A 114535-nucleotide genomic window follows, 5' to 3' on the forward strand; every position below is an offset into this window, starting at 1 on the left:
AACGTGAGTTGCTGTTCGCCCGGTGCGCGGGTGGCGCCACTCAAGCCATCGACCGGCATTTGCAAATCGCGACCGCTTTTACGCCACCATTGGCGCATGTCCTTGAGCCACTTGGTGCCTTCGTTATTCTTCATCTTCAAGTCGTACCAGACCGCCAGATTGCGTACGAAAGTTTGGTCCGCACCTTCAATCCAGAACGCGACGTAAGGCTTATGATATTCGGCCACGGTCAAGCGCGGGATCTCGACTTTGACATTCATGTCAGCAGCGAAGGCTGGCGTTGTGAGCGCAGCGCCCAACATAAAGGAATAAGAAATTCGCATAGAACCTCGTAGTAATCGATGAATAGAAATTAATGAATAAACAAAATAGCCAGCAAGAACGGAATCAACACGCCCAAGCCGACGATAGGCCAGGTACTGGGACGATTGGTCGCGTGCATCTTTAAGATGAACAAACCAGTGATGGAAAAAATCAAACACGCCGCGGCAAAAATATCGATGAACCAGCTCCACGCCGTGCCTGTGTTGCGACCTTTGTGCAAATCGTTCAAGTAAGAAATCCAGCCGCGATTGGTCGATTCAAATTCCACCGCACCGCTGGCGCGATCGATGCGCACCCAGGCGTCGCCACCCGGACGCGGCAAGGCGATATAGATTTCTTCCGGTGACCATTCCGCTTCACGCTCGCTGACATCCACCGACAAGGTGTCCTTCATCCAGCGTTGTAACTCAACAGGCAAGGCAGCGTTTTCCTTGCCGGAGTTGCTGCTGGATTCGGTGGAGTTCAACTTTGCCAGCTGGGTTTGCAGTGCGGCGGGCAGCTGCACTTCTTGCGTGGAAACTTGCGGTTTTGCTTCGATTTGCGACGAGTGATTAAGCGTAATGCCGGTCACGCTGAACAGCAGCATGCCCAGCAGGCATAACGCCGAGCTGATCCAATGCCATTGATGCAGGGTTTTTAACCAGTAAGCACGTTGAGGGTTATTCGCGCGTGCTTCCATTAGGTAATCGTTTTCATATCATTTCGGTGATGCTACTGCATGTAAATAGCAATTATTCTCATTTGGATTCTCGTCGATACGATACTTAATTGCAAGATTTTTTGTGTAAAGAAGTTTGAAGCAGCGTGGAAGGGCGGCTGATGGAGCGCGTCAGATGCAGAAACGCAAAAATAAATAGAAAAAAGTGCTCTGCATAAGGGCGAAGAGGCGATTTTTCAAGATCTTGAAAGTTGTTTGCGCGTGCTTATATCCGTCTCAGCGGATGCTCAATGGAGGTCCGCGAACCTTATCGCTTAACTTTAAAAGGATATAACCATGCGCACTTATGACTTTTCCCCACTGTATCGTTCCGCCATTGGCTTTGATCGTCTGGCACAACTATTCGATGACGCACAGCGCAGCGAATCGCAACCTAGTTATCCGCCATACAACATCGAGCTGGTAGGCGAAAACAAATACCGCATCACGATGGCCGTTGCAGGATTCGACCGTTCGGAAATTGAAATTGAAACCGAACGCGATACGCTCAAGATCACCGGCCGCAAGGCAGGCGAAGAAGGCACGCGCAACTTCCTGCACCGCGGCATCGCTTCACGCAATTTTGAACACAGCTTCCAGTTGGCCAATCACGTACACGTCGTTGGTGCCAAACTCGATAACGGTCTGCTGAATATCGAACTGGCGCGTGAAATTCCGGAAGCATTGAAGCCACGCAAGATAGTGATTGATGCGGTGGCAGATAATGTGCAGAGCTTGAAAGCTGCTTAATTAGTTAGTTTTCATCAAGCAAATAACGCGGGCAGAATTTCTGTCCGCGTTTTGTTTTTGTATATAGCTAGATGCGTAAAGGTCTGCGTCGAATAAGGCTGTGCGTTAAACGTGCAGCTAGTTCAAGCCGTTTGCGTTTCACTCATCATCTTGATGAAGGCTTTCAGCAAGACCGGATCGTAACGCGCTTGATCGCGTTGCAATATCGCTAAGGCATCATCCTTGGATTGCCCTTTGTGATAAGGCCGATTCATCGTGATCGCATCGTAGGAATCCCATATTCTCACTATACGTGCAAACAATGGAATGGCTTCGCCCTTCAAGCCGTGCGGATAGCCGCTGCCATCGTAATTCTCGTGGTGATAAAGCACGCAGTCAGTAATGCGCGCATCCAGCTCCAGCGGTGCCAGTAATTGATGGCCAGCTGCAGGATGTTGTTGGATGAGGAAAAATTCTGTCGCAGTCAGGCGGGTAGGCTTGTTCAGAATCTGCTCGTTGATACACAGCTTGCCGATGTCATGTATGCCTGCGCCTATCGCAAGCATTTGCGCATCTTCTTCGGAAAAGCCAAGATAGCGGCCAAATAAACCGGCCTTGGTATGCAAGCGCTGCAGATGATCCGCCAAATCCGGATCGCGCCCCCGCATGATTCCTCCTATGAACTTTGAAATCTTCTCTAACTGCAGTTCAGGGGAAGTAGTGCTCATGGTTGTTTCTCTTTGTGACGGTATTGATGAGACACACGCATGCCTTTTTTGCATGGTGTACGAACAGCGCGATCATCTTGTGGAAAATCGGCAGATCGGGATTTTAACTTCCTCAACAGCAACGTGTCCAAACTGGGACAATATGTCCAAGCTTGCAGAGAGTCGGTAGAACTCACAAAAATTGTTATCAATGTTGCAGAAGAATTAAGCAGGGCGTAGCAATTCTTGTGAACTATTGCGGTTCCAAGTCGCGTAGCCAGAGATGCAATGCTCTGCCGGCGTCGCTGCTTTTTGCGAAGTGCAATCCCAGCTTGGACCTGCGCCACAAAATGTCTTCGTTGCAGCTAGCCCATTCATATTTCGTCAGATATTCAACTTCTGCCGCAAACAATCCCGGCGCAACTTCCTCACCCATATCCGCAATGCTAGTTCGATCTGCCAGCAATAACTTGATGCGCGTTCCATACGCACGCGCATAGCGTTCTATCAGGGCAGGCGCTAGCCAGACATATTCTTGCTGCAATTCGCGCACGTAATCATCGAACTCCATCACTGCGCGGTTATTCGGCTTGCTGCCGTAGATATCGCCACCTGGTAAGCAGGCATCGGCGGTCCATGCGCCATGCTGATTACTCAAGGTGGGTGCGATCAGATCGACGGCTTCTTCGGCCAGTTTGCGGAAGGTAGTGATCTTGCCGCCGAAGATGGTGAGTAGCGGTGCGGCGTCGGTATCGAAGGCGAGTTTGTAATCGCGAGTGACGGCGGAGGCTCTTTCATTGTCGTCGTCTTTTTCATCTTCGACCAGTGGGCGTACGCCGGAGTAGGACCACACTACATCGGCAGGAGTAATTAGTTGGGCGAAGTAGCGGTTTGTCAGCTCACACAAGTAGTCGATTTCTTCCGCATCGATGACAACCTTGTCAGCATCGCCGTGATAGTCGATATCGGTGGTGCCTATCAACGTAAAGTCTTGTTCGTACGGGATCGCGAAGACGATGCGGCCATCGGGATGCTGGAAGATGTAGGCGTAGGGATGATCGAATAATTTTTTGACGACGATGTGGCTGCCTTTGATCAGGCGCAACTTTTTGCCAGCGCGACCATGCACGGTGTCATGCAAAAAGTTGGCAGCCCAAGGGCCGGCGGCGTTGATTAGCAATTTGGCTTGTACTTGTATCTCTCCATCCTTGGCACTGTGCAGTGTGGCGCTCCAGTCTGTCGCGTTGCGCTTTACCGCTACGCATTCAGTGCGCGTGAGTATGGTTGCGCCGTTTTCCGCAGCGGCGATAGCGTTCAGTACAACCAGACGTGCATCGTTGACCCAGCCGTCGGAATAAACAAAGCCTTTGCTGAACGACTCTTTTAATGGGACACCTGCTGAGTGTTGCCGCAGATCGATGCCGTGTGAGCCGGGCAGCAGTTCGCGTTTGGCGAGATGGTCGTAGAGGAACAAGCCGGCGCGTATCATCCACGCTGGACGCTGGCCTTGGTCGTGCGGCATGACAAAGCGCAGCGGGTGAATGATGTGCGGAGCGGAGCGCATCAGGATTTCGCGTTCTATCAGCGCTTTGCGCACCAGACTGAATTCGTAATATTCCAGATAGCGCAGGCCACCGTGTATCAGTTTGGTGGAGGCTGATGAGGTGTGCGAGGCGAGGTCGTCTTTTTCGCACAGCACGACAGAGAGGCCGCGGCCTGCGGCGTCACGCGCAATGCCGGCACCGTTGATGCCGCCGCCTACGATGAGGATGTCGCAATGAAGTTGCTGTTGCATCGATGCTCCGCCTGATGTGCAGTGCAACTATTGTAAGCGCGGAATTTGCATGTGGCACATGTTTGTCTGAGCGACGGATATTTACCCTGTGCACGCGGTACACTGAATCGTCTTCATCCTTACTGCGCAATCATGAGCTTTCTTCTCGATCCCGGATTCTGGGAAATGGCCAGCTTCATCGTGACGACGCTGGCACTACCGTTTGCGATTTTTCTTTTTCTGTACGAGCAACGCAAGGAGCGCGATGCGGAGGATGAAGAGGCATACCAATTATTGCAAAACGCTTATAACGATTTCCTCAAAATCGTGCTGGATAATCCTGACTTGCAACTACGCAGCACCAAGGCGCGTAACGATCTAAGCGATGAACAGCGTGAGCGCGCCTTGATCATTTTTGAAATGCTGATCGCCTTGTTCGAGCGAGCTTACATCGTGTCCTATGAGTCGGATATGCGTGGCGTAGCCTTGCGGCGCTGGCATTCCTGGGATGATTACATGCGCGAATGGTGCCGCCGCGAAGACTTCTATTATCTGTTGCCGCAATTGCTGCGCGGCGAAGATGAAGACTTCGCCAACTACATCCGCGTCATCGCCGAGGAAGAGCGCTCGGACAAATTATTCAACATCGGGCATCGCGAATAATCGTCATATCGCTCCGCGATTTAATGACAGAGTGGCATCGACGGTCCGATTGCGTCCTCTTTAGGGGATAATAGCGGCTCATTTAATGCAGTGAATTCAATCGAGATACTCCGTCTGATGCCTACACAATTTGCCCCGCTCCAGAACGACACCTTTCTCCGCGCATTGCTGCGCCAGCCAGTTGAATACACGCCGCTGTGGCTGATGCGCCAGGCCGGCCGTTATCTGCCTGAATATCGCGCCACCCGCGCGCGCGCCGGTTCCTTCCTGGGTTTGGCGAAGAATCCTGATTACGCGACAGAAGTGACGTTGCAACCGCTGGATCGCTACGATCTGGATGCGGCGATTCTGTTCTCCGACATCCTGACGGTGCCGGATGCTATGGGTTTGGGTTTGTACTTCATCGAAGGCGAAGGGCCAAAGTTCGAACGTCCGCTGCGTGATGAAAAAGCTGTGCAAGCCTTGAAAGTGCCAGAGCTGGGCTCGCTGCAATACGTATTTGATGCCGTTACGCAAATCCGCACCGAACTCAAAGGACGCGTACCGCTGATCGGCTTTACCGGCAGCCCGTGGACGCTGGCTTGCTATATGGTCGAAGGCGGCGGCTCGGATGATTTTCGCACGGTCAAGGCGATGCTCTACAACCGCCCGGATCTGATGCACCACATTCTGCAAACCAATGCGATCACCGTCGCGGCTTATCTGAACGCGCAAATCGATGCTGGCGCCCAAGCTGTCATGATGTTCGATACCTGGGGCGGCGCGCTGGCCGATGGCGCTTACCAACAGTTCTCCTTGCATTACATGCGTGAAGTCATGAAGCATGTGAAGACGGAAAAAGACGGCGTGCGTATTCCTAGCATCGTCTTTACCAAAGGCGGCGGCTTGTGGCTGAAGGAAATCGCTGGCGTCGGTGCCGATGCCGTCGGCCTCGACTGGACCGTGAATCTGGGCGCCGCGCGCGCCAAGGTTGGTGACCGCGTCGCCTTGCAAGGCAATCTGGACCCAACCATCCTGTTCGCGCAGCCGGATCAAATCCGTGCCGAAGTTGCCAAAGTGCTGGAATCCTTTGGCAAACACAGCGCCGGCTCCGGTCACGTTTTCAATCTGGGTCACGGCATCTCGCAGTTCACGCCGCCGGAATCAGTTTCAGTGCTGGTCGATGCGGTGCATGAATTCAGCCGCCCGCTGCACGCACAAGGCTAAAACCGCTTGTGCGTGTGGCTTGCGCACAAAATGAAGCGTACGGAGCTTAATTCCGCGTTAAAAATGCTCAGTTTTGGCGCGTACCGATTTATCTTATGCACAGAATGTGCAGTTGATAGCCAAGTTGTCGGTTTCCGCCATGGTTCACAATTCTTTACAAAACGTGATTTATAAGTCTTTGATTTTATTGGTTAAATAATTTGCTTCTTGTTTTGGCATTTTATTGAAACCCGCATGGGACATGGCATTTCCCGCCATCTATGGGGTTTATCCACAAAGTTATCCACAGGTTTTGTGGATAGCTTAAAAAGAGCTTAAGAAACGTGGAGTTAGCGCACTTGTTGATATTTCACATGAGGTTTGAAGCGCGGTGTTGATGCAAACGGTTTACTTGTTGACAAGAAATTCTTGCATTGAAGAAGTGCAAAATCAGCATCAGAATCTGCTTCACAATTTCTTTGCAGCATAAAATTTCCAAGCTTATTCACAAAATGGTGCGTGAGAGTAAGGAGAATGCTTGTTGTTTAAGATTTGGCGGTGTGAGGCAAGCTGCTTTTATCTTATTGATTTTAAACAGTTTATTTTCAGCTGTTATGGCCGACAAAATGATGCTTCAGGCAGCTTGTCCAGATGGATGGGAAAAGACGGGTAATTGTCCACAAAGTTATCCACAGGCTTGTGGATACTTTTAAAAAGCGTTTAGGAAACCGCAAGTTAGCGAATTTCCTTATGCTCCACCTGAAGTCTTTGTGCAGATGCAACAAAATCTGGCATTTGAAATGCCTCTTTTTGCGATGTTGATTAGCCAATTGAATGTGTGCGGTGCATCGATAAAAATATGGAATAAAAAGCATGTTTGCGATAGTCAGAGCAAACTTATGCACAAAAATAAGCTTGTGCGCAGCAACATCATTTATTTAATATTTTTATTAATAATAAAAATCATCTATTTATAAGTGATTGATTTAAAACAGATTAATTTCTGCATTGGTTTTAGGCAATCTATTGGAAGCCGCATCAATACTGGCCTCTCCGGCTGTCAAGAGGCTCTTATCCACAAAGTTATCCACAGAGGCTGTGGATAGATAAAAAAGCGCTTATGAAACGGGTAGTTACGTCATTTCCTCAGGTCTTACATTAACTCTGTGGAACCTTGCATCCTCAAAGTCGCCCTCGACACGCCGCTCGATTTCTGCTTCGACTATATTTGGGTCGCCGCAGATGCGGATAGTGCGCGTCCGCTAGCCGGTCAACTGGCGCTGGTGCCTTTCGGCCGGCGCGAAGTGGTGGGCTTGATCATCTCCGTGCATGAGAGCACCGACGTCCCGCTCGACAAGCTCAAGCAGGCGATCGCCGTGCGCACGCAATTGCCGCCGCTGTCGGCTGAGTGGATCGCGCTGTGCGCCTTTGCCGCCGATTATTACCAACGTCCTTTGGGCGAAGTGGCAATTCCGGGTTTGCCCAAGAATCTGCGTGCGCTGAAAACCACTTCGCTGGATAAAGCGATCAAGAAGCTGGGCAAGGCCGATGCCGTGCATGACGCCACGCCGATAGCCATGCCGCAATTGAATCCGGCGCAGCAAGAGGCCGCCGATGCGATTGCCGGCGCAACTGGTTTTGCACCGACCTTGTTATATGGCGTGACCGGTAGCGGCAAGACGGAAGTCTATTTGCAAGCGGCCGCGCAAATCCTCGCGCACAGCATAGATGAGCACAATCCAGCGCAAATCCTGATCCTGGTGCCGGAGATTAATCTGACGCCGCAACTGGAAGCGAACGTGCGCGCACGTTTCCCCGGCGTAGCGATTGCGACGCTGCATAGCGGTTTGGCCGAAGGCGAGCGCGTCATGCATTGGATGGCAGCACATCTGGGTCATGCGCGCATAGTGCTGGGTACGCGCCTCGCGATACTGTCTTCGTTGCCGCATCTGAAATTGATCATCGTCGATGAAGAACACGATCCTTCATACAAGCAGCAAGAGGGTTTGCGTTATTCGGCGCGCGATCTGGCGGTGTGGCGTGCGCATCAATTAAGTATTCCTATCGTGCTCGGTTCCGCCACGCCTTCGCTGGAAACCTGGCACCACGCGCAATCCGGTCGTTATCGCAAACTCGAATTGCGTGAGCGCGCCGTCAAGGATGCGGTCTTGCCCAAGGTCGGCCTGATCGATCTGGAGCGCAAGGCACCGCGTGAAAAAATGACGGAAGGTATCAGCGAGACGCTGATCACGGCCTTGAAGTTGCGTATGGAGCGTGGCGAACAATCGCTGCTTTTCCTGAATCGTCGCGGTTATGCGCCAGTGATTGCTTGTGATTCCTGCGGCTGGATCAGCAACTGCACGCGTTGCAGTGCCTTCCTCGTGTTGCACAAACTCGATAAGCGTTTGCGTTGTCATCATTGCGGCTACGAGCAACGCATACCGCGCTCCTGTCCGGACTGCGGCAACGTCGATATTCAACCGCTGGGTCGCGGCACGCAACGCGTGGAAGAAAGTCTGCAACTGATTTTTCCCGAAGCGCGCATCATGCGCATCGATGCCGATTCGACGCGGCGCAAGGGGAGTGCGCAAGAAGCTTTCGATACCGTACATCGCGGCGAGGTCGATATCCTGATCGGCACGCAAATGGTGGCGAAAGGGCATGACTTCCAGAATCTGACTTTGGTTGGTGTGCTGAATCCTGACACTGCCTTGTTCTCGCATGATTACCGCGCCAGCGAAAGACTGTTCGCGCAATTGATGCAAGTCGCCGGTCGCGCTGGTCGCGTCGCGCAGAAGGAGGGCGGCAGCGCGAGTGAAGTGTTGATACAAACGCGTTATCCGCAGCATCCTTTATTTGCCGCAGTACGTACCCACGATTACGACACCTTCGCCAGCGAGTTGCTGGAAGAGCGGCAGCAGGCGAGTTTTCCGCCTTTCATTTATCAGGCGCTGTTGCGCGCGGAAGCGAAGGAAATCAAGATCGCGCTGGACTTCCTGCGTGCGGCAATTGCCTGCGTCGATTATCCCGGCATCACGATGAATGATCCTATCCCGATGACGATGACGCGCGTCGCCAATGTCGACAGGGCACAATTGCTGGTGGAATGTACGTCGCGTCCGGCGCTGCAAGCTTTCCTGAAAGTCTGGATTGCCGCTATACGCGAGATGAAGACGCGTGTGCGTTGGTCGCTGGAAGTCGATCCGGTCGATATCTAAATTAATTAATCAGTCCATCATCATGACCATCAAACTTAATCCAGAAACCGAAGAACGCCTGATCGGTTCCATCCAGCGTTACTTCAGTACCAATATGGATGAAGACATAGGTGACCTCAAAGCCAAGTTGCTGCTCGATTTTTGCGTGCGGGAGTTGGGGCCCAGCATTTACAATCAGGCGATTGCCGATGCACAGTCCGCGATGCAGGATAAAGTCGCCGAGCTGGACGTCACTTGTTACGAAGCTGAATTCAGTTACTGGAACAAAAAATGAAAAGCGCCCATATTCTCGCGAGTGTTTTGTTAGTAGTCAGCGCAGCAGCCATCGCGCAAGACCCAACGGTCATGCAAGAAGCGCTGAAAGATTGCGACAAGAACCAACTCACGATGAATATGTGTGCCAGCCATCGTTACGGCATCGCCGATCAAGCGCTCAATCAGCAATACAAACTCACCATGCAGGCGCAGCAAGATGCCGCCGCCAAGCAGCGCTTGCGCGATGCGCAACGTGCGTGGATCACTTTCCGCGACAAGGATTGCCTCGCAAATACCGGCCCGCGTGAAGCAGGCGGTTCTATCTGGCCGCTGCTGCATTACTCCTGTCTGGAACGTCACACGCAACATCGCACCGAAGATTTGAAATTGCAGGCCTGCGGCATGCAAGGTTGCGACAAATAATGCGCAAGACAACGACACCCACTATCCGCTGGCAATGGGCCACTTTCGATGAACTGAACGGCACAGCCTTGTACGCCGCATTGCGCGCGCGGCAAGATGTCTTCGTGCTGGAACAGCAATGTCTGTACGCCGATATCGACGGCGACGATCAGCGCGCATTTCATTTGCTGGGCTGGAACGCGGCAGACGATACGCAGCTATTTGCCTATCTGCGTTGCTTCGCACCCGGCGACAAATATCCTGAAGCGGCGCTTGGTCGCGTGCTGACTACGCAACCTGCACGCGGCTTTGGTTTGGGCAAACAATTGCTGACCGAAGGCATGCGTCGCGTCGAGCAGCACTTCCCCGGCAGTGCTATCCGCATCTCGGCGCAAGAGCATTTGCAACGCTTCTATGCCGGCTTCGGCTTCCAGGCAGTATCAGAGATGTATATGGAAGACGGCATCCCGCACATAGAGATGCTGCGCTGAAATATTGATACCTGTAAACATGGTTCGTATACGAATGATTTGACATCAATCGATCTGACGGGTAAGATGGCCGCTTGTTAATCAAGCAACCGGGATATCAAAAACAGGAAAATGTGACGTTATCGTGATGCGGCGCGACAGAATGAAAAAGTGTCGCTAAACTCGCGGTCATGAATGACATCGACAAACTTGTTACCGTAAATGATTCGATCCGTATTTTGCAAAGCGTACGTCGTATTGCACAGTGCGTGGAGCACCATTCGAAGCGCTTGGCAGTCACTCATAACATCACATCGCCACAACTTGTGGCACTTCTTGCAATTGCAGAACTAGGGCCGAGTACGCTCAGATCCATCGGGCGTGCCATACAACTCAGTCCCAGTACCGTGGTTGGCATCGTTGATCGGCTGGAAGAAAAAGGATTGGTACAACGAGAGCGCGATACGCGTGATCGTCGTAATGTATTTGTCGCAGTGACGGAGGCGGGCCAAGCGGTTCTTGCCAATGCACCATCGGCATTACCGAATGGTTTCGACAGCCTGTTAGGTGCGCTGCCAGAAACCGACCGTCAAGCCTTGATCGTCACGTTGGAACAATTTGCCTCATTGCTGGAAGCCAAAATACCTGCCGAACCTGTGTAGCAGGACGCTTGCGATAAGTAGTAGCAAGCTCCGCGCGCAAACCTGATTTCCCTTTAACTGACGAGTGTAACTGTGGTCTTTAATGACTGCGGGGATCGCTTTTCTCGAAAAAGGAGAAAGCATGAACACACGAGTAATAGGTGCAGTCATCGATCACATCGTGCTGCGTCCACCCAAGCGTCGCGACGGTGCTGATCTGCATGATTTGATCGCACGTTGTCCGCCGCTGGATCTCAACTCTCGCTACGCTTATTTGCTGCTGTGCGAGCATCACGGTGCTACCTGCATCGTGGCAGAAGCAGGCGGCGAACTGGTCGGTGCGGTTACCGCCTATATACGACCGGCGATAGAGCCAGAGGAAGTAAGCACGCTCTTCATCTGGCAAGTTGCCGTTGCACCCCATGCACAAGGCCAGCGCCTCGCTTCACGCATGCTGGATCAATTGACTGCACGCTGTGCCGTCACCCATCGGTTTCACAAGATAGAAACCACCATCAGTCCGAGCAACATCGGCTCGCAAAAATTATTCGACAGCTATGCCAAGCGTTTCAACATCGGCATTACGGCACAACCGTATTTCGCCGCCAGCGATTTTGGCGACGGCAAGCACGAAGAAGAATGGCTCTACCAACTTGGCTAGTGATAGTGCGCAGCGTGATTGCGTTGCACTCGGCCATTTCATTCACTCACCATCAGGAGAATCATGATGCGTATATTCAATCGACTTGAATCAGAAGTTCGCGGCTACATCCGCTCATTCCCAACCATATTTGCCACTGCGCAGAACGCCAAGCTGACCGATGAAGGTGGCAACACCTACATCGATTTTCTGGCTGGCGCCGGTACGCTCAACTACGGTCACAACAATCCGCTGATGAAGCAGGCTGTTATCGACTACCTGTCGGAAGACGGCATCGTGCATGGCCTAGATATGGCCACCAGTGCGAAAAAAACGTTTCTGCAAACCTTCGAGAGCCACGTCCTCAAGCCGCGCAAGATGCAATACAAGATGCAGTTCACCGGCCCGACCGGCACCAATGCGGTGGAAGCGGCGGTCAAGCTCGCACGTAATGTAACGGGTCGTCAGATGGTGATTTCATTCACCAATGGTTTTCATGGCGTCTCGCTCGGTTCGCTGGCGCTGACTGGTAATCGCAAGTTCCGCGATGCTGCCGGTGTGTCGCTGAACGATGTGCATCGTGCGCCTTACTCCGGTTACTTCGGCATGAACATCGACACCATTGCGATGCTGGATAAATTGATTACCGATCCTAGCAGCGGCGTTGATCTTCCAGCCGCCATCATTGCCGAGTGCGTGCAGGGTGAGGGCGGTTTGAATGTCGCTGGCTTGAACTGGTTGAAGAAGCTGGAGCAGCTATGCCAGCGTCACAAGATCCTGCTGATCGTCGATGACATACAAGCTGGTTGCGGTCGTACCGGTACCTTTTTCAGTTTCGAACCGGCAGGTATCAAGCCCGACATCATTACGTTGTCCAAGTCGCTGTCCGGTTTTGGTTTGCCTATGGCCTTGCTGTTGATGAAGCCCGAGTTCGATGTGTGGAAGCCGGGTCAGCATAACGGTACTTTCCGCGGCAACAATCTCGCCTTTGTGACGGCGACAGCCGCGTTGCAGCATTACTGGAGCGATAACAAATTCCAGACCGAGATCCAAAAAAAATCGCAAGCGATAGAAGCCTTCCTCAACAAGCTGGTCGTCAGTTATCCAGAGGCAGAGTTGACGCGTCGCGGTCGCGGCATGATGCAAGGCATTGCTTGCGCCGATCCTGCGGTGGCTGATCGCATTACAGCGATCGCTTTCCAAAACGGTTTGATTATCGAAACATCAGGCGGTGAGGATGAAGTCGTCAAGCTGTTGATGCCACTGACGATAGAACAGGAAACCATGCTCGCCGGCCTCGATATTTTGGAGCACGCCGTGGCTGAAGCCGTCAGTGAAAAAATCAAGGACCAGGTTGAATCAGATAAAGAGGTGACAGCATGATCGTACGCAGACTGAAGGACATACTCGATACCAGCCGCGATGTGAAGGCAGAAACCTGGGCCAGCCGACGCTTGCTGTTGCGTGAAGACGGTATGGGATTTTCCATGCATCACACGGTGATCTACGCCGGTACGCAGACGCACATCTGGTATCAGAATCATCTGGAAGGTGTGTACTGCGTTGAGGGTACCGGTTCGGTCGAACTGATTCCTTCCGGCGAAACCTTCCGTATAGAACCCGGCACCTTGTATGCGTTGAACAAACACGATGAACACTGGTTGCGTGCAGAAACCGATTTGCATCTGGTCTGTACCTTCAATCCACCGCTGGCAGGCAACGAGATGCACGATGAAAACGGCGTCTATCAATTGGTACCAGAAACTGCCACCACTATTGCCAAGGTCGAGGTCGAAAAGGCCACGGCAGAAAGTTGAGGAGAAGATGATCATGCTTTCGCAAGACGCCTACCCAACACGTACGCAAAATAATGCCGGCATCCTGGCGCGCCAGGACCCGGTCGTGTATGAACACGACAGCACGCACAAGCCGCAACTGGATGAAGCGCAACGCGCGTCGTATCAGGAAAACGGCTTTCTGCTGATGCCGGAATTATTCAACGCAGAAGAAGTCGCTTATCTGTTCGATGCGATGCAAGCCATGCGCGAAGATTTCACCAACACCGGTCGCAAGGAAGTGATTGCAGAACTTGGTAACGGCGCTGGCAGTGGTGAAGTGCGCTCAATTTTCAATGTGCATCGCTTGAATGAAATCTTCGCCAATCTCGTACGCGATCCGCGTGTGCTGAATGTCGCGCGCGAGATACTCGGCAGCGAAGTGTATATCCATCAATCGCGCATCAATTACAAACCCGGCTTTACCGGCAAAGAGTTTTACTGGCATTCTGATTTCGAGACCTGGCATAGCGAAGACGGCATGCCGACGATGCGTGCATTGAGCTGTTCGATACTGTTGACCGATAACAGTGAATCGAACGGTCCGCTGATGCTGATTCCCGGTTCGCATCATCACTACGTCTCCTGCATGGGCGAGACGCCGGATGAGAACTACAAGAAGTCATTGAAGAAGCAGGAAGTCGGTGTGCCCGATCAAATCCTGTTGCGCTATCTGGCCGACATGGGCGGCATCAAGTCATGCGCAGGCAAGGCTGGTTCCGTCGTTTTCTTCGATTGCAATACGATGCACGGCTCCAACGGCAACATCACGCCTTACCCGCGCAGCAATGTGTTCTTCGTCTATAACAGCATCGCCAATCAACTGGATGCGCCCAAAGGCGGATTGGAACCACGGCCGGAGTTTGTCGCTGCGCGTGAAGGTATCGCCGAGCTGACGCCGCAAGCGCTTGCTATTGACTGAACTGCTGTCGTTGACGGCGACGCGCTAAAGGAATAAATGGAAACTTACCTGCGTTCTTTCGCGCTCTTCTTCGCCTTGTTCAATCCCTTTCTGATGAGCATTTATCTGCTCGATCTGATACGGGGATTGCCGACGCCCACCTTTGCGCGCGTGCTGATACGCGGCAGCTTGATCAGTGCCTGCGTTTTCGTGTTGTTCGCATGGGGTGGCGAGGCATTTTTTCGCGATTATCTGCAAGTGCGCTTTGCATCCTTCCAGATATTCGGCGGCATTATTTTTTTGATGATCGGTCTGCGCTATGTGTTCTCCGGCGCGCATGCGATCGAGAGTCTGCGCGATAACCCGACCGCGATGGCAGGCAGTATCGCCATGCCTATCATGATCGGTCCCGGCACAGTCAGCGCTGCGGTCGTGATCGGCACGCGCATGTCGCTGCCGGCTGCTGCAGTTGTCATCGTCGGGACGCTGGCGTTGACGGTGACGCTGCTGGTTGTGATGAAGATTGCGCACGACAGATTGAAGGAGCGACATGCCGCCATCACCGATCGCTACATCGATCTGGTCGGTCGTATGTCGGCGCTGTTGATAGGCACGATAGCCGTGGACATGATCGTGACGGGTTTGCAGAGCTCGGGTTTGATCGATTGATGATGGGCTTTGGCGGTGCCATATCAGATCGAATTCACCTTTCTGCATAGTCGCAACGTGATCTTTACAAGTCTGGGAGGTGTTGTTGCCGGCAAGCGACATAAAGCCTTGCCGGAAGCTGTCCAAGATCAATTCCGCTCAAAAAAAATCCAGAACGCCGCCCCTTTTTCGCAAGGGCTGTGCCTATACTAATTTCCGGAAGCAGCTTTAGCTTTCCAACATATAGTCGCACTAAAAAAACTGGTAAAAACCAATATAAATGGAGGAGACATTATGAAAAACATTCAACGCGCTTTGGTTTTGGCAGCCCTTTCTGCCGCTTTGGTTGGCTGTGCATCTACCGATACACAAACCGCAGCACCAGCAGCAGCGCCGGCTCCAGCGCCAGCAGCAGTTGCTGCACCGGCGGCGGCAGCTAGCCCGGCACTGCAAAAAGCGGTAGAAGCATCGTTGGCCAAGGAAGCTGAACTGAAAGGCACCAAGATTGCAGTTGCTGCGACCACGGACGGTGCAGTTGCCTTGTCCGGCACGGTCAAGAACGAATGGCAGCAATATCTTGCCGGCGAAACAGCGAAAAAAACCACTGGCGTGAAATCCGTCAAAAACGGAATCAAAGTACCTGATTGATTCTCACGCATGAAAATGAAAACGCCGGGCATGCCCGGCGTTTTTTATTGTGGCGTGCCTTGAGGTACAAGGCCTACATAGACAATCAGAGCGGCAATCCCAAACGTCCTTCTTCCGCCAATTGGCGAATGATGCGTATCGTGTCGATATCGGCTTCCTGATAGGCAGAACGGCGGAATTCATTGTAGAAGGCATCCATATCGTCATCGGTAGTACCGGTGTCGTATGAAAAGCGGACGAATAAGGCACCGGGACTAGGCTCTTCTATCGTGATGAGCAGGCTGGATGCGGGAATATCTGTTTGTGCCGGCACGTCGTAATGCACGGTCTGCTGCGGCGTCAAATTGACGCGATCATGTACCAGCAACTCGCCATAGCGCAGTGTGCGCGCAATGACGTCTTCGTTGCGCGACAGCAATTTGCATTCATCCAGCCATGGGATGAACAGTTTCGGTGATTCTGCACGCAGAACCAGACCGCGCCACAATTGATCGCGCGTGAGCGTATCGATCAAGGGATTGAGCGGGTCGTTGATTTCGATCAGATGCTGAAATTGCATGGCGACGTATTTGAATGAAGGAGTGGATATCACAATGATGCGCGCTGCACTTCATTGACTCTGTGGGTATTGTACTGTGCTGCGCGCTGGAGCCAAACCTTGATGTGGTGCGGATGTGCATGCGATAAGGATATTTGTAGAGTTTACAGTGCGCCCGGCGGCTTTTACTTATGTTCTAATGCCCATTATCTTCTCGCTGAGCTTCCACCATGAAACGTACATTTACTGTTATCGGATTAGGGGCGTTCGGCTCCACCGTCGCTCGCGAACTGGCTCGCTTGGGCAATGATGTACTGGGCATCGATCTCGATCCGGAACATGTGAACGCGATTGCCGACGATATCACGCAGGCAGTGGTGGCCGATGCGCGCAATGAAGATACGCTGCGAGATCTGGGTGTGCACGACAGCGATGCAGTGGTGGTCGCCATCGGCGAAGATCTGGAAGCGAACATCCTGGTGACGCTCACCGTCAAGAATATGCCTAAACCGGTCGTCTGGGCCAAGGCACTTAACCATAATCACCATCGCATCCTGCACAAACTGGGTGCCGATCACATTGTGCATCCTGAGCATGAAATGGGTTTGCGCCTGGCGCACTCCATGATGTATCCGGAAGTGCTGGATTACATCAGTCTGGGTCACGATTTGTTTACGGTGGAAGTGCGTGCTTCCGACAAGCTGGCCGATAAAACCGTGGCTACACTGACTTTGGGCCAGCGCGGTGTGCAATTGCTGCTGGTCAAGCATCAGCGTGAAGTGCTGGCGCCGGTTGCGGCTGACTACGTTTTCCGTCTGGGTGACCAACTGGTGATGGTTGGTACGCTGGATAACTTGCGCAATATTTCCCCTTATCTATGAGACGCGGCTTCCGCCCGCCGTTTTTCTATCGGCAGGTCAAAAGAAAATTTCTCCACCTGACGCCGCCTCAGGCTTTGATCCTGTCCTTCATCGGCTTGTCGCTGGTGGGTGCGATTTTGTTGAAATTGCCGATGGCGAGCAATGCGCCGACTTCGTGGATGCAGGCTTTGTTCACGGCGGTGTCAGCCTCGACGATTACCGGTTTGTCGGTGGTCGATGTCGGTAGTCACTTCACGCAGTTCGGTTTATGGGTCTTGCTCGGCTTGATACAACTGGGTGGGATAGGCTTGCTGACGTTTGGCGTGCTGATCATCCATTTGACCAGCGGTCGTTTGACCTTGCGTGATCGCGCCGCCTTGCAGGATTCATTCAATCAAAGCGGCCGCATCGATATGCAGGGTTTGTTGCGCGTGTTGTTCGGCTTTATCGTGGTGATGGAATTGCTCGGTACGCTCTTGCTGGCGATACAGTGGGTGCCGCAGATGGGTTGGTCGCAGGGTTTGTTCTACAGCTTCTTCCATTCGGTATCGGCTTTCAATAATGCCGGCTTCGGGCTGGATCAACATAGTCTCGCGGCTTATGTTGGCAATCCGCTGATCAATATAGTTATCTCTTTCCTGTTTATTTCCGGCGGTATCGGCTTTGCCGTGATTGCGGATTTGCGTGCCAAACGGCGCTTCCGCGAATTTGCCTTGCATACCAAGTTGATGTTGATTGGTACGGTGACGATCAATTTGCTGGCGATGCTGGTGCTGTTTGCGCTGGAGTACGGCAATCCGGATACCTTGGGTGGTTTGCACGGCATAGGGACGAAGTTGTGGGCGAGCTGGTTTCAGGCGGTAGCGCCGCGCTCGTCGGGTTTCACCACGATGGATACGTCGATGCTGACGCCAGCGACCGCTTTCTTCGTCATGACCTTGATGTTCATCGGTGCGGGCAGTGGTTCTACCGGCGGCGGTATCAAACTGACCACATTCATTATTCTGCTGGTGGCGACGCGCGCATTTTTGCGCCAGCAACACAATCCGGTTCTGTTCGGGCGCAGTATAGACGCGAGCATGACCCTGCGTGCATTGGCGATTACCATCATTGCCTTGTTCTTTGTGATGACGGGAACCTTCCTGCTGATGTTGACGGAGCATGGCAGTTTTCTCGATCTTGCCTTTGAGGTGGTTTCTGCGGCATCGACTACCGGTTTGTCGCGTGGCATCACGCCGACTTTATCCGTGGGCGGGCAATGGATAGTGATGGTGTTGATGTTGATAGGCCGCGTTGGGCCGCTAACTCTGGCATTCACGCTGGCTAACCCGCGTGGTGCGGATGTGGCATATCCGTCCGGGCGCGTGAATATCGGTTAAGTTGTTGATATTGCACGCTTGCTGCAATAGAGGCTGAGGCCGGTCGCACGCTGATACAATGGCTGGCTTTCTTTTCCGGTTTTCTGATGTCCTCTTCCCCGAATTCTTCCACGCACGGTTTGAACGCGCCTCAGCGCGAAGCTATCCATTACATGGACGGTCCATGTCTGGTGCTGGCCGGTGCCGGTTCGGGCAAGACGCGCGTGATCACGACCAAGATCGCGAGCCTGATCGAGGAACACGGTTACGAAGCCAAGAATATTGCCGCGCTGACTTTTACCAATAAAGCCGCGCTGGAGATGCAGGAACGTATCGCCAAATTGCTGAAAGAGCCGAAGAAGGCCAAGCAGTTGACCGTCAGTACTTTCCATTCGCTGGGCGTCAAGATACTGCGGCAGGAAGCGAAAGAACTCGGTCTGAAAGATCGCTTCTCCATCATGGACAGCGACGATTGCTTTTCACTGGTGCAGGATCTGGCGGTCACCACCGACAAGCAGTTGATACGCCGCATACAGACCGCGATGTCACTGTGGAAAAACGGCCTGATTGATCCCGACACCGCCTTGAATCAAGCGAAAGATGAAGACGAGGCACAAGCCGCGCGCATCTATCGCAGTTACGTCGCGACTTTGTCCGCGTATCAGGCAGTCGACTTCGACGATCTGATCCGCTTGCCGGTCGAACTGTTCCGCACCAATGAAGCGGTGCGCGACAAATGGCAGCGACGTTTGCGTTATCTGCTGGTCGATGAGTATCAGGATACGAATACCTGCCAGTACGAACTGGTCAAAATGCTGGTCACCGGCGTCGGCAAGAAGCCTATGTTCACCGCAGTGGGCGACGATGATCAGGCGATCTACGCATGGCGTGGCGCAACAATTGAAAATCTGAAGCAGCTGGAAGTCGATTTCCCCGATCTGCGGGTCATCAAACTCGAACAGAATTACCGCTCCAGCACACGCATACTGCAAGCCGCCAACTCGGTCATCGCCAACAATCCCAAGCTGTTTGAAAAAACTTTGTGGTCCGATCACGGTCTGGGTGACCCGATCAAAGTCATGGGCATGCAGGATGACGACCAGGAAGCGGAACAGATCGCGATCATGCTGTCGGCGCATCGCTTCGAACGTCGCGCCAAGTTTTCCGATTACGCGATTTTGTATCGCGGTAATCATCAATCGCGCGTGATTGAGCAAGCACTGCGCAAGGAACGCATTCCGTACACGATTTCTGGTGGTCAGAGTTTCTTCGACCGTGCCGAGATCAAGGACATCATCAGCTACTTGCGATTAATTGCCAATGAAGACGACGATCCTGCCTTCATCCGCGCAGTCACGACGCCCAAGCGCGGTGTTGGTCAATCGACGTTGGAAACGCTGGGCGCATTCGCCGGTCAATGGCAATGTTCGCTATTCGAAGCGGTGTTCAAAGGCGGGCTGGAATCGAAGCTGGCCGATAGACAACTGACGCCTTTGCGTGAGTTCTGCACCTTCATCAACAATCTTGAACGGCATGCGCATCGCGAGACTGAAGCCAGCACGCTGCTCGACGACATGATGAAAGAGATCAATTACGAAGGCTATCTGTACGATAACTTCGACGACAGACAAGCGCAGTCAAAGTGGCAGAACGTCATCGACTTCACAACCTGGCTGAAAGAAAAAGGCAGCGGCGGCAAGGACGGCAACGATCCTGAAAGAAGTTTGCTCGATCTGACGCAAATGGTAGCGCTGATGTCCATGCTCGAAGGCAAGGATGAAGAACCGGATGCAGTGCGGATGTCTACTCTGCACGCATCCAAAGGTTTGGAGTTCCCGCATGTATTTTTGGTCGGTGTGGAAGAGGGCATCTTGCCGCATAAGGGCGATCCTGATGCGCCTATCGAAACGCTGGGTGCGCGTATAGAAGAAGAGCGTCGTCTGATGTACGTCGGCATTACGCGTGCGCAGCGCTCATTGCACGTGAGCTGGTGCAAGAAGCGCAAACGTGCGCGTGAACATGTGCATTGCGATATCTCGCGCTTCATCAAGGAAATGAAACTGGATGAAGGCGACGCCGTACCGACTGAAGATGAAGTCATTACACCGCAAAGTCGCTTGGCCAATCTGAAGGCCTTGCTACAGAAACCAAAAGTGGCATAAGTGATGTCGCTGCTGACGAACAATGGTCTGCAGCGGCACACAGTATTCGATGGCATGGATCATGCACAGCCGCAGACTTCTTGATTGTTGCGCGTCGGGTCTTCATCATGCATGCAATACCCGACATCGTTTTTTCTACAGAGCCTTTCATTTTCCCAAGTGAGTTGAGCCATGTCTAATCCTTCCACATTCCAAACCATGAAAAGACATGCGCGTCATACGATGCGCGTATCGCGCTATTCGTTTCGCATCGCGGTTTTTCTTGGTGGTGCGGCTTGCGTCGCGGTTTGCTCCCTGGCGTTTGCCTGGCTGGCAGAAGAAATGCTCAGCTTGAATCGTCAGATCACACATGCTTATTGGTGGAGCGCGCTGTTGATGCTGCCGCTGGGATTTGCCGGCATACGCTGGATGACGATACGCCTTGCACCGCAGGCGCGCGGTAGCGGTATTCCGCAAGTGATTGCCGCGATGTCGATACCGGCCGGGCCGGCGCAAAACACCTTGGTATCGCTGCCGCAATCGATGTGGAAAGTGGTACTGACTGCCGCTGGTTTGCTGGTCGGTGCATCGATAGGACGTGAAGGGCCATCAGTACAAGTCGGCGCAGCCGTGATGTTGGCGTGGGGACGTTGGTGGCAAAAGCGCCCGCGCTTTGCGGTCGGCTTTCGGCCGGAAGCCTTGATTGCTGCGGGTGCAGCCGGTGGTTTGGCTGCGGCATTCAATACACCTTTGGCCGGCGTGGTGTTCGCAATTGAAGAGCTGGGTCGCGGCAGCACAGTGCGCTGGGATCGCTTGGTGATGTCGGCGGTGTTGTGCGCGGGTTTTATTGCTTTATCAGTCTTCGGCAATAACTCGTACTTTCAGATTCATGAATCGATACTGGCGCTGAATGCCTCGTGGATCATCGTGGTGGTGTGTGCTTTGGTCAACGGCGTATTGGGCGGCTTGTTCGGCAAAATGTTGCTGGCCGGACCGGCAGCGTGGTTGCCTGCCCATCGACGTAGCTGGACCGAGCGTTATCCGATTTTGTTGGCGGGCGTATGCGGTTTGCTGGTGGCCTTGCTGGGTTTGCTGGCGCATGGCTCGACGTATGGCACGGGCTACGAGCAGACGGCGGCTTTGCTCAATGGCCATCCGGTCGATAGCATGGTGTTTGGCTTGGCGAAATTTGGCGCGACGATACTTTCTTACTTCGCCGGCATTCCTGGCGGAATCTTTACGCCATCGCTGGCGATTGGTGCCGGTATCGGTGACAATATCGCCCAGGTACTGCCGGGTGTCATCGATGGGCGTTTGGTTGCCTTATTGTCTATGGCAGCTTTCTTGGCGGCGGCAACGCAAGCGCCGATTACGGCCAGTGTGATCGTGATGGAAATGACCCGCAGCCAGGACGTTACTTTATTGTTGCTGGCAACTACTTTGGCAGCATCATTCGTCTCGCGGCAATTTTGCCCGCGACCTTTTTATCATGCAGCATCGCGGAATTTTCGTCGCGAAGCCATACACAAACACAAGATGTCAGCGTAATGCTGATACGTAATGTGTTGCAGTTCACTATTGGGAAACTCACATCATGGACGAAGATCGCATCGTCAATATTGAAATCAAGATCGCACGCCAGGAAGATCTGGTCGATGCGCTGAATCATATGGTGTATCAGCAGCAAAAGAAAATCGATGAGCTGGAAGCCTTGTGCCTTGCCTTGGCGCGTCGTTTGAAGGATGTGGTCAGCGGCGGCAATGAACAAAATGCGGCGAACGAGAGACCGCCGCATTATTGATGCGCGCATGCGTGGATTATTTTATTAGAACTTTATACAGATAGAAGCTATGAGTGGATTGAGCGAAGAGCAGCAACTTTTGCATGCCAAATTGAATATGGAAACCTCGCAAATTGCGTGGGAGGAATTACTGCGTTATTTCGCCGGTGGTTTGGTGATCGTTGTCGCCGATGAGCTGGATTTGGTTGAAGTCGCAGCGCGTTTTACGATAGATGACAAGGCTGCGGTTGAACAATGGTTGCATGCGGGTCAGATCGCCAAGGTGAGCGATGCCCAAGCCAGTATCTGGCTGGAAGCAGATGCCTTGTTATGGACAGTGGTTGCGCGGCCGTGGGTCTTGGTACAAGAAAAGAAACTGGTTTGAGCGATCAAGCTGAAAGAACACGATGAGCGAGCAGCAAAAGAATGATCCATTGCATGGCCAGAGCCTGGAGAAAATCCTGCTGGCGCTAGTTGCGCATTACGGTTGGGAAGAGCTGGGTCGTCGCATAGATATCAAATGCTTCAATATCGATCCGAGCATCAAATCGAGTCTGACGTTTTTGCGTAAAACGCCGTGGGCGCGTGCGAAGGTGGAAGAACTGTTTGTGACTATGTCCGACGATTAAATAAATAGATAAGCGTCGGACATATTATTTGATGAGGCTGTGATTACAGCTTCGATTGATGGTGGATCGCGACGAACAGTGTAGCCAGCGTTGACAGCACAGCTTCAAAGTGCGCCTTCGGTTCGGTATTGTCCCAAATGTAATGCGCCATCACTGCTTCAAATTCCTTGCTGCGTTTTTTCGCAGTAACGGAATGTGCGCGGGTGATGGCTTTCAGAAATTGACGGCGCATATTCGGCAACACTGGAATGTGTTCGCTGTCATCCAGGAATTCAAAACCGCCCGGCAAAGGGCTACCCTTCATCTGGAATTCCAAACGTTCGAATACGGCTGGCGGTAAATCCTTCACCAGTTCGCATGCGCTTTCATTCAATCGCAACACCATGCTGAAGCCAGCTGGGTAGATTACATCCGAGTCATCTCTTTCCGACAGAAAAACTGCCAGGCGCAACGAGTATTCCGCTTGATACGCATCGTCGTAAGCGCTGTTCAGACTGGTGCGTGTAGTCGGCCAGAAGATCAATGTGCCAGGTGTGCTTTCATCATCCGGGTCAGGGAAAAATTCCAGCGAGATGTCGTCAGCGGAATCGCCCGCAACGGACAACATCTTCAATACAGGTGCAGCAAGGTCGCCCAGAATCGATGCGGCAATCGCGCCGGTGGCTGCGATGTCGGCGTTGGTCAGGTCTTCTACGATGTAGCCATTCAATGGCTTGAGTAATGCGTTTGGGTCGAGCATGTGCGGTGTGGTCATTTTTAAAATTGATGTTGTTTGTCTGCGCTTATCAGGCGAAGACAAGGGTCGTTGCAATATAACTTAAAACCTGATGGTGATGAAATGGAAATGCGCCGTCATTTGTGATGCGCAAGCGAATCTGTTTAAATGGTCTGCAATCAGCTGCCGTTTGTGCGGTGCTACATCACTCTCAATCAAGCGAGGAATCACTTATGTATACATGGCTACTGCCCGCGGTAAAAGCGATCTTGCCGCATGTGGGCACGATCATCTCCGCGACCTTGCCGGTTTTCCAAAGCCGCAAGGTTGATGCGAATGCTGCAACGGAAGAAGCATTGTTGCAGCAACAAATTACGGAGCTGCAAGAAGTTGCCTCGCATAATGCGGTGCACATCAAGGAGCTGGCCGAGCAATTGCAGCAAATGGTGATCACGCTGGAGCAGGGTGTGATTGCCAATGAGCAGCGTTACAGGCGTTTGTCGCTATTGTCCGGTATTGCGTCTGTGTTGTCGATTGCGGCGATAGGTTTATGGTGGTTTGGTGCGCGTTGATAAAGTCAAAGTCGCGTCAGTTCTTACGTAGCAAGAATTGCCGTGCGGCATTGCTCGCATATAAAAGATGAACTTCCAACAATAATGGCAGTCAGTAAGAAGACGTGCATCGCCGATTGATGTAATCGGTCAGGCACTTCTTGGGCGTATGCAATGTTCGCCTCCTTATTATTCAGTAAAGGACTTGCCATGATAAAACTACGTACAATTCTCGCTGGCACGGCAGTGGCCATGTTTTCGCAATTTGCAGCGGCCCAGCAGGCCCAGATATGTCCAGGCGCTATCCTCGTGCCTGCTTCGGAGGCTCCATCTAATCCTAACGACCCACGATATACCGATCAATCGCGCTTGAATTACACCGCTGATCCTTTGGTTAAACGACGTATAGAAGCAAGTGGTGGAACACCCTGCCTTACCCCAGCACCGACCAGATAATTTTCGGATTTGACTGATACTTACAAGGCGAGAGCGCGCAAGTGCTCTCGCCTTGTTTTATTTGCGGCGCATATTTCGATGTTTGTGTGATGTTCCAGGCATGTACTTCGCGGTCCTCACCTCTGCAGTTCTTTGAGTAAAAATCCCTAGTAATTTACTGTGTATTTGTACAGTAAATGATATGCTGCTCAGCATCTTGTTTCGTCCATCAAATGTTCATGAGTAGTCAGCAAAGCCATATCGCTCATCTTGATATGGATGCCTTTTACGCTTCCGTTGAGTTACTGCGTTATCCCGAATTGCGTGGTCAGGCTGTCGTGATCGGTGCGGGTTCTGCACATCAACCGGTATTGCAGGCTGATGGCACACGCAAGTATTCGCGCTTGCGCGACTACGCTGGGCGCGGTGTGGTGACGACCTCGACGTATGAAGCGCGTGCGCTGGGTGTGTTTTCTGGCATGGGTTTGATGAAGGTCGCGAAGTTGGCGCCGGATGCGATCCTGTTGCCGACAGACTTTACGGCGTATCGCCATTATTCAAAATTGTTCAAGACAGCAGTCAGCGCGATTGCGCCGAAGATGGAAGATCGCGGCATCGATGAAATCTATCTTGATCTCAACGACCAGACTGAGGATATCGCCATCGTCGCGCAGCGCATCAAGGATGCAGTTGTTGCGGCGACAGGTTTGTCCTGTTCGATAGGCATTGCACCCAACAAGCTGTTGGCGAAAATCTGCTCCGATCTTGAGAAGCCGAACGGTTTGACCATCTTGACGCAAGCTGATATCGCGACGCGCATCTGGCCTTTGCCGGCGCGCAAGATCAATGGCGTCGGTCCACGTGCGGCAGAAAAGCTGACGGCGCTGGGCTTGAACACGATAGAAGAATTGGCGCATGCAGATCCGGCCGTGCTGCATGCACATTTCGGCCGCTCGTATGCGGATTGGTTGGGCCGGGTATCGCACGGTATCGACGATCGTCCTATCGTCACGTATTCCGAGCCGAAATCGATCAGCCGAGAAACCACGTTTGAGCATGATCTACACGCCAAGCGCGATCGTGAAGCGCTCGGCCTTATCTTTACCCAGTTGTGTGTACGCGTGGCTGGCGATCTGGAGCGCAAGGGTTATGTTGGTCGCACGGTGGGCATCAAGCTGCGCTTTGCCGATTTTAAAAGTGTCACCCGCGATTTGACGCTACCCACTTATACCGATGATGCAAGCGCGATCCGGCAGGCCGCCGGCGAATGCCTGAAGCGCATTCCGCTGAGTCAGGCGTTCCGTTTGCTGGGTGTGCGCGTCGGCACCTTGGCGAAAAAGGGCACGTTGCCGCCGGAAGATACTGTTACTCAGGGTGAGTTATTTCGGGAAAACTAGCCTTTCTGACAATGCTTTGTCTTTGCTGCGTGATCAGTTTGTGGAAAAAATGCTGCATTTTGGTGCATTTTTGAAACAATCCTAAAGATTTATTCCCTTTTGCTTTCTAGCAATTCTCCATCTAGATGTGTGCGCATACTCCGGTCTAGGGCCACACATTTAACCTTTCGTTAAAAATCTATTCTGGTTTTTCTGTTGCCTCAGCCTTATTTGGCGCTGCTTGGTCGCGTGTGCGTGTGAGGATTCGTCAGTTTTTTTCTTATTTCACGGTGGTAATATTTTTGTCATAAAAGGTTTGCAGTCTGTTTCTTGTGTCATGAAATAAGTCCGGAAAGCGTTTGTTATCCACCTTGTTTATGAGAGAGATGAAAATGAAAAACCTAAAAATTGGGCAGCGTTTACTTTTGAGTTTCGGCAGCATAGTCATTTTGCTGGTACTCCTCGCGACCCTTGCATTCACCCGTATCGGTGGTTTGAACGATGCCATTGCAGAGGTAGACGGCGATCGGTATCCCAAAACAGTCCTCGCCAATACGATGAAGGACGATCTCAACCAAATCGCGCGCAATATGCGCAACGCATTGCTGATGACGGATCCATCCCACATCAAGGCCGAATTGGATGGAATCGGTAAAGCTTCAGATTCCATTAACAACGCACTAGCTCAGTTAGAGAAAAGCATACGCTCCGAACGTGGTCGACAGACGATTGCAGAACTGCAGGCCGATCGTAATAAATTTAGTCCTTTGAAAGATGATTTCGTTAAATTGGCAGCGGCAGGCGTGAAGGAAGAAGCGCTCACGCTGCTTTTTGCTGCAGTACGCCCGGCGCAACTGCAGTACCTTACTTCCATCGACAAGCTGATCGATTATCAAAATGAATTGATGAAAAAATCTGGTGCAGAGGCCAATGCCAAAGCCAGCCAGACACAATTGCTGATCGGGATTTTTTCTGCCATTGCAGTGTTGATCGCGGGCCTCTTTGCCTTCCTGGCAACGCGCAGCATTACGCGTCCTTTGAGCCGTGCTGTGTTGCTCGCACGCAAGGTGGCTGATGGTGATCTGACCGGCGAGATCGTCGTGCACTCCAAGGATGAAACAGGACAATTACTGCAAGCGCTGAAAGACATGAACGGCGGCTTGCTGAAGATCGTCACGCAAGTGCGATTAGGGACGGATGCGATTGCCTCAGCATCGCATCAGATCGCCACCGGCAATCTGGATTTGTCATCGCGTACAGAACAGCAAGCCAGCTCTTTGGAAGAAACCGCATCGTCCATGGAAGAGCTGACCAGCACGGTCAAGCAGAATGCCGACAATGCGCGTCAATCGAATCAATTGGCGCTCTCCGCATCTGAAGTGGCAGTGCGCGGCGGCGAGGTCGTCGCGCAAGTGGTTGATACCATGGGCGCAATCAATGATTCAGCGAAGAAAATTGTCGACATTATCGGCGTGATTGACGGCATCGCATTTCAGACCAACATCCTGGCATTAAATGCCGCAGTCGAAGCAGCGCGCGCCGGCGAGCAGGGCCGTGGTTTTGCCGTGGTCGCTTCCGAAGTCCGCACGCTGGCGCAACGTTCTGCCAGCGCGGCGAAAGAGATCAAGGAATTGATCGGCGACTCAGTCGACAAGGTCAGTATCGGTTCTCGTCTGGTCGATGATGCAGGTGCAACGATGCGGGAAGTCGTTGAGAGCGTGAAGCGCGTTACCGACATCATGAGTGAGATCACCGCCGCGAGCCAAGAACAAACCGACGGCATAGAGCAAATCAATCAGGCGGTGATGCAGATGGATCAGGTCACGCAGCAAAACGCAGCCCTGGTGGAAGAAGCTGCCGCTGCTGCGGAAGCACTGCAAGATCAGGCGCAAAATTTATCGCAAGTCGTCAGCGTGTTCAAACTGGATAGCAATTCACTGGCGCTAACGCAGGCGGCACCTCAATATGCTGCGGAAGCACCACCCAAGGTAAAAGGAAAGCCAGCATTACAAAGAGTAAAGACGACGCAGCAAAAGATAGACGATAAGGAGTTTGCGCGGGTGCCGCGTGCGGTGAAGCCAGTACCGGCTGGTGCAGAGTGGGAAGAATTCTAACGATGTAGTTGTTAAGCGCATGACGGTGCTTTGAAACGAAGGCCGGAGAAAAATAAAAAAGCCAACCGCAAGGGTTGGCTTTTTCTATTGTGGATCTTGTACCTGTCTTGCGAGCAGGAACGCCATCTGACGTAGCAGCATGGTTTATTTGTTTGCGTCGTCTTCCGTCGCCAGAGTTTCTGCAGCTTTGCCGTAGAACTGCACGCCCATCGCAATGCGTTCACGACCACTTTCACGGCGGTGTTTGTTCGTATCGCGCAGTGAATAAACGCAGCCGCAATATTCCTGTTGATAGAAATTCTCGCGCTTGGAGATTTCGATCATGCGGGCGGAACCGCCTTTTTTGCGCCAGTTGTATTCCCAGTACAGCATGTCTGGATACTTGGCTGCTGCGCGTACGCCGCAATCGTTGATTTGATTCATGTCCTTCCAGCGCGAGATACCGAGCGAACTGGAAATGACAGGGAAGCCGTGTTCATGTGCGTACAGCGCAGTACGTTCGAAACGCATGTCGAAGCACATCGTGCAGCGCACGCCACGTTCCGGCTCATTTTCCATCCCTTTGGCGCGCTCGAACCAGTTGTCGGTGTCGTAATCGGCATCGATGAAAGGCACATTGTGCTTTTCTGCAAAGCGGATGTTCTCTTCCTTGCGCAGCAGATATTCTTTTTCCGGATGGATGTTCGGGTTGTAAAAGAAGATCGTGTATTCGATACCGCTCGCCAGCATGGCTTCCATCACTTCGCCTGAGCAGGGCGCACAGCAAGAGTGCAGCAAGACCTTGCCGGGTTTGCTGGGGAGGGGAATGGGTTCGCGTTTGAAGTCTGTCATCGTGCTTTCTCGTTGCGGTGGGCGCATGGGTAAAGGATATGCGGGGCAACGAGCCTTTGTGTACCGGGTTCGTATGTTACCAGAAGTGGAAAGTCTGAGAGGCATGCTGTGCGTGCCTTGTTGCTGTAATGGAAAGGGATCTGAGCATCTGCCATGTTAGTGCGCACGAAGTTTGCTTAGCTAAAGCGGGCAGTCTATCGAGTGTCACATTGCAGCTATCTCAATCCAAGGAGTGAAGTATGAATCGTCTGGACGTTACTGAAAAAATCATCACCGGCAAAGTCGCCAAAGGTTTGAAATGGTCTGACGTCGCGGCCAAGGTTGGCTTGAGTAAAGAATGGGTCACGGCGGCTTGCCTCGGCCAAATGACGCTGGATGCCAAACAGGCTGATGTCCTGGCTGGCATTTTTGATCTGACCGATGAAGAGAAAAAGTGGTTGATGGTTGTACCGTACAAAGGTTCGTTACCGACAGCAGTGCCGACTGATCCACTGATTTATCGCTTCTATGAACTGGTGAGCGTTTATGGCACCACGTTTAAGGAGTTGATCCATGAAGAATTCGGCGACGGCATCATGAGCGCGATTGACTTCAAGATGGATATGGATAGAGAGAAAGATCCGAATGGCGATCGCGTACGTATCGTCATGAGCGGAAAGTATCTTGCTTACAAGACGTATTGATTTGTAGAACGGTTCTTGAGGTGGCGCTGGGATTCGCCTATGTTCCGCAGGCCGCTCACTCCACTTCGCAGAGTGTCGGCTGCGCCGAATTTACGAGTTGAAAACAAAAATGCCCGCTTGCGCGGGCATTTTCTTATTTTGGCGGAGCGGACGGGACTCGAACCCGCGACCCCCGGCGTGACAGGCCGGTATTCTAACCAACTGAACTACCACTCCAACTACTAGACTGTTTCAACTTGCTGTTTGACTGATTGGTGGGTGCTGACGGGGTCGAACCGCCGACCTACGCCTTGTAAGGGCGCCGCTCTACCAACTGAGCTAAGCACCCGCAACATTCGCTTACTCAGTCAAACGTGTTGGCGTCTACCAACAGCTGAAGGGTGCGAAGTATAGAGCATAATTTTTTTTTTGTCACCCATGTTTGCAGAAACTTTTGCAGGATTGTTTTTTTATTAGCGAAAAATCAAAGAATGGAATCGGGGCACCGCAAGCGGGTTTGCACCTGCACGCCTATAATGGCGGTCTTCATTCGTTATTTTCGAGTATTTGTTATCAATACATTATTTCGCCGCATAGTACACGCCCTCCTGTTTGAATTTTTTGCATTGATCATCCTGGTTCCACTGATGTCGTATGGTTTCGGCATGGATATGCTGCACTTCGGTGCGTTGGCCTTGATGTTGGCTGTCAGTGCGATGGCGTGCAATATGATCTACAACCATATCTACGAAGTGTTCGAGAAACGCTATGGATGGCGGCGCACTGTCAAAATGCGGGTCGGTCATACGCTGGGTTTTGAAGTCTTCTTTATGTCGGTTGCCTTGCCGTTGACGGCATGGTGGCTGGATATTTCGCTGATCGAGGCGATTACGCTGGATTTGGTGTTCTCGGTTTTCTTCATGCTGTACGCGTTTTGCTTCAACTGGGTGTACGACATCGTGCGTCACCGTCTCGGCAAGGCGCGTGCCATTGCCAAATGATGTGTATGCCGACGTGCAATACGCCGGCATACAGTTCTCAAGAAAAAGCGTTGCTTGATTTGTAGGTGATATTTGCAGGATGTTGTTCTGATGGCACTCCCGATGCAACATGCAAGGTCGTCGTCGGATGAGCGAATACGATGCCGCGTTCTGCACACGCTTTCATCAGTTCCAGATTGATGTGTTGTTGCACATCCATGTAGACGTTGTACTCCCTGCTTAACAAGTAATACACCACTTCAAATTCCAGACTGCTGGGGCCGACGCGTACAAAGTGTGCGCGATCAAAGCGCGTCGGTGTCGCATCGTCGATGATCCGGCGTATGGCTTCGGTCAATTCCGGAATCTGCTCAACCGGAGTTTGATGTGTGATGCCGAAATTGAACAGCACGCGTCGTTCCGACATGCGTTTGTAATTGCGGATGGCCGATTTAAGCAATTCGGTATTCGAACGTATCAATTGTTCACCGCTCAAACTGCGCAGTCGCGTGGTCTTGATGCCTATGTGCTCCACGGTACCCAACATATCGTCAACGACGATGAAGTCGCCGACCTCGAAAGGTTTATCCAGACCAATAGAGAGTGAGGCGAACAGATCGCTCAATACAGTTTGCAAGGCCAATGCGATGGCAATGCCGCCGATACCGAGGCTGGCAACAAAGGCCGTGATGTTCACACCCAGATTGGCAAGTACCGTGAGCAACACAGTCAGCATCGCTGCGATTCTGAGCAGAAATACCATCGTGGTGGTGGTCGCACGATTGCGCAGATCAGGATCGACTTCAGGGTCGATTAGTTTCTCCATCCACATATTGATGCCGCGATTGAGCCAGATAGCAACCTGAATACCGATGATGACGATACCTGCTTGCGACAGGCGCAGTTCTATAGCGTCGGGCAAAGTGAGAGTGTTGAGGCCGATCAGGAGTGCTAACAGGAAGAGTAGATAACGTTTGGTGCCGACCAGTGTGCCGACGATGACTTCATCGATACGTCGCTTGGTCAACCTGTTGAGTACGGACATGCGACGTTTTACCAAACGAATCACGAAGCGCGTGCCCAGATCCATGAGCAGGTAACTCAGTAATGCTGCAATCAGTGCGTGCAACCAGTTATCCAGTGAAATGCCCAACATAAACCAGTCTTGCAATAACTTCATTACTTCACCTCCTGTACAAATGCATTTTGCATGCTGATATGCATGCGATTTTCTGTGCTGCTTCTAATAGGAGGTTGCATGGCGGGAATAGTTCGCAATTCATTTCAATTCGGACTAGTACGAGTGATGTCCGTTACACATTGAAGAGAGATCATTGGTTACAATCGGAGCATCCCTTTTCGAGGTAGTCATGGACGCTTCTACATCCACATCACCTTTGTTTCCACCGCTGGAGCCACATCGCAGCGGTATGTTGCCGGTTGATGATCTGCACACCTTGTATTGGGAGGAGTGCGGTAATCCTGCTGGTGTGCCTGTGCTGTTTCTACACGGCGGTCCTGGTGGTGGTATTTCTCCCAAGCACAGACAATTCTTCGATCCCGGGTATTACCGCATCATCTTGTTCGATCAGCGTGGTGCCGGAAAATCAACACCACTAGGTGAGTATCGCAACAACACGACGCAATTATTGATCGCTGATATTGAAGTCTTGCGCCGTATGCTGGGCGTTGAGCAATGGTTGATATTCGGCGGCTCATGGGGTGCAACACTGGCGCTGGCCTATGGTCAGGCGCATCCGCAATCTTGTCTTGGCTTTATCTTGCGCGGTATTTTTCTTTGTACGCGGGCTGAGATCGATTGGTTTCTGTACGGCATGCGTTGGTATTTTCCGGAAGCACATGAAGAATTTGTGGCCGCGATTCCGATCGATGAGCGACAGGATTTATTACGTGCGTATGAGAAGAGATTGTTCAGCGACGATCAGCTCGTCTCTATGCAGGCAGCGCGCGATTGGAGTCGTTATGAAGGGCGTTGTTTATTCCTGAAACCGCAGGCTGAAACGATAGAAGCGTTCAGTGACGATGTCGTTGCCTTGGGTGTAGGCAGGCTGGAGGCGCATTACATGTTGCACGGCGGTTTTCTTGAGGAAGATCAGTTGATACACGATCTGGATCGCATACGGCATTTGCCGGCGGTGATCGTGCAAGGCCGTTACGACGTGGTGTGTCCGCCTTTGTCCGCGTATCGCCTGCATCAGGCGTGGCCCGAGGCGAAATTGCACATCATCGCCGATGCCGGACATGCCGCATTGGAGCCGGGTACGACCGCAGCGCTGGTAGCGGCGACAGAGCATTTCAGATTGCAGCAAAGTTTTAATTAAGCACGTGAATAAATTTTGCGCGTATGCGGATAGTTATCGGCATGCCTATTTAATCAAATTCATTGAGGTGACCGAATGATGATCAAAAATCGCATCGCGATAGGCATGGCGGCATTGATCCTGGCAGGTTGCGGCGGCCGCACTCTGCTCGACAAGCCGGCAGAAACAACGCAAGACGGTACTTCCATGGCCGATACCGTTGGTGCTTACCGCGAAGCCTTGGCTAATCGCATTGTTCAGGTTAACTCCACCAAAGTGTATGTCGGTCGGCCGCAAGCATTGCTGCGGTCAGTTGTTGTTGTGAAATATGTGGTCGATGCCAATGGCGGTCTGGTGCGCAGTGAAATTTTGCGTTCCAATCGCGATCGCGCTACCGAGACAACGGCATTGGCAAGCTTGCGCAGTACCGCACCGTTCCCCAAGCCGGCACCAGCCTTGTTGCGAAAAGGGCAGTTGGAGTTGATGGAAACTTGGCTCTTCAATAACGATGGCCGTTTTCAGTTGCGCACAATTGCCGAAGCGCAGATGGATGAATAATTTGCGTACTTTGCAATTGGAGGTACGCGCATTTTGAGCACAGCCTGGCTTGTTAATGTAACGCTGGGCGCTTTGTTGCTGCCGCCCTTGAGTCTGATTTTGCTATGCGCATTGGGTTTGTATATGCGCCGACGCTGGCCGCGCCTTGGTTTGGTTTTATCGATAACGGCTTTGTTTGTATTGGTTATATTCAGTACGCGTTTCGGCGCATCCTTGTTCGTGGCTCCGCTGGAAAAATTGAATCCGCCTTTGCAGTCGTTGAATGCGACCGGCGCACAAGCGATAGTGGTGCTGGGCGGCGGACGTATCAGCAATGCGCCGGAATACGACGGGCAGGATATTCCAAGTTCACCGACCTTGCAGCGCCTGCGTTATGCGGCCAAGCTGCAGCGTGCAACGCATTTGCCGATGTTAGTGACTGGTGGTCGGCCGGATGGTGCTGAAGTATCGGAAGCCGCCATCATGGCGCGCGTATTGAAGGAAGAGTTTTCGGTGCCAGTGCAATGGCTGGAAGAGGAGTCGAATAACACGGCAGAGAATGCGCAATTGTCTGTGCGCATACTGCGCGAGGCTGGCGTACATAAAATTTTATTGGTAACCGATGCCATGCACATGGAGCGCGCAAAACGCAGCTTCACGCAAGTCGGCCTGGAAGTAGTACCGGCACCAACCATTTTCCGCACTACGTCGCGTGTCACGCCAGTCGATTTCTTGCCGAGTAGTCAGTGGTTGCAACAAACTTCTTATGCCATGCATGAGTGGCTGGGTATGGCGTGGTATAGCTTGCGTCATCGCGATTGAGTCTGTGATGCAAGGTTTAATTTTCCGAATGCCGGTATAGTTTTACTGCTCGTCGACTAATCTGCTTAAAATGGCAAGAACCGATGACTACATTCGGTTGTATGACCATCATCATTATTTTTTCAGGACCGCAGCATGACTTTGATTGATAGTAAGCGTCCTTCCAAACTCTATTATTTTTCTGAACGAAACGGATTAGAGCGTTCTTTGTCACTGGGCGAATTTCGTTTAAGCCCGCCAGCGCCTGATCAGGCTTTGCAGGCAGCCGGCAGTTATTTGGTATTGAGTCTGACGCAAACTTGGGACGGTACGCTGTTCGATGACTTGCCGCATGTGGATTCGTATCTGGTGGTGCACAACGCGGAAGAATTTGGCGAGCGCGTGCATCGTGCGGTGCAGAGAGCCTTGCCGAATTGGGCCGGTATTGATGCAGCAATTTCGTATGGCGCACCTAGTCCGCTCGGCAAGATTTTTTCCAAAGCGAAAAATCAGGCTGCCGAAAATGAATGGCGCTTTGCCTGGCGACCTATGCAGGCGCGCGCATCGGCTAATCCGGTTGTGATTCAAATCGGTAATATCGAAGATATCGCCGAATTGCATAGCCGCCACGACTGAGACTGCGATTTTTCGTCTCGCTGACTGTACTTTCAAGAACGGGGCATCATGAAAACGCTGAAATTCGATGTGGCAGTAATCGGTGCCGGCAGTGCCGGTATGTCTGCATATCGCGCCGCCAAGGCGCATGGCAAGAGCGTGGTGCTGATTGAAGGTGGCCCGTACGGCACGACATGCGCGCGCGTTGGTTGCATGCCGAGCAAATTATTGATTGCGGCGGCGGAAGCAGCGCATGCGATATCTGCCGCACCGGGTTTTGGCGTGCACGCCGGTGCTGTGCGTATAGACGGCAAGGCTGTGATGCAGCGCGTTAAAAGCGAGCGTGATCGTTTCGTCGGTTTTGTCGTACAAGGCGTCGAGTCTATCGATACCGCCGAGCGCTTGCGTAGTTATGCGCGTTTCACTTCTGCACAGTCTTTGCAAGTGGGCGATGACACGCAAGTGCATGCCGAGCGCATCGTGATTGCCACTGGTTCCACTCCACAGACTCCGGAGGAATTGCGCGGACTCGGTAAACGTCTGATTACGAGCGACGATGTATTTGCGTGGGATGATCTGCCTGTATCGGTTGCGGTGATCGGCGCTGGTGTAATCGGACTGGAACTGGGATTGGCTTTGCAACGTCTGGGCGTACGCGTGGCCTTGTTTGCGCGTAGCGGTCGGCTGGCGCAATTGCACGACGATGACGTCAATCAAACGGCGATAGACTGCATAGGTTCAGAGCTGGATCTGCGCTTGCATACGAGCATCGTCGCGGCCAAACAAGTTGGTGAGCAAGTCGAATGCGTATCGCGTCATGCCGATGGCAGCGAGCGCACTGAGCATTATCAATATGTATTGGCAGCAACCGGACGGTCGCCGAATGTGGCGAATATCGGATTGGAAACCACCGGCTTGAAGTTGGACGCACGCGGTATTCCCTTGTTCGATCCCTTGACGATGCAGTGTGGTGATAGTGCGATTTTTATCGCGGGTGATGTCGATAACGATAGACCCTTGCTGCACGAAGCAGCGGATGAAGGGCGTATTGCCGGTGACAATGCCGGACACTTTCCGAATGTGGTTGCAGGCTTGCGCCGCGCCGCCTTGATGGTTGCTTTTACCGATCCGCAAATCGCGATAGTCGGGCAAACCAGCCGTACGCTCAAAACCAAGCAATTCGAATGCGGGCAGGTGTCATTTGCCGATCAAGGGCGTAGTCGCGTGATGCTGCAGAATCGCGGTTTGCTGAAGGTTTATGGTGAGCGCGGTACGCACCGTTTCCTCGGTGCAGAAATGATAGGTCCGCGTGCCGAGCATCTGGCGCATTTGCTGGCATGGGCTTGCCAGAGCGAGATGACAGTAGAGCAGATGCTCTCTATGCCTTTCTACCATCCAGTGATTGAAGAAGGTTTGCGCACGGCCTTGCGCGAGCTGAAAGAAAATCTGCTGAAAAATAGGGATGCAATCGAACATTGCACCGACTGCACGCCGGGAACCTGAGAATAAATCAGGCGGCGCTGCATTTATTTGCGTGGAATGTGCGGTAACGCCTATTCGCAGCCAGCGGAAATATGATAAAACTGAACACTTCCGTTGCAACTTAACAATAAAGCGAGTGTCACAACACCAATCGCAGATAGCTATTTCCGGCAAACACGGAATAACAATAGCGATATGATGGACAGTCGCAAGAGCAGTCTTTCAACCCGCAGGTCCGTTCAAGCTATGACGGCACACTGCTTTTGTTCAGATATAGAAGGGGCCTTAATATGAAAACATCTACCTTGAAAACCACACGGAGCGATATGAAAACCTTAGTCAAAGACGCCCAGGAATTATTTCGTGAAGCAACCAGTGCAACTGGCGACAGAGCAGATGAATTGCGTAATCGCGGTTTGCAACTGTTAGACAACGCTTTGGTAAAAGCGCAGGAAGTACAAACTGCCGCGCTTGAAACCGGTAAGGAACTGGCAGAAAAAACCGACGACTACGTACATGAAAATCCATGGCGTGCAGTGGCGATCTCGGCAGGTGTGGGCGTGTTACTGGGACTTTTGATCTCGCGTAAATAATTGCGACGGTATCCGATATGGAACAGCAAACCTCGCGTCCAGACATCCGCCCCGGCTTGATCGGTGGCGCTGTCAGCCTCGCCAAAAACATGTTCGGCTTGTTGATGAGCCGCATCGAACTTGCCGCGCTGGAGTTGGCCGAGGTGCGTGCCAATGCCTTGAAGCTGGCGGCCTTGTTCGCCTTGGGCGTCATCGTCACGTGGTTTGCCATCGCTTACTGGAGCGCTTTGATTATTTATCTTAGCTGGCCGGTATTTGGCTGGAAGATACTATTGATCCTCGCGCTGGTGTGTACTGTGGCCGCGGTTGGTATCGTGTTCTATATCCAGTCGTTGCTGCGGGAAGGCAAATTGTCTATGCCGGCCACGATGGCTGAGCTGCGCAACGATCATGATGCGCTGTTGTAATTCAAGAGGGTTTGCATGACAACACATCATCAAGAGCCGGAACACGAGTCGTCGGCACAGCGTAAGGAAAGACTGCTGCAGCAATGCAAAGCCTATCGTGTTGCGATCGGACAGGCCAGAACTGTAGTGCGTGACAATCTGGGCGCAGATGGCATCGCGAAAACAGCGATTGGTCTGGTGAGCGCGCGTGCACAATCGGCTTTTTCCAATTTTTCCGACTTGTTTGATGTGAACAGCATATCCGGCGACAAGCTGCGACGTTTGTTGCCGCTGGTCGTCAGCGGCGTTTCCTTGTTGACCCGACGTTCGGTGTTGCGTCCGATTTTGCGTGGTGCCTTGCTGGTCGGTAGTGCGGGTACAGCGCTGTATTTTTTCTCAAAGAAAAAGAAGACGGATACGCAGCAGCATGAGCATGTCGCGTTACGTGAGCATTTATAGTTCGCCTACTTAATGCGTGAGCAATAAAAAAGCCGACTTCAAGTCGGCTTTTTTGTCAGTGCGTGTTACTTATTTTGCTGGAGCTGCTTCAGCCGCTGGGGCTGCGGGAGCAGCAGGTGCTGGAACCACTGGATCGCTGAACTTGGCGCCTGCGCTATTGGCCATCAAGACCACAACGCGTTCGACTTCGATATCGTCCAGATCTGGATTGCCACCTTTAGGCGGCATCGCGCGGATACCTTCAATCGCGTGTTTTGCCAGTGTGCTGTAGCCTTCGGCAATACGTGCTTTCCATGCGCCGGCATCACCAAATTTAGGAGCGCCTGCTGCGCCAGTTGCGTGGCATGCAGCACAAGCCATCTTGTAAACTTCTTCCCCTGTTTTCAAGACTTTCGGTGCATTGATGTCTTTCAGTACGAAGCCTTCGTCTGCAATTGGCTTGATACGTGCGGCAACTGCTTCTGGTGATAAGCCGTCCGAGCCTGCGCCGATATGTTTTTCATTGGTGACGTAGAGCACCAGTAAAACGATACAGATGATGGGAACCAGAAAACCGGCCAAGATTGCCAGTATGAGTTGCTTTGGCGTTTTGATCGCTGATTCTTCTTCGTGATGTGCGTCGCTCATTATTCCCTCAATACAATTTTAAAATCGTTATAGATGGGCGCATGCAAAATGATGCCGCACGGCGCATGCCCCTTATCATGCTTCGCCAAACCCTTGATTATAGACACAAAGCCAAGGATGTGAAACGGTAAAACGTCGCTTTACATGGACGGAAAGTCGGAAAAACGGTATCCTGCAGGCCTCTTCAGTAGTCCCTCATGCGGCTGTAGCTCAGTGGATAGAGTATTGGCCTCCGAAGCCAAGGGTCGCTGGTTCGATTCCAGCCAGCCGCACCAAATCTAGAGTATTTCGACGAAGGTATGCGCTAACCCGATGGGAAAGTAGGCACTCTGCGTGGGCAATCCGTGGGTTTTCGGAACAGTTTTGCCCCGGGATACTTGTCAGTTTCTTACGCTTGCTGCGCCGGCATCAAGATATCTATAGCTTCTCTATCCGTTTGAAACATGTGATCGGGCCCCATCGCGGCAATCAGGCCGGCGCGTTCCAGTACATCCCACACCTGCTTTTTGACCGCTGTGAAGTACAGCTCCAGACCTTCCGCATGCAGACTTTGTTGCAGGGATTCCAGCGTTTCGATGCCGCTGGCATCGATGTCGTTGATACCGCTGGCGCATAGCAGCACGCGTCGGATGGCCTTGTCGCGGCCACGGCGTTCAGTGATGAAGCGTTCCAGCGTGGCAGCGGTCAGAAAATTCAAGGTGGAATCCATACGGACGGCCAGAACGTCTGGTGCGAGTGGAGGCAGATGGAAGCGATTGCGGTCGCGTAGTGTGCCGTCCTTGTGCACGCCAACTTCGATCACGCGTGGATGCGTATGTCGATATAAAAACGACACCATGGTGATGCCGACGCCAGCGAATACGCCGTAATGCAGGCTGGGCGTACACCATAGCGTGACGCCGAAAGTCACGATCGCCACCAAGCCATCGTCACGCGAAATACGAAACAGACGCGGGAAAGCACGGAAATCCAGCAATCTGAATACCGGCACCATAATCATGGCCGCCAATACCGAATACGGCAGATAGGCTATCGGCGTGGTGAGGAAATACAGGCTCAGCAATACGCAAGCAGCTGCAATCAGTGATGCCCAGGCGCTGGTGGCGCCGGCGTAAATGTTCAAGGCGGAACGCGAGAACGACCCACTGACCGGGAACGCACCACTGAAACCGCTGGTGATCTTGGCCAAGCCCTGACCGATCAATTCCTGATTCTCATCCCAGCGTTCATTGGTTTTGCGCGCCAGCACACGGCAGCTGGACATCGCTTCGGTAAAACTGATGATGGCCAGGATAGTTGCGGCTGGCCACAGTGCCTGGTGTGCGCCCCAACTGATGGCAGGTGGCAAGGCGAGCGGTGGCAAACCAACTGGCAAGGCGCCAACGATGGCACCGCCATGGCCGGCATAATCGATGGCCCAACTGGCGGCGATGCCCAAGACAGTCACTATCAGCATGCCGGGCACATTCGGCGCATAGCGTTTCAAAGCCAATAATAAAAACAAGGAGCCAAGTCCGAATGCGGTGGTCAACAGCATCGCCGGTGTCCCTGCCAGCAGCTTGCCGACTTCTGTCATCGCGCTACCGGCGTGCAGATCCAGTCCCAACAGGCTGGGTAGTTGCGAGAGCACAATGATGACGGCGGCGGCATTGATAAAACCGATCACCACCGGTTGCGACACCAGATAAGTGATCTTGCCCATCTTGCAAGCACCCAGCAGAAACTGGATCGCACCCGCATACAGTGACAGCCAGATTGCCAGCGCAACCCAATCGGCGCTGCCGGCCACAACCATGGGCGATAGCGAGCCAAACGTGAGGATGCTGGTGAGCGCCACCGGACCAACCGCCAGCAAGACCGACGAACCCCACAAGATGCCGATGACGCTGGGCAGCAAGGCAGCATACAAGCCGGTTTGCGGCGGCATGCCGGCGAGCGTGGCGTACGCCAGTGCTTGTGGAATCAGTACCAGGCCGACGCTGAGGCCGGCCCATGTGTCGCGTCGTAGTGAATCAGCGCTCGGGCGGGCCCAGTGCAAAAATGGAAAAAACCGTCTGAAGTCGACGCGCATGGCGACTCAGGATATCTGTTGGTAGTACAGATTTTGCGGATGATTGGCCTGTGCAAAAAAGAACCAGCGCTCCGCGATGAGTCCCGCGTATTGCACGACGAAGGCGGTGCCCAGCAAGAGCAGCGATGCATGCAGTAGTCCGTTACTTAATAGCAGCAGCGGTAATGGGAATACCAGCAGCAGGAATATCCATTTGATGGAACGGAAAAACAGCGGGCTTTTGCCGTGGAAGTAATGCCGCGTATTGAACGAACCGCCCATCGATCCCTGTGCTTTTTGCACGATATGCGGATGACGTATGCCGGTCGCGGTTTGCAATGTTGAGCGCGGCTTCAAACGAGCATTGCGGGCGAGCGATGCTAGGCGCGTCATCAAGGACGCCAACGTCAGGACGATAGCGGTGATGCCAAAAATAGTAACGAGCGCTGGTGCAGTCGGCAAGCTGAAGGCAGTCGCCAGTGTAAAGCCGGAGGCGCAGCCCAGCAGTGTGTAATTGACGATGGTCAGCGGTGTCGCCCATTCCTGCAAAAACTTGATGCAGCCGTAAATCATGCCGGTGCAGACGAACAGCGTGATGCAGAGTATCAGCGCGATGCCGCCGATAATGGTCGCCGCCGATTGCCATCCGAAGAAATGTGCCGCGCCATACGCAAACACGGCCAGCATGAAAAATGGCAAGGCGATGACTTCACGCGATAGCCACGACGTGCGCCACATCGTCGCTGCACGCCATGCACGCTCCGGATGGCCGAGGTGGAAAAATGAAGCGAATAAACCAAAGCCCAGAAACGCCAGAGACAAGGCACTACCCAGCGTATGAAACTGGTAGCTGTCGGACGGCGCGACGAGGCCGAGCAAGGCCAGCACGTGCGCGGCATACAGCGCGATGAACAAGCCTTGTCCGACGCCTATCAATGTAGTCAGAAAAATTACCGAAAAAGCGGGATTCATGGAGATCTATCCTGTCTGCCGATTGCGTTTATTACTACTGTTACCAAGAAGTGACGTCATCCAGCGACGGCTCGTGCAAGCCTGGCTTAGGCAACTTGCCATCGATGCGTAATGGGTTTTCGATACGTTCCAACTGATCCTCGTGCAATTTGATTTCGACTTTGCGGCGCGGCAGATAATGGTTGGATGGTTTGGTTCCCCATTCCGGCATGAGCTGGTAACCGCCTTGTTCGCGAATGGCGACAGAGACGATGGATTCCGGATCATGGATGTCGCCGAACAGGCGCGCACTGGTAGGGCAGGCCATCACGCAAGCTGGCTGGCGATCTTGTGGTGGCAAGGATTGGTTATCGATGCGGTCGGCGCACAGCGTGCACTTGCTCATTTCCTGCCGGTGTTCATCCAGCTCACGTGCACCATACGGACAAGCCCACGCGCAGTAATTGCAACCTATGCACTTGTCGTAATCGACCAGCACGAGGCCATCGCTTTCACGTTTATAGCTGGCGCCGGTCGGACATACCGGCACGCATGGCGGCTCTTCGCAATGCAGACACGATTTAGGAAAGTGCACCGTGTCGGTCGCCGGAAAGCGTCCTACTTCATAAGTCTGTACGCGGTTGAAAAAGGTGCCGGTCGGATCTTCGCCATACGGGCGGTCATCGGCCAGTGTGCCGGCGATGCCCGAGGTGTTCCACGATTTGCAACTTGTTACGCAAGCCTGACAGCCTACGCAAACGTTGAGATCTATCACCAGCGCCATTTGCGTCATTTGTTTTCTCCTCGACCACTGCCCGCTTTGTAGGCCATCCAGACACGCTTGATGGTGCTGGTGCCAGGTAGCGCCGGCATGGTGGCGAATTGTGGCCAGGTCTGTTTCGGCTCATCTGCACCAGCCGGATAGATGCGTACCCGTACGTCATACCAACCGGCTTGTCCGGTAACCGGATCAGAATTCGACAGGCGAGTGCCATCGGCGGCGGGTGGTAATTCTTCTGAAATAAGATGATTCAGCAGAAAGCCTTTTTGTGATTCGTTGGCGCCTTTTTCCAGATGCCAGGCGCCAGCTGCTTTGCCTATCGCATTCCAGGTCCAGACCGTGCCGGGTTCGACCGCTTCACTGTAGCGACACATGCAACGCACCTTGCCCCACATCGATTCGACCCACATCCAGCCGCCGTCAGCGATGCCGCTGGCTTGTGCCAGCAATGGATTGACGAACAAATAGTTGTGCGTATGGATTTGACGCAACCACGCATTCTGCGAATCCCACGAGTGATACATCGCCATCGGTCTTTGCGTCACGGCATTGAGCGGATATTTGGCGGTGTCTCCGCTTTGTACTTCCAGTGGCTCGTAATAAAACGGCAGCGGATCGAAATAGGTTTCTATGCGCGCGCGCAGGCGTTCCGGTGGTTGCTTGCCGGGACGCTTGCCTTGTGCGGCGAGGCGGAATTTTTGCATCACATCCGAATAGATATGAATCAGAATCGGATCGGCAAAGCGGCGCATGCGTATACGCTGTGCCCATTCCATATAGCCTTTGTTCCAGTTGCGCATATAGCTATAGGACGGCGGCATCTTGTGGTGGAACACGCAACCGTTTTTGGCGTACATCTCCCACTGCTTGGGATTGGGTTCGCCCTTCATCGATTTTTCGCCACCGAGGCCGCGCCAACCGGCGAGGAAGCCGATGCCGGAACCTGGCTCGGTTTCATAATTGACGATGAAGTCAGGGTAATCGCGGAACTTGCGGCTGCCATCCGGTTTGGTAAAGGCGGGCAGCTTGAGTCGTCCGCCTAGCTCGATCAGTACTTCCTGGAATGGTTTGCAATCGCCAGTCGGTGGCAGCACTGGTATGCGTACCGCGTCGACCGGGCCATCGAATTCCGAAATCGGTCGGTCCAACATAGACATGACGTCATGTCGCTCCAGATAAGTCGTATCCGGTAGTATCAAATCAGCGAAGGCTGTGGTCTCCGATTGGAAGGCATCGCACACGACCAAAAATGGAATCTTGTACTCACCCTTGTCGTCTTTGTCGTTCAGCATCTGACGCACTTCGCTGGTGTTCATGCTGGAATTCCACGCCATATTGGCCATGAAGATCAGCAGCGTATCGATGGGATACGGATCACCGCGCCAGGCATTGGTGATGACGTTGTGCATCAAGCCATGTACTGACAGTGGGTGTTCCCACGAGAAGCCTTTGTCTATGCGCACCGGTTCACCGGCATCATCAACGAACAAATCGTTAGGGTCACCCGGCCAGCCCAAAGGCAGGCCGCCTAATGGCGTATCTGGTTGGACTGCGGCCGGACTGTTCGGCGGTTTGGCGCTAGGTGGAATGGCGCGCGGGAAGGGCGCTTTGTGGCGAAAGCCGCCCGGTCTATCTATCGTGCCGAGCAGCGACATCAAAATCGCCAGCGCACGCGTAGTTTGAAAACCGTTGGAATGCGCCGCCAATCCACGCATCGCATGGAAGGCAACTGGATTACCGGTTACCGTTTTGTGTTCGCGGCCCCAGCTATCGGTCCACGGGATTTGCAATTCTATTTTTTGGTCGCGTGCGATCACGCCCATTTCATTGGCGAGGCGACGTATGCATGCAGCCGAGATGCCGGTTACGCCAGCAGCCCATTCTGGTGTGTAACGTTTGACGCGTTCCTTGAGTAGTTCGAATGCGGGTGCCACGGCCGTACCGTCCGGCAGCGTGAAGGTACCGAGCAGATGAGGATCGGCACCATCGGTGTGCGTAGGCACCGGCTGTTTTGTTAGACGATCCCACCACAATTTGTTTTGTGGGTACATCGGATTGACGACTTCGGTTGCCTCGTCTTCGACAAACAGGCCAAAGTCATCGCTTTGCGCATCTTGATTGATGAGCTGACCGGCATTGGTATAGCGCACCAGAAATTCGCGATCGTATAGACCGAGCGCAATGATTTCGTGGATCAGCGCCAGCAGTAATGCGCCATCGGTGCCGGGTTTGATCGGTACCCATTCATCGGCAATCGCGGAATAGCCGGTGCGGATAGGGTTGATAGAAATGAATTTTCCACCGTTGCGCTTGAACTTCGACAGCGCGATTTTCATCGGGTTGGAGTGGTGATCTTCCGCCGTGCCGAGCATGATGAAGAGCTTGGCGCGGTCGAGATCGGGCCCGCCGAACTCCCAGAACGAGCCGCCTATGGTGTAGATCATGCCGGCGGCCATGTTGACCGAACAGAAGCCGCCATGTGCTGCGTAATTAGGTGTGCCGAATTGTCGTGCAAACAGACCGGTCAAGGCCTGCATCTGATCGCGGCCGGTGAAGAGGGCAAATTTGCGCGGGTCGGTGGAACGGATTTTCCCCAATCGTTCCGTCAGTATTGTGAATGCTTCTTCCCATGAAATTTCGGTGAACTCGGAGGCGCCACGTTCCGCTCCGGGTTTGCGCAACAAGGGTTTGGTCAGGCGCGCCGGTGAATATTGTTTCATCGCGCCGGAAGCACCCTTGGCGCAGATCACGCCCTGGTTCAAAGGGTGATCCGGATTGCCGTCGATGTAGCGTACTTCGCCATCGCGCAGATGGACGCGCACGCCGCAGCGGCACGCGCACATATAACAGGTCGTACATTTGACTTCCGTCGTACCTGTCTGGTCGGCGGTGGTCATGGCAAACGGCCGGCCAGTGCGACGATCTGCGCGTGCAAGGCATCGGGTATTTCTATGCCGCGTTGCGCTGCTTTGACGGCGAGGCCGTGACGGCGCTCACCCGGCAGACGTACGCCATCATCCTGCAACATCATGCCGAGCAAGGTTTCTATGCGATTGAAGTAGACATCAGAACCGGCCAATGCACCCGGATCAATGGCCAGGAACAACTGACCCAGACGTGGTTGATTACCTTCATCGGAGAAAAACGAATCGGCTTCGAAGCCAAAGGCCGAACCTGTTAATGCAATCGCCAACAGTTCTACCGTCAGCGCAATCATCGCGCCTTTGACACCACCGGCCGGCAACATACTGCCAGCCAAAGCAGCCTTGGCATCGGTGGTTGGCTTGCCATCCTTGTCGACTGCCCAGCCGAGCGGAATTGGCTTGCCTTCTTTTGCAGCGATCATGATTTTGCCGCGTGCGGCTTCGCTTAAGGCCAGGTCGATGACCAGTGGTTCAGCATCGCGACGCGGAAAAATTGCAGCGATAGGATTGGTGCCGAATAAAGGCGTCTTGCCGCCCCACGCCGGCATCGCCGCCGGTGAATTGCTGAACGCCAGTCCAACCAGACCGGCGCGGCCCAATGGTTCCAGATGTACGGCAGCGGCACCGAAGTGATTGCTGTTGGTGATGCCGGCGCAACTGATGCCGAACTCACGTGCGCGTGCAGTCGCGGTCTGGATCGCCAGCGCGCATGCTTCGTATGCCATGCCGGATTGTGCATCGATCAGACATGCGCCGCCCCTGGAGTGCACGATCTTTGGTACCGCCGTGGTGGAGGTACGGCCATTGCGTAAAAACGTTGTGTACTGCGGCACGCGCGACACGCCATGCGAGGCCAAGCCCTGCGCATCTGCTGCTACCAGCGCGTGTGCTGCAGCTTTGGCCGCTGACAGACTGGCGCCGGCTTTCTCAAGTGCGAGCATGGTAAGGGACGTTAATTCATCTATCGTAACCAAGGCCATAAAAGTCCCTAAAACAGGTTGAGAAATAAACTCAAAACAAACTGAAAAAAGTGCGCTACGACCACAGGCCGTGGCGCCAGTCCGTCACATCATTAGTTCTGCTGCAAAAATGCCGCCACGCGTTGCGCAATCAGTGCACTGACGCGCGTATTCGATTCAGTGGTTACACCGGCGATATGTGGCGTCAGAATGAGTCGTGGCGCAGTGGCTAATGCATTCCCTGCTGGCAGCGGTTCCTGTGCGAAGACATCGATCGCTGCACCGCCCAGATGACCCGCATGCAAGGCTCTGGCTAATGCCGTCTCATCCACGATTTCGCCGCGCGAGGTATTGATCAACACTGCGTCCTGCTTCATTCTGGCCAATGCATCGGGGCCGATCAGATTGCGCGTATTGGTCGTGAGTGGAATATGCAATGACACGATGTCGGCTTGTTCCAGCACTTCATGCAGACGTTTGCAGGCGACGCCGGATTGTTGCCATATCGGTGCATCGGATGCCAGCATGGGGTCGTGTGCAATCACGTTGACGCCCAATGCCTGCGCCAAGCGTGCCGTCAACTGGCCGATGCCGCCAAAACCGATCAGCCCCAGCGTCTTGCCGGCGATTTCGCGACCATTGGACAAGGCAGTGCGCGGCCATGCGCCGGCCGCAGTTTCGGCACTGCGCGTATACGCTTCGCGCAGCAATGCCATGGCCGTGCCGATCACATACTCGGCCACTGCGCCGGCATTGGCACCGGTCGCCGGGAACACTTCTATGCCACGTGCCTTGCAGGCATCCACATCGATATTGTCCAGACCGACGCCCAAGCGCCCGACTACGCGCAGCTTAGGTGCCGCATCCAGTAATGCGATATCGACTTTGGTGCGGTTGCGTACGATCAGCGCATCTACATTGCCCAGCATTGCGAGCAGAGCGGGGCGGTCATCGACCAAGGCGGGCTTGTAAGTCGTCTCGAATGTGCTGGCCAACAATGCGACGGCGGTGTCATCCATGAACTCCGTAATGACGATGCGTGTACCTCCTGCGTGTGGTGCGTTCAATTTTGCATCCCCCACTTTTGTACTGTGCATTGTTCGATGATGCGGAAGATGAAGTTCTCTACGAACAAGCCGATCATGATCACAGTCAGCAAGCCGGCAAAGACGCTAGGAATTTCCAGCTGGTTTTTGTTCTCGTAAATGAACCAGCCCAAACCACCGCTACCGGAACTCACGCCAAACACCAGTTCAGCTGCAATCAGCGTGCGCCAGGCAAAGGCCCAGCCGATCTTGAGGCCAGTGAGGATGCTGGGGAACGCTGCAGGAATCAGAATCTGGAACACATAGCGCAAGCCGCTCAAGCCATAGTTGTGGCCGACCATGCGCAAGGTGGTGCTGACGGATTGAAAGCCGGAATGTGTATTTAATGCCACCGCCCATACAACCGAGTGGATCAGCACGAAGACCAGACTGCCGGTACCCAAACCAAACCACAACAGGGACAAAGGCAGCAGCGCAATCGCCGGCAAGGGATTGAACATTGAAGTCAGTGTTTCGAGGAAGTCGCGGCCGATGCGCGAGGTGATCGCAAAGACGGTCAGCAATGCCGCCAGCAACAGTCCGGCGCCATATCCCATCAACAAGATCTTGATTGAAAACCAGACCTTGCCGAGCAGACCGCCTGAGATGATGCCTTCGACCAGTGCTTCTATCGTCGCTGTCAGTGTTGGGAACAGCAACGCATTATTCAAGATCCGAGCGTAGACCTCCCAGATCACTGCCAGCGTTATCAGAATGCCGATTTTGCGTGCAGCGCTGTTGTTGCATAACTTTTCCCATGAGGTCAGCGGTTTTTGCACGACGCCGAACTCGGTACTCGGTGCCCGGTTTGCATAGTATTCCGGGCGTTCTACATTGAGGCGCACCACGACGCCCGGCTGCTTGGGCGGAGGTGCAGGACGATGGATGCTGGAGACTTCAGACATGATTGACCTCTTCTGCTTCGACCGGTTCGGCAAACAGCATCTTGTTGATTTTTTCAGTCAGGCAGTTGCCATCGGCATCGACGGTATCTTCGCCGGTGCTATTGAGTTCTGCGGTGACCTGGCCTGGATGTGGCGACAACAGCAGAATGCGGTTGCCGATCTTGACTGCTTCGGCGATCGAGTGCGTGACGAACAGCACGGTGAAATGGGTGTCGTCCCACAGTTGCAGCAATTCATCCTGCATCTTCTTGCGCGTGAGTGCATCGAGTGCGGCGTACGGCTCATCCATCAGCAGGATGTCCGGTTCCATCGCCATGCCGCGCGCGATGGCGACACGCTGTTTCATACCGCCGGACAGCATGTGTGGATAGTGATCAGCAAATTTCGACAGGTTGACCTTTTCGATGTAATACATCGCCTTGTCTTCCGCTTCCTTGCCTTTGAGCTTGCCACTCGCCAGCAGCGGGAACATGACGTTTTGCTTGACGGTTTTCCACGGTGGCAACTGGTCGAACTCCTGGAACACCATCATGCGGTCGTACCAGGGTTTGGTAATGACCTTGTCGTGCAGTCGCATCTCGCCTTCGGTAGGCATCATGTAGCCACCGACAGCTTTGAGGAGGGTCGATTTTCCGCAGCCTGACGGGCCGAGTAAGACAAATCGATCCGATTGATACACCTTGAAATCGACCCGATAAGTGGCCGTGACTAGATGCTCCTTGGTCTTGTATTGCAGTGTCACCCCTCTGACATCCAGCAGGGGCTGTGGCAATCCGTTCATTGTCTGTCCTCTATGTAATCGTCCCGTTCACGCCGCTCTGTGTCGACTTCACGAGTGGCCTTGCGGCCTGATTGTTATGGGCGTCTTTGCGACTGCTCCGTTGGTCTCCTTTGGAAACTACTCTCCTTTTCAGTAAAGCGAAACGACCCGCTGCATAAGCGGGTCGCTGGATGCATGGATCAGGCGCTTTCGTACAAACGCGTCAGGACGAACTCACGATGGCCCAACACTTCGGCATCGGTGAGGCGACCATTGGCGGTACTGAGCATCATCTCCAGCAATTTGTCACCGGTTTGCTCTAGGGTCAATTCGCGCTGCAGCAAGCCTGAGCAATCGAGATCGATATGCTCATTCATCAAACGCACGGTACGCGGGTTGGCGCAAATCTTGATGACAGGCAGAATCGGATTACCGATGACGTTACCCTGACCTGTCGGGAAGAAGTGCACGACAAAACCGGAAGCCGCGCACAGCGTGACCATTTCGGCCGCAGCGGATGACGAATCCATGAACCAGAGGCCGGAATGCGTAGGCATTTCCGCCTTGTCGATCACGCCATCGACGGTGCACTTCTTGCCGATCTTTTGAATATTGCCCATCGCTTTTTCTTCGATGGTGGTCAAGCCGCCGGCGATATTGCCCTTGGTAGGCTGCGAGTCAGACAGATCCGAGGTCTTGTGGCGATTGATCATGTCTTGATAGCGATCGAACATGAACATGAACTGTTTGCGTACTTCATCATTGGCGCAACGTGCGGACAGGATGCTTTCGCCGCCGGTAATTTCCGACGTTTCGCCGAATACCAGAGTTGAACCCAGCGCATGCAGTTTGTCGAAGGCTGCACCGACCGTAGGATTGGCGCCGCAACCGGAAGTGGTGTCGCTTTCTCCGCATTTGGTCGAGACCCACAATTCCTTGATGTTGCAGACTTCACGTTGTTTTTCGGAGGCCCATTGCATGAATTCGCGTGCTTTCTTCGACGCATTCATGATGGTTTCGTGATCGCCATGACCTTCGATACCGAAGCCCACTACCGGTTTGCCGGTGGCGGCGATGCCGTCGACGATTTTCTTGGTCCAGCTGTCTTCGATCCCGATCACGACGACTGCGGCGACGTTAGGGTTGGAGCCGGTACCGATCAAGGTGCGGAAATGCAAATCCAGATCGGCGCCGAATTGCAGACGACCATAAGGATGCGGGATCGCCATCGTCCCTTTGATGTTGTTGGCGACGGCTTCACATGCGGCGTTCGATAAATCGTCGAGCGGCAGGATGATGACGTGGTTGCGTACGCCGACGCGACCGTTTTCGCGGCGGTAGCCAAGGAAGGTGCTGTCTTTAGTGATCATTTGGGCCTCTGGAACTCAGTTGAGATGAATGTTTTTTTCTGATCTGGCACGACTAGCGTCATGCCGGGTTATGAAGAAATCACCGCGCGTCTGAGATGCGTCGCGCAATAGATTTCTGCAGAACCGCTACCAGCGTTTGGTTTTAATGTTGTGGACATGCGCGTGTTCACCTGCCTTCGCTGCAGCCACAACCTTGCCGATATCGACGCCGTATTTAAAGACGGTGTCGCCGACGGCCATCGGTTTCATCGCGATCTTGTGTCCCATCGGGATGTCCTGAAGTGCCTTGATGCTGACAGTGCGGTCATCGTCCATGATCCAAGCGGTCAGTTCGGTGCCGGCCTTAATGCCTTCAACGACCGCAACGGCAACGGTGTCCTTGGCGTCGTGCAAAACAACATGAATCATTTTGTCGCTCCTTTAAATTGGGTTTGCGTATTCGCAAGGCATCTGCTGGCCTGTGATCGAATGCATCGATACTATGACTACTTTTCGTGCAAGTCAACTATATGACCTATATCACTTATATTTATTTTGAAGCGAAGGTGGAAGGGCGCATGCGTAGTAGCCGTGATGTGTAATCGAAGCGTTATGGTTTATAGTTGCGGACTATGAATATCAAAGCAAACGCCTCCATTCCAGCCGTCGGAACCACGCTCTATAAAGAGGTGCAGCGACAGATGCTGCGCGCGCTGGCAGCCGGTGAATGGAAGCCGGGCGAGGCAATTCCTGCGGAAAAGAAACTGTGCGAGCTGTTTGAGGTATCGATAGGCACGTTGCGCAAGGCGATAGACGAGTTGGTGGCGGAAAACATACTGATTCGACATCAGGGACGGGGTACTTACGTTGCGCAACACAATCGTGCGCAGCAGATGTTTCGCTTTTTTAATGTGACTGATCACGCCGGCAACAAAACTTACCCGCAACTATCGCTGATCACATTTTCCAAACGGCGTGCCGATAAGGTGGCGGCGGAAAAACTGCATTTGCCGACGACGGACAAGGTAATTGCGTTTACCAATCTGTTGTATCTGCAAGAGCAGCCTGTGATTGTTGATGACATCGTCTTGTCGGAAGCAAGGTTTGCCAGCCTGACTGAAGAACAGATACGCAATCGTCCCAATACGCTCTACAACCTGTATCAGATCGATTTCGGCATCAGCATTATTCGTACGGAAGAGCGCTTGCGTGCAGGCATAGCCAATGAGAAGCACGCGACTCTGCTGGGTATCAAGGTTGGTGCACCGATACTGGAAGTACGGCGCGTGGCGCTTTCATACGACGATCAGCCTATCGAATGGCGCATCTCGTACATTAATACCGAGAAGCACGAATACGTGGCACCGACTGCGCAGTAATTGTCACAGCGCTGATCGCTTTCAGGTTCTAAGACCAAGCGATCAGCATCGCTATCAAGCGTTTTCTGTCTCGACTATCAAAGTCTCGCCCGGTTTAACCCGTACAAAATTCACTGCCTGCGTCGTTACTGTCAGCGCATCACCATCTTGCTTCACCACCGTATAAGCAGAAGTTGCCAATGCACTAGTCTGCGGTGCATCTTCGCGGAAGTGCGCACCGCGCGAATCTTCACGTGCCAGCGCCGCGGTCGCAATCACGCGACTTACGGCCAGCAAGCTACGCAGATTCATCCAGTCATGCCAGGTCATATTGAATGCAGGATCATCGTCGGCCACGCCGATAGTCAATAATTCGCGATCCAACTCCGCCAGCTTCGCTATCCCGCGCCGCAAACCTTCTGCGGTACGCAAGATGCCGACGTCTTCCCACATGCATTCGTACAGCGCTTCACGCAAGGCTTGCAGATTGCCTATCGGATTGCCGAATGGTGCGCGATGCGCCGTAATACTTTGTTCGATTGCGGCGATATCGGGTTCGCGCAATTCATTGTTGTTGAGCAGCCATGCCGCCATCGATTCGCCAGCAATGCCGCCAAACACAGTAGAGTTGGCCACACCATTGCCGCCCAGACGGTTGGCACCGTGCACGCCGCCGGTATCTTCGCCGGCGGCAAACAGGCCATGAAGTGCTGTCGTGCAATCAGGCCGGAAGATCACGCCACCCATCATGTAATGTGCGGTTGGCACCACTTCCACCAGGTCAGTTGCGAGATCAAATCCGCAATCGGCACAACGCTCGACCATGCCTTTGAATTGCACGCGTACTTTTTCTGGTCCCAAGTGCGCCATCTGGATGTACACGCCGCCATTCGGTGTAGTGCGTCCGGCGCGCATTTCAGAATAAATCGAGCGCGATACGATATCGCGCGTGGCGCGTTCCTTGCGCGGATCGTAGTTTTGCATGAAGCGCTCTTTCAAGCCATTGAGCAAATAGCCGCCGGCACCGCGTAAGCCTTCTTCCAGCACGGTGCCTGTCATGCGCGTATCTGGTCCGGCCAGCAATCCGGTTGGATGAAATTGCACCATCTCCATATCGCGCAACGGCAATCCTGCGCGCAAAGCCATGGCCAAACCGTCGCAGCTTTTTTCGCCAGACGGTGTATGGAATTTATACATGGTCGGGCCGCCGCCGGTTGCCAGCAACACGGCTTTGGCCTGCACGAAGACAAATTCGCCGCAACGCATGTCTATCATCAGCACGCCGGCCAGCGATTTGCCGTCTGCGGTCTTGATCAATTCCACGGCGCGATGTTCTTCCAGTCGGTCAATGCCGCGATGCCAGATTTGTTCAGCCAGCCGGTTCATGATTTCAATGCCGGTCAGATCGCCTTTATGTACGGTGCGGTCGAAAGTCTGACCAGCGAAGGCTTTCTGATGCACGGTGCCATCCGGATTGCGATCGAAGAAGCAGCCGAGTTCATTCTCCAGTTCATGGATGCGCTCGATTGCCTTGGTCACCAGCGTCCATGCCAGATCCTGATCGGACAGCCATTTGCCACCTTCGATGGTGTCCATGAAATGTCGCTCTATCGAATCACCTTCGGCCAAGGCGACGTTGTAGCCACCTTGCACCATGCGGGTACAGCCGGACTTGCCGAGCAAGCCTTTTACCGCCACCGTGATTGATAGTTCCGGATTGGCTTGATGCGCATGCAATGCGGCAAACAGACCGGCGCCGCCTGAGCCCAGTACCAGTATGTCAGTCACTACGCGCTTGATGCTGGTGTTGGTGCTCATGTGCTTTTCACTCCAAGGCTGGCCAGTACTTCTGCGCGGCGCGCTTGCATACCCTTGTTGATGTCGTTGTACAAACTGCCGCCATGACTATCCATCGCTACCAGCAAGGGACCGAAATTGGCGATGCGGAATTTCCATAATGATTCTGGATTCAGATCATCCAGATCGACGTCTTCGATCTGTGTGATCCAGGTGGTTTCCAAGGCTGCCGTACCGCCGACGATGGCCAGATACACGCCGCCGAGTTCACCGAACGCTGCCAGTGAATCTTCACGCATACCGCCTTTGCCGATGATGATGCGCACGCCGTTCTTGGTCATGAGAGGACGTGTGAAGCGCTCCATCCGATCCGAGGTGGTAGTGCCTATGCAGATCGGTTGATAACCAGCGGGGTAAGTGTCGCTGGGCTCGACCTTCTTCACATTCGGCGCGGTATGTATCACCGCATGACCGTTCAAGTCGAAGCGGGTAGTGCGGCCGCGATCGAACATGTGGATCTGGGTGGCGTCGCGTATGCCGAACAGCGTTTGCTGCAAGGTGACCGTATCGTTGATGCGCAATTGTCGAATCTGCGCTTCGCTCACTGGCGTGCTGAGTTCGTAATGGGCCATGATCAGAATCCGTAAGCCACGCCGTCTGGCGTGAAGGTTGCCGTCGCCCGTCGCGCGGAATGACATTGCATATTGACCGCGACCGGGTTCATCGTGATGTGCGTCGCCGCCAGTTCGATATGCACGGCAAATGCAGTGGAGTCACCGCCCAATCCTTGCGGGCCGACGCCCAGTCCATTGATGGCGGCGGACAGTTGCTGCTCCAATTCTGCGCCTGCCGGATCGGCGCAGTGCGTGCCAAGTGCACGAGTGGATGCACGCTTGGCCAGCGCCACGCACAACTCGGAAGTGCCGCCGATGCCGACACCGACGATAGTTGGCGGACAAGTTTTGCCACCCGCTGCCAGCACGCAATCGACGGTGAATTTCTTGATCGCATCTATGCCTTCTGCCGGGATTGCCATCTTCAGGAAGGAATTGTTTTCGGAGCCGCTGCCTTTCGGAATCATCAGTATCGTCATCACATTCGGCGTCGGCGAAAAATCGATGCTGATTGCAGGGATTTCTATGCCGCACGATGTATGTTCGTTTTTGCGCGTAAGTGGGTGTACGACGGAGGAGCGCAGCGGATGTTCGCGCGTGGCGCGTTCGCAACCGGTGCGTATCGCTTGTTTCAATGCGTAGCCATCGACTTCGACGCCGCTGCCAATGGTGATCTTGTAAATCGGTACGCCAGTGTCCTGGCACAGCAGATTGTCTTGTGCTTCAGCGACGTTGATATTGGTGACCATCGTCGCCAGTATGTTTTTTGCGCTGGGTGCGGTCTCATGTTTCACCAGCTCCGACAAACCACTTTTGATATCGGGTGGAAGAATTTTGAGGGCGCGGATATACAACTCCTTGGCCGTCTCTTCAACTAACTTCAGGTCGATTTTCACGGTGTCCGTTCCTGTCTGTATTAACTAATAAGGGCAAGTGCAAATGCCAATCCGGTTGCCAAGCCGACGCCGAGTGCCGCGGCTATCCAATTGTTGCGGGTCCCACTCCAGTCGCGAAACTCGATCAGCAGCAAGCGCACGCCGCCCATCATGTGCAGTGACAGCAGCACGACCAAACCCCATTCACCGAATTTGAACAAAGGTTGATCAGCAAGACGGATGAAGGCATTGAGTTCGGCTTCGCCGCGTATCGCCTGGCTCAGTGCCAAGAAGTGCAGCGGCAGGAACAAGGCCAGTATCAACCCCGATAAACGATGTACGAGAAAAGCCCAGTAAGCCGGATGCGATCTGGCGCGGTAATCGTTGCTACGTTTCATGACAGTGTTACTCCATAGACTGCACACCATCCCATCAGCAGTATCAGCAGTCCGGCCAAGAGTGACAGGACGCGCGCCGGACCTGCACCCCAGCCCAGCCATTCCTGTGCGATGTTGGCCAAGCCGACTGGTACATGCGCTGCACAAGCCAGTACAAAGACGCTGTAGAACAAGCCAAATGCCAAACTGCCGCGTGTGCGTTCCAGAATTTCGCTACCGCTCAGACCACCGCGTACCGCATACATGATGATGCCGATATGCACGATAACGCAGAGTGCCAGCACCATTGCGCTGATGCGTTGCACATACCACGCACGTGCTTGTTGCGTTGCGATGCTGCTCATAATTTGCCTCGCAGTGCCGCACGTGCCGTAAGGCGTTTCAGACCTGCAATGCCAGCCGTCGGTGCGATCTGTTTCGGACAACGTTGCGTACATGAACCTTGCGTATGACAGGCATGACAACCGGCATCACCTGCGACTGCACGCAGCCGTTCTTCCTGATTGGCATCGCGTACATCGTTGACCAAGGTCCAGGCGCGGTTCAGTGCTGCAGGGCCAAGAAAAGCCGGCCGCCACGTCACCACATCGCATGAGGCATAACAGACGCCGCAACCTATGCATTCGATCCCGGCGCTGGCCGCGACACGTGCCTTGGATGCCGGGTCGACACTGGCGAATTCCTCATGACGTGTGCGTGTGCCCTTGAACTGGCCTTTGCCGCGCGCCCATTTATCGAAGAATTCACTCATGTCGGTGGCCAGATCTTTCACCACCGGCAGGTTGGACAAGGGCGCGATTTCCAGTTCGCCATTGCTGCTCACTTTTGATACGTGCGTACGGCAGGTCCAGCGCGCGACGCCGTTGACTGTCATCGCGCATGAACCGCACATGCCAACCCTGCAGGAGAAGCGATAGCTCAATGTGCTATCGAGATGGCGCTGGATATAGGTCACTACATCCAGCACGGTCTGGCTCTCGCGCCGTGGCACTTCATAGCTGACAAAAGCACCGTCCTGCTTGCCGCGCCAGACCTTGACCTTGAGACTTGTCGTCATCTGAGTTCCGTTTGAATAGAGTGATGGATCAGCTGCCAGGCAGGTTGTACATATTCGGGAAGAACATGTCTTTCCACGATGCCGGTTTCACTTTCACCATGCCGATACGGTTCATGAAATCAGCATATTTCATGGTGTTCTTCGGTGTAGTGGTGAACTCGATATTCGGATCGTTGAGCATTTTCTCGATGGATTCCACGCTCTCTTTGGATTTGCTCACGCGAATATAAAATTCCGCAGCAGCTTTTCTATCCTTGTTGATCATGGCTATCGATGTATCGAATGCTTTCAGGAATGCGGCATAGGTTTTTGGATTCGCATCGACGAATTTTTTGCTGGCCCACACCACGTTAAATGTATGTGGCCCACCAGTGACGTCATATGAATTGACGATGGTACGGATGCCGGGCTTATCCAGTTCTATGTATTGGAATGGTGGCGAAGTGAAGTGACTATTGATTTCGCTGCTGCCGGACAACATAGCGGCCATGCCGTCAGGATGCGATTGCGTTACGGTGTATTTGTCGAGACGATTTTCCTGACCTGGACCGAATGCTTTCTCTGCAGCCATTTGCAATGTGATGGCCTGGATCGATACTTTGACGGCCGGCAATGCAATTTTGTCTTTATCGGTAAAGTCTTTCAGCGTCTTGATATCAGGATTGCGCGTATTCAAGTAGAGCGGCATGGAATTCATCGCGGCGACTGCTCTGACGCCGATGTTGTCCTTGGTCTTGGCCCACAAAGTGATGAATGGTCCCAAGCCGCCGGAAGCAAATTGCAGATCGCCTGACAGCAAAGCATCGTTCATGACGTTACCACCGGCGAACTTGGCCCAGTTCACCTTGATGTCGCCCAAGCCGGCTTCCTTTGCTTCTTTCTCCAGCAGCTTGTTCTCTTCCATGATCATGAGCGGCAGGTAGCTGATGCCGTATTGCTGCGCGATCCCGATTTTATTGACCTCGGCGGATACGTTAGCGATCGCCCCCATTAAAAAACATGAACCAATTAGCGCCCGTAGACTGAATGTGCGAAATTTCATGACATCTCCTCGTTTTTGATTTATTTGAAACAAAAACTGAATCGTTAAGTTTTTTTCTAATGGACTATCGCGTAACTACAGAACAACCTTTCATCGAGAAACTACCAAAGCCAAACCGGACAGGAAGAACAAGCCAAGCATCAATTTCCGGAATCCCTTTTCGCTGACGTGATGGAACAAGCGCAGTCCCACCCAACTACCTATCAACAAGGCCGGCACGCACAGCAAAATATTCATGCCGGTTTGCCGATTGAGTTCACCAGCGCCTCCCATCCATATCAGTGTCGTTGCATGCACGATCAAAATATAAGGTTGGAACACACCGCGTTGCTCCGACTTGGTCCAACCGCGCAAACCGCACCACAAGGTTGGAAATATGCCATTGAGGCTGGTCGCACCGCCCATGAAGCCACCCAACATGCCCACTGCGCCATCGGCAATCTTGCCGGTGAGCGATGCCAGGCGAACCACCGGCATCTTGGGCTGCAAGAACATGTAAGCGCTATACAGAATCAGCAGTACGCCCACACCTTGTCGCACCATTTTTCCATCCAGACTATGCAGCGCGGCCACACCTATCGGCACACCAACCATGGCACCTGCCAGAAATGGCCACAACAGCTCCAGCTTGATCGAGTGGCGTAGCTGCCACGCCATCACCAGATTAACCAAAAGCGAACAAGCGACCACCAAAGGGACAACTTCGCTCGGTGCCAGCACATGCATCCAGACCGCAGAAGCAATCAGCGCAAAGGCAAAACCGCTACTACCTGACACGATCGCCGCCAACATCGCGCCCAACAAAACCACGCCGAATTGAAATGTCATCTCATTAGTTTGCAGGCACCGATGTCGATCTGACAGCCGCCGGCAACAACCAGCAAGCTACGTTTACATGTTGGACACGACTGTAGGCCGCATAATCATCAATGTCAACTATATGACATGTATCACTTTCTTATTTCCGGTGCTATTATCAATTCCACACAAGACTCCTTTTTGTGCGCCGCACAGCAGATCTACTCACGCTCAACATCGACACAATCGACAAATATGCTTGAATTCGATCACTCCACTACCGTAGGAACCACCCTCTATAAAGAGGTCAAACGTCGTGTGCTGCGTGCGCTTGCGGCAGGCGAGTGGAAGCCCGGAGAGGCGATTCCGGCCGAGAAGAAATTATGCGAATTGTTCTCCGTATCGATTGGGACTCTGCGCAAGGCAATAGACGAACTGGTTGCTGAAAGCATTTTGATACGACATCAAGGTCGCGGCACTTTCGTCTCCATGCACAACCGCGAACAGCAGATGTTCCGTTTCTTCAATGTGGTGAACCATGACGGCACCAAGACCTACCCGCAGTTGGAGTTGATCGCATTCGCGAAAAAGAAAGCAGGAGCGCTGGCAGCGCAAAAGCTACGTCAGCTTGGCAACAAGGTCTATGAATTCACCAATGTCCTGAGTCTGCAAGGTGCGCCAGTGATCGTTGATGACATCACGGTGCCGGATTTATTGTTCGTTGGTCTGACGGAAGCCTTGCTGCGCAATCGCCCCAATACTTTGTACAGCTTGTATCAGGTGCGCTTCGGCATCAGCATCATTCGGATTGAAGAGCGCTTGCGCGCGGTTAGTGCCGATGCACGCTATGCTGACTTGCTACACATAGCGATAGGTGCGCCCTTGCTGGAAGTACGGCGGGTGGCTTACTCCTACGACGACCAGCCGGTCGAATGGCGGATTTCGCATATCAATACGGAACATCATGAATATATGGCGCAGGCTGCGCATTATTCTTAGCGCTTGTGCTACAAGTTCTAATTAGGTCTCTCTAATAAAAAAGCCAGCTTTGCGCTGGCTTTTTGTTTTTCAGAATTACGCTACACGTGAGGCTATATGCGCCAGCGCTTCTTCCACCTGATCAACCAGAATCAGACATAAATCACCTGCTTCCAGTTTTGCCAATGCAGTATCAATGGCAAGGAATTCACCCTGGATTTCCTGCGTGAATTTGGTACGCTTGGCCTTGGCCAAACCTTCGCGCAACAGGCCTAATACTTCGCCATCAGCGCGGCCACGTTGGCATTGGTCTTCATACAGGATGACATCGTCAAATACGTCGCCGAGAATTTGTGTTTGACGGCGCAGATCTTCATCGCGTCGGTCACCGGCACCGCTGATGACTACCATGCGGCGTTTCGATGGCATGCCTTCTACTGCGCGTGCTAATGCTTCGATGGCATCTGGATTGTGGCCGTAGTCAGCGATCACGGTTGCGCCGCGATGCGAGAAGATGTTGAAGCGACCTGGTGTGGTGCTCGCGCTATTCTGGAAAGTGCGCAGACCTTCGAGAACCACGTTCCAATCCAGCCCAAGTCCCCATGCTGCACCAACTGCCGCCATCGCGTTTTCGATTTGGAAGCCGATCGTGCCATTGTGCGTAATAGGAATGTCGGCCAATTGAATGCGGTGTTCGAACTTGCCTTCCGATGCCACGATAGTCGCACCATCTTGATAAATGACGCGATTGCCTTGCGCACGATGTGTTGCGAGGACGGCGTGATTGCTGTCTTGTGCGAAGAAAGTGACGCTGCCTGTGCAGCTGCTCGCCATGTTCGCGACCATAGGATCTGCCGCGTTCAAAACGGCGGTGCCGTTAGGCGCGACGTTTTGTACGATGACGCGTTTGACGACAGCCAGATCTTCTACGGTGGAAATGAAATTCAAGCCGAGGTGATCGCCGACGCCGATGTTGGTGACGACTGCTACGTTGCAACGATCAAAGCCGAGGCCTTCACGCAAGACGCCACCACGTGCTGTTTCAAGCACGGCAGCATCGACGTCTGGGTGCATCAAGACATTGCGTGCGCTGCGTGGACCGCTGCAATCGCCAGTGTCTATGCGCTGATTTTCGATATACACGCCATCAGTGCTGGTCATGCCGACACGATATTTATTGGCTTGCAGGATATGCGCGATCAAGCGCACGGTCGTGGTCTTGCCATTGGTGCCAGCGACTGCGACGACTGGAATGCGACCATCGTCGCCTTCGGCAAACATGGTGGAAATGATGGCTTCGCCTACCGGACGGCCTTTGCCGAACGATGGCTTGATGTGCATGCGCAAGCCTGGTGCGGCATTGACTTCAACTACGCCACCGCCTTGTTCTTCCAGCGTGTTGTGGACGTTTTCGCATACCAGATCCACGCCGCAGATATCGAGGCCTATCATTTGTGCTGCTTCAACGACACGTGCAGCCAGTTCTGGATGCACGTCGTCGGTGACGTCAGTCGCAATGCCACCGGTGCTCAGATTGGCGTTATTGCGCAACAGGACTGGTGAGCCTTTGGCTGGAATACTCGCCAAGACGTAATTTTGCTTTTCCAGTGTTGCCAGCGTGGTGTTGTCGACTTTGATTTTGGTCAGCGGAGTCGCATGACCATCACCGCGCAGCGGATCGAGATTAACCTGATCGATCAATTGCTGAATCGTTTGTACGCCATCGCCGATGACTTCCGGCGGAGTGCGGCGAGCTGCAGCGATCAGCTGTTTACCAACGACGAGGAAGCGGTAATCCTGTCCCGAGATATAGCGTTCGATCACGACGTCGTCGCAAATAATTTGTGCGGCGGCAAAGCCTGCTTCGATTTCTTCGCGGGTTTTCAGGTTGACGGAAACGCCTTTGCCCTGATTGCCGTCACGCGGCTTGATGACGACAGCGGCGCCGATTTCTGTTGCAGCATTCCATGCATCTTCTGCAGTTGTGACCGAGCGACCATCCGGGACTGGCACGCCAGCTGCATTTAATAGCAGCTTGGTCATTTCCTTGTCTTGCGCGATTGATTCTGCGATGGCGCTGGTGAATCCGGTTTCCGCAGCTTGGATGCGCAACTGTTTGCTGCCCCAGCCGAACTGCACCATGCTGCCTTCGGTCAAGCGGCGATAAGGAATACCGCGTGCTACGGCTGCATCGACGATAGAGCCGGTGCTAGGTCCGAGGCGGATGTCTTCATCGAGTTCGCGCAGACTGGCCAATGCGGTTGCCAGATTGAACAGCGTATCTTCTACGGCAGCGCGGCACAGTTCTTGTGCCAGTTCAAAGGCGAGGCGGCCGACGGCTTCTTCGGTGTATTCGACGACGACTTGATAAGTGTCTTTTTCGACGGTTTCTATCGTGCGGCTGAAGGTGACAGGGCAACCAGCTTGCGCTTGCAGACCGAGCGCTGCGAATTCGAGCACGTCGGCCATCGAGAACGCTTGTTTCGGGCGCGCGCTTTCGATGAATTTGATGCCGGGGAAGCGAGCGCGTAGGCGGTCTTCGAAACCGGGGATAGCGGCAATGTCTTTTTCCGATTCATTGCACGACACAATGGCTTCGATCGACGTGTGCCGGCTCCAGAGATTGGGGCCACGCAGGGCGCGAACGCGAGATATTTCCATGGACATCTTCCTTCTTGGCGCAGCAGTCTGCCGTGCTTTGGCGCGGCGTGGCACTTTGTTATTTGATGCAGCAGTGTAAACCGCATCGGTCTCTTTGTTCTTGTGATAAGCGAAAACAGTACTCATGGCTATCAGGCGGCGATGACCGCATCGGTTGGTTCAAACGACTCAATCCCGACACGCATCAAGTCGGGGCTGACGCCAAGTGCCCATGCAGCTGCAATGGCGGCTAATACAGTTTCGATATTCAGGGCTGATTTATCCTGCACGGCGTTGCCGATCAGGATTTCTTCTTTGTCGGATGCCAGAACAATATGACCGTCGCGCAAGAAAACAGCACGTTGACCTTGTTCCAGATGGGTGACGATCGCAGCAGTACTGGCTGATGCAGCGAAGAAAATCACGCTGCCATCGCAAAGAGGCGCCAGTTCAACCACGCGCGGATCGGCTGCATTCAATACTGCAACGCCAGTCGGCAACACAACATCGATCTGCGTACGCACGACACGGCTCATCTGATCCGCATCTTCAATATAGAACTCAGGCAGTTTGTCGGCCGGATCGATATTCGTGACGACGCCAACCTGGCACCAGTCGTAGGCCAGACCTTCGGACAGAATAGTCTTGCTGCTGTTTTCAAAGACGGCAGTTTCCACCATGCGGTTCATCAAGACCTGACGCGATGCATCCCAGTTGTCGCTGGATTTTTTCAAGACATGACGTTGACGCAGGAACAAGCCGTCCTTGCATGCCAAGCCGACATACGTGCCTTGCAAATGCAGCAACCAGGCGATCAGACGCGATACCGCAGTGGTGTCGTGCGAGCCGGTGACGCCGACGATAGGTATACGGCCGCTTTCATTTTCTGCAAACAGGTGATCGACGATCGCGCGTCCAACCGGGCGCGCCGGGCCGTCGGCTGGTTTCAGATGCATCAACAAACCTGGGCCGGCGTTGACTTCGACGATCGCGCCGCCTTGTTCTTCCAATGGGCGAGAAATGTCTTGAGCGACCAAATCGACGCCGGCAATATCCAGTCCGACGATGCGTGCGGCCAATGATGCGGCTGCAGCTACGCTAGGATGAACTTGATCGGTGACGTCGAAGGCAACGTTTCCATTGCGCTGCACAAGAATTTTTTCGCCGGCCGGCGGGATGGATTCGGTGGTGTAACCTTGGCGCGCCAGTTCCAGCAGAACTACGCGTGGATCATCGGCTTCATCGATCAGAATCAGATTAAGCGGGCAATCTTCGCTGCTGCCGCGACGTGGGTCGCTGTTGAGCTGGCTGTTGATCAATTCGGAAATATTCGAGATGCCATCGGCCACAACGGATGCTTCTTCACCGCGTGCGGCAGCGACCAGTTTGCCGCCTATGATTAGCAAGCGATGTTCGTTACCGAGGACAAAACGCTCGACGATGACGTCGCTGCTTTCTTGTTCTGCGAGCAAGAAGGCGGCTTCGATATCGGGCAGTGTGCGCAGATTGGTCGAGACACCGCGGCCATGATTGCCGTCCAGCGGTTTGATGACGACTGGCAAGCCTATGCTCTCGGCAGCATCCCAAGCGTCGGCGACGCTATTGACGATGCGGCCTTCCGGCACCGGTACGCCGCAGGATTGCAGCAGCGTTTTAGTTAATTCTTTGTCACTGGAAATGGTTTCTGCAATGGCGCTGGTCTGATCGGTTTCTGCGGTCCAGATACGGCGTTGTTTCGCGCCGTGACCAAGTTGCACCAGATTGCCATCGTTCAGGCGCATCGATGGGATGCGACGGTCGGTTGCTGCATCGACGATACAGCCGGTACTTGGTCCGAGAGCAACAGATTCCAAAATGTCGCGCAAATTGTTGACTGCGCCTTGAACATCGTAAGGACGATCTTCAATCGCGGCCATGACCAGATCGCGCGCGGCAACGAGCGCGGCGCGGCTGACTTCTTCGTGGCGTGCACGAACGACAACTTTGTAAACACCGCGTTTGGAGGTTTCCCGCGCCTTGCCGAAACCGCTTTGCATGCCGGCAAGGTTTTGCAGTTCTATCATCACGTGTTCCATGATGTGACCAGGCCAGGTGCCTTCGCGCAAGCGCATCAAAAAGCCGCCGTGTACGCCGACGCCACAGTGATGTTCGACCAAGCTAGGCAGCCAGGCGGTCAGGCGCTCATAGAAGCCGGGGATGGTGTTGGACGGCGAGTCTTCCAGATCGCCAATATCCACCCACGCCTCGATTACTGGGCGATAGGTCCAGATATTTGGTCCGCGTAGACTGAGCACATCGATAATATCGATGGTTTTGTTGTTCATTTGTAATGGGAAATCTGTATGGGAAAGCCAAAAATCGAATGGCTAAAATAGCTGTAACGCGCTGGCGGTTTTTTGGTTTACTTATTTATGGATTATATTTCGCGCGCGCTTGAATACGGCAAACAAGTCGGGTCCGTTTAGATATACTGGCCGCCAATTTGAGATAAAACCAGATATTCTGGTTGCAAGTTCAATGAACGCTCGTTCTCTACGAAACCCCTTTTTGCCTTGATGAAAACTGCCTCTTTACCTTTATTGTTATCAAGAAATACCATTCCTGCTCTCTGGCAGGATATTCACGTTCAATTGAACAAGGACGAAATCATACTCGCTCATTTGGAGCTTGATCTTGATCTAAGTCTACATTTCGTACCAGGCGTTGTAATTCTTACCAATTCGCGTCTGCTGTCGCGCTCACATAGCGAATCGACTTGGCAGGCGTGGCCGCTGCGCGCCGATCTGGCGCTGAAGCATCACGATCATGCCGGCGTTGGCACACTGGAATTGCACGATGCAACTGCGCGCTTGGTGACCTGGCGTTACACGCTTGCGCAAAATCCTGATGCACTGAATTTGATTTCGTTGTTTGATCAACAACGTCATGCCATCGCATCGGGCGTGCCGATGAAAACGCAGGAAGCGGTAGAAGAGAATGATGACGAAGCATCGGATGCTGAGGAGGAGGATGGCAATGTCGCAGAAGAGCAGCCGCCATCAACGGCTTCGCTGTTTCGCTTGTGGCGTTTTGCGAGGCCGTATCGTGGCCAGTTGCTCTTGGGCTTCTTGCTGACTTTGGCTTCGACTGCGGCGACTTTGGTGCCGCCGTATATGACGATGCCGTTGATGGATAACGTGCTGATTCCGTATCAAAACGGTGTGCCTATCGATAAAGGTCTGGTCACGCTTTACCTTGGCGGCTTGTTTGGCTCGGCTCTGTTTGCCTGGGGCTTGGGTTGGGCGCGCACTTACATCTTGGCTTTGGTCAGTGAGCGCATAGGCGCGGATTTGCGCACCACCACGTATGAACATCTGTTGCGTTTATCGCTGGAATATTTCGGTGGTAAACGTACTGGCGATTTGATGACACGTATTGGTTCGGAGACGGATCGCATTTGCGTGTTCCTGTCGCTGCATTTGCTGGATTTTTTCACCGACGTTTTGATGATCATCATGACGGCAGTGATACTGATCTCGATCAATCCATGGCTGGCTTTGGTGACCTTGCTGCCGCTGCCATTCATCGCATGGATGATCCACGTGGTGCGCGACAAACTGCGCAATGGTTTTGAAAAGGTTGATCGTATCTGGTCGCAAGTGACCAACGTGCTGGCCGATACAATTCCAGGTATCCGTGTGGTGAAAGCATTTGCGCAAGAGAAGCGCGAAGCTGCACGTTTCCGCGAAGCCAATAATCACAATCTGGTTGTTAACGATCGCGTCAATAAAGTCTGGTCGCTGTTTTCACCTACCGTTACTTTCCTGACTGAAATCGGTTTGCTGGTGGTGTGGGCGCTCGGTATCTGGCAAGTGTCGCAAGGCATGATCACGGTCGGTGTGTTGACCGCCTTCCTCGCTTACATCAGCCGCTTCTACACACGTCTGGATTCAATGAGCCGCATTGTGTCGGTTACGCAAAAAGCGGCGACTGGTGCCAAGCGTATTTTCGATATTCTGGATCACGTATCCAGCGTGCCGGAAGCGACCAATCCAGTGCATCTCGATAAAGTGCAGGGCAAGATCACGATCCAGGATATCGGCTTCCGCTACGGTAATCGTGCCGTGATACGCGGTTTGGATCTGACCATCAATCCGGGTGAAATGATCGGTCTGGTTGGTCACAGCGGTTCGGGTAAAAGTACGCTGGTCAATTTGATTTGCCGTTTTTACGATGTATCAGCCGGTGCGATTCTGGTTGATGGCGTGGATGTACGCTCGATCCCGATTCCTGAATATCGCCGCAATATCGGTTTGGTGTTGCAGGAGCCGTTCTTGTTCTTCGGCACGATTGCAGACAACATCGCTTACGGTAAACCGGATGCGAGTCGTGAAGACATCATCGCCGCCGCACGTGCAGCACATGCGCATGAGTTCATCCTGCGCTTGCCGCATGGTTACGATTCCATGGTCGGTGAACGCGGACAAACCTTGTCCGGTGGTGAGCGCCAACGTATTTCGATTGCACGTGCATTGTTGATCGATCCGCACATCCTGATACTGGATGAAGCAACTTCATCAGTGGATACAACCACAGAACGTGAGATTCAGAAAGCGCTCGACAATCTGGTACGCGGCCGTACCACGATAGCGATTGCGCATCGCTTGTCCACGCTGCGTCGCGCTGATCGTATCGTCGTGATGGATAGAGGGCAGATAGTGGAAGTCGGTTCACACGATGAATTGTTGCAGCGTGAAGGCGCGTATTACAAACTGTATCAAGCACAACAGCGTCAGGCAGAAGATATGCTGGAAGATGGAATCAAAGCCGGGGAGGGCGCATGAGCAATTTTCAATTAACGCGTAACGCCTTCGGTAAATTGATCTACACAGCAGCCGGCGATGCTGAAGTGCATGAAGGCGTCGTGCCTGTGCGTTCGTTTCCGATTGCCGCGCCGGATGTTGGCATTGCGATCGTCAGCACTGATGGACGCGAACTGGCATGGATAGAAAAGCTGAGTGACTTGCCAGAGGCAACTCGTGCCTTGCTGGAAGAAGAACTGGCCAGTCGCGAATTTTTGCCGGAGATCAAACAGATCAAGCATGTTTCTGTTTTTGCTTCGCCCAGTACATGGACGGTGGCAACCAGTCGCGGTGATGCAACGCTGGTATTGAAAGGTGAGGAAGATATACGTCGTATTGGTGAGTCGGCATTGATCATCGCCGATACGCACGGCATACAATTTCTGATTCGCGATATGAATAAACTGGACAAAACCAGCCGCAAGTTGCTCGACAGATTTTTGTAATCTCGATGTGCGTTGAGAATACGCACATCGCTGCTGAGGAGAAATGTTGATGTCGAATCGTCCGCAAGATCGTCTGCCCGCAGTACTGCAAAATCTCGTCTTGCCTGTTATCGCGGCACCCATGTTTATCGCCAGTGGTCCAGAGCTGGTGACGGCGCAATGCAAGGCCGGTATCGTCGGTGCCTTCCCTGCATTGAATGCGCGTCTGCCGGAATTGCTCGATACCTGGCTAACCGATATTCAAGCTGAATTGGCTGCGTATAAAGCCGCGCATCCAACGGCGATCATCGGTCCGATAGCGGTTAATCAAATCGTGCATCAATCGAATGACCGTCTCGCACATGACGTCGAGGTGTGCGTCAAACATCGTGTGCCCATCATCATTTCCTCATTGCGTGCACCGCCGAAAGAAATGATGGACGCGATCCACAGCTACGGTGGCATCGTGTTGCACGACGTGATTTCCATCCGTCATGCACAGAAGGCGCTGGAAGCTGGCGTCGATGGTTTGATACTGGTGGCAGCAGGTGCGGGTGGTCATGCAGGCACCTTGTCGCCATTCGTATTGGTTGGTGAAGTGCGCAAATTCTTTAAGGGACCGATTGCCTTGTCCGGTGCAATTGCGACCGGCGATGCAGTGCTGGCGGCGCAAGCGATGGGTGCTGATTTTGCGTATATCGGTTCGCGCTGGCTGGCGACTAAAGAGTCGAATGTCGACGATGCTTATCGTGAAGCGATAGTCAGCTCGGCCGCTGCCGATGTGATCTACACCAATCTGTTTACCGGTATACACGGTAACTATCTGAAAAAATCCATTATCAATGCAGGTCTGGATCCAGACAATCTGCCGCAAGCCGACAAGAGCGCGATGAATTTCGGCTCTGGCAGCGGCAGCAAGATCAAAGCGTGGCGCGACATCTGGGGTGCGGGCCAAGGCGTCGGTTTGATAGACGACGTGGTCGCAGTTGAAGAAGTCGTGCAACGCTTGATAGCCGAATACAAGGCAGCGAAAACGCGTTTGAAGATATAAAAAAAGCCCTCATCCAAGATGAGGGCTTTTAGGTTTACGCGCCGGGCTTACACACCGAAACGTGCACCTGCGCCGAACAAAGTAGCAATCCCCAACACTGCAAAAATTGCCGCCGCCACGCGATGCACGATTTTCACCGGCATACGACCTGCAAGCTTGTCACCGAAATAAACCGCAGGCGCATTTGCCAGCATCATGCCGAAGGTCGTGCCGGCCAAGACCCAGAAGAATGAATGGAATTGTGCAGCCAAGGCAACGGTTGCAATTTGTGTTTTATCGCCCATTTCTGCCAGGAAGAAGGCGATCAGCGTGGTCGTGAAGACGCCGTACTTCGCCAATTTGGCATCACCTTCGTCCAGCTTGTCAGGGATGAGTGTCCAGCCAGCCATCAGCAGGAACGATACGCCGAGTACCCAGCGCAAGACTTCAGGCCCCAGCATGGTCGTAATCCATGTGCCTATGGCGGCAGCGAATGCGTGATTGGCAATAGTCGCGACAAAGATCGCCAAGACGATAGGTAATGGTTTGCGAAATTTTGCAGCGAGGAGAAAAGCGAGTAGTTGTGTTTTGTCGCCGATTTCAGCGAGGGCAACAATGCCGGTAGAGACGAAGAATGCTTCCATGATGGGGATAAACTTTCTGGGGCCGGAATAATAACCAAAGCACAAACAGCGACCCCGGCCCATGCGGTCGTCATTTGAGCTATGGTCTCGCCAAGTCTTGCGACTATCTGCACCATGGCCTGCGGGCCAAGAGTGTTGATGCAGATTCCTTAGTTGACTAAGGCCGGCTACTCCCCAACGTTCGAAGCGAATAATAGCAGAATCGTGAAAACCTGATTTGTCTTTTTCGATTTTTATGTTTTTTGCATCAAGATGGATTGCTTATAAGAAAAGTCCTCGGCGATGCGAGGACCTTTCTTTGTGTTGGGTCGTTTCAGTCGCTGATAACGATATCGCCCGCGGTCGCCGATTTGCTACCTGTCACCGGTTGGTTGCTGTTGCCATGATAGGCAAAGGCGACTGAGGTTTTCACCGATGACGTTGTATTGACGCCGGCTGCGTGAAATAACTGGCTATGGAAAAACACCACATCGCCTTGGTGCAGATCGACCGGTTTGCCTTGCGCAAACAGCGCCTGATTCGGCGCATAGTCGGGACGTAGAAAATCCAGTTCATCCAGTTGTTCGCGCGCAATCGCCAGACGATGCGAGCCGGGAATGAATTTCAAGCCACCATTGCTGGCGATTTCATCACCGAGTGCCAGCCAAACGCAAATCAGATCGGGTTTGGTAAACGACCAATAACGAATATCGCGATGCCAGCCGGTGGCGGTGCCGAACTGCGGATGTTTGGTCATGACGGAGTTGTGATGTGCCAGCGTCAGGCAAACCGGCTCATCAAATAACTGACGCAGCTTGCCGACCACGCGAGGATCGCGCGCCCAGTCGTGAAAGCAGGCATCACGATCATAAGCGCCGCGCAGGCGTCGCACGGTTCTGCCGCCTTCTGCATCCAGTGATGCCGGTGCGCCCGGATAGCCAAGCACGGCTTCATATTCCAGTGGCTGTTGCGCTTCATGCAATTGCGTTTTTGCGACCGACAGCATGTGTTCGCATGCGGCAGGTTCCAACATCTTTCTGAAAACCAGATAACCGTCTCGCTCGAATTGTGCAATCTGTTCGCTGGAAAGTGCTGTGTCCATTGTGCTTGTTTTCACCTTGCTCACTTATTGATAATGCTGCGCTATCGTAAATATCCAGTGTAGCGCTTGTCTCCTCATTCTGCCTGCAGGCGCAGACATTTCGGCGTGGATGTACTTCGTTTACATGCCGGTGGGCTGGTAGTGATTGCCTGCAGCATTCCATTTCTCTACATGCCATTTCCAGTTGATGCGACCGATGACGTTACCGTTTTCATCCAATCCTTCCACCGGGCCGTGAAAGACGGCAAACATCACGCCGCCATTCGGGCTGACCGGTTGATGCACGGCGCCGTCGTTTTCATATAGATAGCAACCAGCATTGAAGGGACGCTCCGGCTCATCGCGATAATGGAAGCCGCCTTCCAGCATATAGCCTTCTACTGCGCCAACGTGGCGATGTATGGGCGCCGCTGCGCCCGCTTCGAACTTGATCATCAGCGTGAAGCGTCCGGTAGATGCATCTGCCTGCAAAAGTTTGAAATGTGCACCAGGCATGGCCCATGGCAACCATTCCATCTGTTGTGGGTGGCAGGTGTACAGCGTATCGCTGGGTGTAGCTGTCTGATTCGGTGTGCTGTTCATGGCCTTGCTTTACGTATAATGAAAAAATTCCAACGACTGGTATCGCCGAGGATGACATTGTATGTCACCAAGTGCTGCGCTTATTGTGCGCGCTATGCGGGTTGGGTGTCTTGAATAATGTGAAAGGTGCGTATGCGCAAAACGAAACTGCCTTCCGGCAAAAGCATTCCTGTACTTGGGCAGGGCACATGGTACATGGGCGACGAGTCACATCGCCGTGCCGATGAAATCGCCACTCTGCGTCTGGGACTGGATCTCGGTATGAGCTTGATCGATACGGCAGAAATGTACGGCGATGGCGCATCGGAAAAATTGGTGGGTGAAGCAATTGCCGGACGTCGCGATGAAGTATTTCTAGTAAGTAAAGTGCTACCTAGCAATGCCTCGCGCAGCGGCACGATTGCCGCCTGCGAACGCAGCTTGCGTCGCCTCGGTACCGATTGCATTGATTTGTATCTATTGCACTGGCGTGGCCGTACACCTTTTGCCGAAACTATCGCCGCATTCGAAGCCTTGCAGGATGCAGGGAAAATTCGTCACTGGGGCGTCAGCAATATGGATGTCGACGATATGGAAGAAATCGCACGTGCCGCTGGTGGCGATGCAATCTCGACCAATCAAGTTCTATACAACCTGATGCGTCGCGGCATTGAATATGATTTGTTGCCGCAAGCACAAGCGCGTGGCTTGCCCTTGATGGCGTATTCGCCGATAGAACAAGGCCGTTTGACCGAATATCCGGAAGTCCAGGATATCGCCGACAAACATGGCGTGACGCCGGCACAGGTCGCGCTGGCCTGGGTATTGCGAAAAGAAGGCGTGATTGCGATTCCAAAAGCATCGACGCTCAAACATGTGCGTGAAAACCGTGCAGCACTTGATCTGCAATTGACGGCGGAAGATTTGGCAGAGTTGGACGAAGTCTTCCCACCGCCGGATGGGCCGGAATCGCTGGAAATGATTTGATGTTTGATATGGAAGAACATGTGACTTTGTTGATGCGTGTTCTTCTGTAATCAACTTAATGATCCAGATTATTTGTCAGGATGATCGCTGCGATCTTCCAGCGCACCACGCAATAAATCGAATGCCGCGCGCGTAAATTCTTCAGCCTGGCTGCACTTCATCTTCAACAGCAGTGTGACGGCATCACCGTATTGCGCGTCGATCACACTCACTTCCTGTTGCTCGCAGTAGCGACGCAAGGTCGATTCATCGGCAAACTGCAGAACAAAGCGCCGCTCGCACATAGGCTCTACCGGCACCAATTCAGCAGTCTTGATCGCTTCGGAAATCGCCTGCCCGTATGCACGCGTCAGGCCGCCTGCACCCAACTTCATTCCGCCCCAGTAACGCACAACAACCGCGAGCACATTGAACACGTCTTTGTGTACCAGCACGTTATACATCGGTCGTGCCGCCGTGCCTGACGGTTCGCCATCGTCATCCAGGCCGGAGTCGCCATCACATATCAGCACCCAGCAAAAATGCACGGCATTCGGATGTTGTGCACGCAGCTCCGCCAACTTCGCACGTGCTTCAGCACGCGTAGTCAGTGGATACAGTAAACCGATGAAACGACTTTTCTTGATTTCGATTTCGGCGGTGGCGGGTGCAGCTAGTTGATACATAAGGAATAAACGGAGCGGGAAGACGCGATGATAAGCCAGTATCCAAGGAAGAGGACATTGCCCATGCAATATCCTCTTCACTTCCGTTTTTATAGACGCATTACCAACGTAGAACTTTAGGGCCGATCAATGCACCGATGCCAGTCGGAATCAAGATACCCAGCAAATACCAAAAGCCGATGAAGGACGCTTCCATCTCAGGGCAGTGCATGGAATAAATCGTTGCCGCCGCGGCACCCGCTGCAAATCCTGCTGCAGCGCCAGCCAAGCGCAGCCGGGTTGGTGCCATATTGCGCATGGCGACCAGAATCGCGGCAAAGATCGGTAGCGATAAAGTCGCAATCAAAAATGGGCAGGTGCGCCAAGTACTCCCCCAGAAAAGCTGCGCGCGATCTTCCGGTGCTGCACTCATCAGGACAAATGCAGCAGCAAGCCAGATTACTAACATGGGTGTAACGATCCATGCCGGAAGCATATTGATACGTGCGCCAGGTAAGGACAGGCGCATGCTTGCCATGCGGCCAGCCCATGCAAGTGCGGCAACAAATCCGATCTTGAGCCAGAACGAAGGCAGCATGGCAACGTCAGCCAGATCCGGACGTACGCCCAGCATGCTCATCATGAGTACGATGCTCACCAGTAACCCACATGCAATCGTCAGTACGATGCGCTGCGTAGGCAAGGTGGATGCGCGGACGTCGGGGCCGCTGGCCAGCATGTTGATCAAGTCATCTGTTTTCATGGTTCATCTCGCAGTTTTGTTGCCAGTGTTTTCAAGCCTCGATGTACGGCGACTTTGACGGACGCTTCCGATATGTTCAACGCAGTGGCGGTTTCGCGTATGGACCAGCCATCCAGCTTGGTATGCATAATGGCGGCACGTTGTTGTTCAGGCAATAAGGAGAGTAATTGACCAAGATCGCGTTTCGCCTCGTTTGCATCAGCATCGATCGTCGAAAATATTTCATTCTCATCGTTTAGCGGATCGTTCAATGCGTTATGTCTCGCATGTCGCCGCAGCCAGTCAATCAGCTTGTACCTTGCAATCGCGTATACCCACGCCGTCAGTGGCTCTGCGGGGTCGTACGTCAGGCGCTGGTTATGAATAGCCAGCAGTGATTCTTGTACCAAGTCTTCTACTTCATCCGGCCAGCTACTTAAACGGCGTCGCAAAAAGGCGCGCAAGTGTGCGGCAGTTGCTTGCAGAAAACTGCGGTATGCGACTGCATCGCCAGCCAGACCTTGCAGCAGCAATGCATGCAAGCGTAATTCGGCGGCGTGTAGCGCTTCTCCCTTTTGTATTCGTTGCATCTGTACCTTAAGTTACATGGGATGAAAAATAAATTTTTTCCAGATACATGAAATAAATTTCTTCTGCGTTGTAACCAAACTTATCTTGCCAGCGAATTACCTTGCACATCATCCACTGAATGGTAGCGCACGATGAAACAAATCGCATTGATAGCCGCAGCTTCCGTACTTTGTTCGGCATTGCCATCGTATGCCGGCAATGCTTGTGAAGTCAAAAGCGGCGCTGCCACTGCAGCACTGGTAGAGCTGTATTCCAGCGAAGGCTGTTCCAGTTGCCCGCCGGCTGATCGCCAATTAAGCCAGTTACGTCAAACACTGGATGCACAAGCATCCGTTGTGCCATTGGCCTTACATGTCAGCTATTGGGATCAGATAGGCTGGAAAGATGTGTTTGCACAAAAGATCTTTGATGCACGTCAAAGCAACTTGTTGGCCGGCCGTAAAAATCATGTGGTGTACACGCCGCAATTTTTTGTCAATGGCTCGGAGCTGCGTTCCTGGCGTGATGGTTTGCCGGATGCAATACGACAAATCAATGCAAAACCTGCGACCGTTTCCATCACTTTGAAAACCAATGCGGCTGCAAACAATACCGTGATGGTAGATGTAGACGCGAACGCACTTGATGCCAAGACGAGCGGCGTACTTTACGTCGCCATTAGCGAGAGCGCATTGGTATCCCACGTATTGCGTGGTGAAAATGGCGGTGCAACGCTCAAGCACGACGATGTTGTGCGAGTGTGGCTGGGCCCAACTGCATTAGTGCAAGGCAAGCTTCATCTAAAGCAAGAGATCAGTATTCCTGCAGCCTGGAATCGTCAGAATTTGCAAGCGGTTGCCTTCGTGCAGAATCAGGCTAATGGCAATGTATTGCAGGCCGTGAGCACTGCTCAGTGCAATGGAACGAGGGGATTGTGATGCGCACACATGACACCAGCACAATTCATCCAGTCTGGTTACGCATCACGCACTGGGTCAATGCATTGGCCGTGCTGTTACTGGTGACCAGCGGCTGGCGCATCTACAACGCTTCGCCCATTTTTGATTTTTATATTCCGTCGCAATTGACGCTGGGCGGCTGGCTGGGCGGCGCATTGCAGTGGCATTTTTTCGCGATGTGGCTGCTGCTGGTGAATGGCATTAGCTATCTGGCGATCAATATTTTTTCCGGACGTTTGAGGCATCAATTCTTTCCCTTGTCGCCACGCCAGTTCATGCGTGATTTGGCTGCTGCACTCAAAGGGAAGTTGGCACATGCCGATCCGCGCAAATACAACACGGTGCAGCGTGCAGCGTATCTATTCGTCATGCTCGACATAGTCTTGATTGTCTTGTCCGGATTGGTGCTGTGGAAGTCGGTGCAATTTCCCTTGTTGCGTGAATTACTGGGTGGTTACGAAGCGGCGCGTCGAGTTCACTTTTTCGCCATGTCTGCGCTGGTCGGTTTTGTCGTGGTGCACCTGGTGATGGTGGCCTTAGTGCCTCGTACATTGCTCGCCATGTTGCGCGGTCGCTGATCTATAAAAGAGATGAACATGATCAAGAAAAAAATCATTGTGATGCCCGGTGATGGTGATGCGATGTTGAGTGACGCCATACGTAAAGTCAGTCAGCCATCGCGCCGTGCTTTTTTGCAGCGGACATTGACCTTGGGCGGCTTGTCTTTATTGACAGGTTGTTCCATCAGCGATGAAAGCAGTATCGAAACTGCCTTGGGCAAGGTGTCGCAGTTCAATGACAAGGTGCAAGGCCTCTTGTTCAATCCCAATCGCTTGGCGCCTACTTATCCTGATTCGATGATTACACGGCCATTTCCATTCAATGCCTTCTATGGCGAAGAGGAAGTGAAGACCGTCGATGGTAATGCGTGGCGGCTTGAGTTGAGCGGCTTGATTGCGGATCGCAAGCCGTGGACGCTGGCGCAATTGCGAACCTTGCCGCAAACAGATCAGGTTACGCGCCACATCTGTGTTGAAGGATGGAGCGCTATCGGCAAATGGGGCGGTGTTCCTTTTTCACATTTCTTGCGGCGTGTTGGCGCCGATCTCAAAGCCAAGTATGTCGGCTTCAAGTGCGCGGATGATTATTTCACCAGCATCGATATGGCGACAGCCTTGCATCCGCAGACCTTGATGGCGCTGACTTATGACGGTGAGGAGCTGCCGCCGCGCTATGGCTTCCCGATGAAGCTGCGTATGCCAACCAAATTGGGCTACAAGAATCCGAAACACATACAAGCAATTTTTGTCACGAATACGTATCCCGGAGGCTATTGGGAAGATCAGGGATACAACTGGTTCGGCGGTAGCTGATCGTTTTATACGTAGCAGCTTCTCTGAAGTTTCAACAACAGCAGTTCTTTTTAATCACTCAAAGGAAATACATCATGAAAACAATCACTACTGCAGTTCTGTCCGCTTGCCTGTTGATGTCCGGTGCTGTCTTCGCTCAAGATGCAATGCAGAAAGACAGTATGGCAAAAGACAGCATGTCCAAGGATGCAATGAAGAAGGATCACATGGCGAAAGACGGCATGAAAAAAGATGCCATGAAAAAAGATCACATGGCAAAAGATGGGATGAAAAAAGACAGCATGGGCAAGGACGCTATGTCCAAAGACGAAATGAAGAAGTAATCATTAAAAAAGCCTGCATCAATCGACGATCGATGCAGGCTTTTTATTGGTTCAAACCAATGCGTGTAACGACACGGCTGATTGATCAGGTCGTTAAAGGTTTGTAACGAATCCGCTTAGGCTTGGCACCTTCTTCACCCAGACGCTTGCGTTTGTCCGCTTCATATTCCTGATAGTTACCATCGAAGAACGATACTTGCGAATTGCCTTCGAAGGCGAGGATGTGTGTCGCGATACGATCAAGGAACCAGCGATCATGCGAGATCACCAACACCGAGCCTGCGAATTCCAGCAGCGCATCTTCCAGTGCGCGCAAGGTTTCTACGTCGAGATCGTTGGATGGTTCATCGAGCAACAGAACGTTGCCGCCCTTGAGTAGTGTTTTCGCCAGATGCAGACGACCGCGTTCACCGCCGGACAGATTGCCAACGATCTTTTGCTGGTCGCCGCCCTTGAAGTTGAAGCGACCCAGATAGGCACGTGACGGCATTTCGAAGCGACCCACGCTCAGAATATCAGCGCCGCCGGAGACATCTTCGAATACGGTTTTGCTGTTGCCCAGATCGTCGCGCGACTGATCTACCAGCGAGACTTTTGCAGTTTGTCCAATGACGACTTCGCCGCTGTCTGGCTTGTCGAGGCCCGCGATCATTTTGAACAAGGTCGATTTACCGGCACCGTTGGGACCGATGATGCCGACGATCGCGCCCGGTGGCACGGTGAATGACAGATTGTCGATCAACAGGCGATCGCCGAATGCTTTCGATACATTCTTGAATTCGATGACTTCATTGCCGAGGCGCTCGGCGACGGGGATGAAGATCTCTTGCGTCTCGTTGCGTTTCTGATATTCGTGTTCAGACATTTCGTTAAAGCGTGCTAAGCGCGCTTTCGATTTGGCCTGACGCGCCTTGGGATTTTGACGTGACCATTCCAGTTCTTTCTGCAGTGCTTTTTGACGCGCAGATTCGGTCGATTCTTCCTGCTTCAGACGTGCCTGTTTTTGATCCAGCCATGACGAATAGTTGCCTTTCCACGGAATGCCGCTGCCGCGATCGAGTTCAAGTATCCATTCGGCCGCATTGTCGAGGAAGTAGCGATCATGGGTGATGCCGACCACGGTACCTGGGAAGCGCAGCAGGAACTGCTCCAGCCATTCGACCGATTCCGCATCCAGATGGTTGGTTGGTTCATCGAGCAGCAGCATGTCTGGCTTGGACAATAACAATTTGCACAACGCGACGCGGCGTTTTTCACCGCCGGATAGTACGGCGATTTTCGCATCCCAAGGTGGCAGGCGCAGTGCATCGGCAGCCATTTCCAGTTGTTGTTCAGGATTGTCACCGGCGGCAGTCGAGATGATCGCTTCCAGTCGGCCTTGTTCTGCGGCGAGCGCATCGAAGTCGGCATCTTCTTCGGCATAGGCAGCATAGACTGCTTCGAGTAGTGCTTTTGCTTCGAATACTTCGCCGAGGCCGGATTCGACTTCCTCGCGCACGGTTTTTTCCGGATCGAGCTGCGGTTCTTGCGGCAGGTAGCCGATGTTCAGGCCTGGCATAGGGCGCGCTTCGCCCTGGATGTCGGTATCGAGGCCGGCCATGATTTTCAGCAAGGTTGATTTGCCGGAGCCATTCGTACCCAGTACGCCGATTTTTGCGCCCGGGAAGAAGGACAATGAGATGTCCTTCAGGATCTGACGTTTAGGGGGAACGATTTTCCCCACGCGGTTCATGGTGTAGACGTAATTTGCCATTGTGATTTTAATAAAAGGTTGCTTGCCAAAGAGGTGGGTGCAAGGATAACCGATGGCGGGGGTGTACGGTAAGTGTGATGGCGGATATCGGGGAGAAAGGGCAATTAAATCCCGAAAATTTTCCGGTTTGTAAACTAGGACTGGGCGAGATTCAACTTTAGTGCAACACTGTTAATACACATGGTCATATTTCCTTGCATTATGGTGGCGCTTATCCTATTGTGCGACGCACCATCCCTCTAAAGAGAGCGCTCTTTGTCTTCACCAGATAAAAAAAGCAGCCTGGCTGCATTGACTCTTGCCGCAGTCGGCATCGTATACGGTGACATCGGCACCAGTCCGCTATACACGATGAAAGAAGTGTTCTCCAAAGAACACGGCTTGATCCTCACACCAGAAAATCTGCTCGGCGTCGTTTCCCTGATCGTCTGGGGCTTGATCATCATCGTCTCGCTCAAATACGTCACGCTGGTGTTGCGCGCGAACAATCGCGGCGAAGGCGGCATCATGGCCTTGATGGCGCTGGCGCTGTCTTCTGTGACGAAAAACTCACGCTGGTATTTCCCGTTGATGGTGATGGGTTTGTTCGGCGCGACTTTATTCTATGGCGATAGTGTCATTACACCGGCGATTTCGGTGCTGTCTGCGGTTGAAGGTTTAAGCATAGCGACATCGACCTTTGATCCTTATGTCGTACCGTTGACGGTCGCTGTGTTGGTCGGTTTATATTCCTTGCAGGCCAGAGGTACCGCCGGTATCGGTAAATGGTTTGGCCCGGTGATGCTGGTCTGGTTCCTTACCTTGGCAGCGATGGGCATTGTGAACATTATCGATGCGCCGCAAATTCTGCATGCCTTGAATCCATGGCATGCCTTCCTCTTTTTAAAAGGCAATGGTTACCTTGCTTTTATTGCCTTGGGTGCGGTGGTCTTGGCATTCACCGGCGCAGAAGCGCTGTATGCCGATATGGGTCATTTTGGCGCCAAGCCGATACGGATGGCGTGGTTCATGATTGCCTTCCCGGCACTAGCACTGAATTATCTGGGGCAAGGTGCTTTGCTGTTGCTGCACCCTGATGCGGTCAACAATCCTTTCTATCAACAGCTCGGTGCGTGGAGTATTTATCCATTGGTCGTGCTTTCGACGATGGCGGCCATCATCGCTTCGCAGGCGACGATCTCCGGCACTTTCTCCATGACCAAGCAAGCGATTGCGCTGGGCTTCCTGCCGCGCATGAAGATCGAATTCACGTCGGCTAGTCAGATCGGCCAGATTTACATTCCGGCAGTGAACTGGTTGCAAATGACCGTGGTCGTGATGGCGGTGATTGGTTTTGGTTCTTCTTCCGATCTGGCTGCAGCTTACGGTATTGCGGTAACAGCGACGATGTTGGTGACGACGATCCTGACCTTCTTCGTGATTCGCTATCGCTGGAAGTACAACTTGTTGCTGTGTCTTGCCGCGACGGGTTTCTTCCTGGTGATCGATGTCAGCTTGTTCTCGGCGAATATGCTGAAACTGTTCCATGGCGGTTGGTTCCCACTGTTGCTTGGTTTGGTTCTGTTCACCTTGATGCTGACGTGGAAGCGTGGTCGTGAACTAGTGTTCGAGAATCTGCAAAAGCACGCGATTCCACTGGAAGACTTTCTCTCATCATTGTTCATTTCGCCGCCAACGCGCGTGCCCGGTACCGCGATTTTCCTGCGTGGTGAATCGGATGGCGTACCGCATGCGATGTTGCACAATCTGTCACATAACAAGGTGCTGCATGAGCGCGTCGTATTCCTGACGGTACGCATGATGGAAGTGCCGTACGTGCCGGAAAGCGATCAAGTCCGCATACATTTGTTGGGCGATGATTGCTATCAGATGGATGTGACTTACGGCTTCAAGAATGTGCCGGATATTCCTGCGGCCTTGGAGTTGGCGAAAGATCAGGGACTGGAATTTGAAATGATGGAAACATCATTCTTCATCGCACGCCAAACCGTAGTCGCCAATCCGGTGCGCGGTATGGCGCTGTGGCGTGAACATATCTTTGTAGCGATGTCGCGCCATGCGCGCGGTGCGGCGGATTATTATCAAATCCCATCGAATCGCGTGATTGAGCTGGGCACCAAAGTCGAGATTTAAGCGCAGCGATGCAGATGTAAAAAAGGGACAACATGATTAGATGTTGTCCCTTTTTTATGTGCGGCTTTTAATCTGTGGTCACGGATGTTTGGCGTTTATATGTTTGCCAGACGCCATCCAATGAATACAAGCCCAGCGCAATCCAGATGGTCGCAAAGCCGATCAAACGTGCGCCACTGAACGGCTCGTGATACAGCCAAACGCCGATCAGCAATTGTATGGTGGGCGTAATGTATTGCAGCAGTCCGAGCGTGGCTAGCGGTATACGACGCGCGCCTGCAGCGAAGAGTAATAGCGGAATTGCCGTGATTGGCCCTGCCGCGACCAGCAGCCATTGCGATGCAGACGACGCGTGCACGAAGCTGCTATTGCCGCCCCATGTCATCATCGTTAGTGCGAGTGCAGCGAGCGGGAACAGCAGTAGCGTTTCCAGCGACAAGCCTTCCAATGCACCTAATGTCGCGGTCTTGCGCAACAAGCCGTAGGTGCCGAACGTGAGGCCCAATGTCAGACTGATCCACGGCAAATGCCCGTTTTCCCACGTCAACCATGCCACACCGATTGCTGCGATCGCGACAGCTGCCCATTGCAGACGACGCAAGCGTTCGCCCAACACCAGAAAACCCAGCAACACATTTACCAAAGGCGTCATGAAATAACCGAGGCTGGCATCGACGATACGATCGTGATTGACTGCCCAGATATACACAAACCAGTTAGTTGACAGCAGCAGTGCGCTAGCAGTGAAGCCAGCCAGTACTTTCGGTTGGCGAAATACACCGCTGATCCAGGCCCATTGCTTGCGCACAGCAAGCACGATCAGCAGGAATCCTAGCGCCCACACCATGCGATGCAGCAGGATTTCCAGCGGCGCAATATCGTGCAGCGATTTGAAATAAATCGGAAATAATCCCCATGCCATATAGGCAGAGAGTGCATACAACATGCCGGTATTCATGGCGAATCAATTAGTTGGGTAATGAGGCTACGTCAGACGTTTTGGACGAGCGAACAAAACGTGGAGGGAGCGATGATTATCGCAGTAATTGAATAAGGGTGCTGCACGTGCCGGAGTAAGGAGATTCTGTACGTTGAACGTCAGAAGAATGGATGTAAAAAATGCACGCCTCAACGGGTAGTCGAGGCATGCATTGCGAGGTGAGTGTGATGTAGCAGAGTTGCTGCTGCATCGCTTCTTTTATTAGAACGTGTAGTTGGCGGAGATCCACAAGCGACGTGGTTCCATGGTGCTGATGTATTGATTGGCATAGCTAGCAACAGGTCTTGTAGGATTGCTACCTGTGGTTGTAACTGGGCGATAGTCGACAAAGTTCTTGTCCAATAAATTGTTGACAGCCATGTTGATGGCGAACGCTTTGTTCACTTTGTAGGTGCCGCCAATATTCAGCAAATAGTAACTTTTGTAATCGCCCAGCAATGCTTTGGTATTGGTGAATGCACCGCTATCTTCTGAACGGTAGCGTGCGCTTTTGTATTCTGCTTGCGCCCACAGATTCAGTTGTTCTGAAGTACGCCAATCCAGTTTCATATTGGCGGCATGCTTGGGCGTGTTCTCAAGAGGTCTGCCGATATTGGCGCCGCTTTTTTGTTCACTGTCTGTGTATGTGTAATTGGCAGCGAGTCGCCATACGCGCGCGAATTCGATGCTGCTACCTAATTCAATGCCTTTGATGACAGCATTGTCGACATTGACAGGACGATTTCCTGGTGCTCCACCGCCTGGTGGAACATAGCCGTTAATGGTGCTAATGGCATTTTTGAAGTCGGTATGAAAGATGGTGGCATTCGCGCGGAAGCCATTGTTATTGTCGAAATAAGTACCCAACTCGCTGCTGGTGCTGCGCTCTGGCGAAAGAGATGGATTGCCGTACAGAGGCGTCGTACCTTGACTGCCGATGCCGGACAAGCCATCAACCAGTTGTTCCAGGCTAGGGGTGCGATAAGCCTTGCTGATGCCACCCTTGAAGGTCCATTGATCCGTGCTGTTCCAGACGAGGTAAACGCGCGGCGTTGTTGATCCGCCGAATGTACTGTGATGGTCATGGCGCACACCAACCGTCAAGGCGAGATCTTTACGGATACGCCATTCATCTTCGGCAAAAACACCTATTTGTTTTTGATCGAAACCACGTGGCGCAATCGCGTCTACCATTTTTGCTTCCCACCATTGCGCGCCTACGCTGAGCATATGGGTGTCTAAAGAGGTCACCAGTTTGGTATCAAAGATGGTGCTTTCCGATTCCAGAGTGCGCGGCGAACCTGCAACTTTGCCTCCAGGTGCTGCGTTTGGAATGGTGCGGCCTATCGTTTCCGTCTTGGTATGACTGATACTGGATTCCAGTACGCTGTTGGCCATGCGTAAAGTGTGTGCCAGCGTAATTTGATCGCGGTTGAATTTTTGTTCTGGTCCATAACCACGAAATGCACCGGGTCTGTCCAAGGTGCCAAGTTGGCCGCGACTGTTATCGTACTTTTGGCGCGTGCTGTCGATATCGAGAGAGATATCGTTGTCTTTGTTCGGTGTGAACGATAATTTTGCACCTACGTTTTCGACATCCGATTTAACGGGGTCATTGCCTAGCGTCAGGCTGCCTGGTGTTTTGCCTGGCCATTGGATATTGGAATCGTCGCGGTGATATTTGCGTGCACGTACTTGCAGGCCGAGCAGGTTTTCAACGAGTGGCCCACTAAGGTAAACACTACCGGCTTGTGAGTCACCGAACTCTGATTTGCCTTGCAGGGTTGTTTCTGCAGTAACAGTGCCACTCCAAACCTTGCCAACTTTGCGTGTGATGATGTTGATCACACCGCCCATCGCATCCGAGCCGTACAGAGTAGACATTGGGCCGCGTATGACTTCGATGCGTTCGATTGCTGCTGGCGGCGGCAGGAATGAAGTTGAGGTTTCACCGAAACCGTTCGGCGTTACGGTCCCAGCGGTATTTTGGCGACGGCCATCGATCAGAATCAATGTGTAGCGGCTATTCATGCCGCGCATGCTGATGTTGAGGCCGCCGGTTTTGCCCGGTGCATCGCCAACGTCGACACCTTCGACACCGCGCAGAGCTTCAGCGATGCTGTTGACGCGATTGGTTTCAAGTTGTTCACGCGTGATCACGGTGATGCTGGCTGGTGCATCCTTGATTGCTTGTTCGAAACCGGATGCGCTGACCACGACTTCCTGCAAATGTTGATCCGCTGTTGCCTGTTGCGCAGAAGCGGTAGCCGAGGCGACCAGCAGTGCAGCGGCGATGGGCCAGACACGACGAGCATGGCGTTCAAGTCCGCTTTCGATGCGGGACGAAGTTACTGCAAAAGGACGTGCAAAGTCCTGGGGATGCTGTACAGCCATGCTTAATGCTCCAGAAAAGGGATGCCCAGAAGAAGGGGAGGGTCTGTGGCTGGCTAGTACACGAATGGAAATGAGGCGGGGACGTCCGACACTTCAGTGATTGGCTGGCTGGAATTTAACGAAATCTTAATAAATTTAACGAAATCTTAACGTAACTGAGAATGATTTGCAATATCAATTCCAGACAGGAAATGTTGCGGCCATTTATGTTGAATAAGAGGATGACAATGCACGTTGAGATGGTGCGCTGACGCAAGCTGCCGTTACGGAAGATCGTATTGATTGAAGATGATGGGGGAATGCGTCGCTCTGATGAGAGCGATAAGGCGAGGACTAAAGCTTAGCCTGCTGTTGGTTCGTCAAAGAAGAACTCAACAGATTCTGTCTTTTTGCCGACATGGAGCAAACCTAGCGCGAGCAACTCATCGTAGTAGCAGACTTGATTGCGACCGTGGTCCTTGGCGTAATACAGCGCCTGGTCGGCATGACCAAGTATGACGACCGGTGTTTCTTGCGAGATGCTAGCGAAGCCGATGCTGACGGTAATCTGCCCGACTTGCGGAAATGGATTTTGCTCAATGTTGGAGCGAAAGCGTTCAAACACCATTTGTGCATCAGCCAGCGTCGCTGAGCGCAGTAATACAACGAATTCCTCACCGCCAAAACGAAAGACACGGTCTTGTGCACGAAACGAGGTACGCAGTATGTTGGCGACCAGAATCAATACCTCATCGCCATAGAGATGGCCGAAGGTATCGTTTACGCGTTTGAAATGGTCGATATCGATGACGGCCAGCCATTGCGATTTGACGTCCGCATGATGACGGCGGTCTTCTACATCGTGTGAAGCTGGCTCCGCTTGCTTGCTGTTGAGCATGCGCGCAAATTTTTCATCGAAGGTTTTGCGGTTGAGCAAGCCGGTCAATGAATCGCGTTCGCTGTAATCCAGCAGGCTTTGATAATTGCGATACACACTCAAGATGCCTTCCATCACTTGCAACATCTGTGCAGTGAATGGCTGTGTGTGTGCAATTTCGAGGCAGGTCGATACCTTGTCGTTTTGCCAGATCGGAATCCACAAGATGTGACGGCCATCTTCCCTGGCTTCTTCCAGACGATTTTTACGTTGCGCAATGCAAGTTACCAGCGCAGGGAAGGAGACTATCGGTTCGCCTGCATGGTCGGAGGATGATTCTTCATCGACGGTTTGTACTTTGCCGCCTGAGATCCAAACACGTGGGCGAACGAAGAGTTCGCCACGCGACTGAAATAATTCCATGACGCGCGCTTCTGTGACGCCGACCATATTCAGCAGTGCTGTCATCACCGAGATGTCCAGCAAGTCGTGGTCGCGATGGCCGGTAATCTCTACCAAGTGTTCCAGTAGAGATCCCATCATCAGTGGTTCAGAAGTGCTCACAGGGCATCCATGCAAAGACATCGACCAAAATATTTGTTTGAATCTGTTTAAGCATGGAGCGTGACTTCAAGAAAAATTTTCTATTAAGAGAAGCTAATTTCAAGAGCGCGATAAAAGCTAATTGAGAGGATTTATATAGTTTTTATTGTCTAATTAGTTAGAAGTATTCTATCTGAATAGATTGCCGCAAGCCTATTAGTTGGTCCATGGAAACTATATTTTACGTTTGCTTTTTTTCCTTGCTATGACATGGCGTGCACACGTGCTTGCACGCCATTTCTGAAATGTAACAAAATAGTTTCTGTAGAGTAATTTTATGTCGAATATAACTGAGCATATTTTGTGCCTGCTGTATTTCTATGTGTTTCGACAGGTAGATGAAGGCGCTTAGTCGATCAGGATATTAGCGATAGGAGCGACAAGTTTTGGACGAAAAGTCATATGTCCGTCATAAGTAAAATAGATCAGCAAAAAGACGCTTGACCTTCCTACCGTGGGAAGCCATATAGTGAGTTCAGTCATTCACCACAAGGAGTTACGTTATGTATGAGTTGGAAGTCGAAAAGATGAGTTGCGGTCATTGCATCAATGCAGTGACAAAGTCGGTGCAGGCTGTGGATGCAGACGCCAAAGTGGAAATCAATCTTGCGCAACGCAAGGTGCGTGTGCAGACCGATGCGGAACTGGCAGAAATTTCTGCAGCGATTGTGAATGCTGGTTATCCGGTAGTGAGTAGCGCTGCTGTTTAATAAAAGCGGTATGTAAAAGGGCGTATGGTTGATAACCATAGGCCCTTTTTTATTGCCTGCTGTGATGTTAATTCCAGACCTCGTTTAATCCGATCTAATGATGCGGAGCGCAGCAATCGTGTTCGGCATCGCCGTCCTGCTGCGCCAAGCCCTGCAAAATTGGACAATCTGCGCGCGCATCGCCATTGCATGATTGCGCCAGGTGCTGCAAGGTATCGCGCATCTCGCTCAGCTCGGCCACGCGCTTGTTCAAGTCAGCAACATGCGCGAGTGCAATCGCCTTCACATCAGCACTGGCGCGGTGCGAGTCGTTCCATAGCGATAGTAAATCCCTGATCTGATCCAGAGAGAATCCCAGTTTGCGTCCGCGCTTGATGAAGCGCAGCGTATGCAGATCGTTGTCGTCATAGGTGCGGTAACCGGCATCGGTACGCGTACTGGGCCGGATTAGTTGAATACTTTCGTAGTGTCGGATCATTTTGGCCGAGATGCCGGATGCGTTTGCTGCTTCTCCGATATTCATGTTTACTCCTTCCGATTCAAAAGCTATATGAGCACTTATTTGGCGTCGTGATGTTCCAGCGCCGAAGGGCGCCAGCGGCGCAACAGCAGCGCATTACTGATCACGCTGACCGAACTGAACGCCATTGCAGCACCGGCAAACATCGGATTCAGCAAGCCGAAAGCAGCCAGAGGAATGCCGATCAAGTTGTAGATAAAGGCCCAGAACAAGTTCTGTCGTATCTTGTTATAAGTGCGGCGCGAGATATCGATCGCATCGGCGACCAGAGCAGGATCACCGCGCATCAGCGTGATGCCGGCTGCGTGCATCGCGACGTCGGTACCGGTTGCCATTGCAATACCGACATTGGCCGCGGCCAGTGCTGGTGCATCGTTAATGCCGTCGCCTACCATCGCGACCACGTGATCATCTTTTTGCAAGGAGGCGATTTTTGCGGTCTTGTCAGCTGGCAGTACTTGCGCGATGACATGCTTGATGCCGAGTGCGCTACCGACTGCATTAGCGCTGCCGTAGTTATCGCCACTCAGCAAAACGGTTTCTATACCGAGTGCATGCAGACTGGAGATAGCGCGCGGTGCGCTTTCCTTGATCTGGTCGGCGAAGGCAATCAATCCCAGTAATTGCTTGGGCGCGTCTACTGATACCAGCCATGAAATCGTATGGCCGGTGTTTTCCAGTTCTTTGGCGCGTGTTGCCAGCGCACCGAAGTCCAGACCCAATTCCTCTATCAGGCGTGAGCTGCCTAACTGCAAATGACGACCATCGACCGTCGCCGCGACGCCGCGTCCCGGCAAGGCTTGCACTTCGGTGGCTGGCAGCGTGGCGACATTCTGCTCGCGTGCGCGTTCGACCACGGCGTGTGCCAGCGGATGTTCGCTACCGCTTTGTATTGATGCAGCCAGTTGCAGCAAGGTGTCGGCTGAGATGTCGATGGCTTGCATTGCGGCTACATGTGGTTTGCCTTGTGTCAGCGTGCCGGTTTTATCGAATACGACGGTGGTCACGTGATGCACGATTTCCAGCGCTTCGGCATCCTTGATCAAAATGCCAGACTTCGCTGCGACGCCGGTGCCGGCCATGATGGCAGTCGGTGTTGCCAGACCCAGCGCACAAGGACAGGCAATGACCAACACGCTGACAGCGTTGATGATGGCGACTTCTACGCCAGCGCCAGCCAGCCACCAGCCGATGAAGGTTGCGAGGCCGATCAGCAAGACGATAGGCACGAAGATCGCGCTGACTTTATCGACCAGACGCTGGATAGGCGCTTTCGCTGATTGCGCGTTTTCCACCATGCGGATGATGCGCGACAAGGTGGTTTCCGCACCGACTGCATCGGTACGTACCAACAGCAAGCCGTCGGCATTGATGGATGCGCCAGTGACTTTGTCGCCGACTTGTTTAACTACCGGCAGACTTTCACCGGTGATCAATGATTCATCGACTTGGCTATTGCCTTCGACGACCGTGCCATCAACCGCGATGCGTTCGCCGGGACGTACGACAACGATGTCGCCGACGCGTACAGAATCTATGGCGACATCGGTATCCACGCCATCGCGTCGCACACGTGCCGATTCCGGACGCAGCTTTTGCAAGGCGCGTATGGCAGATGCGGTTTGTTTCTTGGCGCGTGCTTCTAGCCATTTGCCCAACAGGATCAGGGTAATGACGACAACCGAAGCTTCAAAGTACAAGTGTGGCATGTGGCCAGGCATGGCTGTCAGCAATAAATAAATACTGAGGCCGTAAGCAGCGCTGGTGCCGAGCGCGACCAACAAATCCATATTGCCGGTACCGGCTTTGACCGCATGCCAGCCTGCTTTATAAAAGCGCGCACCCAGCCAGAATTGCACCGGCGTTGCCAAAACCCATTGCACCCAGCCCGGCAGCATCCATTCGATGCCGAAAGGTTGCAGGAACATCGGCAATACCAGCGGGATGGATAGCAAGGCTGCATACATTACCGGCAGCCAGTCTTTGGCCGGTTTTTGTTCTGCCGCTTGTTGTGCAGATTGCTGCAGCGGCAGCGATGCGCCGTAGCCGGCATCTTGCACTGCGGCTATCAGGGCCGAACTGTTGGTGCCGCTGTTGACGCGGACTTGCGCGCGGTCAGTCGCCAGATTAATGCTGGCATCAATCACGCCATCGACTTTGAGCAATGCTTTTTCCACGCGGCTGGAACAGGATGCGCACGTCATGCCGGTGATATCGAGTGTGATTTCCTCTTGCGGTACGCCGTAGCCGGCTTGTTCAATTGCGTGCCGAATCATCTCGGCATTGATTTCCGGCGGGACTTCAACCGCGACAGTATCTGTCGCCAGATTCACGCTGGTTTGCTTTACGCCGGGGATCGCGTTGATGGCTTTTTCTACACGCGATGCGCAAGATGCGCAGGTCATGCCTGTTACATCAAGCGTGATGCGGCGGGTATCGGCAGACTCAATTTGTGACTGTACGGTCGTCATGATGTGACTCGCGGAAGGTGGAAGATGCATGCAGTATTGACCTTACCATGATGGGAAGGTCAAGCGGATTTTTCAAGTGTGTGGGTTGCCTATTGCTAGGTCTATGTTTGCTTGAGTAATCCCATTTTTTGCTTATGTAAGCGTGTACTTACTTTCTTGTTTAACTAGCTATACTTGCATAATCGTCACTGTGTCGCGTTTGCAACTCCCGCAAAAAATAAGTGCCTCCAGCCGCATGTCTCGCGTTCGCAAGACCTGATGCCCCACTAGAATAGTTCTGTACGGCAACTATGGTGCTAAGCAATATCAGCATCATCACCCGTGCATTTGCAGGTTTGGTACGGACCACGGTCTGTAGTCGCGTAACACATTCAAAGATTTCCCATGAAGATCTCAACGACGCTGGTGAAGCGTGTATCTGTTTTAGCGTCTGTTGTATTCGTCACCATCCTGACCGGATGTGCGGGCCCCAAATTCACCGTCGATGACGGTAGCGAAGTGGATGAGAAATTGCTCTCGTCCATCCGTCTATACGGCAAAGCACATCAAGCCGTGCGTCCCGCCATTATCAAAACCGCAGAGTTGAAGGACAAAGACTGCGACAAGCAATGGGAGCTGCCCTTTGCCGTTGCCGACTCATACGATTTGCCGAAGATGGACAGAATCGCCTGGGTGCGCGGCGTGGGCGTGGATGAACGCTTGACGGTCATTTCTGTGGCGGGCAATAGCGTTGGTCTGGAGGTTGGCGACAAGCTGGATAAGGTCGATGGCTATCACCGCGACAATACGGAAAAAATGCGCGAGCGCTTGATAGAAGCGCGCGATGACGGTGATCCGTTTGATGTCATTACTTCCGGCGGCAAGAAGATCAGGATCACGCCGGTCAAGGTTTGTCGCGGCCATTTCGAAATTGCCGACCCCTACAAGCCCGAGGTGCAGGAATATCACTGGCGGCAAGCCAAGCATCCACTGTCTGTTTTCAATCAGGAACTGACGCCGGACGAAGCGTTGTGGATGGTCTTGTGGACGCAGGGCATGTCGGAAGAAGTCGGCGCCAGAATGAAAACCTATCATTACGGTATGCGCTTCGTAAAAACCGCGCTGACAGTTGCCAGCATCGTCAGCGGTGTAGGTGCGGTTGCCAATGCAGCGCAAGCGGCAGCGGCCAATGCGGCCGCGATTGAAGCCGGCAAGCAGGCAGCGCAAGCCGCCGGCGAGGCGGTTGCCAGATACGCAGCCGAGCAAGCGATGGAGAGTGTGCGCAATCGCGCGATAGCAGTGGCGCAGGAAGCATTGAAAGCGCAGGCACAGGATGTGGCGCTGGATACGATGAAAACTTCCGTCCTGTTCCGCAGCTCCTTATCCGGCATTTCCTGGGTGGCGGGTACGGGTTTCTATATGGCGGATAAATGGGCATACGATCGCATGGCGAAGCTGGGTGCAGATCCGCTGGCCGGATTCAGCATGCACTTCAAGCTCGCTTCGCATGCGCTGGCGGCGAATGCCTTCGTGTTTGATGAAGAACGCGCGGCCGCAATGATGAAATTTGCCGAGGAAAACGGATTGGGCGAGATGGCGAAGCAGGCGATGAATGGCAGGGCAGAGGATACAAATGCTGCGCTGATCGCGACGCAAGCTATTGAAGTGCGCCAGCTCGATGTGATCCCGGAAAAGATCGCCGCCATCGCTGTTGAATTGCCTGTTACTACGCTTCTTCCCGCTGCGTCGCATGATGCGCAGATTCCGATAAGTGCTAACGCATTGATGGCGACGCATTAAGGCGATGCCTTCTTTGCGATTACACCAAGTTCTTACAAGATAGCCACATAGATCCGCACTATTTATACCGTTCGGATCTGTGCGAGTTCATATCAGTATTCCCAGTTCAGACCACGGTACGCCTTCATTCATACTTCTTGAAGTATGTAATGATAATGATTCGCATTATAATTGCGAGATGAAATTGCCCTAGCCTCGCTTGAACAATTTTTCAATCAAGGGCTAGAGCGTCAATCAACCTGTGTCGCGACAGTTAGTTATCGCTGGTAATGCGGCATTCTTTAAAGAAGAGTATTGATCATTATGTTGCGCGGATCTTTTGTTTTATTGCATCGCTGGTGCGGCTTGACCATCGCGCTGTTTCTATTGATATCCGGTTTGACCGGTGCCGTGATCTCGTGGGACCACGAACTGGATGAATGGTTGAATGCGCGTTTGTTCGAGGTCGATAGTCGCGGCCCGTACAAATCGTCAATAGAACTGGCGGCAGCCATCGAACAAGCTGATCCGCGCGTACAGATATCGTTTATGCCTCTGCAATTTGAGGAAGGGCATGCGGCGCTGTTCGGTGTCGATGCACGTGTTAATCCAGCGACGGGGCGTTTATTTGATCTCGGTTACAACCAGGTCTTCGTCAATCCGGTTACTGCGGAGATTATCGGCAAACGTGAATGGGGCGCCGTCTCGCTCGCTCGCGAGAATCTGATGCCTTTCCTCTACAAGCTGCATTACAGCCTGCATATTCCTGAAATGTGGGGCATAGATCGTTGGGGTGTCTGGTTCATGGGCATCATTGCAGTCGTGTGGGTCATCGATTGCTTCTTCGGTTTCTATTTGACTTTGCCGGCGCGCAGGGAAAAGAAATTGTCTGCAACTGCGCAAGGTGGCAAGGCCAAGACACGGCAAGCAAATGAAAAAAGCTGGTGGCAACGCTGGCAGCCATCGTGGCGCGTGCGTTGGAGTGGTGGTTCGTACAAACTCAATTTCGATTTGCATCGCGCTTTCAGTCTATGGACCTGGGGGCTGTTGTTCATTCTGGCGTTCACTGCGTTTTCGCTGAATCTGTATCGCGAAGTGTTTTATCCAGCGATGTCGCTGGTGTCCAAGGTAACGCCGGGACCGTTTGATACGCGTACGCCGGTCGATCCGCAGCATCCGATACTGGCGACTATCTCTTTCCCTGAAGTGATACAAAAAGCCAAGGATGAAGCGGCACGACGCGGTTGGGAAGAACCGGCAGGCAGCGTGTTTTATTCCAATTCATTCGGGATTTACGGCGCCAGTTTTTTCCATCCTGGTGATGATCACGGCGGCGGTGGCGTCGGGCCGGCAGCTTTGTATTTTGATGGCAAGGATGGCAGCTATCTGGGCAATCGTCTGCCGTGGAAGGGTACAGCTGCCGATATTTTCTTGCAGATGCAATTCCCGCTGCACTCGGGTCGCATACTCGGCATACCGGGTCGCATCCTGATTTCCATCATGGGTTTGTTGGTGTCGATGTTGAGCGTTACCGGCGTGGTGATTTGGTGGAAGAAGCGCAAGGGACGTGCGCGTTCTGCACTTCAATTACAGCGACTCATCAGTTCTGCGGAACAAAATACGTCGCGGCCATCGGTGACGGCTTAGTCGCGTCCTATAAATCTAGGATCTGGCGAAACATAGGCCACGATGCGTCGTTGCAGCAAGCCGGGAGGCGCGACCAGTTGCAGATCGAAGGATGTCACGGTAAATCCGACGTAGAAACACCACGCGAAGGATTTATCGCCAACGATGAAGTTGATGGTTTCGCCGCCTTCTACATTGACCCATTTGGTGTCAGGTGTGATGACGATAGTGCGTATAGCGGCATCTGCTGTTGCCGGATAACCGAGCAAATCCAGACGAGTTGTTTCGGAGAACGCCGGTGCACTCAGCATCAGGCATGCTGTAAAGGCGAGGGTGAGCAATCTGTTCAGCATGGCAATCTCCGTATCGATGCGGCAATAGTGGTAATGCTTTAGAGCGCCGAAGCATCATACAGGTTCCGCTATTTCTCCATGTGAGGATGGTGTTACGGCTGCACAGCATATTGCTTGCGCCACCTCAACAATTGCCTTCCAGTCTTACTCTCAATATATCTTTTTGATATATCCAAAGCCCAAATGGATTATTTACATTCGCCGCCGACGTGACTAACATCGCCCTGTAGCGTTGGTCGCGCATCCTTGCGTGAGACATCGATTCACTCGCGGCTACCTAAGGGGAAAATATGCTCGGCTTCAAACGAAAAAATCTATCTGCACTAGCCTTGGTTGGCGCGCTCGCGTTCTCGACGAATTTGATCACGCATGCTGCACTGGCTGCTGATTTGAAAATCGGCTTGGCGGCAGACGTTTCTTCGCTGGATCCGCATTATCTGAATATCGCACCCAACGTCGCATTCTCTTCGCAGATATTCGATGCGCTGGTCAATGTGGATGCGAACGGTAAATTGGTGCCGGGTTTGGCAACGTCATGGCGCGCAGTGGATGCGACGACCTGGGAATTCAAGTTACGACATGGTGTGAAGTTTCACGACGGTTCTGATTTCACCGCTGAAGATGTGGTGTTTTCGCTGGATAGACCTGCAAAATTGGTCAACAGCCCTGGTCCTTTCACCGCGTACACAAAACAAATCGTTGGAAAGAAAATTGTCGATCCGTACACAGTACGTCTGACGACTGCCGCACCGTATGGCCCATTGGCCTTGGACGTGAGCACAATTTTTATCGTATCGAAGAAGGCCGCAGAAAAAGCCAGCACCGACGATTTCAATAGCGGCAAAGCCTTGATCGGTACCGGTCCTTATAAATTCCTCAGTTTCAAACGTGGTGATCGCATCGAAGTCACGCGTAATGCCAATTATTGGGGCGGTAAATCGGATTGGGACAAAGTCACCTTCCGTATCATCACCAACTCGGCGCCGCGTATGGCGGCATTATTGTCAGGTGACGTTGATGCCATCGAAAGCGTACCGACCGCCGATCTAGCCAAGCTCAAAGCCAATCCAAAATTCCGACTTGAACAGCGCGTGTCATGGCGCACGATATTCTGGGAAATTGATCAATCCGAAAAAGGCACACGCTACGTAACGGACAAAGCCGGCAAACCATTGCCTAGCAATCCACTGCGTGATGTACGTGTGCGTCAGGCGATTTCAAAAGCGATCAATCGCCAGGCCTTGGCTGATCGCACGATGGAAGGTTTGGCGGTGCCAGCATCGAACATCGTCTCGCCGGGCATCTTTGGTTACAACGCCGGCTTGAAGGTCGAGGCCTACGATCCTGAAGGTGCGAAGAAATTGCTGGCGGAAGCCGGTTATCCAAATGGTTTTGCGCTGACCTTGCATGGTCCGAATGATAGATACATCAATGATGCGCAAGTGGTGCAGACGGTAGCGCAATTCTTGAATCGCATAGGCATACAAACCAAAGTAGAAACCTTGCCGCTGTCGGTTTACTTCAGCAAGGCGCGCACTGGTGAGTTCAGCGTCGCGTTGCTTGGTTGGGGCACCTTGGCTGGCGACTTTGGTTTGCGCACCTTGGTCGGCACACCCAATCCTGACACGGGTTGGGGCAGCTGGAACTGGGGAAAATATAGTAATCCGGCATTGGATAAATTAATTGCATCGTCGCTGGGTTCAGTTGATCAAGCCAAGCGTGAAGGTTTTGCGAAAGATGCAGCGGCAGTTGCGTTGAAGGATTACGCAGTCGTGCCTTTGCATCATCAATATGCGACCTGGGCAATGCGCAAAGGCTTGAAGTACACTGCGCGTATCGATGAATTCACCTTCGCACATCAGTTTCACCCAGAATAAATCCCGCGTGCAATGGCATAAGCTGGCAGCCTGCGCTCGCCAATTGGTGAGCGGAGTGCATCATGTTTGACTTCATTCTGCGTCGTCTCGGACAAAGCATCATCGTGCTGGGCGTGATGTCTTTATTGGTATTTGTCGGCGTCTATGCCATCGGTAATCCTATCGATATTTTGCTCAGTCCCGACGCCGATCAGTTTGAACGCGCGCGTACCATCGCTGCGTTCGGACTCGACAAGCCCTTGTGGCAACAATATTTCATCTTCATTCAACACGCATTAAGTGGCGACCTCGGCCGCTCATTCGCCTTCGGTACGCCAGCGCTGGCCTTGATACTTGAGCGTTTGCCGGCGACGCTAGAACTGGCGGTCTGTGCGATCGTGATTGCCATCGTGCTCGGTATTCCACTTGGTTTGTGGGCGGGTTTGCGTCCGCATAGCTGGACAGGTAAAAGCATCATGGCGATTTCCATACTTGGATTTTCGCTGCCGACGTTCTGGGTTGGCTTGATGTTGATCATGGTGTTTGCGGTGCAGCTCGGCTGGTTGCCAGCCAGCGGACGTGGCGAGACGACTTTGCTGTTTGGTGTGCCAGTCAGCTTCCTGACGCTGGATGGATTGAAGCATTTGTTGCTGCCAGCCTTCAATCTTGCGCTATTCAATATTGCATTGGTGATACGGCTGACGCGTGCCGGTGCGCAGGAAGCGCTGCTACAGGATTACGTGAAGTTTGCGCGTGCCAAGGGTTTGCGCAATAGCCGCATTATCGGCGTGCATGTATTGAAAAATATTCTGATTCCTATCGTTACCGTGATCGCCTTGCAGTTCGGCTCCATCATTGCTTTTGCCATCGTCACCGAGTCGGTGTTTGCATGGCCGGGCATGGGCAAGTTGATCATTGATTCGATACGCGTTCTTGATCGACCAGTGATCGTCGCTTATCTGATGCTGATCGTTACCTTGTTCATCTTTATCAATCTGGTGGTCGATGTTGTGTACTCGCTGCTGGATCCACGCGTACGTTTGTCGGATGCGAAAGCTTGATGATGGACAGCACGCTCACTTCCGCACCGATAGAAACGCCGTTCCAGCGTTTTACCCGCAACTTCTTTGCCAGCAAGGTCGCGATGCTGGGCTTCATCTTGCTGCTAGTTATCGTATTGGCAGCGATCTTCGCTCCCGTCATCGCACCGCAAAATCCTTACGATTTATCGCAGATAGACATCATGGATTCGCGACTGGAACCGGGGCAGCAGAATGCCGATCACAGCTTGACCTACGTACTCGGTACCGATGAGCAGGGACGCGATATGCTGTCGGCGATTCTGTACGGTGTGCGTATTTCCATCATCGTCGGCGTAGTCAGTACTGCGATTGCGTTGGTGATAGGTTTGACGCTGGGTTTGTTTGCCGGTTACTTCGGTGGCCGGATAGAAAGCCTGATCATGCGTGTGGCTGATATCCAGTTATCGTTTCCCCCGATTTTGGTGGCACTGATACTGCTGGCATTGATGGGGCCGGGCGTAGGCAAGATCATCATCGCCTTGGTCGCTGTGCAGTGGGCGTATTACGCACGGACCGCGCGCAGTGCAGCGCTGGTTGAACGCAAGAAGGAATATATAGAAGCTGCGACAGGATTGGGTTTGTCGCCACTGCGCATAGTCTTCCATCATCTATTGCCTAACTGTTTGCCACCGCTGATCGTGATCGCTGCGCTACAGGTGGCGTCCGCGATTTCGCTGGAAGCGACTTTGTCCTTCCTCGGCATAGGCTTGCCGGTCACAGAGCCTTCGCTCGGTTTGCTGATTGCGAACGGCTTTGATTACATGATGTCTGGCAAATACTGGATCAGTGTATTCCCCGGTATTGCTTTGCTGCTGACTGTGGTTGCGATCAATCTGGTTGCCGATCAATTGCGTGATGTCTTGAATCCGCGTTTGCAAACACAATGACCATGACGACCACGCCAACCTTGACGGTACAAAACCTGCAGATGCATTTTTCTGCGCGCGATGGCGTGGTGAAGGCGGTTGAGGATGTGTCTTTCTCGGTTGCTCCGGGGCAGATCATGGGTTTGGTTGGCGAGTCGGGTTCGGGTAAATCGATGACTGCGTATTCGATCATGGGTTTGATCGATGCACCGGGCAAGATCGTCGGCGGCAAGATACTGCTGAAAGATCAGAACCTGTTGGATTTATCGCCGGAAGCCATGCGCCGTGTGCGCGGTAATCGCATCGCGATGATTTTTCAAGACCCGATGATGACGCTGAATCCAGTCTTGCGCATCGATACGCAAATGATGGAAGCGGTGTTGGCGCATCAGGATGTGAGTAAAGCAGCTGCGCGAGAAATGGCACGTGATGCCTTGGCCCGAGTTGGGATTGCTTCGCCGGATGAGCGTTTGCTGGCCTATCCGCATCAATTCTCCGGCGGCATGCGTCAGCGCGTGGCGATTGCGACGGCTTTGTTGAACAAGCCCGATCTGATTATTTGCGATGAGCCGACGACGGCACTCGACGTCACAATACAAGGACAGATTTTGTACGAGATGCAAAAGCTTTGCCGTGAATCCGGCACTGCTCTGATCTGGATTACACATGATTTATCGGTGATTGCCGGTTTGGCCGATGCGGTGTGCGTGATGTATGCAGGAAAAATCGTCGAGAGCGGTAGCGTGCAACAAGTGCTGGAACAGGCGCGCCATCCTTACACTTATGGCTTGATCGCATCATCGCCGTCCAGGAACAAAGTCGGCGAGCCGCTGCGCCAGATTCCGGGTATGACGCCATCTTTATTGAATCTGCCTTCGGGTTGTGCTTTCCGCACACGCTGCGAACGTGCGACGGCAGAGTGCGCACACACGCCACCATTATCGATACACGACACACATGCATTCCGTTGCTTCCATCCGATGAAGTATGTAGCCGAGGTCGAGCATGGATGAAATAGTCCCACCTTTGCTGGAACTACGCGACGTCAGCAAGCGCTTCGTCAAGCCACTCGATGTCGCGGCAAAAGTGGCGAAACTGTTTGGTGCCCAGCGCACGGAAGAAGTCGTACATGCAGTCGATCACGCCAACCTGTCTATCAAGTCCGGTGAAGTGGTCGGTCTGGTCGGCGAATCCGGTTGTGGCAAATCGACGCTGGGTCGCATGGCAGTCGGTTTGCATACTTTGTCGTCCGGTACGCGTTACTGGAAGGGCGAAGACCTGGCGCAATTGAATGTCGCGCAAAGGCGGCAGAAGCAATTGGCGATGCAAATGATTTTTCAAGATCCTTATGCTTCGCTTAATCCGCGCATGCGCATACAGGATATCGTCGGCGAAGCACCGCTAGCGCACGGCATGATTACAGCCGCGCAACAAAAAGATTACGTCGCAGGTTTATTGCAAAAGGTTGGACTTGATCCGGCGCTGGTACGTCGCTTCCCGCATCAATTCTCCGGTGGGCAGCGTGCGCGCATAGGCATTGCACGTGCTTTGGCGGTCAAGCCGGAATTGCTGGTCTGTGATGAAGCGGTCGCGGCGCTCGATGTATCGATACAGGCGCAAGTGCTGAATTTGTTTATTGAATTGCGCAATGAACTGAATCTGACTTATCTATTCATCAGCCACGATCTGGGCGTGGTGCGACATGTGTCGGATCGCGTCGTCATCATGTATCTGGGGCGCATCGTTGAATCGTCACCGACGGCGGAATTATTCGCACAACCGAATCATCCGTACACTGTGGCTTTGCTAGCTTCCGCTCCCAAGCTGGAAGTGAAGAAGATAGACTTCGTCGCAGTTAAGGGCGAAATCCCGTCGCCACTGCATCCACCTTCAGGTTGTCACTTCCATCCGCGTTGTCCACATGCGATGCCGCGTTGCAGCGTCGAGCAACCGCTGCTGAAGGAAGTCGCACCGCAGCATTACTCTGCTTGCCATCTGAACGACGCCAATTAATTTTTCACGTCTTTGTTGCGCCTTTATTTATATAGCGTCGCGATAACATTTCCAACGGCCCTTGCGTATATTGCGACAGCCACCAGCGGCTGAACCATAGTTGCAAGAACATGATGCCAAAGGCAATCGCCAACCATCCAGCCGGTGGCCATTTTGCACCCAGGCCAAAACCGAAGCCTTGTATCAATACGCTGCATAGCAGGGATTGCATCAGATAGTTTGTCAGTGCCATTTTCCCCACTGGCGCCAGCCATTTTTCCAGCACACTCATTATTCCTGGACCTGCAAGCATGACGGTTGCGACATAGGCTGCTGCCAGACAGGAGCCGCCGACTGGCAGCCATGCATACATCAGGAAAGTATAGATGGAAGGATGAAAGGGATCGATGGCTTCGGATAACACCAGTGTGGCCCAAGCCAGATTGAATGGAATGCCGATGGCAAAACCTATCCATTGCGTACGACGCCAGAATGTTGTGTGTCGCCATGGTTGTGTCAGCCAGCCACGGCGTACCGACATGACGCCGAGTAAAAACAGGACGGCGATGTGCGGCAGGATGAAGAGCGATTGTGTTGTAACGGAGAAGTAATCGCGTATGCGCTGTATCGCTATGCTGAAAAAATTACCGTAGGTATAAATGGCACGTGAAGACTCAACGGCATAAGCGGCGCTTTTCCCCTGCTCAAGCAAATCATTCAGATTGATTACTTGAATACTCAACACAAAATTGACGATTACAAATCCAAAAAACACGCAGGCCCAGATGCGTAGATGACTGCGTATCTTGCTCAGCCGTGCATTGGCCAGACCCGCCAGCACCCAGAAGCCGGCGATGGCATAGACAGTCAGAATGTCGCCAAACCAGATCAGCACGCCGTGCAAGATGCCACACACCAGCAACCAGCGCAGTCTGCGTCTATACAGTCGCTCTGCATCGCTCCAGCGTTCCAGCTGGCGCTTGGCTGAGCGAGTAATCAGTACAAAGCTGGCGCCAAACAGAAACGCAAAAATCGGATAAAACTTTTGTTCTGCGAAGAAAGAGACAAAGGCAACGGACAGCACATCGAAAAGTGATGCGCTTGCCGGCAGCACGCCGTAACGCAAACTCTCGAAGCCCCAGATGAAGGACCATACATTGACGAGCAAGATGCCGAAGACGGCAATGCCGCGCAAAGCATCGATGCGGGCTAAGCGAGAGGGTTGGGACGAGCTGGAAATATCGGTCATGTTAGGCAAGTGGGTACAGCTTTAGCGATGATTGCGCATCGCGCGGGCAGATATAGGCTACGGAATCTGCGTAGCCTATAGCATTGAAAGAGTGATTTTATTCCGAGACGGGATTGTTCGTTGCTACGCTAGTGTTTTCCGCTACTTTCACTTGCGAGCCATGTCGTTGCGCGTAGACCCAGGTAAATTCCGCACCGAGCAAGAAAATTTGCGCCGAATAATAAATCCAGGCCAGCAAGACAACCAGTGAACCGGCCGCGCCGAAGCCGGAAGCCATATTGGTCTTGCCCAGATACAGTCCGATCAGGAATTTACCCACCGTGAACAGCAATGCAGTCACAACGGCACCGACCCACACATCACGCCACGGAATATAAGCACTCGGCATGAATTTATAGATCATCGCGAACAAACCAGTGATGACGGCGAAGGATACCGCGATATTCAATACCTGCAAGACGATGGTCCAGCCACCCAGCACATTGCCCCACCATTGACCGAGAGCAGCAAGCGCGGCGCTCAGGATCAGCGAGATCAGCAGCATGAAGCCCAGGCCCATCACCATGCCGAAGGACAACAGGCGTGTGCGTACGAATTTCCAGATGCCGCCGCCTTTGGTTTCGGCCGGGACTTTCCAGATGCGATTCAGTGCGCTTTGCAATTCACCGAACACAGCGGTCGCACCTATCATCAAGGTCAGCGTGCCGAGCGTGGCAGCGACGATGCCTTTGCCCGGTTCGCTGGCAGATTTCAGCAAACCTTCGACTGCGGCTGCACCGGTATCGCCCACCATATCGCGCAATTGCATGACGATTTCTCCCTGCGCCGTGGTTTGGCCAAAGAAGAATCCGGCAATGGCGATCACGATGATCAGCATTGGTGCAAGGGAAAAGATGGTGTAGTAGGCCAGCGCAGCACCCATGCTGGGCGCGAAATCCTGTAACCAGGCTTGTACTGCATCTCTGGTGAGGAACCAGGCTTCTTGCAGATAGTTTGTTTTCATTATTGGCATCGCTTTCTGCGTGGGACGACAATCAATTTTCATCATTGTCGTTGATGCGGTTTTTCTCGAATTGTACCGATAGTTCGCCCGCAGTGCGTCAATGATCGCGATGGCATGGGACTTGCAGCGAAATAACAGAGAGGCGAAGGAAAATGTGGTGGCCTGCTATGCTGAAGACATCTTCTGTTTCACTCAAAAGCATCGCCATGTCGCGTCGTCACCATCACCATGTTTATGTCGTTGAATTATCAGCGGATGTGCTCTACGAGGCGCGTTTCAAGAAAGCAAATCCGGATTACATCGCGGGCAAGCCCTGTGTGTACGTGGGCATGACAGGGCTGGACCCGGATCTGCGCTTCGATAAACACAAGGCTGGCATACAGAGTAATCGCTATGTCGAAAAGTTCGGCTTGCGCCTGCTGCCGGAGCTGTATGCGGTGTACAACCCGATGCCGTATCCCGCTGCGTGCGAGATGGAAGTTGAACTGGGCATCGCCTTGCGTGAAGCGGGATACGGCGTGTGGCAGGCTTAAGGCTGGGAAAAATGCCGGAAAAAAACATTTGAAGATGGAACCATTCGACTTTTTATGAGGTCAGACCTGTTGCATAACTGTCATGCGCGAGAGAAAGATCAAGAGTCTGTGTAGAGCCATACGCACTTTTCGCTGAAGTTATCGTCTTTTGCCCGAACCATCCGGGGCGGAAGGTCAATATTGGCTTAATTCGTAAAGCCTTTCAATGTACGACGGGTATTGCAACTGAGCGCGATACACGTCCTGACCCTGCACAAACATTTTGCAGCAGGGATCTGATAGCTGGCATCGGTCGGATAGTTTGTTTGGATTGGAAATCATGTTTCGAAGTTTATTTACATTTGTGCGAGCCCCTCAGCGCATCGCGGTGCTGGTTTTTTCGTTTATTCCATGTGTCCATGCGCTTGCATTTGATTTCAATGATGTGGCAAAAAAGGCCAAGCAACTGGCCACGACGTCTTACAAGGCCCCGCCCAAGAACATTCCCAAAGCGCTCGAGAATTTAAGCTACGCGCAGTATCACGACATTCAATTCAAGCAGGATAGTGCTTACTGGCGTTCTGCCAAACTACCGTTTCAACTCAGCTTTTTCCATCAAGGTCGGCAATACGACAGTGCCGTCCGCATCAACGAAATTAGCAACAATCGCGCACGTCCGATTCCCTTCGATCCGAAAGCCTTTAATTACGGCGGTAATAAACTCAGTGCGCAGGACTTGAAGCATCTCGGTTTTGCCGGCTTCCGTGTGCATTACGCAATCAATACGCCTAAATCCAAGGATGAATTCCTGGTCTTTCTCGGTGCCAGTTATTTGCGTGCGGTCGGCAAGGGGCAAGTCTATGGACTCTCTGCACGTGGCCTGGCTATCGATACTGCATTGAACTCCGGTGAAGAATTCCCGCGCTTTGTGGAATTCTGGATAGAACGTCCTACGGCTAATAGCAAGCAATTGACGATTTATGCGCTGCTCGATTCGCGTCGCGTTACCGGCGCTTACCGCTTCATTGTCAGACCCGGCGAACAAACCGTGACCGAAGTGAAGTCGCAGTTATATCTGCGCGAGAACGTTAGCAAGCTCGGCGTCGCACCGCTGACCAGCATGTATTTATTCGGCGAGAATCAGCGCCCGACGTCCGACGACTATCGTCCCGAAGTGCATGACTCGGATGGTTTATCGGTTCAATCCGGTACCGGCGAATGGATATGGCGGCCATTGGTTAATCCCAAGCGTTTGCTGGTGACCTCATATAGTTTGAGCAATCCGTCCGGCTTCGGCTTGATGCAGCGTGATGAAAGACACTCCAGTTATGAAGATCTGGCTGCCCGTTATGAAGCACGTCCGAGTGCCTGGGTGGAGCCGATAGGAAAATGGGGTTCCGGCCGGGTCGAGTTGGTGCAGATACCGACACCGGATGAAACCAACGACAACATCGTTGCCTACTGGGTGCCGGATCAGTTGCCCAAGCCGGGCGAGCCTATCAATATCGATTATCGCGTGTACTGGAACAAGAGCTTGCAGCAGCGTCCGCCCTTGTCCTGGGTGACACAAACGCGGCGCGGTCACGGTTATACCAACAATAAAGCAGATGACAGCATTTCCCTGCTCATCGATTTTGATGGGCCGGCGCTGAAGAAACTGCCGCCGAATACAAAGATAGATATACGCGCATCGTCCGATGCGAATGGCGAAATACTGGAATCGGTGACTTCTCGCAACGAAGTCAGTGGCGGCTGGCGCGCGGCACTGAAGGTCAAGCGCATAGATGACAAGAAGCCGATAGAACTGCGCGGATTTTTGTACAGTAACAATACGACTCTATCGGAAACGTGGAGTTACATTCTGCCGGCAGATTGATGGACGCGCCACGCATCCCGACGCAATGTCGGCATTATCTCGATCACCTTTCCTTACCGCAGGCTGAGCGCGAGGCGATAGAGGCGCAGCTTGAAGCAGCGCCGACCTTCTCTACGCGTGAAGCAATGACTGGCTTGCATCATGCCTTGGCGGGAAAGCATGCGTATCCAGACAATCCAGCGTTAGCGTCCGTCGTGGCGCGCACGCGCTTGGCACTTGGCACGGCATCGCATGCCTTCAATACCGTTGAACCCGCACAAGAACTCGGCGCGGCAGCAAGTGCGGCATTAAATATCGCACCACCGATTAATCGTGTTTCGATGGTGCCACAGCCATGGGGCGCATTGAATCCGCTCACGCGCTGGTTTCAGTCTCTGCGACGTCGCGATACAGATAAAGCTGAATCAGCTGTGCCCGTGACAGATGCTGCACCGGTCAATGATGCTGCCAAAGGTGGCGCACGTCGCTTGACCTTGCTGTTTCTGATGTTGGGACAAACGGCGCTGGCAACGTATTACATGAGTAGCGTCTTGCCGTATCAAGGCAAGCAGCCGCTAGAGATGGCGATGCTGGCTTTGTTCGCCTTGCTGTTCTGCTGGGTATCAGCTGGTTTCTGGACCGCGATGACAGGTTTTATTTTGCTGGCGCGCGGTAAAGATCCTCATCTGATTTCAAAATCAGCAGTAGCAAACGGTCCGATTGCCGCCGATGCGCGCACTGCCATCGTGATGCCTATCTGTAATGAAGATGTGACGCGCGTCTTTGCCGGCTTGCGCGCAACGTACGAGTCGGTGCAAAAAACAGGTCAGCTGGATCGTTTTGATTTTTTCGTGTTGAGCGATAGCGGCAATAGCGATATCTGCGCGGCAGAAGTAGCGGCGTGGGCAGTGCTGTGCAAGGCGGTCGATGGTTTCGGCCGCATTTTTTATCGTCGTCGCCAACGTCGTGTGCGGCGCAAGAGCGGCAACATCGATGACTTCTGCCGACGCTGGGGCAAAAATTATCGTTACATGCTGGTGCTGGATGCCGATAGCGTAATGAGCGGCGATTGCCTGACCAAGCTGGTGCAATCGATGGAAGCCAATCCGGATGCCGGCATTATTCAAACCGCACCACGCGCTGCGGGTCGCGATACCTTGTATGCGCGCATCCAGCAATTTTCCACACGTGTGTACGGCCCTTTGTTTACTGCGGGTCTGCATTACTGGCAGCTTGGTGAGTCGCACTACTGGGGGCATAACGCGATCATACGGATGCAGCCCTTTATCGAACATTGCGCCTTGTCCCTGTTGCCGGGCAAAGGTCCATTTGCCGGCGAAATTCTGTCGCATGACTTTATCGAAGCGGCCTTGATGCGACGTGCCGGTTGGAAGGTCTGGATAGCCTACGATCTGGATGGCAGCTATGAAGAAATGCCGCCTAACCTATTGGATGAATTGAAGCGTGACCGTCGCTGGTGCCAGGGCAATCTGATGAACTTCCGTCTGTTCCTGTCCAAGGGCATGCATTCGGTACATAGAGCAGTATTCGTCACCGGTGTGATGGCGTATCTGTCGGCACCTTTGTGGTTTCTGTTTCTGCTGCTTTCCACCGGCATGTTGATGCAACACACCTTGGCCGAGCCGGTTTACTTTACCGAGCCGTGGCAGTTGTTTCCAACTTGGCCGCAATGGCATCCGGAAAAAGCACTCGCGCTCTTTAGTGCAACGGCGACCTTGTTATTTCTACCTAAGATATTGAGCGTGGTATTGATATGCATGCAGGGTGCTAAGCAGTTTGGTGGAAGTATGCGTTTGATATTCAGCATGTTGATCGAAATGTTTTTTTCGATGTTGCTGGCACCGGTGCGCATGTTGTTCCACACGCACTTCGTTATCGCTGCCTTTATGGGTTGGGCGCTGCGCTGGAAATCACCACCGCGTGAAGATGCAGAAACCAGTCCTGGCGAAGCGATACGCAAGCACGGTTTTCATACTTTGCTGGGTTTGACCTGGGGCGGCATTATCTTTTGGTTGAATCCGGCTTTTCTACCGTGGCTCTTGCCCATAGTCGGTTCGCTGGCAGTGGCGATACCCGTGTCTATCTATTCCAGCAAGGTTGTGAACGGCTTGCGCTTCCGCCGGAAGAAATTATTCTTGATTCCGGAAGAGGCTGAACCACCAGTCGAATTGACGGCTACGGTCGCACATGTGAAAGAAGCGTCGCATCAAATGACGTTTGTCGATGCGGTGGTTGATCCACGCTTCAATGGTGTGATGTGTGCGAGCAGCTCTATCCACGCACATCGTTCGCCGACCGCGCAGCGCATGCGTGCCGAGCTAGTGCAGAACGCATTGCTGAATGGCGCATCTGTTTTGAGCGATGGTCAAAAGAATAGCTTGCTGGCTGATCCGATTTTCCTGTCGCAACTGCATCTTGATGTGTGGACTTCGGAGAGCGCACATCCACACTGGTTTCAGCATATGCGTCAGGAAAGAGAGAAGGAACACAAACAGCGCGCCTTGCGCCATGCAGCTTGATGCGGAAAATTAATCGTTTCCGTCAGAACCCTGCAGACAGCATTTGAAAGCTGAAGATGACCATGCCAATCAGCGCAATCAGGAGCAGAGCAACCGGGATTAACAGTAAGACGAAAGCTAGGCATTGAATGACCACTTGTCTCAGAGTTGATTCCTTGCCACCAAAACGGTCTGCGAGTTTTTCCGCGATCAAGGTTGTTAGCGGTGTGATCAGCATACTGATAAAGCCGCCTATGGTTTCCAGTGACATCGATTTCCTTGAATATATGTGATCGTCGCAGTGCAACGAGTGTTAAGCGTGCTTGTTAAAACGACAGACTTTGCCGACTTTCGAATTGACGTAATTGCTGTGAAATCGGATCGGTAAAAGAGATCGTCTTCGCCAGCAACTTTAATGGCTGACTGTAATCTTGTTCCGCGCCTTCATCTGGATAAAGATGAGGATAAATTCTGTCATTCATGATCGGTATGCCGAGCGCCGCCATATGCGCGCGCAGCTGATGTTTCTGGCCACTGACGGGTTCCAGTTTATAACGCGCCAACGCACCGTGTACTTCAATCAGTTCTATCGCTGTTTCTGCATTCGCTTCCCCTTCGACTTCTTCCATTTTCATGAAGGCCGCGCTTTCAAGCAAGCGACTGCGATACGTGGTGGGCAAGACGAGGTCGGCGCAATACGGCGCGATGGCTTCGTACTCTTTGCTGACGCTACGTTCGCGGAACAGGGTTTGATACAAATTGCGTGTGTGCGGCTGTATCGTGAAGAGCACGAGGCCGGCAGTTTCGCGATCGATGCGATGCATGGGTGCCAGCGTATCTATGCCGAGCGAGCGCTTCAGACGCACCAGCAAAGTTTCTTGCAGATAGCGGCCAGCTGGCGTGACGGGTAGAAAGTGTGGTTTGTCGACCGCAATCAGATATTCGTCTTGATACAACACGACTTCATCAAACGGAATGCGCGGTTCAGCCGGTAAGCTGCGGTAATAAAAAATCTTGCTGTGCGCCTGGTATGGGCTGGCAGGTGTCAGTGCCCGTCCTGCGGCATCGATCACATCACCACGCTGCATGCGTGCTTCCCATTCTGTATGTGGAATCGCCGGGAAGTGTTCGACGAGAAAAGCGATGATGCTAGGCCATGATCCAGCCGGCAGCGCGACGCTGCTGGGGCCGACGCCGTCCTTGCTGGACGGCGGTGAAATTTTGGCAGCGCTCACTCGCTGTCGGCGTCCAGCCGTTTGGCGCGTTGCAAACGCCATTCCCAATCGGGTTCGCCGCCGTACACATCTTCCAGCGTGGTGTCGGTTTCCTGCATTTTGGTATCGAGCGCGATGCGATTGTCGAAGACGAAGCATTCGCCTTCCCAATCTTTCTCTGCATCCGGCATCTCGAGGAAGTAATTCAGGATGCCGCCTTCGAGCTGATAAACCGGCACGCCCATATCCAGCATCCAGGCACTGGTTTTTTCACAGCGTATGCCGCCGGTGCAATACATGGCGACGCGCTTGCCGGCTGCTTGCCACTCCGGCACATGTTCTTCTATGTACTTGGGGAAGTCGCGGAAGTTATCGACGCCGGGGTCGACTGCATTCTTGAATTTTCCCAACTTGAATTCAAAGCTGTTGCGATTGTCGATCACGACGACATCATCTTGTGCGATCAACTCGCGCCATTCTTGCGGGCTGACGTCTATGCCGGTTTTGCTGATGGCATCGACATTGTCTACACCGAGGAAAACGATTTCAGATTTCTTGTGTACCTTCATGCGGGCAAACGGCGCGGTCTTGCAGGCGCTGCGCTTGAAGACGATATTGCTGAATGCACCGCCCAGACGTGGGTCCTTGCGTAGCGCTTGTTCGAAGCGGTCGAGCGTTGCTGCGTCACCGGCCAATACGCCGTTGATGCCTTCGTCGGCAATCAGGATGCTGCCGAGCAGATTGTGCGTCAGCTCACGGCAAACGGTGACAACGGCATCGGCGTCAGCCAGTTTGGCAAACTTGTAAAAGGCGATGTGGAATTGCTCTGCGACTGGGGATATCGAATTCATAGCGCGAATTGTCGCAGAAATTGCGCTGTATGGCTGCTGATGACAAGCAGACAAGGCGTTTGCAACCGCGATGAAAAAAGCCGGCATTCAGCCGGCTTTGTCATTCGTTTAACCAAGCTTTAGTCTGGCCGGTGCAATTTTTCCGCTTCCTGTTTCTGCTTGCCGGAAGAGAAGATGTCCCACAGTGTCATAAACAGTGCGGCAATGACTGGCCCGATCACAAAGCCGTTCAAGCCCAGCAGGGCCATACCGCCGACGGTGGAGATCAGGACGATAAAATCTGGTAATGCAGTGTCTTTTCCCACCAGAATCGGGCGCAGGATGTTATCCACCAAGCCGATGACGAGTACACCGAACACGATCAGTGTGACGCCTTGCCAGACTGCGCCTGTCAGCAAGAAGTAAACCGCGACTGGTACCCAGATCAGTGCTGCACCGACTGCCGGCAACAAAGACAGGAAGGCCATCAACACGGCCCACAGCAATGCGCCTTGTACGCCAAGGAACCAGAATGCGATACCACCGAGTGCGCCTTGTACTGCAGCAACAATCACATTGCCTTTGACCGTGGCGCGGATGGCTGTCGTCAGGTTATTGAACAGTGTGCGTTTGTGGTCAGGATTCAAAGGTGCGGCTTGTCGAATGCGATTGGCGATCTTGTCACCGTCGCGCAAAAGAAAGAACAGCATGTACAACATGATGGTGAAGCTGACCAGGAAGTTGAAGGTATTCTGACCGATGCTGATGGCTTGCTTGGTGATGAATTCGCTACCTTGCACGGCAGCCGTCGTAATTTTTGCCTGCAAGGAGGCGACGTTGGTCAGACCGAATTTATCCATTTGGGTAACGACCCAGCTAGGCAAGGCGGCGACGACTTTTTCAAAATAAGCGCCAAAGTTGATTTGCCCTGAACGGATGTTGTTATACAAGTTCGATGCTTCATGCACCATGGAAATGGAAATCAGGATCAGCGGAAGAATCACCAGCACCAGACAGATACCCAGCGTCGCCAATGCAGCGAGATTGCTGCGCTGATTCATTTTGATCAGCATCTTGCGATAGAACGGCGAGAACAGAATCGCCAGTACCGAAGCCCAGAATACCGCGCCGTAGAACGGCAATAAAATCCCGATGAATGCGAACGAAAAGGCAATCAATAGGGCGAGGAAAGTCTTTTGCTGGATTTCTGAATAGTTCATGGATTCGATCGCCTTGTGAGCGTTACGCATATTGTTGTTGCTTAATGCTAACCGAAGTCGTGCAGAAAGTGAGCGTGTTGGCTCACATAAGGGCAGAGCGCCAGATTCTTGTCAGCGCAAGAAGGCGTATCAGTTGGGAAAATTACAGACAAAAAAAGACCGGCCTAAGCCGGTCTTGAAGAGGTACAACCAATGAAATCGATTATTCAGCGATAGCTGGTTTGCTCATGTGTTTAGCGCGCATAGGTTTCAATACGAACCAAGCCATCAGAGCTGCGGTTGCATTCAGTGCACTAGCAACGACGAACACTGCGTACCAGCCGCCAGTTGCGGATGCCAATACTGCCGACAGAGGGATCAGCAGGGAAGCTGTGCCTTTAGCGGTGTACAGCAAGCCAGCGTTAGCTGTTGCGAATTTGCTGCCGAATGTATCTGCGCAAGTCGATGGGAACAAGGAGTAGATTTCGCCCCATGCAAAGAACACGATACCGGTCAGGATAACGAATGCGATTGGGTTGTGGCCGTAGTGGAACAGAGCCAAGATACCAACTGCTTCGATAGCAAACGCGATGAACATGGTTGGTTCACGACCGATTTGATCCGATACCCAGCCGAAGAATGGACGGGTCAAGCCGTTCAATACGCGGTCGATAGCCAGAGCAAATGTCAGTGCTGGCAAGGTCAAGCCCATCATGCTGACTTGAACGTCGAACACTTTAAAGTCACGAGCGATCGAACCCAGTTGTGCAGTTGCCATCAGGCCACCAGCAGCAACCATCACGAACATTGCATACATGACCCAGAAAACTGGTTCACGCAAAACTTCGCTTGGTTTGTAATCGCGTTTGGTTTGTTGAACGTTTGCAACTGCTTCGCCTTTTTTGTGCTCAGGAGCACGAGCCAGGAACAATGCAACCAGAACTACGATGATGCCTTGGCCGATACCGAAGTACAGGAATGCATCTTCATAGCCGCGGGAAGCGATCATTGCCGAGATAGGGATGATGGTGATAGCGGAACCAGCACCGAAACCAGCAGCGGTCAAACCAGCTGCCAGACCGCGACGGTCCGGGAACCATTTCAACGCATTACCAACGCAAGTACCGTATACAGCACCAGCGCCGATACCGCTAATAACAGCAGCAAAGTACAGAACAGCCAGGGAATCAGCGAACGAGTTGATGAACCAACCCAGACCGCACAATACGCCACCGACGATAACGACAGGACGTGGGCCGAATTTATCAACGAACCAGCCTTCGATAGGGACCAACCATGTTTCGGTCAGAACGAAGATAGTAAATGCAACTTGAATCGCAGCGCGGCTCCAGCCGTGTTTAGCAGCGATAGGATCGACGAACAGCGTCCAACCGTATTGCAAGTTTGCAATCATCGCCATAGCGACGATACCCAAAATCAATTGTATCCAGCGGAATGACGCTGGACGTTTAATTTCACTCATATTTGCCTTCTCTCAACTCTCAAGTATGAAAATGCACGTCACGATTGTTCGGTGCCCTCGTTGCAATAAACAACGGATGATTCATTTCGATCATTTGAAACCGTGGCTATCTGTCAGAAAAGTTGGTAACCGATCTGAGCTTGTGCGCACGGCTCGTGTTTATTTAATTCAACGACGCTACTATCCGAGAATGGCGGGCGAGTTGCTATACCTAAAGTTAAGAATATGAGATATTCAGATTGTGGATATCACGTATTCACGCGGTGAAAAAAATTGTGAATTGTGGATACCACGTAAGGTCTCTGTGGATACTACGTACAAAATGCGCGGATCGACTTTTTGCCGTGCATGAATATATGGCTGCATCGCTAGCCATATATTCAAATCCGTTGGGAAATCAGGCAGGTTTGAGGCAATACAAAGATGCTTTTACATCCAGTATTTTGGATAGGAACGGTCTTTGGGAATATTGTTGAAAACAATTGCCACGATGACCACTATCACACTGCCGATCAAGGTCGGTGTCAGCAGAAAACTCCAGGCAGGCGCAGCCAGCATAACAATCACCGGATTCGAACCGGCCGGTGGGTGTACAGTACGAGTTAGTTGCATTACGGCAATAGCAGTGCCGACAGCTAACGCCATGCTCCACCAATGCGGGCCGAACAGCGTCAGAAAGAGCAGGCCAGATAGCGATGACAGGAAGTGACCGGCAATGACATTGCGTGGTTGCGAGAAAGGGCTTTCAGGAAAGCCGAATATCAACACGCAGCTTGCGCCAAAAGAACCAAGCACCAGCGGCATGTGACTGATATCGGTGGCGAGTGCAACTGCCGAGATGGCAAGGAAGCCGCCCAGCCAGGAAAGCGCGATATGCCGGAATGGTGCGCGTGGTGGGACGGCAGTACCGCCGCGCATTTTTGATAAAAATGTATTCATGAATGACCCGCTAGAAAAGTTGAACATGAATCGTGCCTTGAGCCAGCTTTTCCCCGATTGCATCCATGCAGGCTGGGCTTGATTCTCTTGAAATATACAGACAGATCTGTATAGTAACGATGTTGGTAACGATCTGCAACAAGCTCTTTGCAAGCGATGATGCTTTGGACTACAGGTGAAATGATGTTGGATAAACGAGAAATACTGGTAAAGAAGGCGATGGAGTTATTCGCGCAAGGTGGCTACACGGGTGTCGGCATAGATCGCATTATTGCGGAAGCCGGGATCGCGAAGATGACACTCTATAAGTACTTCCCGTCGAAATCGGACCTGATACTGGAAGTTTTGAATCAGCGAGATACCTTCTTCCGTACATCGCTGATGAACTACGTTAATCAGCAAGAAGGTCTGTCGCAAAAGATATTGGCGCTCTTCACCTGGCACGATCAATGGTTCAAGCGTAAAGACTTCAATGGCTGCATGTTCATCAATGCAGCTGCCGAGTTTCATAACCGCAAGGACCCCATCCATCAAGTTGCCGCTTTGCACAAGCAACTGATCATCGACTACATCGCAAGCTTGCTGCTGGAGACGCACGGTACAAAATCCGGGAAATTGGCATCACAGATCAATATCCTGCTGGATGGTGCCATCGATGCGGCCCATCTCACCGGTAATCCGAATGCCGCGATGGAAGCGTGGGAAGCCGCGCAATGTCTGATCGATCGCCGTTAATCTAGCTCAATCCCGCATCAGACCTGCACGATTGCACGCAGAAGGTGTAACTTAGCGACAGCAATGTGCCAGAGCGGATAAATATTTTCGATACGATGGAATAAATCAGCCGTGCCATCGTTTACCTCAATGTCAGCGCATTGTTGTGCGTATTGTTTTTTTCTGACGTAAATGATTCAAGCCGGTAGGGACGCATTTATGACGTCCTTATATCGACTTGCCACTCTTCATTGAAAAGGAATAAGAAAATGAAACTCTCTCATCTCGTACTGTCTGCCGCTGCGGTCTTGTTCATGTCCAGCACTGCTTTTGCACAAAACGTTCCACTCAAGAAAGCTGACGGCATTTTGGTAACGGCCACAGGCATGACGGTTTACACCTTCGATAAAGACGTTGCAGACAGCGGCAAGAGTGCTTGCAACGGTCCTTGCGCTACAGCATGGCCAGCAGTTTCTGCCGGCAATGCCAAACCTGCTGCACCATATTCCGTGGTGACGCGTGACGACGGCACTGCGCAACTTGCTTACAAGGGCAAGCCTTTGTATCTGTTTGCTTCCGACAAAAAAGCAGGTGATCGCACTGGCGATAACTTCAAGGACATCTGGCACGTCGTCAAGGATTAATGTTTGCGGGATTATTACTAAGCTATCGCTGCAGCGGAAATTGCCATGCAAGATGAACGTGATCGTCTAGTCGCCTGCATCCCGCGTCTGCGTCGTTACGCCCGTGCCTTGATCGGTGATCGCACGGGTGCTGACGATCTGGTGCAGGACACGATGGAGCGCGGCTGGAAGAAACTGTCTTCGTGGCAACGCGGCAGCGATATGCGCGCCTGGTTGTTCGGCATCATGCATAACCTGCATATTGATCAGGTACGCCGACCATCGCTAGCGACCGAAGAGTTGGATGATGAGACGCCGATGCCGGCAACACATCATTCGCTGACGGACGGTTTGGAAATGCGCGATCTTGAATCGGCATTACGCACCTTGCCGCCGGAGCAGCGCGAGATTCTATTACTGATCGCGCTGGAAGAAATGAGCTATGACGAAGTCGCGGCAACCTTGGGCTTGCCACTGGGCACCGTGATGTCACGTCTGTCGCGTGCGCGCCAAAAACTGCGTGCACAAATGGAAGGGCGATCAGTCGTATCGCTATTAAAGGTAGTCAAATGAATCAGCTCGCTGTGACTGAAGCAGACTTGCATGCCTACGTTGACGGCTTCCTGAGCGAAGCGCGACGTCAGGAGGTCGACGCTTATCTGGCCGCACGACCAGAAGAGCTGGAGCGCATCAATACTTATCGCGAACAAAACGAAGCTTTGCGTTTGCTATTCAAGCCAGTGCTGGATGAGCCGGTGCCGGCGCGGCTGACTTCTGGTTTGACGAGTTGGACGACGCAGTTCGGTCGTTATGCAGCAATGCTGGCAATTGCAGTCGCCGGTGGTATTGGTGGTTGGATGTTGCATGGTGCAACGCAGACTAACAATATGCTGGCGCAAGCAACAGATAGTCGTTTGCCTGTGCCGCTCAAGGTGTCGACGCTGGCGCGGCAGGCTGCTGTGGCGCATAGCGTGTACAGCCCGGATGCGCGGCGTCCGGTGGAAGTGACTGCAGATCAGGAAGATCAATTGGTAGCCTGGTTATCCAAGCGTACTGGTAGTCCTATGCGTCCGCCCAAATTGGGCAAGCTCGGTTATGAGTTGATCGGTGGTCGCTTATTGCCGGGCGAAAGCGGGCCGGTGGCGCAATTCATGTATCAGGATGGTGTGGGTCAGCGTTTAACGTTGTATGTATCGACCGACCAGGCGCAGAACACGGACACTGGTTTCCGCTTCGCACAAGAAGGTGCGGTGAACGTGTTTTACTGGATAGATGGCAAGTTCGGCTATGCCTTGTCGGCAAGCATCAATAAAGGCGAGTTGGCCAACATCGCCCACGCGGTGTACGAGCAATTGGACAAAGCACAGTAATGGCGCGAAGATGTCTGCTGAATAATTCATAATATTCAGGAGATCAAGATGCTTTATCAAGGATCGTGTCATTGCGGCTTGCTGAAGTTTGAAGCCGAAGGTGAGCTGGAACAAGTCATAGACTGCAATTGTTCACATTGCAGTCGCAAAGGTTTTTTGCTCTGGTTCGTGCCGCGTGCACAGTTGAAAATCACCAGTGGTGAAGGCAAATCAACCGTCTACAAATTCAATAAGCACAAGATCGAACATCACTTCTGTCCGACCTGTGGCTGCCAGACTTTTGGTTTCGCCCAGGATAAAGACGGTAAAGAGATGGCTGCGGTGAATGCGCGTACTTTGGAGAATGTCGATCTGACAGCATTGAAGAAATATCCGTACGACGGCAAGAGCGCTTAAGAATCAGCGTTCAGAAATCTAGACAGAACTCCTGCTGCGCGGATTTACGGATAGCCGATAGGCTTGCCCGGTAGATCCGGCAGTGGGATAAATTCGGTTTCACCCGGTACTGCAGCAAAGCGCTGCAGACGCCAATCTTCCTTGGCCTGTTCCAGCCGCTCGATTGAGCTGGAAACAAAATTCCACACCAGATAGCGCGAGCCATCCATAGGTTCACCGCCCAGCAGCATCAAGCGCGTTGTGCCTGGGCCAGCGTTGCGCAGCGTGACTGCAGTATTGGCTTTCAGTACCAGCAATTGACCGGCATCGAATACGCCATCGCGCCCCAGATCAAGCTTGCCCTCTATGACATAGATCGCTTGTTCCGGATATTCAGCGGGAACATCCAGTCGCGCGCCGGCTTGCAGTTGTACATCGACATAAAACAAATCAGACAAGGTAGGCACCGGCGAGCTCTTGCCGAAAAAACTGCCGGCAATAATCTTCGCAGAGGCACCTTCGCCTTCGATAATCGGTAATTCGTTGGCCGCAGTATGGATAAAGCTGGGCGCGATTTCTTCGTATTTCTTTGGGAGCGCAACCCAGCATTGCAGACCGGCCAGCGAAGAGCCGGTTTTGCGCAAATCGCTGCCAGTGCGTTCGGAATGC

At 52.9% G+C, this 114535-nt stretch carries 113 protein-coding genes, 3 tRNA genes and 1 riboswitch (2 of these 117 running past the window's edge); of the genes, 63 read left to right on the forward strand and 53 right to left on the reverse strand.

The features are described from left to right. Together BQ6873_RS11925 and BQ6873_RS11930 are read right to left on the reverse strand one after the other, a co-directional pair. Positions 1 to 323, reverse strand: partial view of a DUF2271 domain-containing protein gene (locus BQ6873_RS11925; RefSeq protein ID WP_076592843.1) — the 5' portion only. It extends 190 nt beyond the left edge of the window; 323 of the gene's 513 nt are visible here — the first part of the coding sequence; its start codon is at positions 321 to 323; its stop codon lies beyond the left edge, outside the window. A 29-nt stretch (positions 324 to 352) separates the two neighbouring features. Further along, positions 353 to 1003 (reverse strand): PepSY-associated TM helix domain-containing protein, encoded by a 651-nt coding sequence (locus tag BQ6873_RS11930; RefSeq protein ID WP_076592844.1) that lies wholly within the window; start codon positions 1001 to 1003, stop codon positions 353 to 355. Positions 1004 to 1318: 315 nt separating this feature from the next. On the opposite strand from BQ6873_RS11930, the gene BQ6873_RS11935 reads away from it, so the two are divergent. Further along, positions 1319 to 1771, forward strand: a complete 453-nt coding sequence (locus BQ6873_RS11935) for an Hsp20 family protein (RefSeq protein ID WP_076592845.1) — start codon at positions 1319 to 1321, stop codon at positions 1769 to 1771. A 122-nt stretch (positions 1772 to 1893) separates the two neighbouring features. Here the strand turns inward: BQ6873_RS11935 and BQ6873_RS11940 are convergent, their stop codons facing one another. Beyond that, positions 1894 to 2478, reverse strand: coding sequence for an HD-GYP domain-containing protein (locus BQ6873_RS11940; RefSeq protein ID WP_076592846.1), 585 nt, complete (start codon positions 2476 to 2478; stop codon positions 1894 to 1896). A 232-nt stretch (positions 2479 to 2710) separates the two neighbouring features. Beyond that, positions 2711 to 4252, reverse strand: a complete 1542-nt coding sequence (gene glpD / locus BQ6873_RS11945) for a glycerol-3-phosphate dehydrogenase (RefSeq protein ID WP_076592847.1) — start codon at positions 4250 to 4252, stop codon at positions 2711 to 2713. A 132-nt stretch (positions 4253 to 4384) separates the two neighbouring features. Here glpD and BQ6873_RS11950 point away from each other — a divergent pair, with 132 nt between their 5' ends. From BQ6873_RS11950 to BQ6873_RS12015, 14 genes are all read left to right on the forward strand, one after another. Continuing rightward, positions 4385 to 4894 (forward strand): hypothetical protein, encoded by a 510-nt coding sequence (locus BQ6873_RS11950; RefSeq protein WP_076592848.1) that lies wholly within the window; start codon positions 4385 to 4387, stop codon positions 4892 to 4894. 117 nt (positions 4895 to 5011) lie between these two features. Beyond that, a complete protein-coding gene (gene hemE / locus BQ6873_RS11955) occupies positions 5012 to 6100 on the forward strand; it encodes a uroporphyrinogen decarboxylase (protein ID WP_076592849.1) in 1089 nt (362 codons plus the stop codon). Between the two features lie 458 nt (positions 6101 to 6558). After that, on the forward strand, positions 6559 to 6792 hold the full coding sequence (locus BQ6873_RS18275) for a hypothetical protein (RefSeq protein WP_231949328.1): 234 nt from the start codon (positions 6559 to 6561) through the stop codon (positions 6790 to 6792). Between the two features lie 453 nt (positions 6793 to 7245). Further along, a complete protein-coding gene (locus tag BQ6873_RS11965) occupies positions 7246 to 9297 on the forward strand; it encodes a primosomal protein N' (protein ID WP_076592851.1) in 2052 nt (683 codons plus the stop codon). A gap of 22 nt (positions 9298 to 9319) precedes the next feature. Beyond that, positions 9320 to 9571 (forward strand): DUF2164 domain-containing protein, encoded by a 252-nt coding sequence (locus tag BQ6873_RS11970; protein WP_076592852.1) that lies wholly within the window; start codon positions 9320 to 9322, stop codon positions 9569 to 9571. Continuing rightward, positions 9568 to 9975 carry a lysozyme inhibitor LprI family protein gene (locus BQ6873_RS11975; protein ID WP_083664457.1) on the forward strand — a complete coding sequence of 136 codons (408 nt, stop codon included), beginning with the start codon at positions 9568 to 9570 and terminating at the stop codon, positions 9973 to 9975. Before BQ6873_RS11970 ends, BQ6873_RS11975 begins: the two co-directional genes overlap by 4 nt. After that, a complete protein-coding gene (locus BQ6873_RS11980) occupies positions 9975 to 10445 on the forward strand; it encodes a GNAT family N-acetyltransferase (protein ID WP_076592853.1) in 471 nt (156 codons plus the stop codon). Before BQ6873_RS11975 ends, BQ6873_RS11980 begins: the two co-directional genes overlap by 1 nt. 170 nt (positions 10446 to 10615) lie before the next feature. Continuing rightward, complete coding sequence (locus BQ6873_RS11985; protein WP_076592854.1) at positions 10616 to 11086, forward strand: MarR family winged helix-turn-helix transcriptional regulator; 471 nt, start codon at positions 10616 to 10618, stop codon at positions 11084 to 11086. Between the two features lie 121 nt (positions 11087 to 11207). Next, the gene (gene ectA / locus BQ6873_RS11990) at positions 11208 to 11726 is read left to right on the forward strand and encodes a diaminobutyrate acetyltransferase (protein WP_076592855.1); all 519 of its coding nucleotides are present in this window, start codon (positions 11208 to 11210) and stop codon (positions 11724 to 11726) included. 60 nt (positions 11727 to 11786) lie between these two features. Next, positions 11787 to 13088 (forward strand): diaminobutyrate--2-oxoglutarate transaminase, encoded by a 1302-nt coding sequence (ectB, locus tag BQ6873_RS11995; RefSeq protein WP_197685205.1) that lies wholly within the window; start codon positions 11787 to 11789, stop codon positions 13086 to 13088. Next, positions 13085 to 13522, forward strand: coding sequence for an ectoine synthase (locus BQ6873_RS12000; RefSeq protein ID WP_076592856.1), 438 nt, complete (start codon positions 13085 to 13087; stop codon positions 13520 to 13522). The genes ectB and BQ6873_RS12000 overlap by 4 nt, the downstream gene beginning before the upstream one ends. 7 nt (positions 13523 to 13529) lie before the next feature. Beyond that, positions 13530 to 14462 (forward strand): ectoine hydroxylase, encoded by a 933-nt coding sequence (thpD, locus tag BQ6873_RS12005; protein WP_197685177.1) that lies wholly within the window; start codon positions 13530 to 13532, stop codon positions 14460 to 14462. 36 nt (positions 14463 to 14498) lie between these two features. After that, positions 14499 to 15110: a MarC family protein gene (locus BQ6873_RS12010; RefSeq protein ID WP_076592857.1), complete on the forward strand. Its 612-nt coding sequence runs from the start codon at positions 14499 to 14501 to the stop codon at positions 15108 to 15110. Positions 15111 to 15383: 273 nt separating this feature from the next. Continuing rightward, positions 15384 to 15737, forward strand: coding sequence for a BON domain-containing protein (locus BQ6873_RS12015; RefSeq protein ID WP_076592858.1), 354 nt, complete (start codon positions 15384 to 15386; stop codon positions 15735 to 15737). An 85-nt stretch (positions 15738 to 15822) separates the two neighbouring features. Here BQ6873_RS12015 and BQ6873_RS12020 read toward each other — a convergent pair whose 3' ends face one another. Next, on the reverse strand, positions 15823 to 16296 hold the full coding sequence (locus tag BQ6873_RS12020) for an SRPBCC family protein (RefSeq protein ID WP_076592859.1): 474 nt from the start codon (positions 16294 to 16296) through the stop codon (positions 15823 to 15825). 209 nt (positions 16297 to 16505) lie between these two features. Between BQ6873_RS12020 and BQ6873_RS12025 the strand changes: the two genes are divergently transcribed. From BQ6873_RS12025 to BQ6873_RS12055, 7 genes are all read left to right on the forward strand, one after another. Next, the gene (locus BQ6873_RS12025) at positions 16506 to 17156 is read left to right on the forward strand and encodes a potassium channel family protein (protein WP_076592860.1); all 651 of its coding nucleotides are present in this window, start codon (positions 16506 to 16508) and stop codon (positions 17154 to 17156) included. Beyond that, a complete protein-coding gene (locus tag BQ6873_RS12030; RefSeq protein ID WP_076592861.1) occupies positions 17153 to 18514 on the forward strand; it encodes a TrkH family potassium uptake protein in 1362 nt (453 codons plus the stop codon). Before BQ6873_RS12025 ends, BQ6873_RS12030 begins: the two co-directional genes overlap by 4 nt. Positions 18515 to 18600: 86 nt before the next feature. Next, positions 18601 to 20655 carry a UvrD-helicase domain-containing protein gene (locus BQ6873_RS12035; RefSeq protein ID WP_076592862.1) on the forward strand — a complete coding sequence of 685 codons (2055 nt, stop codon included), beginning with the start codon at positions 18601 to 18603 and terminating at the stop codon, positions 20653 to 20655. A gap of 171 nt (positions 20656 to 20826) precedes the next feature. Then, positions 20827 to 22182, forward strand: coding sequence for a chloride channel protein (locus BQ6873_RS12040; RefSeq protein ID WP_076592863.1), 1356 nt, complete (start codon positions 20827 to 20829; stop codon positions 22180 to 22182). 46 nt (positions 22183 to 22228) lie between these two features. After that, entirely contained in the window at positions 22229 to 22435 is a 207-nt protein-coding gene (locus tag BQ6873_RS12045) for a SlyX family protein (RefSeq protein WP_076592864.1), read from the forward strand. Positions 22436 to 22484: 49 nt separating this feature from the next. After that, on the forward strand, positions 22485 to 22799 hold the full coding sequence (locus BQ6873_RS12050; RefSeq protein WP_076592865.1) for a DUF2288 domain-containing protein: 315 nt from the start codon (positions 22485 to 22487) through the stop codon (positions 22797 to 22799). Between the two features lie 22 nt (positions 22800 to 22821). Then, the gene (locus tag BQ6873_RS12055) at positions 22822 to 23043 is read left to right on the forward strand and encodes a VF530 family protein (RefSeq protein WP_076592866.1); all 222 of its coding nucleotides are present in this window, start codon (positions 22822 to 22824) and stop codon (positions 23041 to 23043) included. A gap of 43 nt (positions 23044 to 23086) precedes the next feature. On the opposite strand, the gene BQ6873_RS12060 is transcribed toward BQ6873_RS12055, so the two are convergent. Then, entirely contained in the window at positions 23087 to 23782 is a 696-nt protein-coding gene (locus tag BQ6873_RS12060; RefSeq protein WP_231949329.1) for a hypothetical protein, read from the reverse strand. 209 nt (positions 23783 to 23991) lie between these two features. Here BQ6873_RS12060 and BQ6873_RS12065 point away from each other — a divergent pair, with 209 nt between their 5' ends. The 3 genes from BQ6873_RS12065 to BQ6873_RS12080 all read left to right on the forward strand — a co-directional run bounded on the left by BQ6873_RS12065 (position 23992) and on the right by BQ6873_RS12080 (position 28234). Next, positions 23992 to 24330 (forward strand): hypothetical protein, encoded by a 339-nt coding sequence (locus tag BQ6873_RS12065; RefSeq protein WP_076592868.1) that lies wholly within the window; start codon positions 23992 to 23994, stop codon positions 24328 to 24330. 653 nt (positions 24331 to 24983) lie between these two features. Continuing rightward, positions 24984 to 26141, forward strand: a complete 1158-nt coding sequence (dinB, locus tag BQ6873_RS12075) for a DNA polymerase IV (protein WP_076592869.1) — start codon at positions 24984 to 24986, stop codon at positions 26139 to 26141. 371 nt (positions 26142 to 26512) lie between these two features. After that, on the forward strand, positions 26513 to 28234 hold the full coding sequence (locus tag BQ6873_RS12080) for a methyl-accepting chemotaxis protein (protein ID WP_076594101.1): 1722 nt from the start codon (positions 26513 to 26515) through the stop codon (positions 28232 to 28234). Positions 28235 to 28378: 144 nt separating this feature from the next. Here BQ6873_RS12080 and BQ6873_RS12085 read toward each other — a convergent pair whose 3' ends face one another. Further along, positions 28379 to 29065 carry an epoxyqueuosine reductase QueH gene (locus BQ6873_RS12085; protein WP_076592870.1) on the reverse strand — a complete coding sequence of 229 codons (687 nt, stop codon included), beginning with the start codon at positions 29063 to 29065 and terminating at the stop codon, positions 28379 to 28381. Between the two features lie 239 nt (positions 29066 to 29304). Here BQ6873_RS12085 and cynS point away from each other — a divergent pair, with 239 nt between their 5' ends. Further along, positions 29305 to 29748 (forward strand): cyanase, encoded by a 444-nt coding sequence (gene cynS, locus BQ6873_RS12090; protein WP_076592871.1) that lies wholly within the window; start codon positions 29305 to 29307, stop codon positions 29746 to 29748. A 139-nt stretch (positions 29749 to 29887) separates the two neighbouring features. Here the strand turns inward: cynS and BQ6873_RS12095 are convergent. After that, a tRNA-Asp gene (locus BQ6873_RS12095) sits at positions 29888 to 29964 on the reverse strand. 36 nt (positions 29965 to 30000) lie between these two features. After that, positions 30001 to 30076 (reverse strand) — tRNA-Val (locus BQ6873_RS12100). Between the two features lie 187 nt (positions 30077 to 30263). On the opposite strand from BQ6873_RS12100, the gene BQ6873_RS12105 reads away from it, so the two are divergent. Further along, positions 30264 to 30728, forward strand: a complete 465-nt coding sequence (locus BQ6873_RS12105) for a PACE efflux transporter (RefSeq protein ID WP_076592872.1) — start codon at positions 30264 to 30266, stop codon at positions 30726 to 30728. 37 nt (positions 30729 to 30765) lie between these two features. On the opposite strand, the gene BQ6873_RS12110 is transcribed toward BQ6873_RS12105, so the two are convergent. Further along, positions 30766 to 31887 carry a mechanosensitive ion channel family protein gene (locus BQ6873_RS12110; RefSeq protein ID WP_076592873.1) on the reverse strand — a complete coding sequence of 374 codons (1122 nt, stop codon included), beginning with the start codon at positions 31885 to 31887 and terminating at the stop codon, positions 30766 to 30768. Between the two features lie 190 nt (positions 31888 to 32077). Here BQ6873_RS12110 and pip point away from each other — a divergent pair, with 190 nt between their 5' ends. The 8 genes from pip (at position 32078) to BQ6873_RS12150 (ending at position 37901) form a co-directional block, all read left to right on the forward strand. Further along, positions 32078 to 33049, forward strand: a complete 972-nt coding sequence (gene pip / locus BQ6873_RS12115) for a prolyl aminopeptidase (RefSeq protein ID WP_076592874.1) — start codon at positions 32078 to 32080, stop codon at positions 33047 to 33049. A 78-nt stretch (positions 33050 to 33127) separates the two neighbouring features. Further along, positions 33128 to 33586, forward strand: a complete 459-nt coding sequence (locus BQ6873_RS12120) for a TonB family protein (protein WP_076594102.1) — start codon at positions 33128 to 33130, stop codon at positions 33584 to 33586. A 33-nt stretch (positions 33587 to 33619) separates the two neighbouring features. Then, positions 33620 to 34387, forward strand: coding sequence for a YdcF family protein (locus tag BQ6873_RS12125; RefSeq protein WP_076592875.1), 768 nt, complete (start codon positions 33620 to 33622; stop codon positions 34385 to 34387). Between the two features lie 135 nt (positions 34388 to 34522). Beyond that, the gene (locus tag BQ6873_RS12130; protein ID WP_173830599.1) at positions 34523 to 35002 is read left to right on the forward strand and encodes a hypothetical protein; all 480 of its coding nucleotides are present in this window, start codon (positions 34523 to 34525) and stop codon (positions 35000 to 35002) included. A 48-nt stretch (positions 35003 to 35050) separates the two neighbouring features. Beyond that, positions 35051 to 36484: a dihydrolipoyl dehydrogenase gene (locus BQ6873_RS12135; protein ID WP_076592876.1), complete on the forward strand. Its 1434-nt coding sequence runs from the start codon at positions 35051 to 35053 to the stop codon at positions 36482 to 36484. Positions 36485 to 36753: 269 nt separating this feature from the next. Continuing rightward, complete coding sequence (locus tag BQ6873_RS12140; RefSeq protein WP_076592877.1) at positions 36754 to 37056, forward strand: DUF883 family protein; 303 nt, start codon at positions 36754 to 36756, stop codon at positions 37054 to 37056. Positions 37057 to 37073: 17 nt separating this feature from the next. Beyond that, a complete protein-coding gene (locus BQ6873_RS12145) occupies positions 37074 to 37463 on the forward strand; it encodes a phage holin family protein (RefSeq protein ID WP_076592878.1) in 390 nt (129 codons plus the stop codon). Positions 37464 to 37478: 15 nt separating this feature from the next. Next, positions 37479 to 37901, forward strand: coding sequence for a hypothetical protein (locus BQ6873_RS12150; protein WP_076592879.1), 423 nt, complete (start codon positions 37479 to 37481; stop codon positions 37899 to 37901). A gap of 69 nt (positions 37902 to 37970) precedes the next feature. Here BQ6873_RS12150 and BQ6873_RS12155 read toward each other — a convergent pair whose 3' ends face one another. Continuing rightward, positions 37971 to 38528 carry a c-type cytochrome gene (locus BQ6873_RS12155; RefSeq protein WP_076592880.1) on the reverse strand — a complete coding sequence of 186 codons (558 nt, stop codon included), beginning with the start codon at positions 38526 to 38528 and terminating at the stop codon, positions 37971 to 37973. A gap of 199 nt (positions 38529 to 38727) precedes the next feature. Between BQ6873_RS12155 and BQ6873_RS12160 the strand changes: the two genes are divergently transcribed. Then, positions 38728 to 38803: transfer RNA gene (locus BQ6873_RS12160), tRNA-Arg, on the forward strand. 113 nt (positions 38804 to 38916) lie between these two features. Here BQ6873_RS12160 and BQ6873_RS12165 read toward each other — a convergent pair. From BQ6873_RS12165 to BQ6873_RS12210, 10 genes are all read right to left on the reverse strand, one after another. Next, positions 38917 to 40599: a SulP family inorganic anion transporter gene (locus BQ6873_RS12165; protein WP_076592881.1), complete on the reverse strand. Its 1683-nt coding sequence runs from the start codon at positions 40597 to 40599 to the stop codon at positions 38917 to 38919. A 6-nt stretch (positions 40600 to 40605) separates the two neighbouring features. Then, complete coding sequence (locus tag BQ6873_RS12170; RefSeq protein ID WP_076592882.1) at positions 40606 to 41550, reverse strand: dimethyl sulfoxide reductase anchor subunit family protein; 945 nt, start codon at positions 41548 to 41550, stop codon at positions 40606 to 40608. 40 nt (positions 41551 to 41590) lie between these two features. After that, the gene (locus tag BQ6873_RS12175; RefSeq protein WP_076592883.1) at positions 41591 to 42322 is read right to left on the reverse strand and encodes a 4Fe-4S dicluster domain-containing protein; all 732 of its coding nucleotides are present in this window, start codon (positions 42320 to 42322) and stop codon (positions 41591 to 41593) included. Further along, complete coding sequence (locus BQ6873_RS12180) at positions 42319 to 45207, reverse strand: molybdopterin oxidoreductase family protein (protein ID WP_076592884.1); 2889 nt, start codon at positions 45205 to 45207, stop codon at positions 42319 to 42321. The genes BQ6873_RS12175 and BQ6873_RS12180 overlap by 4 nt, the downstream gene beginning before the upstream one ends. Continuing rightward, a complete protein-coding gene (locus tag BQ6873_RS12185; protein ID WP_076592885.1) occupies positions 45204 to 46214 on the reverse strand; it encodes an Ldh family oxidoreductase in 1011 nt (336 codons plus the stop codon). Before BQ6873_RS12185 ends, BQ6873_RS12180 begins: the two co-directional genes overlap by 4 nt. Positions 46215 to 46306: 92 nt before the next feature. Then, complete coding sequence (locus BQ6873_RS12190) at positions 46307 to 47260, reverse strand: hydroxyacid dehydrogenase (protein WP_269457241.1); 954 nt, start codon at positions 47258 to 47260, stop codon at positions 46307 to 46309. Continuing rightward, positions 47257 to 48183 (reverse strand): ABC transporter permease, encoded by a 927-nt coding sequence (locus BQ6873_RS12195; protein WP_076592887.1) that lies wholly within the window; start codon positions 48181 to 48183, stop codon positions 47257 to 47259. Before BQ6873_RS12195 ends, BQ6873_RS12190 begins: the two co-directional genes overlap by 4 nt. Beyond that, a complete protein-coding gene (locus tag BQ6873_RS12200) occupies positions 48176 to 48964 on the reverse strand; it encodes an ABC transporter ATP-binding protein (RefSeq protein ID WP_076592888.1) in 789 nt (262 codons plus the stop codon). The genes BQ6873_RS12195 and BQ6873_RS12200 overlap by 8 nt, the downstream gene beginning before the upstream one ends. Before the next feature lie 179 nt (positions 48965 to 49143). Then, positions 49144 to 50313 (reverse strand): UxaA family hydrolase, encoded by a 1170-nt coding sequence (locus BQ6873_RS12205; protein WP_076592889.1) that lies wholly within the window; start codon positions 50311 to 50313, stop codon positions 49144 to 49146. Between the two features lie 126 nt (positions 50314 to 50439). Next, a complete protein-coding gene (locus BQ6873_RS12210; protein WP_076592890.1) occupies positions 50440 to 50721 on the reverse strand; it encodes a UxaA family hydrolase in 282 nt (93 codons plus the stop codon). A gap of 203 nt (positions 50722 to 50924) precedes the next feature. Here BQ6873_RS12210 and BQ6873_RS12215 point away from each other — a divergent pair, with 203 nt between their 5' ends. After that, positions 50925 to 51671: a GntR family transcriptional regulator gene (locus BQ6873_RS12215; protein ID WP_083664458.1), complete on the forward strand. Its 747-nt coding sequence runs from the start codon at positions 50925 to 50927 to the stop codon at positions 51669 to 51671. A 54-nt stretch (positions 51672 to 51725) separates the two neighbouring features. Here BQ6873_RS12215 and BQ6873_RS12220 read toward each other — a convergent pair whose 3' ends face one another. The 8 genes from BQ6873_RS12220 to BQ6873_RS12255 all read right to left on the reverse strand — a co-directional run bounded on the left by BQ6873_RS12220 (position 51726) and on the right by BQ6873_RS12255 (position 58261). Continuing rightward, positions 51726 to 53468, reverse strand: a complete 1743-nt coding sequence (locus BQ6873_RS12220; protein WP_076592892.1) for an L-aspartate oxidase — start codon at positions 53466 to 53468, stop codon at positions 51726 to 51728. Next, a complete protein-coding gene (locus tag BQ6873_RS12225) occupies positions 53465 to 54079 on the reverse strand; it encodes a fumarate hydratase C-terminal domain-containing protein (RefSeq protein ID WP_076592893.1) in 615 nt (204 codons plus the stop codon). The genes BQ6873_RS12220 and BQ6873_RS12225 overlap by 4 nt, the downstream gene beginning before the upstream one ends. 2 nt (positions 54080 to 54081) lie before the next feature. Next, a complete protein-coding gene (locus BQ6873_RS12230) occupies positions 54082 to 54957 on the reverse strand; it encodes a fumarate hydratase (RefSeq protein WP_076592894.1) in 876 nt (291 codons plus the stop codon). 20 nt (positions 54958 to 54977) lie between these two features. Further along, on the reverse strand, positions 54978 to 55334 hold the full coding sequence (sdhC, locus tag BQ6873_RS12235) for a succinate dehydrogenase, cytochrome b556 subunit (RefSeq protein ID WP_076592895.1): 357 nt from the start codon (positions 55332 to 55334) through the stop codon (positions 54978 to 54980). Then, entirely contained in the window at positions 55331 to 55678 is a 348-nt protein-coding gene (locus tag BQ6873_RS12240; RefSeq protein WP_076592896.1) for a succinate dehydrogenase, read from the reverse strand. Before BQ6873_RS12240 ends, sdhC begins: the two co-directional genes overlap by 4 nt. Then, positions 55675 to 56391 carry a succinate dehydrogenase/fumarate reductase iron-sulfur subunit gene (locus BQ6873_RS12245; RefSeq protein WP_076592897.1) on the reverse strand — a complete coding sequence of 239 codons (717 nt, stop codon included), beginning with the start codon at positions 56389 to 56391 and terminating at the stop codon, positions 55675 to 55677. The genes BQ6873_RS12240 and BQ6873_RS12245 overlap by 4 nt, the downstream gene beginning before the upstream one ends. Positions 56392 to 56419: 28 nt before the next feature. Then, positions 56420 to 57433: an ABC transporter substrate-binding protein gene (locus tag BQ6873_RS12250; protein ID WP_076592898.1), complete on the reverse strand. Its 1014-nt coding sequence runs from the start codon at positions 57431 to 57433 to the stop codon at positions 56420 to 56422. Between the two features lie 90 nt (positions 57434 to 57523). Continuing rightward, positions 57524 to 58261: a sulfite exporter TauE/SafE family protein gene (locus BQ6873_RS12255; RefSeq protein ID WP_076592899.1), complete on the reverse strand. Its 738-nt coding sequence runs from the start codon at positions 58259 to 58261 to the stop codon at positions 57524 to 57526. Between the two features lie 225 nt (positions 58262 to 58486). On the opposite strand from BQ6873_RS12255, the gene BQ6873_RS12260 reads away from it, so the two are divergent. Further along, positions 58487 to 59230, forward strand: coding sequence for a GntR family transcriptional regulator (locus BQ6873_RS12260; protein WP_076594104.1), 744 nt, complete (start codon positions 58487 to 58489; stop codon positions 59228 to 59230). Between the two features lie 75 nt (positions 59231 to 59305). Here BQ6873_RS12260 and cphA read toward each other — a convergent pair whose 3' ends face one another. Together cphA and BQ6873_RS12270 are read right to left on the reverse strand one after the other, a co-directional pair. Continuing rightward, positions 59306 to 61870, reverse strand: a complete 2565-nt coding sequence (gene cphA, locus BQ6873_RS12265; protein WP_076594105.1) for a cyanophycin synthetase — start codon at positions 61868 to 61870, stop codon at positions 59306 to 59308. Between the two features lie 131 nt (positions 61871 to 62001). Further along, positions 62002 to 64173, reverse strand: coding sequence for a cyanophycin synthetase (locus BQ6873_RS12270; RefSeq protein WP_076592900.1), 2172 nt, complete (start codon positions 64171 to 64173; stop codon positions 62002 to 62004). A 231-nt stretch (positions 64174 to 64404) separates the two neighbouring features. Here BQ6873_RS12270 and BQ6873_RS12275 point away from each other — a divergent pair, with 231 nt between their 5' ends. From BQ6873_RS12275 to BQ6873_RS12285, 3 genes are read left to right on the forward strand one after another with little or no spacing between them, the layout of a single operon-like run. Continuing rightward, a complete protein-coding gene (locus BQ6873_RS12275; protein ID WP_076592901.1) occupies positions 64405 to 66672 on the forward strand; it encodes a cyanophycin metabolism-associated ABC transporter in 2268 nt (755 codons plus the stop codon). Next, positions 66669 to 67136: a cyanophycin metabolism-associated DUF1854 family protein gene (locus tag BQ6873_RS12280; protein ID WP_076592902.1), complete on the forward strand. Its 468-nt coding sequence runs from the start codon at positions 66669 to 66671 to the stop codon at positions 67134 to 67136. The genes BQ6873_RS12275 and BQ6873_RS12280 overlap by 4 nt, the downstream gene beginning before the upstream one ends. A gap of 49 nt (positions 67137 to 67185) precedes the next feature. After that, positions 67186 to 68166, forward strand: coding sequence for an NAD(P)H-dependent flavin oxidoreductase (locus tag BQ6873_RS12285; RefSeq protein WP_076594106.1), 981 nt, complete (start codon positions 67186 to 67188; stop codon positions 68164 to 68166). 47 nt (positions 68167 to 68213) lie between these two features. Here BQ6873_RS12285 and BQ6873_RS12290 read toward each other — a convergent pair whose 3' ends face one another. The 3 genes from BQ6873_RS12290 to BQ6873_RS12300 form a co-directional block, all read right to left on the reverse strand. Further along, positions 68214 to 68789, reverse strand: coding sequence for a TMEM165/GDT1 family protein (locus BQ6873_RS12290; RefSeq protein ID WP_076592903.1), 576 nt, complete (start codon positions 68787 to 68789; stop codon positions 68214 to 68216). A gap of 10 nt (positions 68790 to 68799) precedes the next feature. Further along, a riboswitch (yybP-ykoY riboswitch) is annotated at positions 68800 to 68977 on the reverse strand. Between the two features lie 125 nt (positions 68978 to 69102). Next, positions 69103 to 69870 carry a phytanoyl-CoA dioxygenase family protein gene (locus BQ6873_RS12295; RefSeq protein ID WP_076592904.1) on the reverse strand — a complete coding sequence of 256 codons (768 nt, stop codon included), beginning with the start codon at positions 69868 to 69870 and terminating at the stop codon, positions 69103 to 69105. 120 nt (positions 69871 to 69990) lie between these two features. Beyond that, the gene (locus BQ6873_RS12300; RefSeq protein WP_076592905.1) at positions 69991 to 70452 is read right to left on the reverse strand and encodes a 2,4'-dihydroxyacetophenone dioxygenase family protein; all 462 of its coding nucleotides are present in this window, start codon (positions 70450 to 70452) and stop codon (positions 69991 to 69993) included. Positions 70453 to 70584: 132 nt separating this feature from the next. On the opposite strand from BQ6873_RS12300, the gene BQ6873_RS12305 reads away from it, so the two are divergent. Next, positions 70585 to 71418: an aldo/keto reductase gene (locus BQ6873_RS12305; protein WP_076592906.1), complete on the forward strand. Its 834-nt coding sequence runs from the start codon at positions 70585 to 70587 to the stop codon at positions 71416 to 71418. A gap of 68 nt (positions 71419 to 71486) precedes the next feature. On the opposite strand, the gene BQ6873_RS12310 is transcribed toward BQ6873_RS12305, so the two are convergent. The 3 genes from BQ6873_RS12310 to BQ6873_RS12320 form a co-directional block, all read right to left on the reverse strand. After that, on the reverse strand, positions 71487 to 72083 hold the full coding sequence (locus BQ6873_RS12310; RefSeq protein WP_076592907.1) for an IMPACT family protein: 597 nt from the start codon (positions 72081 to 72083) through the stop codon (positions 71487 to 71489). Positions 72084 to 72183: 100 nt separating this feature from the next. Further along, entirely contained in the window at positions 72184 to 72825 is a 642-nt protein-coding gene (locus tag BQ6873_RS12315) for an NrsF family protein (RefSeq protein ID WP_076592908.1), read from the reverse strand. After that, positions 72822 to 73394, reverse strand: coding sequence for a sigma-70 family RNA polymerase sigma factor (locus tag BQ6873_RS12320; protein ID WP_076592909.1), 573 nt, complete (start codon positions 73392 to 73394; stop codon positions 72822 to 72824). The genes BQ6873_RS12315 and BQ6873_RS12320 overlap by 4 nt, the downstream gene beginning before the upstream one ends. 132 nt (positions 73395 to 73526) lie before the next feature. Here BQ6873_RS12320 and BQ6873_RS12325 point away from each other — a divergent pair, with 132 nt between their 5' ends. From BQ6873_RS12325 to BQ6873_RS12340, 4 genes are all read left to right on the forward strand, one after another. Then, positions 73527 to 74312: a DUF1223 domain-containing protein gene (locus BQ6873_RS12325; protein WP_076592910.1), complete on the forward strand. Its 786-nt coding sequence runs from the start codon at positions 73527 to 73529 to the stop codon at positions 74310 to 74312. Continuing rightward, positions 74312 to 74911 (forward strand): cytochrome b/b6 domain-containing protein, encoded by a 600-nt coding sequence (locus BQ6873_RS12330; protein ID WP_076592911.1) that lies wholly within the window; start codon positions 74312 to 74314, stop codon positions 74909 to 74911. The genes BQ6873_RS12325 and BQ6873_RS12330 overlap by 1 nt, the downstream gene beginning before the upstream one ends. A gap of 18 nt (positions 74912 to 74929) precedes the next feature. Next, positions 74930 to 75706: a molybdopterin-dependent oxidoreductase gene (locus tag BQ6873_RS12335; RefSeq protein WP_076594107.1), complete on the forward strand. Its 777-nt coding sequence runs from the start codon at positions 74930 to 74932 to the stop codon at positions 75704 to 75706. Between the two features lie 74 nt (positions 75707 to 75780). Continuing rightward, positions 75781 to 76029 carry a pentapeptide MXKDX repeat protein gene (locus BQ6873_RS12340; RefSeq protein ID WP_076592912.1) on the forward strand — a complete coding sequence of 83 codons (249 nt, stop codon included), beginning with the start codon at positions 75781 to 75783 and terminating at the stop codon, positions 76027 to 76029. An 85-nt stretch (positions 76030 to 76114) separates the two neighbouring features. Here the strand turns inward: BQ6873_RS12340 and ettA are convergent, their stop codons facing one another. Then, entirely contained in the window at positions 76115 to 77782 is a 1668-nt protein-coding gene (gene ettA, locus BQ6873_RS12345) for an energy-dependent translational throttle protein EttA (protein ID WP_076592913.1), read from the reverse strand. 255 nt (positions 77783 to 78037) lie between these two features. On the opposite strand from ettA, the gene BQ6873_RS12350 reads away from it, so the two are divergent. Beyond that, positions 78038 to 79915 carry a potassium transporter Kup gene (locus BQ6873_RS12350; protein ID WP_076592914.1) on the forward strand — a complete coding sequence of 626 codons (1878 nt, stop codon included), beginning with the start codon at positions 78038 to 78040 and terminating at the stop codon, positions 79913 to 79915. A 67-nt stretch (positions 79916 to 79982) separates the two neighbouring features. Here BQ6873_RS12350 and rarD read toward each other — a convergent pair whose 3' ends face one another. The 3 genes from rarD to BQ6873_RS12365 form a co-directional block, all read right to left on the reverse strand. Next, positions 79983 to 80873, reverse strand: coding sequence for an EamA family transporter RarD (gene rarD, locus BQ6873_RS12355; RefSeq protein WP_076592915.1), 891 nt, complete (start codon positions 80871 to 80873; stop codon positions 79983 to 79985). A gap of 243 nt (positions 80874 to 81116) precedes the next feature. After that, positions 81117 to 83288: a TonB-dependent receptor domain-containing protein gene (locus BQ6873_RS12360; protein ID WP_076592916.1), complete on the reverse strand. Its 2172-nt coding sequence runs from the start codon at positions 83286 to 83288 to the stop codon at positions 81117 to 81119. 340 nt (positions 83289 to 83628) lie between these two features. Next, positions 83629 to 84684: a GGDEF domain-containing protein gene (locus BQ6873_RS12365; protein WP_076594108.1), complete on the reverse strand. Its 1056-nt coding sequence runs from the start codon at positions 84682 to 84684 to the stop codon at positions 83629 to 83631. Positions 84685 to 85250: 566 nt separating this feature from the next. On the opposite strand from BQ6873_RS12365, the gene BQ6873_RS12370 reads away from it, so the two are divergent. Next, the gene (locus BQ6873_RS12370) at positions 85251 to 85457 is read left to right on the forward strand and encodes a heavy-metal-associated domain-containing protein (RefSeq protein WP_076592917.1); all 207 of its coding nucleotides are present in this window, start codon (positions 85251 to 85253) and stop codon (positions 85455 to 85457) included. A gap of 94 nt (positions 85458 to 85551) precedes the next feature. On the opposite strand, the gene cueR is transcribed toward BQ6873_RS12370, so the two are convergent. Both cueR and BQ6873_RS12380 read right to left on the reverse strand, forming a co-directional pair. Then, positions 85552 to 85980 carry a Cu(I)-responsive transcriptional regulator gene (cueR, locus tag BQ6873_RS12375; protein WP_076592918.1) on the reverse strand — a complete coding sequence of 143 codons (429 nt, stop codon included), beginning with the start codon at positions 85978 to 85980 and terminating at the stop codon, positions 85552 to 85554. 35 nt (positions 85981 to 86015) lie between these two features. Beyond that, the gene (locus BQ6873_RS12380; RefSeq protein WP_076594109.1) at positions 86016 to 88448 is read right to left on the reverse strand and encodes a heavy metal translocating P-type ATPase; all 2433 of its coding nucleotides are present in this window, start codon (positions 88446 to 88448) and stop codon (positions 86016 to 86018) included. Between the two features lie 384 nt (positions 88449 to 88832). On the opposite strand from BQ6873_RS12380, the gene BQ6873_RS12385 reads away from it, so the two are divergent. Beyond that, a complete protein-coding gene (locus BQ6873_RS12385; RefSeq protein ID WP_076592919.1) occupies positions 88833 to 90227 on the forward strand; it encodes a hypothetical protein in 1395 nt (464 codons plus the stop codon). A 306-nt stretch (positions 90228 to 90533) separates the two neighbouring features. Beyond that, on the forward strand, positions 90534 to 91853 hold the full coding sequence (locus BQ6873_RS12390) for a PepSY-associated TM helix domain-containing protein (protein ID WP_407928085.1): 1320 nt from the start codon (positions 90534 to 90536) through the stop codon (positions 91851 to 91853). Here BQ6873_RS12390 and BQ6873_RS12395 read toward each other — a convergent pair. Then, a complete protein-coding gene (locus BQ6873_RS12395) occupies positions 91850 to 92185 on the reverse strand; it encodes a CzcE family metal-binding protein (protein WP_076592921.1) in 336 nt (111 codons plus the stop codon). The genes BQ6873_RS12390 and BQ6873_RS12395 overlap by 4 nt on opposite strands. 290 nt (positions 92186 to 92475) lie before the next feature. On the opposite strand from BQ6873_RS12395, the gene BQ6873_RS12400 reads away from it, so the two are divergent. The 5 genes from BQ6873_RS12400 to BQ6873_RS12420 all read left to right on the forward strand — a co-directional run bounded on the left by BQ6873_RS12400 (position 92476) and on the right by BQ6873_RS12420 (position 98002). After that, entirely contained in the window at positions 92476 to 94062 is a 1587-nt protein-coding gene (locus tag BQ6873_RS12400; protein WP_076592922.1) for an ABC transporter substrate-binding protein, read from the forward strand. Positions 94063 to 94124: 62 nt separating this feature from the next. Continuing rightward, positions 94125 to 95102: an ABC transporter permease gene (locus BQ6873_RS12405; RefSeq protein WP_076592923.1), complete on the forward strand. Its 978-nt coding sequence runs from the start codon at positions 94125 to 94127 to the stop codon at positions 95100 to 95102. A gap of 2 nt (positions 95103 to 95104) precedes the next feature. Next, a complete protein-coding gene (locus BQ6873_RS12410) occupies positions 95105 to 96010 on the forward strand; it encodes an ABC transporter permease (RefSeq protein ID WP_076594110.1) in 906 nt (301 codons plus the stop codon). 2 nt (positions 96011 to 96012) lie between these two features. Further along, positions 96013 to 97002 (forward strand): ABC transporter ATP-binding protein, encoded by a 990-nt coding sequence (locus BQ6873_RS12415; RefSeq protein WP_076594111.1) that lies wholly within the window; start codon positions 96013 to 96015, stop codon positions 97000 to 97002. Continuing rightward, the gene (locus BQ6873_RS12420) at positions 96995 to 98002 is read left to right on the forward strand and encodes an ABC transporter ATP-binding protein (RefSeq protein WP_076592924.1); all 1008 of its coding nucleotides are present in this window, start codon (positions 96995 to 96997) and stop codon (positions 98000 to 98002) included. The genes BQ6873_RS12415 and BQ6873_RS12420 overlap by 8 nt, the downstream gene beginning before the upstream one ends. Positions 98003 to 98006: 4 nt before the next feature. Here the strand turns inward: BQ6873_RS12420 and BQ6873_RS12425 are convergent, their stop codons facing one another. Further along, complete coding sequence (locus BQ6873_RS12425) at positions 98007 to 99230, reverse strand: DUF418 domain-containing protein (RefSeq protein ID WP_076592925.1); 1224 nt, start codon at positions 99228 to 99230, stop codon at positions 98007 to 98009. 97 nt (positions 99231 to 99327) lie between these two features. Then, positions 99328 to 100233: a YihY/virulence factor BrkB family protein gene (locus tag BQ6873_RS12430; protein WP_076592926.1), complete on the reverse strand. Its 906-nt coding sequence runs from the start codon at positions 100231 to 100233 to the stop codon at positions 99328 to 99330. A 206-nt stretch (positions 100234 to 100439) separates the two neighbouring features. Here BQ6873_RS12430 and BQ6873_RS12435 point away from each other — a divergent pair, with 206 nt between their 5' ends. The 3 genes from BQ6873_RS12435 to mdoH all read left to right on the forward strand — a co-directional run bounded on the left by BQ6873_RS12435 (position 100440) and on the right by mdoH (position 105140). Continuing rightward, entirely contained in the window at positions 100440 to 100766 is a 327-nt protein-coding gene (locus tag BQ6873_RS12435; protein ID WP_076594112.1) for a hypothetical protein, read from the forward strand. A gap of 319 nt (positions 100767 to 101085) precedes the next feature. Beyond that, positions 101086 to 102621, forward strand: coding sequence for a glucan biosynthesis protein G (locus BQ6873_RS12440; protein WP_076592927.1), 1536 nt, complete (start codon positions 101086 to 101088; stop codon positions 102619 to 102621). Continuing rightward, on the forward strand, positions 102621 to 105140 hold the full coding sequence (gene mdoH / locus BQ6873_RS12445) for a glucans biosynthesis glucosyltransferase MdoH (protein ID WP_076592928.1): 2520 nt from the start codon (positions 102621 to 102623) through the stop codon (positions 105138 to 105140). The genes BQ6873_RS12440 and mdoH overlap by 1 nt, the downstream gene beginning before the upstream one ends. A gap of 22 nt (positions 105141 to 105162) precedes the next feature. Here the strand turns inward: mdoH and BQ6873_RS12450 are convergent, their stop codons facing one another. The 6 genes from BQ6873_RS12450 to BQ6873_RS12475 all read right to left on the reverse strand — a co-directional run bounded on the left by BQ6873_RS12450 (position 105163) and on the right by BQ6873_RS12475 (position 110784). Next, positions 105163 to 105390 (reverse strand): hypothetical protein, encoded by a 228-nt coding sequence (locus BQ6873_RS12450; protein ID WP_076592929.1) that lies wholly within the window; start codon positions 105388 to 105390, stop codon positions 105163 to 105165. Between the two features lie 55 nt (positions 105391 to 105445). Further along, on the reverse strand, positions 105446 to 106354 hold the full coding sequence (locus tag BQ6873_RS12455) for a pseudouridine synthase (protein ID WP_076592930.1): 909 nt from the start codon (positions 106352 to 106354) through the stop codon (positions 105446 to 105448). Continuing rightward, entirely contained in the window at positions 106351 to 107184 is an 834-nt protein-coding gene (gene trhO / locus BQ6873_RS12460) for an oxygen-dependent tRNA uridine(34) hydroxylase TrhO (protein WP_076594113.1), read from the reverse strand. Before trhO ends, BQ6873_RS12455 begins: the two co-directional genes overlap by 4 nt. A gap of 119 nt (positions 107185 to 107303) precedes the next feature. Next, the gene (locus BQ6873_RS12465; RefSeq protein WP_076594114.1) at positions 107304 to 108383 is read right to left on the reverse strand and encodes an AI-2E family transporter; all 1080 of its coding nucleotides are present in this window, start codon (positions 108381 to 108383) and stop codon (positions 107304 to 107306) included. Positions 108384 to 108585: 202 nt separating this feature from the next. Further along, a complete protein-coding gene (gene oxlT / locus BQ6873_RS12470) occupies positions 108586 to 109845 on the reverse strand; it encodes an oxalate/formate MFS antiporter (RefSeq protein ID WP_076592931.1) in 1260 nt (419 codons plus the stop codon). 429 nt (positions 109846 to 110274) lie between these two features. After that, positions 110275 to 110784 carry an HPP family protein gene (locus BQ6873_RS12475; protein WP_076594115.1) on the reverse strand — a complete coding sequence of 170 codons (510 nt, stop codon included), beginning with the start codon at positions 110782 to 110784 and terminating at the stop codon, positions 110275 to 110277. 183 nt (positions 110785 to 110967) lie between these two features. Between BQ6873_RS12475 and BQ6873_RS12480 the strand changes: the two genes are divergently transcribed. The 5 genes from BQ6873_RS12480 (at position 110968) to BQ6873_RS12500 (ending at position 113887) form a co-directional block, all read left to right on the forward strand. Further along, positions 110968 to 111519 carry a TetR/AcrR family transcriptional regulator gene (locus BQ6873_RS12480; RefSeq protein ID WP_083664542.1) on the forward strand — a complete coding sequence of 184 codons (552 nt, stop codon included), beginning with the start codon at positions 110968 to 110970 and terminating at the stop codon, positions 111517 to 111519. A 248-nt stretch (positions 111520 to 111767) separates the two neighbouring features. Then, positions 111768 to 112142, forward strand: a complete 375-nt coding sequence (locus tag BQ6873_RS12485; RefSeq protein ID WP_076592932.1) for a COG4315 family predicted lipoprotein — start codon at positions 111768 to 111770, stop codon at positions 112140 to 112142. Between the two features lie 45 nt (positions 112143 to 112187). Next, positions 112188 to 112694, forward strand: a complete 507-nt coding sequence (locus BQ6873_RS12490; protein WP_076592933.1) for an RNA polymerase sigma factor — start codon at positions 112188 to 112190, stop codon at positions 112692 to 112694. After that, positions 112691 to 113491: an anti-sigma factor family protein gene (locus BQ6873_RS12495; RefSeq protein WP_076592934.1), complete on the forward strand. Its 801-nt coding sequence runs from the start codon at positions 112691 to 112693 to the stop codon at positions 113489 to 113491. The genes BQ6873_RS12490 and BQ6873_RS12495 overlap by 4 nt, the downstream gene beginning before the upstream one ends. A 48-nt stretch (positions 113492 to 113539) precedes the next feature. Further along, positions 113540 to 113887, forward strand: coding sequence for a GFA family protein (locus BQ6873_RS12500; protein WP_076592935.1), 348 nt, complete (start codon positions 113540 to 113542; stop codon positions 113885 to 113887). A 44-nt stretch (positions 113888 to 113931) separates the two neighbouring features. Here BQ6873_RS12500 and BQ6873_RS12505 read toward each other — a convergent pair whose 3' ends face one another. Next, positions 113932 to 114535: the 3' portion of a pirin family protein gene (locus tag BQ6873_RS12505; RefSeq protein ID WP_076592936.1), read on the reverse strand. Its footprint extends 314 nt past the window's final position; 604 of the gene's 918 nt are visible here — the last part of the coding sequence; its start codon lies beyond the right edge, outside the window; it ends in the stop codon at positions 113932 to 113934.

Origin of the sequence: Herminiimonas arsenitoxidans (assembly GCF_900130075.1) — a bacterium.
GTDB classification, from domain to species: Bacteria; Pseudomonadota; Gammaproteobacteria; order Burkholderiales; family Burkholderiaceae_D; genus Oxalicibacterium; species Oxalicibacterium arsenitoxidans.

Coding starts and splice junctions, on each gene's coding strand:
- BQ6873_RS11930 (WP_076592844.1), bottom strand. CDS start 1,003: ATGGAAGCACGCGCGAATAACCCTCAACGTGCTTACTGGTTAAAAACC.
- BQ6873_RS11935 (WP_076592845.1), top strand. CDS start 1,319: ATGCGCACTTATGACTTTTCCCCACTGTATCGTTCCGCCATTGGCTTT.
- BQ6873_RS11940 (WP_076592846.1), bottom strand. CDS start 2,478: ATGAGCACTACTTCCCCTGAACTGCAGTTAGAGAAGATTTCAAAGTTC.
- glpD (WP_076592847.1), bottom strand. CDS start 4,252: ATGCAACAGCAACTTCATTGCGACATCCTCATCGTAGGCGGCGGCATC.
- BQ6873_RS11950 (WP_076592848.1), top strand. CDS start 4,385: ATGAGCTTTCTTCTCGATCCCGGATTCTGGGAAATGGCCAGCTTCATC.
- hemE (WP_076592849.1), top strand. CDS start 5,012: ATGCCTACACAATTTGCCCCGCTCCAGAACGACACCTTTCTCCGCGCA.
- BQ6873_RS11970 (WP_076592852.1), top strand. CDS start 9,320: ATGACCATCAAACTTAATCCAGAAACCGAAGAACGCCTGATCGGTTCC.
- BQ6873_RS11975 (WP_083664457.1), top strand. CDS start 9,568: ATGAAAAGCGCCCATATTCTCGCGAGTGTTTTGTTAGTAGTCAGCGCA.
- BQ6873_RS11980 (WP_076592853.1), top strand. CDS start 9,975: ATGCGCAAGACAACGACACCCACTATCCGCTGGCAATGGGCCACTTTC.
- BQ6873_RS11985 (WP_076592854.1), top strand. CDS start 10,616: ATGAATGACATCGACAAACTTGTTACCGTAAATGATTCGATCCGTATT.
- ectA (WP_076592855.1), top strand. CDS start 11,208: ATGAACACACGAGTAATAGGTGCAGTCATCGATCACATCGTGCTGCGT.
- BQ6873_RS12000 (WP_076592856.1), top strand. CDS start 13,085: ATGATCGTACGCAGACTGAAGGACATACTCGATACCAGCCGCGATGTG.
- thpD (WP_197685177.1), top strand. CDS start 13,530: ATGATCATGCTTTCGCAAGACGCCTACCCAACACGTACGCAAAATAAT.
- BQ6873_RS12010 (WP_076592857.1), top strand. CDS start 14,499: ATGGAAACTTACCTGCGTTCTTTCGCGCTCTTCTTCGCCTTGTTCAAT.
- BQ6873_RS12015 (WP_076592858.1), top strand. CDS start 15,384: ATGAAAAACATTCAACGCGCTTTGGTTTTGGCAGCCCTTTCTGCCGCT.
- BQ6873_RS12020 (WP_076592859.1), bottom strand. CDS start 16,296: ATGCAATTTCAGCATCTGATCGAAATCAACGACCCGCTCAATCCCTTG.
- BQ6873_RS12025 (WP_076592860.1), top strand. CDS start 16,506: ATGAAACGTACATTTACTGTTATCGGATTAGGGGCGTTCGGCTCCACC.
- BQ6873_RS12030 (WP_076592861.1), top strand. CDS start 17,153: ATGAGACGCGGCTTCCGCCCGCCGTTTTTCTATCGGCAGGTCAAAAGA.
- BQ6873_RS12035 (WP_076592862.1), top strand. CDS start 18,601: ATGTCCTCTTCCCCGAATTCTTCCACGCACGGTTTGAACGCGCCTCAG.
- BQ6873_RS12040 (WP_076592863.1), top strand. CDS start 20,827: ATGTCTAATCCTTCCACATTCCAAACCATGAAAAGACATGCGCGTCAT.
- BQ6873_RS12045 (WP_076592864.1), top strand. CDS start 22,229: ATGGACGAAGATCGCATCGTCAATATTGAAATCAAGATCGCACGCCAG.
- BQ6873_RS12050 (WP_076592865.1), top strand. CDS start 22,485: ATGAGTGGATTGAGCGAAGAGCAGCAACTTTTGCATGCCAAATTGAAT.
- BQ6873_RS12055 (WP_076592866.1), top strand. CDS start 22,822: ATGAGCGAGCAGCAAAAGAATGATCCATTGCATGGCCAGAGCCTGGAG.
- BQ6873_RS12060 (WP_231949329.1), bottom strand. CDS start 23,782: ATGCTCGACCCAAACGCATTACTCAAGCCATTGAATGGCTACATCGTA.
- BQ6873_RS12065 (WP_076592868.1), top strand. CDS start 23,992: ATGTATACATGGCTACTGCCCGCGGTAAAAGCGATCTTGCCGCATGTG.
- dinB (WP_076592869.1), top strand. CDS start 24,984: ATGAGTAGTCAGCAAAGCCATATCGCTCATCTTGATATGGATGCCTTT.
- BQ6873_RS12080 (WP_076594101.1), top strand. CDS start 26,513: ATGAAAAACCTAAAAATTGGGCAGCGTTTACTTTTGAGTTTCGGCAGC.
- BQ6873_RS12085 (WP_076592870.1), bottom strand. CDS start 29,065: ATGACAGACTTCAAACGCGAACCCATTCCCCTCCCCAGCAAACCCGGC.
- cynS (WP_076592871.1), top strand. CDS start 29,305: ATGAATCGTCTGGACGTTACTGAAAAAATCATCACCGGCAAAGTCGCC.
- BQ6873_RS12105 (WP_076592872.1), top strand. CDS start 30,264: ATGGCGGTCTTCATTCGTTATTTTCGAGTATTTGTTATCAATACATTA.
- BQ6873_RS12110 (WP_076592873.1), bottom strand. CDS start 31,887: ATGAAGTTATTGCAAGACTGGTTTATGTTGGGCATTTCACTGGATAAC.
- pip (WP_076592874.1), top strand. CDS start 32,078: ATGGACGCTTCTACATCCACATCACCTTTGTTTCCACCGCTGGAGCCA.
- BQ6873_RS12120 (WP_076594102.1), top strand. CDS start 33,128: ATGATCAAAAATCGCATCGCGATAGGCATGGCGGCATTGATCCTGGCA.
- BQ6873_RS12130 (WP_173830599.1), top strand. CDS start 34,523: ATGACTTTGATTGATAGTAAGCGTCCTTCCAAACTCTATTATTTTTCT.
- BQ6873_RS12135 (WP_076592876.1), top strand. CDS start 35,051: ATGAAAACGCTGAAATTCGATGTGGCAGTAATCGGTGCCGGCAGTGCC.
- BQ6873_RS12140 (WP_076592877.1), top strand. CDS start 36,754: ATGAAAACATCTACCTTGAAAACCACACGGAGCGATATGAAAACCTTA.
- BQ6873_RS12145 (WP_076592878.1), top strand. CDS start 37,074: ATGGAACAGCAAACCTCGCGTCCAGACATCCGCCCCGGCTTGATCGGT.
- BQ6873_RS12150 (WP_076592879.1), top strand. CDS start 37,479: ATGACAACACATCATCAAGAGCCGGAACACGAGTCGTCGGCACAGCGT.
- BQ6873_RS12155 (WP_076592880.1), bottom strand. CDS start 38,528: ATGAGCGACGCACATCACGAAGAAGAATCAGCGATCAAAACGCCAAAG.
- BQ6873_RS12165 (WP_076592881.1), bottom strand. CDS start 40,599: ATGCGCGTCGACTTCAGACGGTTTTTTCCATTTTTGCACTGGGCCCGC.
- BQ6873_RS12170 (WP_076592882.1), bottom strand. CDS start 41,550: ATGAATCCCGCTTTTTCGGTAATTTTTCTGACTACATTGATAGGCGTC.
- BQ6873_RS12175 (WP_076592883.1), bottom strand. CDS start 42,322: ATGACGCAAATGGCGCTGGTGATAGATCTCAACGTTTGCGTAGGCTGT.
- BQ6873_RS12180 (WP_076592884.1), bottom strand. CDS start 45,207: ATGACCACCGCCGACCAGACAGGTACGACGGAAGTCAAATGTACGACC.
- BQ6873_RS12185 (WP_076592885.1), bottom strand. CDS start 46,214: ATGGCCTTGGTTACGATAGATGAATTAACGTCCCTTACCATGCTCGCA.
- BQ6873_RS12195 (WP_076592887.1), bottom strand. CDS start 48,183: ATGTCTGAAGTCTCCAGCATCCATCGTCCTGCACCTCCGCCCAAGCAG.
- BQ6873_RS12200 (WP_076592888.1), bottom strand. CDS start 48,964: ATGAACGGATTGCCACAGCCCCTGCTGGATGTCAGAGGGGTGACACTG.
- BQ6873_RS12205 (WP_076592889.1), bottom strand. CDS start 50,313: ATGATCACTAAAGACAGCACCTTCCTTGGCTACCGCCGCGAAAACGGT.
- BQ6873_RS12210 (WP_076592890.1), bottom strand. CDS start 50,721: ATGATTCATGTTGTTTTGCACGACGCCAAGGACACCGTTGCCGTTGCG.
- BQ6873_RS12215 (WP_083664458.1), top strand. CDS start 50,925: ATGAATATCAAAGCAAACGCCTCCATTCCAGCCGTCGGAACCACGCTC.
- BQ6873_RS12220 (WP_076592892.1), bottom strand. CDS start 53,468: ATGAGCACCAACACCAGCATCAAGCGCGTAGTGACTGACATACTGGTA.
- BQ6873_RS12225 (WP_076592893.1), bottom strand. CDS start 54,079: ATGGCCCATTACGAACTCAGCACGCCAGTGAGCGAAGCGCAGATTCGA.
- sdhC (WP_076592895.1), bottom strand. CDS start 55,334: ATGAAACGTAGCAACGATTACCGCGCCAGATCGCATCCGGCTTACTGG.
- BQ6873_RS12240 (WP_076592896.1), bottom strand. CDS start 55,678: ATGAGCAGCATCGCAACGCAACAAGCACGTGCGTGGTATGTGCAACGC.
- BQ6873_RS12245 (WP_076592897.1), bottom strand. CDS start 56,391: ATGACGACAAGTCTCAAGGTCAAGGTCTGGCGCGGCAAGCAGGACGGT.
- BQ6873_RS12250 (WP_076592898.1), bottom strand. CDS start 57,433: ATGAAATTTCGCACATTCAGTCTACGGGCGCTAATTGGTTCATGTTTT.
- BQ6873_RS12255 (WP_076592899.1), bottom strand. CDS start 58,261: ATGACATTTCAATTCGGCGTGGTTTTGTTGGGCGCGATGTTGGCGGCG.
- BQ6873_RS12260 (WP_076594104.1), top strand. CDS start 58,487: ATGCTTGAATTCGATCACTCCACTACCGTAGGAACCACCCTCTATAAA.
- cphA (WP_076594105.1), bottom strand. CDS start 61,870: ATGGAAATATCTCGCGTTCGCGCCCTGCGTGGCCCCAATCTCTGGAGC.
- BQ6873_RS12270 (WP_076592900.1), bottom strand. CDS start 64,173: ATGAACAACAAAACCATCGATATTATCGATGTGCTCAGTCTACGCGGA.
- BQ6873_RS12275 (WP_076592901.1), top strand. CDS start 64,405: ATGAAAACTGCCTCTTTACCTTTATTGTTATCAAGAAATACCATTCCT.
- BQ6873_RS12280 (WP_076592902.1), top strand. CDS start 66,669: ATGAGCAATTTTCAATTAACGCGTAACGCCTTCGGTAAATTGATCTAC.
- BQ6873_RS12285 (WP_076594106.1), top strand. CDS start 67,186: ATGTCGAATCGTCCGCAAGATCGTCTGCCCGCAGTACTGCAAAATCTC.
- BQ6873_RS12290 (WP_076592903.1), bottom strand. CDS start 68,789: ATGGAAGCATTCTTCGTCTCTACCGGCATTGTTGCCCTCGCTGAAATC.
- BQ6873_RS12295 (WP_076592904.1), bottom strand. CDS start 69,870: ATGGACACAGCACTTTCCAGCGAACAGATTGCACAATTCGAGCGAGAC.
- BQ6873_RS12300 (WP_076592905.1), bottom strand. CDS start 70,452: ATGAACAGCACACCGAATCAGACAGCTACACCCAGCGATACGCTGTAC.
- BQ6873_RS12305 (WP_076592906.1), top strand. CDS start 70,585: ATGCGCAAAACGAAACTGCCTTCCGGCAAAAGCATTCCTGTACTTGGG.
- BQ6873_RS12310 (WP_076592907.1), bottom strand. CDS start 72,083: ATGTATCAACTAGCTGCACCCGCCACCGCCGAAATCGAAATCAAGAAA.
- BQ6873_RS12315 (WP_076592908.1), bottom strand. CDS start 72,825: ATGAAAACAGATGACTTGATCAACATGCTGGCCAGCGGCCCCGACGTC.
- BQ6873_RS12320 (WP_076592909.1), bottom strand. CDS start 73,394: ATGCAACGAATACAAAAGGGAGAAGCGCTACACGCCGCCGAATTACGC.
- BQ6873_RS12325 (WP_076592910.1), top strand. CDS start 73,527: ATGAAACAAATCGCATTGATAGCCGCAGCTTCCGTACTTTGTTCGGCA.
- BQ6873_RS12330 (WP_076592911.1), top strand. CDS start 74,312: ATGCGCACACATGACACCAGCACAATTCATCCAGTCTGGTTACGCATC.
- BQ6873_RS12335 (WP_076594107.1), top strand. CDS start 74,930: ATGATCAAGAAAAAAATCATTGTGATGCCCGGTGATGGTGATGCGATG.
- BQ6873_RS12340 (WP_076592912.1), top strand. CDS start 75,781: ATGAAAACAATCACTACTGCAGTTCTGTCCGCTTGCCTGTTGATGTCC.
- ettA (WP_076592913.1), bottom strand. CDS start 77,782: ATGGCAAATTACGTCTACACCATGAACCGCGTGGGGAAAATCGTTCCC.
- rarD (WP_076592915.1), bottom strand. CDS start 80,873: ATGAATACCGGCATGTTGTATGCACTCTCTGCCTATATGGCATGGGGA.
- BQ6873_RS12360 (WP_076592916.1), bottom strand. CDS start 83,288: ATGGCTGTACAGCATCCCCAGGACTTTGCACGTCCTTTTGCAGTAACT.
- BQ6873_RS12365 (WP_076594108.1), bottom strand. CDS start 84,684: ATGGGATCTCTACTGGAACACTTGGTAGAGATTACCGGCCATCGCGAC.
- BQ6873_RS12370 (WP_076592917.1), top strand. CDS start 85,251: ATGTATGAGTTGGAAGTCGAAAAGATGAGTTGCGGTCATTGCATCAAT.
- cueR (WP_076592918.1), bottom strand. CDS start 85,980: ATGAATATCGGAGAAGCAGCAAACGCATCCGGCATCTCGGCCAAAATG.
- BQ6873_RS12380 (WP_076594109.1), bottom strand. CDS start 88,448: ATGACGACCGTACAGTCACAAATTGAGTCTGCCGATACCCGCCGCATC.
- BQ6873_RS12385 (WP_076592919.1), top strand. CDS start 88,833: ATGAAGATCTCAACGACGCTGGTGAAGCGTGTATCTGTTTTAGCGTCT.
- BQ6873_RS12395 (WP_076592921.1), bottom strand. CDS start 92,185: ATGCTGAACAGATTGCTCACCCTCGCCTTTACAGCATGCCTGATGCTG.
- BQ6873_RS12400 (WP_076592922.1), top strand. CDS start 92,476: ATGCTCGGCTTCAAACGAAAAAATCTATCTGCACTAGCCTTGGTTGGC.
- BQ6873_RS12405 (WP_076592923.1), top strand. CDS start 94,125: ATGTTTGACTTCATTCTGCGTCGTCTCGGACAAAGCATCATCGTGCTG.
- BQ6873_RS12410 (WP_076594110.1), top strand. CDS start 95,105: ATGGACAGCACGCTCACTTCCGCACCGATAGAAACGCCGTTCCAGCGT.
- BQ6873_RS12415 (WP_076594111.1), top strand. CDS start 96,013: ATGACGACCACGCCAACCTTGACGGTACAAAACCTGCAGATGCATTTT.
- BQ6873_RS12420 (WP_076592924.1), top strand. CDS start 96,995: ATGGATGAAATAGTCCCACCTTTGCTGGAACTACGCGACGTCAGCAAG.
- BQ6873_RS12425 (WP_076592925.1), bottom strand. CDS start 99,230: ATGACCGATATTTCCAGCTCGTCCCAACCCTCTCGCTTAGCCCGCATC.
- BQ6873_RS12430 (WP_076592926.1), bottom strand. CDS start 100,233: ATGAAAACAAACTATCTGCAAGAAGCCTGGTTCCTCACCAGAGATGCA.
- BQ6873_RS12435 (WP_076594112.1), top strand. CDS start 100,440: ATGTCGCGTCGTCACCATCACCATGTTTATGTCGTTGAATTATCAGCG.
- BQ6873_RS12440 (WP_076592927.1), top strand. CDS start 101,086: ATGTTTCGAAGTTTATTTACATTTGTGCGAGCCCCTCAGCGCATCGCG.
- mdoH (WP_076592928.1), top strand. CDS start 102,621: ATGGACGCGCCACGCATCCCGACGCAATGTCGGCATTATCTCGATCAC.
- BQ6873_RS12450 (WP_076592929.1), bottom strand. CDS start 105,390: ATGTCACTGGAAACCATAGGCGGCTTTATCAGTATGCTGATCACACCG.
- trhO (WP_076594113.1), bottom strand. CDS start 107,184: ATGAATTCGATATCCCCAGTCGCAGAGCAATTCCACATCGCCTTTTAC.
- BQ6873_RS12465 (WP_076594114.1), bottom strand. CDS start 108,383: ATGAACTATTCAGAAATCCAGCAAAAGACTTTCCTCGCCCTATTGATT.
- oxlT (WP_076592931.1), bottom strand. CDS start 109,845: ATGAGTGAAATTAAACGTCCAGCGTCATTCCGCTGGATACAATTGATT.
- BQ6873_RS12475 (WP_076594115.1), bottom strand. CDS start 110,784: ATGAATACATTTTTATCAAAAATGCGCGGCGGTACTGCCGTCCCACCA.
- BQ6873_RS12480 (WP_083664542.1), top strand. CDS start 110,968: ATGTTGGATAAACGAGAAATACTGGTAAAGAAGGCGATGGAGTTATTC.
- BQ6873_RS12485 (WP_076592932.1), top strand. CDS start 111,768: ATGAAACTCTCTCATCTCGTACTGTCTGCCGCTGCGGTCTTGTTCATG.
- BQ6873_RS12490 (WP_076592933.1), top strand. CDS start 112,188: ATGCAAGATGAACGTGATCGTCTAGTCGCCTGCATCCCGCGTCTGCGT.
- BQ6873_RS12495 (WP_076592934.1), top strand. CDS start 112,691: ATGAATCAGCTCGCTGTGACTGAAGCAGACTTGCATGCCTACGTTGAC.
- BQ6873_RS12500 (WP_076592935.1), top strand. CDS start 113,540: ATGCTTTATCAAGGATCGTGTCATTGCGGCTTGCTGAAGTTTGAAGCC.